The organism is Candidatus Pelagibacter communis (assembly GCF_001180185.1).
GTDB classification, from domain to species: Bacteria; Pseudomonadota; Alphaproteobacteria; order Pelagibacterales; family Pelagibacteraceae; genus Pelagibacter; species Pelagibacter ubique_F.
In genome coordinates this window covers 1-115,343 of the sequence record NZ_CVSS01000043.1, presented here as the reverse complement: position 1 = coordinate 115,343, position 115,343 = coordinate 1, and the positions used below count along the sequence as shown (strand labels likewise).

General features: G+C 28.1%; 118 protein-coding genes, 3 tRNA genes and 1 other RNA gene (1 of these 122 running past the window's edge). 62 read left to right on the top strand and 60 right to left on the bottom strand.

What is annotated here, in order from left to right; all coding sequences use genetic code 11:
• Positions 1 to 221 carry the 5' portion of an NCS2 family permease gene (locus AMN95_RS03400; protein ID WP_075522574.1) on the bottom strand. 1,090 nt of this gene lie to the left of the window's left edge, so only the first 221 of its 1,311 coding nucleotides appear in the window; its start codon is at positions 219 to 221; its stop codon lies beyond the left edge, outside the window.
• Between the two features lie 127 nt (positions 222 to 348).
• Here AMN95_RS03400 and AMN95_RS03395 point away from each other — a divergent pair, with 127 nt between their 5' ends.
• Complete coding sequence (locus tag AMN95_RS03395) at positions 349 to 654, top strand: hypothetical protein (protein WP_075522605.1); 306 nt, start codon at positions 349 to 351, stop codon at positions 652 to 654.
• 38 nt (positions 655 to 692) lie between these two features.
• Here the strand turns inward: AMN95_RS03395 and AMN95_RS03390 are convergent, their stop codons facing one another.
• Positions 693 to 1,139 carry an Hsp20 family protein gene (locus tag AMN95_RS03390; RefSeq protein ID WP_075522573.1) on the bottom strand — a complete coding sequence of 149 codons (447 nt, stop codon included), beginning with the start codon at positions 1,137 to 1,139 and terminating at the stop codon, positions 693 to 695.
• Positions 1,140 to 1,239: 100 nt separating this feature from the next.
• On the bottom strand, positions 1,240 to 3,315 hold the full coding sequence (locus tag AMN95_RS03385) for a S9 family peptidase (protein ID WP_075522572.1): 2,076 nt from the start codon (positions 3,313 to 3,315) through the stop codon (positions 1,240 to 1,242).
• 16 nt (positions 3,316 to 3,331) lie between these two features.
• Between AMN95_RS03385 and AMN95_RS03380 the strand changes: the two genes are divergently transcribed.
• Positions 3,332 to 3,835 carry a J domain-containing protein gene (locus AMN95_RS03380; RefSeq protein WP_075522571.1) on the top strand — a complete coding sequence of 168 codons (504 nt, stop codon included), beginning with the start codon at positions 3,332 to 3,334 and terminating at the stop codon, positions 3,833 to 3,835.
• Here AMN95_RS03380 and AMN95_RS03375 read toward each other — a convergent pair.
• Positions 3,832 to 4,794 (bottom strand): glycosyltransferase family 9 protein, encoded by a 963-nt coding sequence (locus AMN95_RS03375; protein ID WP_075522570.1) that lies wholly within the window; start codon positions 4,792 to 4,794, stop codon positions 3,832 to 3,834. The genes AMN95_RS03380 and AMN95_RS03375 overlap by 4 nt on opposite strands.
• 49 nt (positions 4,795 to 4,843) lie before the next feature.
• On the opposite strand from AMN95_RS03375, the gene AMN95_RS03370 reads away from it, so the two are divergent.
• The 4 genes from AMN95_RS03370 to AMN95_RS03355 are packed head-to-tail and all read left to right on the top strand — an operon-like array spanning position 4,844 to position 8,462.
• On the top strand, positions 4,844 to 5,728 hold the full coding sequence (locus AMN95_RS03370; RefSeq protein WP_075522569.1) for a dihydrodipicolinate synthase family protein: 885 nt from the start codon (positions 4,844 to 4,846) through the stop codon (positions 5,726 to 5,728).
• Between the two features lies 1 nt (position 5,729).
• Positions 5,730 to 6,917: an SAM-dependent methyltransferase gene (locus tag AMN95_RS03365; protein ID WP_075522568.1), complete on the top strand. Its 1,188-nt coding sequence runs from the start codon at positions 5,730 to 5,732 to the stop codon at positions 6,915 to 6,917.
• A 27-nt stretch (positions 6,918 to 6,944) separates the two neighbouring features.
• Positions 6,945 to 8,141 carry a hypothetical protein gene (locus AMN95_RS03360; RefSeq protein WP_075522567.1) on the top strand — a complete coding sequence of 399 codons (1,197 nt, stop codon included), beginning with the start codon at positions 6,945 to 6,947 and terminating at the stop codon, positions 8,139 to 8,141.
• A gap of 27 nt (positions 8,142 to 8,168) precedes the next feature.
• Positions 8,169 to 8,462, top strand: coding sequence for a hypothetical protein (locus AMN95_RS03355; RefSeq protein ID WP_075522566.1), 294 nt, complete (start codon positions 8,169 to 8,171; stop codon positions 8,460 to 8,462).
• Here the strand turns inward: AMN95_RS03355 and AMN95_RS03350 are convergent.
• Entirely contained in the window at positions 8,455 to 8,805 is a 351-nt protein-coding gene (locus AMN95_RS03350) for a thiol-disulfide oxidoreductase DCC family protein (RefSeq protein WP_075522565.1), read from the bottom strand. The genes AMN95_RS03355 and AMN95_RS03350 overlap by 8 nt on opposite strands.
• 93 nt (positions 8,806 to 8,898) lie before the next feature.
• Here AMN95_RS03350 and tldD point away from each other — a divergent pair, with 93 nt between their 5' ends.
• The 3 genes from tldD to AMN95_RS03335 are packed head-to-tail and all read left to right on the top strand — an operon-like array spanning position 8,899 to position 12,596.
• A complete protein-coding gene (gene tldD, locus AMN95_RS03345) occupies positions 8,899 to 10,311 on the top strand; it encodes a metalloprotease TldD (protein WP_075522564.1) in 1,413 nt (470 codons plus the stop codon).
• Positions 10,312 to 11,628, top strand: coding sequence for a TldD/PmbA family protein (locus AMN95_RS03340; RefSeq protein WP_075522563.1), 1,317 nt, complete (start codon positions 10,312 to 10,314; stop codon positions 11,626 to 11,628). It begins immediately after the preceding gene.
• Positions 11,625 to 12,596 (top strand): NAD(P)-binding protein, encoded by a 972-nt coding sequence (locus AMN95_RS03335; protein ID WP_075522562.1) that lies wholly within the window; start codon positions 11,625 to 11,627, stop codon positions 12,594 to 12,596. The genes AMN95_RS03340 and AMN95_RS03335 overlap by 4 nt, the downstream gene beginning before the upstream one ends.
• Before the next feature lies 1 nt (position 12,597).
• On the opposite strand, the gene AMN95_RS03330 is transcribed toward AMN95_RS03335, so the two are convergent.
• On the bottom strand, positions 12,598 to 13,278 hold the full coding sequence (locus AMN95_RS03330; protein ID WP_075522561.1) for a DUF6134 family protein: 681 nt from the start codon (positions 13,276 to 13,278) through the stop codon (positions 12,598 to 12,600).
• Positions 13,279 to 13,328: 50 nt separating this feature from the next.
• Between AMN95_RS03330 and AMN95_RS03325 the strand changes: the two genes are divergently transcribed.
• Positions 13,329 to 13,976, top strand: coding sequence for a membrane protein YczE (locus tag AMN95_RS03325; protein ID WP_075522560.1), 648 nt, complete (start codon positions 13,329 to 13,331; stop codon positions 13,974 to 13,976).
• Here AMN95_RS03325 and typA read toward each other — a convergent pair.
• From typA to groES, 3 genes are all read right to left on the bottom strand, one after another.
• A complete protein-coding gene (typA, locus tag AMN95_RS03320; protein WP_075522559.1) occupies positions 13,973 to 15,799 on the bottom strand; it encodes a translational GTPase TypA in 1,827 nt (608 codons plus the stop codon). The two genes, AMN95_RS03325 and typA, sit on opposite strands and share 4 nt — an antisense overlap.
• Before the next feature lie 275 nt (positions 15,800 to 16,074).
• On the bottom strand, positions 16,075 to 17,736 hold the full coding sequence (gene groL / locus AMN95_RS03315) for a chaperonin GroEL (protein ID WP_075522558.1): 1,662 nt from the start codon (positions 17,734 to 17,736) through the stop codon (positions 16,075 to 16,077).
• 23 nt (positions 17,737 to 17,759) lie between these two features.
• Entirely contained in the window at positions 17,760 to 18,050 is a 291-nt protein-coding gene (groES, locus tag AMN95_RS03310; protein ID WP_075502433.1) for a co-chaperone GroES, read from the bottom strand.
• Positions 18,051 to 18,173: 123 nt separating this feature from the next.
• Here groES and AMN95_RS03305 point away from each other — a divergent pair, with 123 nt between their 5' ends.
• From AMN95_RS03305 to AMN95_RS03280, 6 genes are read left to right on the top strand one after another with little or no spacing between them, the layout of a single operon-like run.
• Positions 18,174 to 18,992 carry a TIGR01459 family HAD-type hydrolase gene (locus tag AMN95_RS03305; protein ID WP_075522557.1) on the top strand — a complete coding sequence of 273 codons (819 nt, stop codon included), beginning with the start codon at positions 18,174 to 18,176 and terminating at the stop codon, positions 18,990 to 18,992.
• A complete protein-coding gene (locus tag AMN95_RS03300; RefSeq protein ID WP_075522556.1) occupies positions 18,986 to 19,912 on the top strand; it encodes a bifunctional riboflavin kinase/FAD synthetase in 927 nt (308 codons plus the stop codon). Before AMN95_RS03305 ends, AMN95_RS03300 begins: the two co-directional genes overlap by 7 nt.
• Before the next feature lies 1 nt (position 19,913).
• Positions 19,914 to 22,634 (top strand): isoleucine--tRNA ligase, encoded by a 2,721-nt coding sequence (gene ileS / locus AMN95_RS03295; protein WP_075522555.1) that lies wholly within the window; start codon positions 19,914 to 19,916, stop codon positions 22,632 to 22,634.
• Between the two features lie 6 nt (positions 22,635 to 22,640).
• Entirely contained in the window at positions 22,641 to 23,117 is a 477-nt protein-coding gene (lspA, locus tag AMN95_RS03290; RefSeq protein WP_075522604.1) for a signal peptidase II, read from the top strand.
• Positions 23,114 to 23,422: a DUF3035 domain-containing protein gene (locus tag AMN95_RS03285; RefSeq protein WP_082256661.1), complete on the top strand. Its 309-nt coding sequence runs from the start codon at positions 23,114 to 23,116 to the stop codon at positions 23,420 to 23,422. The genes lspA and AMN95_RS03285 overlap by 4 nt, the downstream gene beginning before the upstream one ends.
• 4 nt (positions 23,423 to 23,426) lie before the next feature.
• Positions 23,427 to 24,608 carry a glucose-6-phosphate isomerase gene (locus AMN95_RS03280; RefSeq protein ID WP_075522554.1) on the top strand — a complete coding sequence of 394 codons (1,182 nt, stop codon included), beginning with the start codon at positions 23,427 to 23,429 and terminating at the stop codon, positions 24,606 to 24,608.
• Here AMN95_RS03280 and rsmD read toward each other — a convergent pair.
• Positions 24,585 to 25,145, bottom strand: coding sequence for a 16S rRNA (guanine(966)-N(2))-methyltransferase RsmD (gene rsmD, locus AMN95_RS03275; RefSeq protein WP_075522553.1), 561 nt, complete (start codon positions 25,143 to 25,145; stop codon positions 24,585 to 24,587). The genes AMN95_RS03280 and rsmD overlap by 24 nt on opposite strands.
• On the bottom strand, positions 25,142 to 26,407 hold the full coding sequence (purD, locus tag AMN95_RS03270) for a phosphoribosylamine--glycine ligase (protein ID WP_075522552.1): 1,266 nt from the start codon (positions 26,405 to 26,407) through the stop codon (positions 25,142 to 25,144). The genes rsmD and purD overlap by 4 nt, the downstream gene beginning before the upstream one ends.
• 21 nt (positions 26,408 to 26,428) lie before the next feature.
• Here purD and AMN95_RS03265 point away from each other — a divergent pair, with 21 nt between their 5' ends.
• Positions 26,429 to 26,617, top strand: coding sequence for a DUF2093 domain-containing protein (locus AMN95_RS03265; protein ID WP_075522551.1), 189 nt, complete (start codon positions 26,429 to 26,431; stop codon positions 26,615 to 26,617).
• A gap of 1 nt (position 26,618) precedes the next feature.
• On the opposite strand, the gene AMN95_RS03260 is transcribed toward AMN95_RS03265, so the two are convergent.
• The 5 genes from AMN95_RS03260 to ubiA are packed head-to-tail and all read right to left on the bottom strand — an operon-like array spanning position 26,619 to position 32,253.
• Complete coding sequence (locus tag AMN95_RS03260) at positions 26,619 to 27,479, bottom strand: lysophospholipid acyltransferase family protein (protein WP_075522550.1); 861 nt, start codon at positions 27,477 to 27,479, stop codon at positions 26,619 to 26,621.
• Entirely contained in the window at positions 27,476 to 28,411 is a 936-nt protein-coding gene (gene lpxK, locus AMN95_RS03255; RefSeq protein ID WP_075522549.1) for a tetraacyldisaccharide 4'-kinase, read from the bottom strand. The genes AMN95_RS03260 and lpxK overlap by 4 nt, the downstream gene beginning before the upstream one ends.
• Positions 28,401 to 29,657, bottom strand: a complete 1,257-nt coding sequence (locus tag AMN95_RS03250; RefSeq protein ID WP_075522548.1) for a 3-deoxy-D-manno-octulosonic acid transferase — start codon at positions 29,655 to 29,657, stop codon at positions 28,401 to 28,403. The genes lpxK and AMN95_RS03250 overlap by 11 nt, the downstream gene beginning before the upstream one ends.
• A complete protein-coding gene (locus tag AMN95_RS03245) occupies positions 29,657 to 31,396 on the bottom strand; it encodes an ABC transporter ATP-binding protein (protein ID WP_256997931.1) in 1,740 nt (579 codons plus the stop codon). The genes AMN95_RS03250 and AMN95_RS03245 overlap by 1 nt, the downstream gene beginning before the upstream one ends.
• On the bottom strand, positions 31,393 to 32,253 hold the full coding sequence (ubiA, locus tag AMN95_RS03240) for a 4-hydroxybenzoate octaprenyltransferase (protein ID WP_075522546.1): 861 nt from the start codon (positions 32,251 to 32,253) through the stop codon (positions 31,393 to 31,395). The genes AMN95_RS03245 and ubiA overlap by 4 nt, the downstream gene beginning before the upstream one ends.
• A gap of 51 nt (positions 32,254 to 32,304) precedes the next feature.
• Between ubiA and AMN95_RS03235 the strand changes: the two genes are divergently transcribed.
• A complete protein-coding gene (locus AMN95_RS03235; RefSeq protein WP_075522545.1) occupies positions 32,305 to 32,709 on the top strand; it encodes a DUF2721 domain-containing protein in 405 nt (134 codons plus the stop codon).
• Here AMN95_RS03235 and AMN95_RS03230 read toward each other — a convergent pair.
• The 3 genes from AMN95_RS03230 to AMN95_RS03220 are packed head-to-tail and all read right to left on the bottom strand — an operon-like array spanning position 32,706 to position 35,201.
• Positions 32,706 to 33,677 (bottom strand): quinone oxidoreductase family protein, encoded by a 972-nt coding sequence (locus tag AMN95_RS03230; protein WP_082256660.1) that lies wholly within the window; start codon positions 33,675 to 33,677, stop codon positions 32,706 to 32,708. The two genes, AMN95_RS03235 and AMN95_RS03230, sit on opposite strands and share 4 nt — an antisense overlap.
• Before the next feature lie 3 nt (positions 33,678 to 33,680).
• A complete protein-coding gene (locus AMN95_RS03225) occupies positions 33,681 to 34,517 on the bottom strand; it encodes a pirin family protein (RefSeq protein WP_075522543.1) in 837 nt (278 codons plus the stop codon).
• Between the two features lie 21 nt (positions 34,518 to 34,538).
• Positions 34,539 to 35,201, bottom strand: coding sequence for a haloacid dehalogenase type II (locus tag AMN95_RS03220; RefSeq protein WP_075522542.1), 663 nt, complete (start codon positions 35,199 to 35,201; stop codon positions 34,539 to 34,541).
• A gap of 17 nt (positions 35,202 to 35,218) precedes the next feature.
• Here AMN95_RS03220 and AMN95_RS03215 point away from each other — a divergent pair, with 17 nt between their 5' ends.
• The 9 genes from AMN95_RS03215 (at position 35,219) to AMN95_RS03170 (ending at position 43,347) form a co-directional block, all read left to right on the top strand.
• Entirely contained in the window at positions 35,219 to 35,920 is a 702-nt protein-coding gene (locus AMN95_RS03215; protein WP_075522541.1) for an RsmE family RNA methyltransferase, read from the top strand.
• 58 nt (positions 35,921 to 35,978) lie between these two features.
• Positions 35,979 to 36,791, top strand: a complete 813-nt coding sequence (gene coxB, locus AMN95_RS03210; protein WP_075522540.1) for a cytochrome c oxidase subunit II — start codon at positions 35,979 to 35,981, stop codon at positions 36,789 to 36,791.
• Positions 36,792 to 36,794: 3 nt separating this feature from the next.
• On the top strand, positions 36,795 to 38,423 hold the full coding sequence (ctaD, locus tag AMN95_RS03205; protein WP_075522539.1) for a cytochrome c oxidase subunit I: 1,629 nt from the start codon (positions 36,795 to 36,797) through the stop codon (positions 38,421 to 38,423).
• Positions 38,424 to 38,454: 31 nt separating this feature from the next.
• Complete coding sequence (gene cyoE, locus AMN95_RS03200; RefSeq protein ID WP_075522538.1) at positions 38,455 to 39,366, top strand: heme o synthase; 912 nt, start codon at positions 38,455 to 38,457, stop codon at positions 39,364 to 39,366.
• 118 nt (positions 39,367 to 39,484) lie between these two features.
• Entirely contained in the window at positions 39,485 to 40,018 is a 534-nt protein-coding gene (locus tag AMN95_RS03190; protein WP_179850347.1) for a cytochrome c oxidase assembly protein, read from the top strand.
• Positions 40,019 to 40,027: 9 nt separating this feature from the next.
• Positions 40,028 to 40,816 (top strand): cytochrome c oxidase subunit 3, encoded by a 789-nt coding sequence (locus tag AMN95_RS03185; RefSeq protein WP_075522536.1) that lies wholly within the window; start codon positions 40,028 to 40,030, stop codon positions 40,814 to 40,816.
• 9 nt (positions 40,817 to 40,825) lie between these two features.
• The gene (locus AMN95_RS03180; protein ID WP_075522535.1) at positions 40,826 to 41,479 is read left to right on the top strand and encodes an SURF1 family protein; all 654 of its coding nucleotides are present in this window, start codon (positions 40,826 to 40,828) and stop codon (positions 41,477 to 41,479) included.
• Complete coding sequence (gene thrC, locus AMN95_RS03175) at positions 41,480 to 42,862, top strand: threonine synthase (protein ID WP_075522534.1); 1,383 nt, start codon at positions 41,480 to 41,482, stop codon at positions 42,860 to 42,862.
• Entirely contained in the window at positions 42,859 to 43,347 is a 489-nt protein-coding gene (locus AMN95_RS03170) for a peroxiredoxin family protein (RefSeq protein ID WP_075522533.1), read from the top strand. Before thrC ends, AMN95_RS03170 begins: the two co-directional genes overlap by 4 nt.
• Here AMN95_RS03170 and rnhA read toward each other — a convergent pair.
• The 15 genes from rnhA to AMN95_RS03095 are packed head-to-tail and all read right to left on the bottom strand — an operon-like array spanning position 43,339 to position 55,834.
• Positions 43,339 to 43,764 carry a ribonuclease HI gene (rnhA, locus tag AMN95_RS03165; RefSeq protein ID WP_075522532.1) on the bottom strand — a complete coding sequence of 142 codons (426 nt, stop codon included), beginning with the start codon at positions 43,762 to 43,764 and terminating at the stop codon, positions 43,339 to 43,341. The genes AMN95_RS03170 and rnhA overlap by 9 nt on opposite strands.
• Complete coding sequence (locus AMN95_RS03160) at positions 43,764 to 44,729, bottom strand: homoserine kinase (RefSeq protein WP_075522531.1); 966 nt, start codon at positions 44,727 to 44,729, stop codon at positions 43,764 to 43,766. Before AMN95_RS03160 ends, rnhA begins: the two co-directional genes overlap by 1 nt.
• Before the next feature lie 2 nt (positions 44,730 to 44,731).
• On the bottom strand, positions 44,732 to 45,676 hold the full coding sequence (gene ispH, locus AMN95_RS03155; RefSeq protein WP_075522530.1) for a 4-hydroxy-3-methylbut-2-enyl diphosphate reductase: 945 nt from the start codon (positions 45,674 to 45,676) through the stop codon (positions 44,732 to 44,734).
• Positions 45,666 to 46,601 (bottom strand): Brp/Blh family beta-carotene 15,15'-dioxygenase, encoded by a 936-nt coding sequence (locus AMN95_RS03150; RefSeq protein WP_075522529.1) that lies wholly within the window; start codon positions 46,599 to 46,601, stop codon positions 45,666 to 45,668. Before AMN95_RS03150 ends, ispH begins: the two co-directional genes overlap by 11 nt.
• A 1-nt stretch (position 46,602) precedes the next feature.
• Entirely contained in the window at positions 46,603 to 47,667 is a 1,065-nt protein-coding gene (locus AMN95_RS03145) for a lycopene cyclase family protein (RefSeq protein ID WP_075522528.1), read from the bottom strand.
• Positions 47,654 to 48,505: a phytoene/squalene synthase family protein gene (locus AMN95_RS03140; RefSeq protein WP_075522527.1), complete on the bottom strand. Its 852-nt coding sequence runs from the start codon at positions 48,503 to 48,505 to the stop codon at positions 47,654 to 47,656. The genes AMN95_RS03145 and AMN95_RS03140 overlap by 14 nt, the downstream gene beginning before the upstream one ends.
• Positions 48,505 to 49,965: a phytoene desaturase family protein gene (crtI, locus tag AMN95_RS03135; protein WP_075522526.1), complete on the bottom strand. Its 1,461-nt coding sequence runs from the start codon at positions 49,963 to 49,965 to the stop codon at positions 48,505 to 48,507. The genes AMN95_RS03140 and crtI overlap by 1 nt, the downstream gene beginning before the upstream one ends.
• A gap of 39 nt (positions 49,966 to 50,004) precedes the next feature.
• A complete protein-coding gene (locus tag AMN95_RS03130; protein ID WP_179850346.1) occupies positions 50,005 to 50,502 on the bottom strand; it encodes a F0F1 ATP synthase subunit B family protein in 498 nt (165 codons plus the stop codon).
• Entirely contained in the window at positions 50,492 to 51,082 is a 591-nt protein-coding gene (locus tag AMN95_RS03125) for a F0F1 ATP synthase subunit B family protein (RefSeq protein ID WP_075522525.1), read from the bottom strand. Before AMN95_RS03125 ends, AMN95_RS03130 begins: the two co-directional genes overlap by 11 nt.
• 4 nt (positions 51,083 to 51,086) lie before the next feature.
• On the bottom strand, positions 51,087 to 51,314 hold the full coding sequence (locus AMN95_RS03120) for a F0F1 ATP synthase subunit C (protein WP_006997791.1): 228 nt from the start codon (positions 51,312 to 51,314) through the stop codon (positions 51,087 to 51,089).
• 17 nt (positions 51,315 to 51,331) lie between these two features.
• Positions 51,332 to 52,066: a F0F1 ATP synthase subunit A gene (locus AMN95_RS03115; protein ID WP_075522524.1), complete on the bottom strand. Its 735-nt coding sequence runs from the start codon at positions 52,064 to 52,066 to the stop codon at positions 51,332 to 51,334.
• 5 nt (positions 52,067 to 52,071) lie between these two features.
• Positions 52,072 to 52,347 (bottom strand): AtpZ/AtpI family protein, encoded by a 276-nt coding sequence (locus tag AMN95_RS03110; protein WP_075522523.1) that lies wholly within the window; start codon positions 52,345 to 52,347, stop codon positions 52,072 to 52,074.
• A gap of 9 nt (positions 52,348 to 52,356) precedes the next feature.
• Positions 52,357 to 54,753, bottom strand: coding sequence for a chromosome segregation SMC family protein (locus tag AMN95_RS03105; protein ID WP_075522522.1), 2,397 nt, complete (start codon positions 54,751 to 54,753; stop codon positions 52,357 to 52,359).
• A gap of 8 nt (positions 54,754 to 54,761) precedes the next feature.
• On the bottom strand, positions 54,762 to 55,349 hold the full coding sequence (locus AMN95_RS03100; protein WP_075522521.1) for a thioredoxin domain-containing protein: 588 nt from the start codon (positions 55,347 to 55,349) through the stop codon (positions 54,762 to 54,764).
• A complete protein-coding gene (locus AMN95_RS03095; RefSeq protein WP_075522520.1) occupies positions 55,346 to 55,834 on the bottom strand; it encodes a DciA family protein in 489 nt (162 codons plus the stop codon). The genes AMN95_RS03100 and AMN95_RS03095 overlap by 4 nt, the downstream gene beginning before the upstream one ends.
• On the opposite strand from AMN95_RS03095, the gene AMN95_RS03090 reads away from it, so the two are divergent.
• Positions 55,835 to 56,818: an A/G-specific adenine glycosylase gene (locus tag AMN95_RS03090; protein WP_075522519.1), complete on the top strand. Its 984-nt coding sequence runs from the start codon at positions 55,835 to 55,837 to the stop codon at positions 56,816 to 56,818. It abuts the gene before it with no gap.
• Positions 56,815 to 57,960, top strand: a complete 1,146-nt coding sequence (locus tag AMN95_RS03085) for an FAD-dependent monooxygenase (protein ID WP_075522518.1) — start codon at positions 56,815 to 56,817, stop codon at positions 57,958 to 57,960. Before AMN95_RS03090 ends, AMN95_RS03085 begins: the two co-directional genes overlap by 4 nt.
• On the opposite strand, the gene AMN95_RS03080 is transcribed toward AMN95_RS03085, so the two are convergent.
• The 3 genes from AMN95_RS03080 to AMN95_RS03070 form a co-directional block, all read right to left on the bottom strand.
• Positions 57,957 to 59,027, bottom strand: coding sequence for a site-specific DNA-methyltransferase (locus AMN95_RS03080; protein ID WP_075522517.1), 1,071 nt, complete (start codon positions 59,025 to 59,027; stop codon positions 57,957 to 57,959). The two genes, AMN95_RS03085 and AMN95_RS03080, sit on opposite strands and share 4 nt — an antisense overlap.
• Positions 59,028 to 59,120: 93 nt before the next feature.
• The gene (locus AMN95_RS03075) at positions 59,121 to 59,702 is read right to left on the bottom strand and encodes a ribonuclease HII (protein ID WP_075522516.1); all 582 of its coding nucleotides are present in this window, start codon (positions 59,700 to 59,702) and stop codon (positions 59,121 to 59,123) included.
• A complete protein-coding gene (locus AMN95_RS03070; RefSeq protein ID WP_075522515.1) occupies positions 59,689 to 60,384 on the bottom strand; it encodes a uracil-DNA glycosylase in 696 nt (231 codons plus the stop codon). Before AMN95_RS03070 ends, AMN95_RS03075 begins: the two co-directional genes overlap by 14 nt.
• A gap of 33 nt (positions 60,385 to 60,417) precedes the next feature.
• Here AMN95_RS03070 and AMN95_RS03065 point away from each other — a divergent pair, with 33 nt between their 5' ends.
• The 4 genes from AMN95_RS03065 (at position 60,418) to AMN95_RS03050 (ending at position 64,328) form a co-directional block, all read left to right on the top strand.
• Positions 60,418 to 62,100 (top strand): tetratricopeptide repeat protein, encoded by a 1,683-nt coding sequence (locus AMN95_RS03065; RefSeq protein ID WP_075522514.1) that lies wholly within the window; start codon positions 60,418 to 60,420, stop codon positions 62,098 to 62,100.
• Positions 62,100 to 62,942, top strand: a complete 843-nt coding sequence (locus AMN95_RS03060; protein ID WP_075522513.1) for a GHMP family kinase ATP-binding protein — start codon at positions 62,100 to 62,102, stop codon at positions 62,940 to 62,942. Before AMN95_RS03065 ends, AMN95_RS03060 begins: the two co-directional genes overlap by 1 nt.
• 34 nt (positions 62,943 to 62,976) lie before the next feature.
• Positions 62,977 to 63,050 (top strand) — tRNA-Gln (locus tag AMN95_RS03055).
• Positions 63,051 to 63,053: 3 nt separating this feature from the next.
• Positions 63,054 to 64,328 carry a tRNA nucleotidyltransferase/poly(A) polymerase family protein gene (locus AMN95_RS03050; protein ID WP_075522512.1) on the top strand — a complete coding sequence of 425 codons (1,275 nt, stop codon included), beginning with the start codon at positions 63,054 to 63,056 and terminating at the stop codon, positions 64,326 to 64,328.
• Here AMN95_RS03050 and greA read toward each other — a convergent pair.
• Genes greA through AMN95_RS03035 form a run of 3 tightly spaced genes read right to left on the bottom strand, consistent with a single transcriptional unit; the run spans position 64,325 to position 66,094 of the window.
• Positions 64,325 to 64,801 carry a transcription elongation factor GreA gene (greA, locus tag AMN95_RS03045; protein WP_075522511.1) on the bottom strand — a complete coding sequence of 159 codons (477 nt, stop codon included), beginning with the start codon at positions 64,799 to 64,801 and terminating at the stop codon, positions 64,325 to 64,327. The two genes, AMN95_RS03050 and greA, sit on opposite strands and share 4 nt — an antisense overlap.
• A 1-nt stretch (position 64,802) precedes the next feature.
• Positions 64,803 to 65,630, bottom strand: a complete 828-nt coding sequence (hemF, locus tag AMN95_RS03040; protein WP_075522600.1) for an oxygen-dependent coproporphyrinogen oxidase — start codon at positions 65,628 to 65,630, stop codon at positions 64,803 to 64,805.
• A complete protein-coding gene (locus AMN95_RS03035; protein ID WP_075522510.1) occupies positions 65,621 to 66,094 on the bottom strand; it encodes a tRNA (cytidine(34)-2'-O)-methyltransferase in 474 nt (157 codons plus the stop codon). Before AMN95_RS03035 ends, hemF begins: the two co-directional genes overlap by 10 nt.
• A gap of 67 nt (positions 66,095 to 66,161) precedes the next feature.
• Between AMN95_RS03035 and petA the strand changes: the two genes are divergently transcribed.
• The 3 genes from petA to AMN95_RS03020 are packed head-to-tail and all read left to right on the top strand — an operon-like array spanning position 66,162 to position 68,717.
• Positions 66,162 to 66,671, top strand: coding sequence for a ubiquinol-cytochrome c reductase iron-sulfur subunit (gene petA / locus AMN95_RS03030; RefSeq protein WP_075522509.1), 510 nt, complete (start codon positions 66,162 to 66,164; stop codon positions 66,669 to 66,671).
• Between the two features lie 5 nt (positions 66,672 to 66,676).
• Positions 66,677 to 67,939: a cytochrome b gene (locus tag AMN95_RS03025; RefSeq protein WP_075522508.1), complete on the top strand. Its 1,263-nt coding sequence runs from the start codon at positions 66,677 to 66,679 to the stop codon at positions 67,937 to 67,939.
• A 1-nt stretch (position 67,940) separates the two neighbouring features.
• Complete coding sequence (locus tag AMN95_RS03020) at positions 67,941 to 68,717, top strand: cytochrome c1 (RefSeq protein WP_075522507.1); 777 nt, start codon at positions 67,941 to 67,943, stop codon at positions 68,715 to 68,717.
• Here AMN95_RS03020 and ychF read toward each other — a convergent pair.
• Genes ychF through lgt form a run of 7 tightly spaced genes read right to left on the bottom strand, consistent with a single transcriptional unit; the run spans position 68,694 to position 74,643 of the window.
• The gene (ychF, locus tag AMN95_RS03015) at positions 68,694 to 69,767 is read right to left on the bottom strand and encodes a redox-regulated ATPase YchF (protein WP_075522506.1); all 1,074 of its coding nucleotides are present in this window, start codon (positions 69,765 to 69,767) and stop codon (positions 68,694 to 68,696) included. The two genes, AMN95_RS03020 and ychF, sit on opposite strands and share 24 nt — an antisense overlap.
• Positions 69,767 to 70,327, bottom strand: coding sequence for an aminoacyl-tRNA hydrolase (gene pth, locus AMN95_RS03010; RefSeq protein WP_075522505.1), 561 nt, complete (start codon positions 70,325 to 70,327; stop codon positions 69,767 to 69,769). The genes ychF and pth overlap by 1 nt, the downstream gene beginning before the upstream one ends.
• A 35-nt stretch (positions 70,328 to 70,362) precedes the next feature.
• A complete protein-coding gene (locus AMN95_RS03005) occupies positions 70,363 to 71,091 on the bottom strand; it encodes a 50S ribosomal protein L25/general stress protein Ctc (protein ID WP_075522599.1) in 729 nt (242 codons plus the stop codon).
• 44 nt (positions 71,092 to 71,135) lie between these two features.
• Complete coding sequence (locus tag AMN95_RS03000; protein ID WP_075522504.1) at positions 71,136 to 72,068, bottom strand: ribose-phosphate pyrophosphokinase; 933 nt, start codon at positions 72,066 to 72,068, stop codon at positions 71,136 to 71,138.
• A gap of 7 nt (positions 72,069 to 72,075) precedes the next feature.
• Positions 72,076 to 72,837, bottom strand: a complete 762-nt coding sequence (pgeF, locus tag AMN95_RS02995) for a peptidoglycan editing factor PgeF (protein ID WP_075522503.1) — start codon at positions 72,835 to 72,837, stop codon at positions 72,076 to 72,078.
• The gene (locus AMN95_RS02990) at positions 72,834 to 73,886 is read right to left on the bottom strand and encodes an SAM-dependent methyltransferase (protein ID WP_075522502.1); all 1,053 of its coding nucleotides are present in this window, start codon (positions 73,884 to 73,886) and stop codon (positions 72,834 to 72,836) included. The genes pgeF and AMN95_RS02990 overlap by 4 nt, the downstream gene beginning before the upstream one ends.
• Positions 73,864 to 74,643, bottom strand: coding sequence for a prolipoprotein diacylglyceryl transferase (lgt, locus tag AMN95_RS02985; RefSeq protein WP_075522501.1), 780 nt, complete (start codon positions 74,641 to 74,643; stop codon positions 73,864 to 73,866). The genes AMN95_RS02990 and lgt overlap by 23 nt, the downstream gene beginning before the upstream one ends.
• Before the next feature lie 50 nt (positions 74,644 to 74,693).
• On the opposite strand from lgt, the gene AMN95_RS02980 reads away from it, so the two are divergent.
• Positions 74,694 to 74,945, top strand: a complete 252-nt coding sequence (locus AMN95_RS02980) for a hypothetical protein (RefSeq protein WP_075522500.1) — start codon at positions 74,694 to 74,696, stop codon at positions 74,943 to 74,945.
• On the opposite strand, the gene AMN95_RS02975 is transcribed toward AMN95_RS02980, so the two are convergent.
• The 3 genes from AMN95_RS02975 to AMN95_RS02965 are packed head-to-tail and all read right to left on the bottom strand — an operon-like array spanning position 74,923 to position 77,330.
• Positions 74,923 to 76,242 (bottom strand): ATP-binding protein, encoded by a 1,320-nt coding sequence (locus AMN95_RS02975; RefSeq protein ID WP_075522499.1) that lies wholly within the window; start codon positions 76,240 to 76,242, stop codon positions 74,923 to 74,925. The genes AMN95_RS02980 and AMN95_RS02975 overlap by 23 nt on opposite strands.
• Positions 76,223 to 76,900 carry a response regulator transcription factor gene (locus AMN95_RS02970; protein ID WP_075522498.1) on the bottom strand — a complete coding sequence of 226 codons (678 nt, stop codon included), beginning with the start codon at positions 76,898 to 76,900 and terminating at the stop codon, positions 76,223 to 76,225. Before AMN95_RS02970 ends, AMN95_RS02975 begins: the two co-directional genes overlap by 20 nt.
• The gene (locus AMN95_RS02965; RefSeq protein ID WP_075522497.1) at positions 76,893 to 77,330 is read right to left on the bottom strand and encodes a MarR family winged helix-turn-helix transcriptional regulator; all 438 of its coding nucleotides are present in this window, start codon (positions 77,328 to 77,330) and stop codon (positions 76,893 to 76,895) included. The genes AMN95_RS02970 and AMN95_RS02965 overlap by 8 nt, the downstream gene beginning before the upstream one ends.
• Positions 77,331 to 77,402: 72 nt before the next feature.
• Here AMN95_RS02965 and AMN95_RS02960 point away from each other — a divergent pair, with 72 nt between their 5' ends.
• Positions 77,403 to 78,284: a branched-chain amino acid aminotransferase gene (locus AMN95_RS02960; RefSeq protein ID WP_075522496.1), complete on the top strand. Its 882-nt coding sequence runs from the start codon at positions 77,403 to 77,405 to the stop codon at positions 78,282 to 78,284.
• Here the strand turns inward: AMN95_RS02960 and pgsA are convergent.
• The 5 genes from pgsA to uvrB are packed head-to-tail and all read right to left on the bottom strand — an operon-like array spanning position 78,281 to position 84,027.
• Positions 78,281 to 78,865: a CDP-diacylglycerol--glycerol-3-phosphate 3-phosphatidyltransferase gene (gene pgsA / locus AMN95_RS02955; protein WP_075522495.1), complete on the bottom strand. Its 585-nt coding sequence runs from the start codon at positions 78,863 to 78,865 to the stop codon at positions 78,281 to 78,283. The genes AMN95_RS02960 and pgsA overlap by 4 nt on opposite strands.
• Before the next feature lie 6 nt (positions 78,866 to 78,871).
• Positions 78,872 to 80,707, bottom strand: a complete 1,836-nt coding sequence (gene uvrC / locus AMN95_RS02950; RefSeq protein ID WP_075522494.1) for an excinuclease ABC subunit UvrC — start codon at positions 80,705 to 80,707, stop codon at positions 78,872 to 78,874.
• On the bottom strand, positions 80,694 to 81,119 hold the full coding sequence (locus AMN95_RS02945; protein ID WP_075522493.1) for a dihydroneopterin aldolase: 426 nt from the start codon (positions 81,117 to 81,119) through the stop codon (positions 80,694 to 80,696). Before AMN95_RS02945 ends, uvrC begins: the two co-directional genes overlap by 14 nt.
• The gene (locus AMN95_RS02940) at positions 81,116 to 81,871 is read right to left on the bottom strand and encodes an SDR family oxidoreductase (RefSeq protein ID WP_075522492.1); all 756 of its coding nucleotides are present in this window, start codon (positions 81,869 to 81,871) and stop codon (positions 81,116 to 81,118) included. Before AMN95_RS02940 ends, AMN95_RS02945 begins: the two co-directional genes overlap by 4 nt.
• Entirely contained in the window at positions 81,853 to 84,027 is a 2,175-nt protein-coding gene (uvrB, locus tag AMN95_RS02935; protein ID WP_075522491.1) for an excinuclease ABC subunit UvrB, read from the bottom strand. The genes AMN95_RS02940 and uvrB overlap by 19 nt, the downstream gene beginning before the upstream one ends.
• A 36-nt stretch (positions 84,028 to 84,063) precedes the next feature.
• On the opposite strand from uvrB, the gene AMN95_RS02930 reads away from it, so the two are divergent.
• Positions 84,064 to 85,254, top strand: a complete 1,191-nt coding sequence (locus tag AMN95_RS02930) for a pyridoxal phosphate-dependent aminotransferase (protein ID WP_075522490.1) — start codon at positions 84,064 to 84,066, stop codon at positions 85,252 to 85,254.
• Here the strand turns inward: AMN95_RS02930 and trxB are convergent.
• Positions 85,248 to 86,192, bottom strand: coding sequence for a thioredoxin-disulfide reductase (gene trxB / locus AMN95_RS02925; RefSeq protein ID WP_075522489.1), 945 nt, complete (start codon positions 86,190 to 86,192; stop codon positions 85,248 to 85,250). The two genes, AMN95_RS02930 and trxB, sit on opposite strands and share 7 nt — an antisense overlap.
• 21 nt (positions 86,193 to 86,213) lie before the next feature.
• On the opposite strand from trxB, the gene AMN95_RS02920 reads away from it, so the two are divergent.
• Positions 86,214 to 87,155, top strand: a complete 942-nt coding sequence (locus AMN95_RS02920) for a mitochondrial fission ELM1 family protein (RefSeq protein WP_075522488.1) — start codon at positions 86,214 to 86,216, stop codon at positions 87,153 to 87,155.
• A complete protein-coding gene (locus AMN95_RS02915) occupies positions 87,155 to 87,820 on the top strand; it encodes a hypothetical protein (RefSeq protein ID WP_075522487.1) in 666 nt (221 codons plus the stop codon). Before AMN95_RS02920 ends, AMN95_RS02915 begins: the two co-directional genes overlap by 1 nt.
• Here AMN95_RS02915 and carB read toward each other — a convergent pair.
• Entirely contained in the window at positions 87,817 to 91,041 is a 3,225-nt protein-coding gene (gene carB / locus AMN95_RS02910; protein ID WP_075522486.1) for a carbamoyl-phosphate synthase large subunit, read from the bottom strand. The two genes, AMN95_RS02915 and carB, sit on opposite strands and share 4 nt — an antisense overlap.
• Positions 91,019 to 92,212 (bottom strand): glutamine-hydrolyzing carbamoyl-phosphate synthase small subunit, encoded by a 1,194-nt coding sequence (gene carA, locus AMN95_RS02905; protein WP_075522485.1) that lies wholly within the window; start codon positions 92,210 to 92,212, stop codon positions 91,019 to 91,021. Before carA ends, carB begins: the two co-directional genes overlap by 23 nt.
• A gap of 126 nt (positions 92,213 to 92,338) precedes the next feature.
• Here carA and AMN95_RS02900 point away from each other — a divergent pair, with 126 nt between their 5' ends.
• From AMN95_RS02900 to AMN95_RS02875, 6 genes are all read left to right on the top strand, one after another.
• Positions 92,339 to 92,800 (top strand): GatB/YqeY domain-containing protein, encoded by a 462-nt coding sequence (locus tag AMN95_RS02900; RefSeq protein ID WP_075522484.1) that lies wholly within the window; start codon positions 92,339 to 92,341, stop codon positions 92,798 to 92,800.
• Positions 92,800 to 94,575: a DNA primase gene (gene dnaG / locus AMN95_RS02895; RefSeq protein ID WP_075522483.1), complete on the top strand. Its 1,776-nt coding sequence runs from the start codon at positions 92,800 to 92,802 to the stop codon at positions 94,573 to 94,575. Before AMN95_RS02900 ends, dnaG begins: the two co-directional genes overlap by 1 nt.
• Before the next feature lie 69 nt (positions 94,576 to 94,644).
• On the top strand, positions 94,645 to 96,468 hold the full coding sequence (gene rpoD, locus AMN95_RS02890; RefSeq protein ID WP_075522482.1) for an RNA polymerase sigma factor RpoD: 1,824 nt from the start codon (positions 94,645 to 94,647) through the stop codon (positions 96,466 to 96,468).
• Between the two features lie 5 nt (positions 96,469 to 96,473).
• A tRNA-Val gene (locus tag AMN95_RS02885) sits at positions 96,474 to 96,548 on the top strand.
• A gap of 74 nt (positions 96,549 to 96,622) precedes the next feature.
• Positions 96,623 to 97,873: a hypothetical protein gene (locus tag AMN95_RS02880; RefSeq protein ID WP_075522481.1), complete on the top strand. Its 1,251-nt coding sequence runs from the start codon at positions 96,623 to 96,625 to the stop codon at positions 97,871 to 97,873.
• A 62-nt stretch (positions 97,874 to 97,935) separates the two neighbouring features.
• Positions 97,936 to 98,012: transfer RNA gene (locus AMN95_RS02875), tRNA-Ile, on the top strand.
• A gap of 18 nt (positions 98,013 to 98,030) precedes the next feature.
• Here AMN95_RS02875 and AMN95_RS02870 read toward each other — a convergent pair.
• Both AMN95_RS02870 and AMN95_RS02865 read right to left on the bottom strand, forming a co-directional pair.
• Positions 98,031 to 98,615, bottom strand: a complete 585-nt coding sequence (locus tag AMN95_RS02870; protein ID WP_075522480.1) for an MlaC/ttg2D family ABC transporter substrate-binding protein — start codon at positions 98,613 to 98,615, stop codon at positions 98,031 to 98,033.
• 17 nt (positions 98,616 to 98,632) lie between these two features.
• Positions 98,633 to 99,418 (bottom strand): MlaA family lipoprotein, encoded by a 786-nt coding sequence (locus tag AMN95_RS02865; RefSeq protein ID WP_256997929.1) that lies wholly within the window; start codon positions 99,416 to 99,418, stop codon positions 98,633 to 98,635.
• A gap of 63 nt (positions 99,419 to 99,481) precedes the next feature.
• Here AMN95_RS02865 and AMN95_RS02860 point away from each other — a divergent pair, with 63 nt between their 5' ends.
• From AMN95_RS02860 to AMN95_RS02795, 15 genes are all read left to right on the top strand, one after another.
• A complete protein-coding gene (locus AMN95_RS02860) occupies positions 99,482 to 100,216 on the top strand; it encodes an N-acetylmuramoyl-L-alanine amidase (protein ID WP_075522479.1) in 735 nt (244 codons plus the stop codon).
• Positions 100,217 to 100,258: 42 nt separating this feature from the next.
• Positions 100,259 to 100,613: RNase P RNA component class A (rnpB, locus tag AMN95_RS02855), an RNA gene on the top strand.
• A gap of 156 nt (positions 100,614 to 100,769) precedes the next feature.
• Positions 100,770 to 101,225 (top strand): division/cell wall cluster transcriptional repressor MraZ, encoded by a 456-nt coding sequence (gene mraZ / locus AMN95_RS02850; RefSeq protein WP_075522478.1) that lies wholly within the window; start codon positions 100,770 to 100,772, stop codon positions 101,223 to 101,225.
• Positions 101,226 to 101,239: 14 nt separating this feature from the next.
• Entirely contained in the window at positions 101,240 to 102,721 is a 1,482-nt protein-coding gene (ftsZ, locus tag AMN95_RS02845) for a cell division protein FtsZ (protein ID WP_075522477.1), read from the top strand.
• Positions 102,722 to 102,739: 18 nt separating this feature from the next.
• A complete protein-coding gene (rsmH, locus tag AMN95_RS02840; protein ID WP_075522476.1) occupies positions 102,740 to 103,750 on the top strand; it encodes a 16S rRNA (cytosine(1402)-N(4))-methyltransferase RsmH in 1,011 nt (336 codons plus the stop codon).
• A complete protein-coding gene (locus AMN95_RS02835) occupies positions 103,747 to 104,061 on the top strand; it encodes a hypothetical protein (RefSeq protein ID WP_075522475.1) in 315 nt (104 codons plus the stop codon). The genes rsmH and AMN95_RS02835 overlap by 4 nt, the downstream gene beginning before the upstream one ends.
• Positions 104,054 to 105,739, top strand: coding sequence for a peptidoglycan D,D-transpeptidase FtsI family protein (locus AMN95_RS02830; RefSeq protein WP_075522474.1), 1,686 nt, complete (start codon positions 104,054 to 104,056; stop codon positions 105,737 to 105,739). The genes AMN95_RS02835 and AMN95_RS02830 overlap by 8 nt, the downstream gene beginning before the upstream one ends.
• Before the next feature lie 2 nt (positions 105,740 to 105,741).
• On the top strand, positions 105,742 to 108,597 hold the full coding sequence (locus AMN95_RS02825; RefSeq protein ID WP_075522473.1) for a UDP-N-acetylmuramoyl-L-alanyl-D-glutamate--2,6-diaminopimelate ligase: 2,856 nt from the start codon (positions 105,742 to 105,744) through the stop codon (positions 108,595 to 108,597).
• Positions 108,587 to 109,672 (top strand): phospho-N-acetylmuramoyl-pentapeptide-transferase, encoded by a 1,086-nt coding sequence (gene mraY / locus AMN95_RS02820; protein WP_075522472.1) that lies wholly within the window; start codon positions 108,587 to 108,589, stop codon positions 109,670 to 109,672. Before AMN95_RS02825 ends, mraY begins: the two co-directional genes overlap by 11 nt.
• Complete coding sequence (gene murD, locus AMN95_RS02815) at positions 109,672 to 110,967, top strand: UDP-N-acetylmuramoyl-L-alanine--D-glutamate ligase (RefSeq protein ID WP_075522471.1); 1,296 nt, start codon at positions 109,672 to 109,674, stop codon at positions 110,965 to 110,967. The genes mraY and murD overlap by 1 nt, the downstream gene beginning before the upstream one ends.
• Positions 110,961 to 112,082: an FtsW/RodA/SpoVE family cell cycle protein gene (locus AMN95_RS02810; protein WP_075522470.1), complete on the top strand. Its 1,122-nt coding sequence runs from the start codon at positions 110,961 to 110,963 to the stop codon at positions 112,080 to 112,082. The genes murD and AMN95_RS02810 overlap by 7 nt, the downstream gene beginning before the upstream one ends.
• 8 nt (positions 112,083 to 112,090) lie before the next feature.
• Positions 112,091 to 112,507 carry a glycosyltransferase gene (locus AMN95_RS05570; RefSeq protein WP_179850345.1) on the top strand — a complete coding sequence of 139 codons (417 nt, stop codon included), beginning with the start codon at positions 112,091 to 112,093 and terminating at the stop codon, positions 112,505 to 112,507.
• 43 nt (positions 112,508 to 112,550) lie between these two features.
• Positions 112,551 to 113,153, top strand: coding sequence for a UDP-N-acetylglucosamine--N-acetylmuramyl-(pentapeptide) pyrophosphoryl-undecaprenol N-acetylglucosamine transferase (locus AMN95_RS05565; protein ID WP_179850344.1), 603 nt, complete (start codon positions 112,551 to 112,553; stop codon positions 113,151 to 113,153).
• Positions 113,143 to 114,540, top strand: a complete 1,398-nt coding sequence (gene murC / locus AMN95_RS02800) for a UDP-N-acetylmuramate--L-alanine ligase (RefSeq protein WP_075522469.1) — start codon at positions 113,143 to 113,145, stop codon at positions 114,538 to 114,540. Before AMN95_RS05565 ends, murC begins: the two co-directional genes overlap by 11 nt.
• Entirely contained in the window at positions 114,537 to 115,310 is a 774-nt protein-coding gene (locus AMN95_RS02795; protein WP_075522468.1) for an FAD-binding protein, read from the top strand. Before murC ends, AMN95_RS02795 begins: the two co-directional genes overlap by 4 nt.
• Positions 115,311 to 115,343 lie beyond the last annotated feature (33 nt).

Sequence of the window (115,343 nt, the reverse complement as noted above, 5' to 3'; positions counted from 1 at the left end):
AAAGCCATTATAAAACAAGCCAAAGCTGTTGCTAAAATTGTTGCTGTATAAACGGCTCCAAAATCAAAAAAGCCCTTCTCTGGTCCAGCAAATTCACCAGATAAAATGAAAGGATTTAAAAACATTATATATGCCATTGTCAAAAATGTAGTTAGACCGGCAATTACTTCAGTTTTAAAATCTGTGTTATGTTTTTTATAATTAAAATATTTATCGAGCATAATTCCTCCTGTTAATAAAATAACTATTAGATTCTCTTAAAATATACCTTTTTAAATTAAAGGTTATTCACATATTTCAACTTACAAGTTTATATTTATGCCATATTTAGGTTGTTATTATAAAATTATGAAAAAAATTAAGATCTCAATTTTAAGTGTAATTATAACATTTTCTTTATTGAGTTGTCAGACAATTAAGCAAAAAACTGACGCTATTGTTGAGAAGGAAAATAAAAAATTAAGTGCATTTATAGGTAAGTCCTCTCAGAATTTAAAAAGCAGTTTGGGTAGCCCAGATGAAGATTTTAAAAATGAAAAAGGTAATTTAGTCTTAGTTTATAACACAAAAAAATACGGAATACCTTGCGAAAGAAGATTTGAGGTAAACTCAAAATTGATTGTTATTGGATTTGTTTCTAAAGGTTGCTTTTGATTACCTGCGGAGAATTTATCTCCGCAAGCAAGGTATACTTATTTAATTTCAATAAGTTTTCTTTTTTTGTGCTCAGGAACAATTCTTTCACAAGATATTGTTAAAAGACCATCTTTTAACTCAGCACCATTAACTTTTACATCATCAGCTATAGTAAATGATCTGGCAAATTGTCTTTGAGAAATACCTTTGTGAATTATTTCTCCATCAGCATTATTATTTTCAGATTTATTAACCTGTTTAGTTCTAACGGTTAATAAATTATCTTCAAACTCAACTTCAACATCGTTTTTATTAAAACCAGCTAAAGCAACTTCGATTGCATAATTATCCTTACCAGTTTTTCTGATGTTATAAGGTGGGTAGTTTGACTGCATAGTCAAAGAACCATTACCAAGCATATTTTCAAATTGGTCAAACATATCGTCAAAACCAATTGAAAAAGGTCTTAGTGAGTTGAATATAGATAAATCCTTACTTGTCATAATATCCTCCTTTGTTAAGCAAGTTTATTTATTGTTAGCCCCATTAGGCGACCAACAAAATTTATATGGGAGTTATTTTATTTTTTTCAAGATATAAAATTTAAATTTTTCCAGAGATCTTCAATATAAATGCATAGTCAAAAGCCATTTCTTCTATGGCGCCATCTCTACCTGATTTACCTCCGTGGCCCGCGTTCATCTCGGTTTTTAATAAAAGCAAGTTATTATCTGTTTTTAGATCTCTAAGTTTGGCTGTAAATTTTGCTGGTTCATCAAATAATACTCTATTATCACTTAAGCTTGTTGTAATTAACATGTGAGGATAATCCATTTTTTTGATGTTGTTATATGGAGCATAAGAATAAATATAATCAAAATGTTCTTTTTTATCTTTTGCATTCCCGAATTCATCAAATTCTCCAACAGTAAGAGGTAAAGAATGATCCAAGTTAGTTGTTAATGAGTCAACAAACGGCACAGCCATAACAATTCCAAGAAATAATTCTGGGGATTGATTAACCACTGCACCCATTAATAAACCACCAGCTGATCCACCCATACCAATAATCTTTCCTTTCGATGAATATCCTTTTTCAATCAAAAACTTTGCTACGTGAATATAATCTTCAAATGTATTTTTTTTATTAAGAAGCTTTCCTTCTTTCCACCATTTCATTCCTTTTTCCATTCCTCCTCTAATATGTGCAGTTACCCAAATAATATCTCTGTCAATTAAACTCAATCTAGTTGAGGAAAAATCTGGAGTCATTGAACTTCCATATGACCCATAACCGTATAAAAGTAAATTAGCTGAACCATTAATTTTTGTTTTTTTGTGTCTAGTAATTGTAAGTGGAACTAATCTTCCATCGTGAGAAGGGCACTCTAGTCTTTCGACTATATAGTCATCTGGATTATGACCAGATGGGATTTCTTGTTCTTTTACTAATTTTTTTTCTTTTGTTTTTAAATTGTATAAATAAGTTTTACCTGGTGTTTTCGGAGACGAATATGACAAGTGAACTGAGTCAGTATTTTTATTTCTTTGTATCAATGAAACACTGGGCACAATCACAGTTTCGTCAGTAAATTTTAATTCTTCCTCAATTCCTGTTTGTTTATTTCTTACAAATAATTTTCCTAATGCATTTGATTTTTCCCCTCTGATAATCCAATCATTTAAAAATATTAATCCTCCGATTAAAACCTCTTCTTTAGCTGCTATATAAATTTCCCACTTTTGATTTGATAAATCATCACATCTCTCGATTTTGAAATCCTCTGCATCATCATTAGTATGACAATAAAAATATCCATCCCAAGAATTGACTGAATAAATTACACCCTTTTTTCTTTTTATAATTAATTTTGGCTTTGGATTTTTTTCTGTTACCTCAAAGTAGTATTGTTCAGAAGTATTATGATCTGATGTTGTAATAAAAAAATATTTTTCATCTGAACTCAAACTTATGCCTACAGTAAATGCTTCACTTTTCTCCTCAAAAACAAGCTCATCATCTTTGACTGATGATCCAATTTTGTGTCTAAATATTTTTCTTGGTCTATGAAATTCATCAAGCTTTGAATAAAAAAAATATTGGTCGTCCAAACTAAAAGTAATACTTCCACTTGTTTCTTCTATTTTCTCAGTGACTAATTTTCCTGAGGTAATATTTCTTACGTAAATTGTATAATATTCAGATCCCTTTAAATCTAAAGAATAACCTAAAAGTTTGTCATTATAACTTACCTCTAAATCACCTACACCGAAATATTCAGTTTTTAATTTCTCTTTTTCCTCATCACCATTCCAAAATTCTTCAACTTTATCACTCCCAATTTTCTTTCTTAGTTTTATGGAGTAATTTCCTAGTGCAGTCGTTTTAGTCCAATATTCATATTCTTTGTCTTTAAATTTTAATGATTCATCATCTAACTTTATTCTACCTTTAATTTCATCAAATAAGATTTTCTGATATTTTTTTGTGTCTTTTAAATTATGTTCTGTAAAACTATTTTCTTCTTCAAGATATTTCCTAACATCTGGAAGTAGCTTGGAGCTATCTTTTAAAACCTCAAGAATATTATCCTGATGGATCCAACTATAATTATCTTCCCAAGTGACATCATGACAAGATTTTAGTTCAGGTTTTTTTTCTAATTGTGGTAATTTCATTTATCAGAGGAAATATATGAATATAGCAATTTATACATTAGTTATTTTAACCATTTTTTATTTTTTATTGAAAAAATTTACCACTATTTCCTCAAAAAAAATCTCTAAAGGTATGAGGGTAATTCTCATAATAGGCTTAATTTTACTTGCAGTATTATTTGCTATAGGAGGGAGATATTTATTAACCTTACCCTTAACTTTAGCTAGTTTAGCTTTATTAAAATTAAAAGGCCTTTCAATTTTTCAATTAATTTCATTATTTAGATTAATACAAACATTAAGAAACTCTGGACGTTTTTCTTTTCAAAACATGCAAACTAATAATCAATCTAATTTAACAGTCGATGAAGCCTACAAGATTCTAAATTTGGAAAGAAATAAAAGAGTTACTCAAAAGGAGGTGAAGGATGCTTACACTAAAATTCAAAAAAAAATTCATCCTGATGTATCTCCTGAAACCTCACGATTGTCAGCTATCGTTAATGAAGCTAAAGAAATTGTTTTAAAAGATATTTCTTAATTCAATATTTTAATTAATTTTTCAAAAATTTTTTTTGGATTAATTTTATCTCTTCCTAGAGTGTTATGGGTTACTTCTTCTACTCCATCTGGAATAACAGGGTGCATTTTAGAACTATAAGAGCCATAAATTAAAGGGGTGTCTGCCATTAAAGTAATCGTATTTACTCCAAGTGCAGCTGATAAATGACTGTAACTTGTATCATTACAAATTGCAGCATCACAACTTTTTATAATTGGTAATGTTTCTTTGATACTCATAAAGTCTAACGGAGTACATAGATTTCCTAATTTTGAATTTAAAATTTTATTCAAAATTAATTGTTCATCTTTATCATTACCTGTAGCTAGAAAAAATCTACATTTTTTGATTTTGGTTAAATCTTCCATAAATTCTAAAAATATGTTTGCTGGGATTCGTTTAGTAGGTCCAGATCCACCAATACCTAAAAGAATATTTGTATCTTGTTTTTTTATTTCAAACTTAGATGAAACTTCTGTTAATTTATCATCTTGTATGAAAATTTTTGGATCATTAAATTTGTTAATGTCAATTGTATCCTTAATAAATTTTTTAGCAGTCTCTGTAATATGTTGTTTTTTTTTACTGAAAAGAGGATATTGATAAACTTCATTTATACCTGCCAATTTTGCAATTAATCTAAATCTTAAAGATGAATTGAATATAAAAATTTTATCAAATTTTTCAATTTTTAGATCTTTAATCAAATTCATACTCCCCAATAATCCGTCATGTTTCCCTTTCGAATTTTTTTCTCTTTGTAGGGTGAATATTTTATTTATATAATTTGTGTATTCTAAATATTCTTCTGCTTTAGAACTTTTGCGAACCATTAAATTAACAGGTGTATTAAATTTTTTACTTATTGCTTCTATGAAGGGCAGAAACATAATATTATCTCCAATACCCATTCTATTTTGAATAACTAATATTTTCATTTATAATTTATAAACTTTACTAATCTTTTTTTTTATATAAATTTTTAATATGACAAAAATAAGTGGAATATTTGCAGCCTCAATGTCAGTCTTAAATTCTGATTTGAGCTTAAACATTAAAAAGACTATAGACCATGCTGAAAAATTGATAGATTCTGGTTGTCATGGGGTGGCGATTTTTGGAAGCACTGGACAAGCCCAATTGATCTCAATTTCTGAAAAAATAAAGTTGTTAAATAACCTGTCAGCAAGCGAGTATAAAGATAAGTTTATAATTGGCACAGGCTTAAATTCATTGAATGAAACAATTAACATACTTAAAATTGCAATTTCGCTTAAGTTTAAAAAATTTTTAATCATGCCTCCAGCTTACTACAAGTACGAAGATAAAGACGCAATTAATTTCTACACTAAAATTATCGAGTCAGTTCCTGAAAGTGAAATTATACTTTATAATTTCGAAAAATTATGTGGATATAAATTCAGTGTAGATTCAATCACAGAACTTAAAAAAAGATTTCCAGAACAAATAGTTGGAGTAAAAGACAGTTCTTACAATCTGTTTGAAAAAATTAGATTGGAAAATTTTTCTGTTTTACCTGGCTCAGAGTCAAAATTATTAAGAGGTCTCGAGCTTGGATGCTCTGGTATAATCACAGCAACTTGCAATGTCACAGCACAACTTGCACGAAAGGTTTATGATGATTTTATTTTAGGGAAAGAGCAGATATATGAAAAAAAATTGACTGATGTAAGAAATGAATTTGAGAGATTTAACTTAATTTCTGCCCTTCACACTTTTAAGTCTTTTGAAGATGAAATTTATAAAAATCTTTTACCACCTCTAAAAATTTTAAATAACTCAGATGAAAAAGAACTGATGAAAAATTTAAAAAAACTTAATTTTCAATCAAATTCAAAATTGGCAGCTTAATATGCAACTTGTTAAATTTTTAAATAAAGTTTTTAAACATGGTGGTTTTGTCCTTGTAGATGCTGATTCAAATGAGCATATTATAGGTAAACCAAATAACAAACCAATTAAATTGATAATACTAAATAAGAAACTACATTATAAATTGTTATTTCATCCAGATTTATATTTTGGTGAAGCATATACAGATGGAGATTTAATTATAGAAAATGGGTCGTTAACTGATTTTTTAGATTTGGCTTTGATGAATATTGGCAGAGGAGAATTAAATTTTTTTAGTTATATTTTGAATAGATTGAGGGGATCTTATAGATATTTGACTAACTTTAATTTTATTAAAAAATCAAAAATGAATGTATCTCACCATTATGATATCAAAGATGATTTATATGATTTGTTTCTAGACCCTAAAAGACAATACTCTTGTGCTTATTTTAAAAAAGAGAGTGATAGTCTTGAAACTGCTCAAAATAATAAAATTCAACATATAATAAAAAAACTTAATATAAAATCTAATCAAAAAGTTTTAGATATTGGATGTGGCTGGGGATCATTAGCAATAGATATTGCTAAAACTGCAAGTTGTGAAGTAACAGGTATTACACTCTCAGAAAATCAGCTGAATTATTGTAATCAAAAAGTGAAAGAAATGAATTTAGAAAACCAGGTGAAATTTAAACTGATGGATTACAGAGAGTTGAATGAAAAGTTTGATAGAATTGTGAGTGTTGGAATGTTTGAACATGTTGGTAGAAAATTTTATAAAAAATTTTTTAATCAAATAGAAAATTTATTGAATGATGATGGTATTTCATTAATTCATACGATTGGATCAGTTAATCCTCCAAGAGACCCACATCCTTGGATTACAAAATACATATTCCCAGGGGGTTATACTCCAAGCTTAAGTGAGGTAACAACGCCAATAGAAAATGCTGGCTTAATTGTTACTGATATTGAAGTATTAAGACTTCATTATGCTCATACTTTAAGAAATTGGAAGGAAAACTGTATTAAAAATAAAGATAAAATTATTAATATGTTTGATGAAAAATTTTTTAGAATGTGGGAATTTTATCTTGCAGGATGTGAAATGGCCTTTAAATGGGGGGACCAAGTAGTATATCAATTTCAGCTTGCAAAGAATTATAGATCAACTCCAGTTACAAGAGACTATATTTATCAATAAATAGTTGATAAATTTGCTGTTATTGTAATGAAAAAAAAATATAAAAATACAAAAAACACTAAAAATATAAAAAAGAAAAAAAATAAAATAAGAAGTTTTAAAAAATCAAGGAAAAAAAAATATACATCAATTAAGATAAAAAGAAAAAAAAATAATAAAAAAAAAATAAGAAAAAATAATAGTAAATTTAAAAGACCTGGTCTCAAAAAAATTAAAAGAATCAAAAGTGAAAGTTTTATTTCTAAAATTGTAAAAATACAATTATCAATAAAACCAAAACTGAATTTTAACCTAAATTTTAGTCTCGAAAAATATATACAAAGATTCTTTGATAAAATTTCAGACTCAATTGAAAATTATAAGATTTTAAAAAAAGATGAAAAAAGAAGAATTAAATTAGAACAATTAGAAAAAGAAAGATTAGATAAAATAGAAATTAAGAAACAAAAAGAAAAAGAAATGAATTTAAGAATTAAGTTAAAAGAACAATCTCTAAGAGATGAAATTCGAATTGAAAAACAAAGGAATAAAGATATCAAACTTTTTTTAAGAAAAGAACAAGCCTTGATACGTATTGAACAATCAGAAAAACAAAAACAATTTTTACAACAACTAAAATTAGAAAGACAAATTGAAAAATTCAGAATTAGAGAAATTAAGGAACTTGAGCATTTAGAGAAAATCTCACTAAAAGAAAAAAGGGCAGATTATTCTGGATTGCAGGAAAGAATTGAAAAACTAAAAGAAAAATATCGTATTATAAGGGATCAGAAAATTAGAGAGAGAGTAGAGGCCTTAGGGGTTAACTTACAAGGTGACGAAGATAGAGAAACTTTACTAGAAAAAGAAAAAGAATATACACTCGCAAGACAAAAAATTGAATTTGCGCTCGAAAGTTTCTACAGAAGTGCTAGTAGTTTAGTTTTTCAATTAAATAAAAGGCATGTCACTAGACACATGTCAATCTTTAGATGTATTGATCGGAGATTTGAAACAGGAGAAATTTTTATAAAATGGGATGAATCGATTGATGAAGAATGGTTATTACTAATTTATATTAAAAACAATTCTCCAGAGGAAGGTATTGTGATTGAGGATAAAACAAATCCAGATCAAAATGTTTCCCATGAATTTAAGAATAATGAAATTTTTAAAGCCTCTGATACCATGGTGGACTCATTGACTCAATTAATTTCAAGAAAAAGAGAAAAAAATACTAACTAATTTTTAAAATTAATTGTAAAATTAACTATGTTTTTTGGTTCTCTCTTTCTTTTATCAATGTATTTACTATTTAAATATGTTTTAGCTTGGATTTCTTATGTTAACAAACTTGACTCTAGACTTGGTGATAGTACCTGGAGATGGACTTATGATTATCAAGTAATTGGTGAAAGAGATTATTCTGATTTGGATGATAAAGATTTTGTAAGACTTAGAAGAAAAAAAAATAAACTTGTTACAATTATGTATTTAATCTTTCTTGTGATGTTTATTTCATTTATGTCTTGGTTAAGTAAGCTTTTAATATTACTACTTAATTAGTCTTTATTTGTTTCTTATTTTTTAGGTAGAGAAAGAAAGCTATAATTTCATAGAATAAGGAAAAAATTTGAAAAATAATTGGAAGTTTGAATATTAAGTATAGGAATTTGTATTTAGGGATATTTTTCCAAACTATTAAAAATGCTTTAGCTCCACTGAATATTTTTCCGTCTTTTTTTACGTGTAGTCTTCTTAGGAGTTCGCTGTCATTTCGATTAGTTTCTTTTTGAGCATCTTGGTTGTTTGTAATATCTATCCAATTTATTTGTTCAATCTTTTCTTTTTTGTAAAGATCAATTTCTGCTTTACAAATTTTACATGAATTATTGAAATAAACCTTCATAAGTATTATTTTAATACTTCTTAAACGGATTGATGTATATGCGTAAAATACTCCAGTTGAAAATAATATTAAACAATCTATGTATTGTTCTTCATGACAAATTTCTTTGAAAAATCAGATTTATCAAGAAATCAAGCTGAAGATATAGTATCTGAAACGCTCCAAAAATGTGATGATGGTGAGCTATATCTAGAAAATTCAAAATCAGAATCAATCTTACTAGATGATAATAAAATCAAGAATTCTAGTTATAACTCAGATTTAGGTTTTGGATTTAGAGCAATATCAGATGAGATCGTAGCTTATTCTCATTCAAACGAAATTTCAAAAAATTCATTAAAACAATCGTCAAGAAATTTAAAATCCACGTTAAGGTCTGCTAAAGGAAATTATAATCACTTTATTCCTAAATCTAATAAAAGATATTATGAAAATTTTAATCCTATTGATCAAAAAACACTTAATGAAAAAATAGAAATTTTAAATAAAGTTAACAATTATATTCGCTCCAAAAATAAGAATGTAAAACAAGTTACAGCTAATTTTTTGGGAGAACATAAATCCATAGAAATAATCAGATCTGGTGGAGAAACATTATCTGACGTGAGGCCACTAATACGATTCAATGTATCAGTTATGCTTGAGAATAATGGAAGAAAAGAGACAGGCGTATATGGTATTGGAGGAAGAAAATCATATAACTCTTATTTGAAAGACAATAATTGGAAAAATGTTTGTGATGAAGCTCTAAGAATAGCATCAGTAAATTTAGAGAGCAAACCTGCTCCTGCGGGCGAAATGAAAGTTGTTTTGGGCCCAGGCTGGCCAGCAATTTTAATTCATGAAGCTGTTGGTCATGGTTTAGAAGGAGATTTTAATAGAAAGAAAACTTCAGCATTTCACGATTTAATGGGTCAAAAAGTTGCAAGTGAAGGAGTTACAATTATTGATGATGGAACTATAGATAACAGAAGAGGTAGTCTAACAATTGATGATGAAGGAACACCGACAGAAAAAACTGTTTTGATAGAAAATGGAATTTTAAAAAATTTTATGCAAGATCGTTTAAACGCTCGTTTAATGAAAACTCGTTCAACTGGTAGTGGGAGAAGAGAAAATTATAGACATATTGTATTACCAAGAATGAGAAATACAATGATGTTAAGTGGTAAACAAACCCAAGATGAGATGATCAAAGCAGTTAATAAGGGAATTTTTGCTGTCAGTTTTGGTGGTGGACAAGTTGATATTACATCTGGAAAATTTGTATTTAATTGCACTGAGGCTTATGAGATTATTAATGGCAAAATTGGATCACCAATCAAGGGTGCAACTTTAATTGGCGATGGTCCTTCAATTTTAAAAGAAGTTTCAATGGTTGGAAATGATATGATGTTAGATCCTGGAATTGGAACATGTGGAAAAGCTGGTCAAGGAGTTCCAGTTGGAGTTGCGCAGCCTTCTATATTAATTAATAAAATGACAGTTGGTGGCACAAAACTTTAGATGATTAAAAATCAGGAATTTCTAAAAAAAAAAGCATCATATTGTATAGATTTAGTTAAAAAATTAGGTGCAACTGGATCGAGTGTAATTGTTAATCATTCTGTTTCTGAGACTGTAAATTTTAGAAACCAAAAATTAGATGAATCAAACAGATCAGATGATTTAGGTATAGATATTACGATTTATTTTGGTAAAAAAAAATCATCTATCTCTTCCTCAAATTTGTTAAATGATAATCTAAATACTTTAATTGAGAAGTGTATTGAAACTACAAAAAATACACCTGATGATGAATTTAATTCTCTACCAGATAAAGATTTATTAGCAAAAGAGGTAAAAGATTTAGATCTTTATGATGATACTCACTTAGAAAATGATCAAAAAATAGATTATCTAAAAAAATTAGAGGCCTCAGCTTCTGACGATGAAAAAATTATTAATACAGAATCTAGTTTTACTCAAAACAAATCCAACTTTATTTTAGCTAATAGCGAAGGTTTCTGTAATGGATATAAAACTTCATCATTTACAGCATATAGCGTAGCGGTTGCAAAAAATGAAAAAAGCATGGAAAGAGATTATGAGTACTCTAGCAAATGTTTTCTTAAAGATTTAGACGATGCAGAAGAATTGGGCAAATTAGCTGCGGATCAAACAATTAGAAAATTGAACCCAAAAAAAATAGGTACTGAAAAAATTTCTATTATTTTTGATAAGAGAATAGCAAAGGGAATTTTAAGTAATTTTGCAAGTGCTATTTCTTCATCAGCAATATCAAGGGGAACATCTTTTTTGAAAGACAAAATTAATCAAAAAATATTTTCAGATAAAATCAAGATTATTGATAAACCAGATATACCAAAAGGCCTGGGTTCAAGAAATTTTGATAGTGAGGGAGTAAAGACTGATACCCTTAAATTAGTGGAGCAAGGTATTCTTAAACATTATCTAATTGATACATACAATGGAAAAAAATTGAACCTTAAGTCTAATGGAAGGTGCGGAGGGACAAGTAATCTTTATTTTGAAAATGGAAACATTAATTTTAAAGATTTATTAAATTTAAATCCAAAAAGTCTGTATATAACTGAAACCATAGGTCATGGAAGTAATATTGTAACTGGCGATTATTCGGTAGGTGCAACTGGTTTTTTAATTGAAAATGGAGAATTCAAGTATCCAATAAATGAAATTACAATAGCTGGTAATTTTAAAGACATGTTTCAAAATGTTACTTTAGCAAATGATTTAAACTTCAAATATGCAACAAATTCACCAACTATGATGATAGAGGGAATGGTTGTTGCTGGAAAATGAGCAATTTTTGTATAATTGGCTCTGGTATTTCAGGTTCAACTATTGCTAATCTTTTAAATAAAAAACATTCTGTAATTTTATTTGATAAAGCACGAGGGCCAGGAGGACGTGCATCTTTTAAGAGAATAAAAGGTAAAATTGGTTTCGATCATGGTACACAATATTTTTCTCCAAAAACCAAAGAATTTAAAAGGTTTACTAAAAATTTAATTAAAAAAAAGATTTTAAAGGTCTGGGGAGGTAAACACATTTTCCTTAATTCAAAAAAAAAGGAGGATAAAAAACATTTAAAAATAATAGGCAGAAACGGTAACAATGATATTTGTAAATATTTACTTAAGAAAATTAATTGTAACTACCAAAGTGAATTAAAAAAGATTTATTATAAAGATAAAATGTGGCATTTATTATTTGAAAATGGAAAATTTAGATCTTTTAAAAACTTAATTCTCACATGTCCTTATCCACAATTAAAAAAACTTTCTAGACGATTCATTAAAAATCCATTTTTAAAAAAATCTATAAAAATGGATGCAAATATTACTACTATGATAGCTATAAAAAGAAATAAGAAATCAAATAGTAGTTACCTTTATGAAGACCCAATTCTTGGTTGGGCTGGAAATGAAAACTCAAAAAAAAGATTTAAATCAAAATATGATTTATGGACTCTGCAAAGTACATTTGATTGGGCTAATAAAAGAATTAACAAAAATAAGAATAATAAAAAAAAGAATTCTAAGATTATGATAGATAAATTTTTTAACCTTTCAAATATCAAAAAAACAAAAATTCATTATTCACTTAATCATGGGTGGAAATACTCTTCAAATTCTAAATCATTTAAGATTAAAAGTTATTGGGACTCAAAAAAAAGATTAGGTGTTTGTGCTGACTGGTTTATAGGACCTAGGTTAGAGTCAGGTTGGTTAAGTGCACAGGACTTATTTAAAAAAATTTCTAAATAAATTAATCAAAATTTCTTAATTTATATTCCCAATTACCCATTCTTGAATAAGATACTTTTAATATCATTGAATTTTTTTGATCATACCAAATATTAAAATCTAATCTTTTATTTTTAGGTATACTCATGTCTTTAGATTTTAGTGTGAAATGATCAACATCATAAATTTTTCCATAAAGATTGATTTTTTCTTTACCTATGAAAGTTACTACTTGATCTTTAATGCTTCCAGAAATTGGACTAATTTGAGAACTTGCTTGTAAAATTTTATGATTCCACCAATTTCCAATCACATTATCAGGTGAAGCCTCTCCATTATATGAAGAGCCTTTGATATCGAATTTTTTATTTTTTTGATTAAATGTTAAATTAACAAATTTTCTTTTATCATTTTGTAAAGTTTTTGAAATATAGGAAACCAATTGGTCTTTAATATATTTCTCCTCACCATATCCTTCAACTTTGAAAACTGTTGCTCCTAAAAGTTTAACAACAAATTGAATTTGATTAGTAATAATAGTTTCTTCTCCATTTCTATTGAAAAAATAATGATTATAGCCAATAAGCTCACCATTTCGAAAAATCTCCATCTCAATTTTCTTAAATTTAATGTAATGTCCAATATGAGCGATTGAATTTGTTGGATAAATTAAAAGAAATAAAATGACTATAATTTTTTTCATTTAACAACTAGTTTAATAGACTTTATTAACAATAGAAATAACTTATTAGAATGTTTTTAAAAATTAAGAAAATACCAAGGGTCAATTGGAGTTCTAATAAGCCTTATAATTTTAAACCAAAATTCTCTACATTCTTTTTTTTATGTTTTGGTTTGATGTTATTTGGTCTCGGAGAGGGTTTATTAATTGTTTCTTTTACTGGCGCTTCTCCATGGAGTGTTTTAGCACAAGGTATTTCTTTAAATATTAACTTGAGTATAGGAACAATAACATTTTTGATTAGTGTTGCAGTTTTAATTTTGTGGATACCACTTGGTCAAAAACCAGGGATGGGGACAATACTTAATGCAATCATTATTGCATTGATGATCGATCTTTGTATAAAATTTGTTCCAACCCCATCTAACTATTTATATCAGTTAATTTTAGCGATAGTTTCAGTTATAACAGTTGGTATTGGTGGAGGTATTTATTTAGTATCTAATCTTGGAGCAGGACCAAGAGATGGTTTGATGATTGGTCTACAAAAAAAAACAAACCTACCAGTTGCTGCTGTAAGAGCATTTTTAGAAATCTCAGTTGTAAGTATTGGGTGGTACTTAGGTGGAACTGTGGGAGTAGGAACTTTATTATTTGCTTTTGGAATTGGTCCCTGTGTTGCTTTAGGTTTATATTTAGTTGATAAAATTTTCGACTAGGCTGCAGCGCCTGATTTCTCACTTCTCTTTCTCTTGTGTGGATCGAGAATTGCTTTTCTTAATCTACAAGAGTCTGGAGTGATTTCTAAAGCCTCATCTGTATTTAACATGCTTAATTGCTCTGCGATGGACATTTTTCTTACTGGTGTTAGAACAACATTTTCATCTGTACCTTGTGTTCTCATATTTGTTAATTTTTTACCCTTCATAACATTGATAATCATATCTCCTGGTTTAGGAGATAATCCCACAATCATGCCTGGATAAACAGGATCATTGTGAGTTACAAACATCTCACCTCTTGCCTGTAAATTAAATATTGCAAATGCGACTGCTTTTCCTTGTTCCATTGAAATAAGTGCACCATTTCTTCTACCTTCCATATCACCTTCAAATGGTCCATACTCATGGAAAATTCTGTTAATAACGCCATTACCTTTTGTTAGTGTTAAAAACTGACTAGTGTATCCCATTAAACCTCTTGTTGGTGCATGAAAGATTAATCTCTTTTTATTTTTACCAGTGTCTTTTAACTCTATTAATTTACCTTTTCTTCTATTCATTGAATCTATAATTTTTGATGAATGTTCCTCGTCTAGATCCATAGTTATTTCCTCTATTGGCTCAAGTTTGTTACCATTTTCGTCTTTTTTATAGAGAACTTTTGGAGGACTAACAGTCATTTCAAAACCTTCTCTTCTCATTTGAGTGAGTAAAATTTCTAACATTAATTCACCTCGTCCACTTACAACAAAAGAATCGTTACCTTTATTTTCCGTAAAAGTAATTCCTACATTATTCTGTGCTTCTTGAATCAACCTATCTCTTATCTGAGTACTTGTAAGCTTTTTACCTTCAGTTCCTGCTAGAGGAGATGTGTTTACAGTAATGGTAATGGACATTGTTGGTGGATCGATTGGAGTAGCTTTAATAGGATCATTTACATCAAGATCACAAATTGTGTCTGCAACATTTGCTTTTTCTAAACCAGCAACAACCACTATATCTCCAGCCTCACCAATTTCGATTGGTACTTTTTTTGTGCCTTCATATCTAAAAATTTTAGTAAGTCTTCCTTCATCTACTTTTTCACCTTTTAGATTTATTGCCTTGATGGATTGATTTGCTTTTGCAGTTCCTTGAGCAATTCTTCCAACTAAGCTTCTACCTAAAAAATTGTCTGCATAAAGAAGAGTAGACAACATTGCAAATGGTTTTGTTTTATCAAGTTCAGCTGGTTTTACATGATCAATAATTTGATCTAATAAAGGACTCAAATTCTCTCTAGGACCATCAATTTCTTTATCAGCCCAACCAGATCTTCCACTTGCATATAAAACAGGAAAGTCCAGCTGTTCTTCGTTTGCATCTAAACTTACAAATAAATCAAAAGTTTCATCTAAAACCTCATTAGCTCTTTGATCTGATTTGTCCAATTTGTTTATTACAACAATTGGTTTCAAACCTTGTTTTAGAGCTTTAGATAATACGAATTTTGTTTGAGGCATAACTCCCTCAGCAGAGTCAATTAAAAGTAATGCGCCATCGGCCATGCTTAAAACTCTCTCAACTTCTGCAGCGAAATCACGGTGACCTGGTGTATCAATAATATTTATTCTTGAGTCTTTCCAGTTTATAGACGCAGGTTTTGCTAAAATTGTTATTCCTCTTTCTTTCTCAAGTTCTCCTGAGTCCATTAATCTTTCGTCAACAACTTCATTTTCCCTAAATGAGCCACTTTGTTTCATCAGATTATCAATTAAGGTTGTCTTTCCGTGATCAACGTGTGCGATTATAGTGATGTTTCTAATATCTTTGCTCATAAATCCTGGCTCTTATACCTTAAAAATTTTTTTTGAAAACTTTAAAAAAACCAATAAATATTAGAATTTTGAGCAAAATATGTTGTTATTTCGTTTTTTTTGCCTTTTCCCTTTTTAATCTTCTTTTTTCTTTAAGGGTAAATTTAGGTTTTTTATTAACACTTGAGTCTTTAAATGATTTCCCACTGTATCTTTTTGACATTGTATTATTTTAATATTTCCAAAAAAAAAGGCCATCAAAAGATGGCCTTTAAATTTTTATATTTGAGGTTGGGCTACATTCCCATTCCACCCATTCCTCCCATGCCACCCATGCCGCCCATTCCTCCAGGCATTCCAGCAAGTGCTGCATCTTTTTCTTCAGGTTTATCAGCTATCATAGCTTCAGTTGTTACCAATAATCCTGATATAGATGCTGCGTCTTGCAAAGCCGTTCTTACAACTTTTACAGGATCAATAATACCTTTAGCGAACATATCACAATACTCCTCGTTTTGTGCATCATATCCATGTGTTTTTTTATTCTGTTCTAAAAGTTTGCCAACAACTACCGATCCATCCACACCAGCATTTTTTGTAATTTGTCTAATAGGAGCTTCTAATGCTCTTCTTACTAAATCAACACCAGCTTTTTGGTCTTCACCCTTGGCTTTAACTTTTTCTAGATCTTGAGCAGCATACAGTAATGCACAACCACCACCAGTTACAATACCTTCTTCAACGGCAGCTCTTGTTGCATTTAAAGCATCCTCGACTCTGTCTTTTCTTTCTTTTACTTCAACCTCTGTTGCTCCTCCAACTTTAATAACTGCAACACCACCAGCTAATTTTGCTAATCTCTCTTGAAGTTTTTCTTTGTCGTAGTCTGAAGTTGTCTCATCAATTTGTTGTTTGATTGAGGAACATCTAGCCTCTATATCTGATTTTTTACCAGAGCCATTTACAATAGTGCTGTTATCTTTATCGACTTTAATTTTTTTACAAGAACCAAGATCTTCAAGTTTAACATTTTCAAGTTTAATTCCTAAGTCTTCAGAAATAACTGAACCACCAGTAAGAATTGCAATATCCTCAAGCATAGCTTTTCTTCTGTCGCCAAATCCTGGTGCTTTTACAGCTACAACTTTTAAACCACCTCTTAATTTATTTACTACCAAAGTAGCTAACGCTTCACCCTCAACATCTTCAGAAATAATCATTAATGGCCTTCCCGCTTGAACAACTGCCTCTAAAAGAGGAACCATTGGTTGTAGATTTGTTAATTTTTTTTCGTGTAAAAGAATAAACGGATTTTCTAATTCAGTTGTCATCTTGTCACTATTAGTAATAAAGTATGGAGATAAATATCCTCTATCAAACTGCATACCTTCAACAACATCTAGTTCTGTTTCAATTCCTTTATTTTCCTCAACCGTGATAACACCTTCATTACCAACTTTTTGCATTGCTTTAGAAATCATAGTACCGATTTCTTTATCACCATTTGCAGAAATCGTTCCAACTTGAGCAATTTCATCACTATCTTTCACTTTTTTAGCTGAGGATACAAGATTTTGTTTAACTACATCTACCGCAGCATCAATTCCTCTCTTTACATCCATAGGGTTCATACCTGCAGTAACATATTTCACACCTTCTTTTACAATAGCTTGTGCAAGAATAGTCGCTGTAGTTGTTCCATCACCAGCTTCATCATTTGTTTTGCTAGCAACTTCTTTAACCATTTGAGCACCCATGTTTTCAAATTTATCTTCAAGATCAATTTCTTTAGCAACAGAAACACCATCTTTTGTAATTCTTGGAGCACCATAAGATTTATCCATAACTACATTTCTTCCTTTTGGACCTAGTGTTACTTTAACCGTATCAGCAAGGATATTTACTCCTCTAATCATCGCTGCTCTAGCTTCTGCATCAAATTTTACTATTTTTGCCATTTTATTTTCTCCTTTAAATTAAATTACTTGCTTGAAATTCCCATAATGTCAGACTCTTTCATTATGCTGTATTCCTTGCCATCAATTTTAACTTCTGTTCCTGACCATTTACCAAATAAAACTTTATCTCCAACTTTTACATCCATCGGTATCGTTTTGCCGTCCTCAGTTTTTGCACCACCACCAACTGCAACAACTTTGCCTTCTTGAGGTTTTTCCTGCGCTGTATCTGGTATGATTATTCCACCAGCGGTTTTTTCGCTGCTATCTAAAACTTCTATTAAAACTCTATCGTGTAACGGTCTAAATTTCATAAATTCTCCTTATTATTATGGTCTTCATATAGAGATTGGCCTTACTATTTCAAGATATAGTTAAAAATTAGTTGGTTAAAAAATAAAGGAATTTGTGGTTTTTATGGTTTATAGATTAATTTGATGACTAAAAATTTAGATAAGGAGGGTTTAAGCTCTATTGTGGACAATTATCAACTATTTTACATTGATTTATGGGGAGTAGTCCATAATGGGGTTTCTTTACATCTTGAAGCTATAAAAACTCTTAAAGAAATAAATAAAAAAAGAAAAGATTATATTTTACTCACAAATGCGCCCAGACCCAACCATGCAGTTAAATCTTTTTTAGAAAAACTAGGGATGGAGAAAGAAATGAGAGATCATGTTTTTACCTCAGGCGAGGCAGCTCTAATTTATTTAAAGAAAAATTTGATTAATAAAACTTTTTTCCATGTTGGCCCACCTAGAGATTTTGACTTATTTAAAGACTTTGAAAAAATGAAATTAAATAATATAGAAAAAAGTGAATATATTTTATGCACAGGATTATTTGATGATCATAGTGAGGACTTAAATTATTATAAAGACCTGTTTGAAAAAAATATAAAAAAAAAAATGATTTGTACAAACCCTGATTTAATAGTGGACAGAGGAAACACAAGAGAATTTTGTGCTGGTTCTGTTGCAATGGTTTTTGAAAAAATGGGTGGAGAAGTTGTTTACTTTGGAAAACCTTATCCTGAAGTTTATAATCAATCCACTGACAATAAGAATAAAAAAATTCTTTCCATAGGTGATAATTTAAATACTGATATAAAAGGAGCAAACCTTTTAAATTATGACTCTTTAATAATATCAAATGGAATTCACAAAAATGAGATCAAAGAAAAAGGAATCGAAAAAGTTGCAAAATCTTATGAAGCAATATGTAATTATATTCAGTCAGAATTGAAATGGTAAAATCAAAAAACATATATAAAAATTTTAATATCAATACTAGATATAAAAACTCAATTATATTAATTGGTAACTTTGATGGAGTTCACAAAGGACATCAAAAATTATTCTCATTAGCTAAGAAATATAAAAAAAAATATTCCTCTAAAATTGGTGTGTTGACTTTTGAACCCATGCCAAAAATGTTTTTTAATAAAAATTTAGAAAATTTTAGAATTTCTAGTTTACAGCAAAAAATTGATAATCTCAAAAATCTTAATGTAGATTTTTTAATAATAAAAAAGTTTGATCGAAAATTCTCAAAAATAAAATCTATAACTTTCATTAAAGAAATATTGGGTAAAAAACTAAAACCAAAATTCATTTTTGTAAGTAATAATTTTAGATTTGGGAATAAGAGAGAAGGTAATGTAAGACAATTGATTAAATTTGAGAAAATATGTGGTTATAAGGTAGTTAAACCACAACCATTGTTAATCAATAAGAAAATTGCATCTTCATCGTTGGTTAGAAAACTTATACAAAAGGGAAAATTAGAAAAAGCCAACAAAATTTTAAGTAGAAATTGGTCAATTGATGGAAAAGTTCAAAAGGGAAAACAGCTAGGAAAAAAAATTGGTTTTCCAACTGCGAATATTGATATCAAAAATTATATTTTAGCTTGCCCAGGTGTATATGCGGTAAAAGTGAAAAGATATGGCAAAAACAGTTATAAAAAAGGGATTGCAAATTTGGGTTATCGACCAACATTTAATGGAAAAAAAATATTATTGGAAGTTCATTTATTTAATTTTTCTGGAAATCTTTATAATAAGTATTTAACAGTGGAATTTAAAAGATTTATTAGAAAAGAAAAAAAATTTAAAAATGTCGACCTTCTTAAAAAACAAATTAAAACTGACTTATTGATAGCAAAAAAATAAAATGAGCAAATCTCAAATAAATCTTCCTAAAACTGCTTTTTCAATGAAAGCAAATTTGCCAACCCGAGAACCAGAAATTTTAAAGTTTTGGCAAAACATAAATCTTTATGATGAGCTAAGAAAATCAAGAAAAGGAGAAGAAAAATTTGTTCTTCACGATGGCCCACCCTACGCAAATGGTAATATACATATGGGAACAGCTTTAAATAAAATTTTAAAGGATATAATTGTGAGATTTCATCAGATGGATGGTAAAGACTCTGTCTATGTTCCAGGATGGGACTGTCATGGATTACCCATAGAATGGAAAATTGAAGAGCAATATAAAAAAAATAAAAAAAATAAAAATGAAGTTCCAATAGTTGAGTTTAGAAAAGAGTGTAGGGCATTTGCAGAAAAATGGATAGATATTCATAAAGATCAATTCAAGAGGCTAGGAGTTGTAGGAGATTGGGATAATTATTACTCTACTATGAGTTTTGATGCAGAAGCTCAAATAGTAAGAGAATTAGGTAAATTTTTAAAAGAAGGAAGTTTGTATAGAGGTTTTAAACCTGTTTTGTGGTCAACTGTTGAAAAAACAGCTTTAGCAGATGCAGAAGTTGAATACCAAGATCATAAGTCAGATACTATATATGCATCTTTTCAGGTCAAATCATCAAACATTAGAGAATTAAATGATAGTGAAATAGTAATTTGGACGACTACTCCATGGACTATTCCAGCCAATAAAGCCTTAGCTTACAATGAAAGCTTAGATTATCTACTAATTGAAGTGAATGATGATGGAGATTTTAAAAATAAAAAAATTGTTATTGCAGATGCATTATTAGACTCAGTTATAAAAGATACCAAAATTCAAAGTTTTAAAAAATTAAAAAAATTTAAAGGTAAAGATTTAAAAGGAACAATATGTAACCACCCCTTTTTAAAACTTGGTTATGAATATGACATACCTATGCTAGAAGCACGTTTTGTTACAACAGAACAGGGTACCGGAATTGTTCATTGTGCACCAAGTCATGGTCCTGATGATTTTAATCTTTGCTTAAATAACGGCATTAAAGCTATCGAGACCGTAGATGGAGATGGAAAGTATACAAGCAACGTAGCTTTGTTTGAGGGAGTTCATATTTTTAAATCAAATCCAATTGTAATAGACAAACTTAAAGAACAGAAAAAATTATTATCAAGTGGAGAATTAATTCACTCTTATCCTCATTCATGGAGATCAAAAGCACCGTTAGTTCATAGAGCAACACCACAATGGTTTATTTCCATGGATAGCCATAAACTTAGAAATAAAGCTTTAAAAGCTATCAACGAAACGACATTTTATCCTGGCAAAGGAAAAGAGAGATTAAAATCAATGATTGAAACAAGACCTGACTGGTGCGTATCAAGACAAAGAGTTTGGGGAGTTCCACTACCTATTTTTATAAATAAAAAAACTAAAGAAATTTTAGTAGACGATAATGTTTTTGAAAATATCGCAAAAATTTATGAACAAGAGGGTTCAGATTGTTGGTTTTCTGATGACTCTCAAAAGTTTTTAGGCGATAAATATAGAGCAGAGGATTTTGAAAAACTTAGTGATATTGTTGAGGTATGGTTTGATAGTGGATCGACCCATTCTTTTGTACTAGAAAAAAGAAAAGATTTAAAATGGCCAGCCTCTATGTACCTAGAGGGCTCTGACCAACACAGAGGCTGGTTTCACTCTTCTTTACTAGAGTCATGCGGTACAAGAGGCAGGGCTCCTTTTGAAAATATTCTTTCCCATGGTTTTGTTGTAGACGGAAAAGGTTTAAAAATGTCAAAATCACTGGGTAATGTAATTGCGCCAGAGGATATTTTAAAAAAATATGGAGCTGATATACTAAGAATTTGGGTTGCGTCATCCAATTATGCAGAGGATCTAAGAATTGATTATTCAATATTAGATCAACATGCTGAGTCTTATAGAAAAATAAGAAATACATTCAGATATTTACTTGGCAATTTAAATGACACTTTTGAAAATATAGAATTGTCTAAATTAGAAATTCATAAATTACCAGAGCTTGAGCAATTTATGCTTCATAAAATTTATAGGCTTAATTCAAATTTTCTAAAGTATTTTAAGAATTACGATTTTCATAACTTGTATAAAGAATTATTGAATTTTTGTACTGTAGATTTATCAGCTTTTTATTTTGATATTAGAAAAGACACTTTGTATTGTGACCCAAAAGACTCCGAGAAAAGAAAATCTACTTTATTGCTGCTAGATATCATTTTAAATTCTTTAATAAGATGGTTTGCACCAATTTTATCATTTACAACCGAAGAAATTTATCAACTTGTTTCAAAAGATAAAAAAAGTGTTCATTTAGAAAACTTTTTAAGTTTTCCAAAAAAATTTGAGAATATTGCATTGAACGCAAAGTGGGAAAAATTACTTAAAATAAGAGATGCATGCAATTTAAGTATTGAAGAAAAAAGGGCAAGTAAAGTTATTGGCTCAAGTTTAGAGGCAGCATTATTACTTAAATTAAATAAAAAAAATAAAGAGATTATAGAGGGAATAGATTTAGCAGAATTGTGTATTACATCCTCAGTTGAAATTGAAGACAGTGAAAAAGATGAATTTTTGGTTGAAACAACAAAAGCCGAAGGAGAAAAATGTCCTGTTTGCTGGAAGATCAGCAGACTGCCTTGTGAAAGACATCCTGTAAAATAGATGGTTATGCATAAAAAAAATTTACTTTATTTTTCAATGACAATATTAATTTTTTTGATAGATAGAATAAGCAAATACTTTATATTGAAATTATCAACACCAACTGGTGATTTAAATATTTCAATTACATCTTTTTTAAATTTCAATCTAATTTGGAACAGTGGAGTAGCTTTTGGACTCTTGTCATTTGATCAAAATATTTATTACAATATAGTTACAGCTATTATAATTTTAGTTACATCAATCCTTATCTGGATTGCGATTAGGGCCAAAGGTTTAGAAAAAATAAGTTTTTTACTTATAATTGGAGGTTCATTTGGAAATATGTTTGATAGACTATACTATTCAGCAGTAATAGATTTTATAGATATAACTTACAATGATTATCATTGGTTTATATTCAATGTAGCTGATATATTCATTTGTATTGGAGTAATTTTATTGATTATTTTAGAATTTTTTAAAATTAAAGTTAAAGTATGAAAGTTGTATATATATTTTTTATCTGTTTATTTCTTTCAGCTTGTCAATCTGCAAAAGATGCATTCACTTTGCAAAAAAAATCTAGTACAGATGAATTTCTTGTGGAAAAAAAAAGTCCTTTAGTTCTACCTCCAGATTATGGCAAATTACCAGTGCCAGATAATAAAATAAATGAAAAAGATAAAAAAGATGAAACAGAGATAAAAAAAATAGTAATAGGTGATGATACAAAAGTTATTAAAAAATCAGAAAATGACTCAAAACCAACTTCAATAGAAGAATTAATATTAAAGAAAATAAAATAATTAAATGTTATTAAGAGAAGAGATTAAGATAAAAGATTTTCTTTCAGATAAAAAATTACTAAATCAAAAAAAAAAGATTTACCAACTTTTTAAAAAGTTAATCAAAAGTAATAATGAGATTTTGTTTTCAATGAGCAAAGATTACAAAGATTCCTATAAAAAAAATTTAGTAACAAATTGTAAAAATAAAAAGATTATTAACATCATTGGCATGGGTGGTTCTTTATTAGGTGCAAAAGCAATTTATAGTTTTTTAAAACCAAAAAATAAGATTTTTAACTTCTTTGACAGTTATCGTAACAGTAACTTCAAGAAAAATTCAAAAAAGAATGTGAATCTAATTATCTCTAAATCAGGCAATACATTGGAAACAATAACTAATTCAAATATTTTGTTAGATAAAAAAGAAAAAAATATTTTTATTACTGAAAATAAAAAAAGTTATTTAATAGAATTTGCAAAAAAATTAAAAGCTGAGGTAATTCATCATAATAATTTCATAGGAGGACGGTATGCTGTTTTATCTGAGGTTGGAATGTTACCAGCTGAATTAATGGGTTTAAATTCAAAAAATTTCAGAAAATTTAATGACTTAATAAAAAATAAAAAATTTTTAAATTCATTAGTTAATAGTGTCTCTTGTATTCTTGCTTTTAAGAAAAAAAATTTCACTAATTCAATTGTTTTAAATTATGACGATAATTCAAATGATTTTTTTTATTGGTATCAACAATTAGTTGCTGAAAGTTTAGGAAAAAAGAATCAGGGTATTTTGCCAATTATTTCTAAAATGCCAAAAGATAATCATAGTTTAATGCAATACTATTTAGAGGGTGTTAAAAATAATTTTTTTACATTATTTTTTGTTAAAGATAAATCTTCAAAGAAAATAAATAATAATAGAATATTAAAATCACATTCATATCTTAGAAATAAAAGCTTGAATCAAATTTCTTTTAGTCAATTTTGTGCTACGCAAAAAGTTTTTAGACAAAGAAATATTCCTTTTAGAAGCTTTATTATTGAGAAAAGAAATGAAAAAAATCTAGGTCAACTTTTTTCGTTTTTTATTCTAGAGACGATTTTGTTAGGTATGGCGTTAAAAATTAATCCTTTTGATCAGCCAGCTGTAGAGTTGATCAAAAAACAAACAAAAAAAATCTTAATTTCCAAAAATTATTTTTGATATACCGTAATTACGATTTTCAACTATATTTAACTTTTCTGTAATATTAATATTATCTTTCTTATGTCTGTGAATTATCATAATACCATTGTCTTTAAGAATTTTTTTTTCTAAAATTTTTTCAATTATTTGATTTATTTTTTTTTCTTTGTAAGGAGGATCAATAAAAATTATATCAAAATAACATCCTAAATCTCTTTCTGAGAAAAAAAAATCAAAGAAGTCATTTTCATAAATTTTGTAATTCTTGATTTTTTTTAAAGAGTTTAAATTTTTTTCCAAAATTTTAATTGCTAAAGTATGATTTTCAAAAAAAATTACATTTTTGGAACCTCTAGATATACACTCAATTCCAAACGAACCAGTCCCTGAAAATAAATCTAAAACTGATGAATTTTTTACGTCAAGATCAATTTTTTTTGAATGTTTAATTAAATTAAAAATAGATTCTTTTACAATATTTTTTAGAGGTCTTGTATTTTTATCAGTTGGTAGAAAAAGTTTTTTTCCTTTGAAATGTCCGCCTATAATTTTCATTTATTTATAACTTTGTAACCAATATCTTTCCTATAAAAGCCATCTTTCCAATTAACTTTTTTAATAAGGTCAATTGCCATTTTTCTGCTATTTTTAAAGCTATTTGATTTAGCTACAAAATTCAAAACACGTCCACCATTAGAAAATATTTTATTTTTCTCTATTTTTGTTCCTGCATGAAATATAAATTCATCATTTTTAAGAATAATATTATTTAATTTTCTTATTTCTTTATTATTTTTATAAGTGCTAGGATATCCAATTGAACATTGCACAATAGATAGACATTTATCAGAAAACCATTCGATATTTAACTGATCTAAATTTTGATTTATTGTGGACTCCACTATTTTAAAAAAATCAGTTTTTAGTCTTGGCAAAATAGTTTGACACTCAGGATCGCCCATTCTTACATTGTATTCAATCAAGTATGGCTCATTATTATTTATTATTAAACCTGCATACAAGAAACCTTTATAATTTGTATTAAGATCTTTAAGAGCTTTTAAAGTAGGTTTAATTATCTTCTTTAAAATTTTTTGATTTAAAATTTCATTTTCTAAACGTGAAGGTGAATAAGCACCCATCCCACCTGTATTTGGTCCTAAATCACCTTCACCAACTCTCTTGTGATCTTGAGCAGTTCCAAATTTTTTAAAAGTGATACCGTCTGAAATTATAAAAAAACTCATCTCCTCACCAACTAGAAATTCCTCAATTAATATTTCATAAGTTTTTCCAAATTTTCCATTAAATATCTCATGAACTGCATTGATTCCTTGTTTTTTTGTTTCACAAATATAGACACCTTTTCCAGCTGCTAAACCATCAGCTTTGATTACTATGGGTAAATTGCAATTATTTAAGAATTTTTGTGCATTCTTTTTATTCTTAAAAATACCATATTTAGCAGTTGGGATGTTATATTTTTTACATAAATTTTTTGTGAATATCTTTGATCCCTCAAGTTTTGAGGAAAACTTATTAGGGCCAAATACTTTAATCTTATTTTTTTCTAGAAAATCAACAATACCTTCCACCAAAGGTTTTTCAGGACCAACTATAATTATATCAATTTGATTTTTGTTTATAAAATCTTTAAGTAAATCAAAGTTGCTAACATCTAAATTAATATTTTCTGCTATTTTATCTGTTCCAGCATTGCCAGGGAAACAGTATATTTTTTTTACTTTTTTTGATTTTTTAATTGCATAACATAAAGCATGCTCTCTTCCACCACTTCCAATTATACCAACTTTCATATAATAATGTATAAACTAAAAATGTTTAAAAAATTAGCTAAAATAAAATATTTACCAAATAATTTTCAAATTATCGAAGAGGGAGATCATGTAATTTGTGCTATTTCAGGTAAAAAAATTTCCTTAAATGAATTAAATTACTGGAATGTTGAACTACAAGAGCCATATTATTCTTACATAGAAGCATCTGAAAAAAGAGAAAAAGGATAATTTATTTCCATCTATCATGTGACCATATCCATTGGTCAGGATTTTTTTCAATCATTTTCTCAATAACAGTGTTTAAATTCAAAGTTATCTTTTCAATACTTTCATCTTCAGAGAATTCTAAGGGTTTAAAAATTTCAAGTCTAAACTGATGAAGTTTTATCCTTTCAATGTAAATTGGAACCACTTTACAATTAAATTTTTTAACAAACTGAGCAGGTATTGTTGTAGTAAAAGCTTTCTTGTTAAAAAAGTTACAACTTATGCCCTCTGAGACTCTTTGATCAATCATCAACGCAATAGAAGTTCCCTCTTTAAAATGTCTTAAAATCTTTTTAGTTCCTGAAATTCCTTTTTTAATTTGCTTTTCACAAATATAATTTTTTCTTATTTTTTCCATTATAGGGTTTAAAAATTTATTATTTAAAGGCCTATAAATAGCCGCCAAATCAATACCAGATCTTTCTATATGCATTGCCATAAATTCAAAATTATTGAAATGCCCTGAAATAAATATGACGGGTTTCTTATTGTCTTTAATTTGTTCTAAAATATTTTGACCAATTATTTCAATATTTTGATAAAGATTAGTTTCTCTATATTTTTTAATAAACATGTACTCTGCAAAAATCCTTCCATAATTTCCCCACATATTTTCTATTATTATTTCTCTATCCTTATTTGAATTTCCAATATTTGAATTTGTTAAGTTCTGTTGAATTTTCTTATTTGATCTAAAAAATGGACCAATCTTTTTTCCAATAAACTCTCCAAAATTAGTTGAGTATTTATATCCAATAATTTTAAAGATTAAAAAGAAAATTATGATGAATATGAACTCGAAAAAATGCTTTATAACTTTCATAAGTAATTTTTTATAATTTTTTTAAATTCATTTATATTGTCAATTTTCAGATCTACTTCAACGTAGTCACATTTATTTTTTTGCGTTTTGCTCATTCTAAAATAATCTTTTTCTGTAGTAATTATTTTCGTTGAATTATCATATTTCAATTTTTCAAAATCATTATCATTATATTTGTAATGGTCTGGGAAAGAGTATGTCTTTTTTATATTTAAATTGTGTTCTTTTAATAAATCAAAAAAATTTGAAGGATTTCCAATTCCAGCAAAAGCAATTAATTGCCTGTCTTTAAATTTTTCAATATTTTTAATTTTATATTTTGAATAAAAAATATGTAGTTGTTTTTTACCAACATTTTTTAAAATTTTTTTTTCAAGTTCTAAATTTTTTTCACCATTAATTACAATACAATCAGCTCTATGAATGGCATTTAATCTCTCCCTTAAAGGTCCAGATGGAATTACAAATCCATTTCCTATCATTTGTCTTGAGTTAAAACATAAAATTGAAAGATCAGACTTAATTGAAAAATCTTGAAAACCATCATCCATTATTGCAACATCATGATTTTTCAATATTGATGAAAATATACATTCATCTCTTTTATTTCCAACGAAAGTTTCCCCAGTGGCCTTTAACATCTCAATTTCATCTGATAAATACTTGTGATATTTTTTTATAAATGCAGGATTTTTACCCAATGTTTTTGTTATATTGAAAATTTCCCTAGCCAAAGGTGTTTTACCGGTTCCTCCAAGATAAATATTGCCTACGCAAATTATAGGAATTGATGGTTTTTTGAAAGTTTTAAAGTTCTGATAAGTTTTAACAAATTTTGTTAACATGATGAAAATTATTGAAATTGGGAAAAGTAAAATTGACCATAAAGATATTTTTTTACTATCCCAAAATAAAGGTTTATTAAATTGCATTTTTTAAAATAAAATTAATTTCCTCATACGTATTATTCAAAATTTTTTTACCAATCTTATCAATTTTGTATTTGATTTTTTTTGAATTATTACCCTTTTTGGATAGTAATAAATTAAGTTTATTTTCAAATTTTTGTTTTGATGTTACTAAATAAGAAATCTTATTTTTTCCAAGAAATTCATAAATTTCATCAAAATTTGAAATATTTTTGCCATGAAGAATATTACAACCAAATCTTGCAGCTTCTAAAGGATTTTGACCACCATGATTAATAATTGAACCGCCTAAAAAAACATTCTTGCAATTATTATAAAAAGATTTTGTCTTACCATAGGAATTTACCAAATATATGTCTGTTTTTTTGTCAATTGCAGACATCGGCTCATCAATGTGGACATTTAAACCCATACTCATTAACTCTTTTTTAATAGATTTAATTCTGTTTATATGGCGAGGGATTAAGATAGTTAGCAAATTTTTGTGCTTTATCTTTAATTTTTTATGAATCATTCCACAAAATCTCTCCTCGGTAGAATGCGTGCTTGAAGCGCACCAAACTTTTTTTGATAAAAAAAAATTTTTTAAGCTTTTTTTTAAATTTTTAATTTTTCGTTCAGATTCAGAGTATTTCAAATTACCAATATTCCTAATTTTTTTTGCACCTAATTCCTTTAAATAATAAATTGATTTAGAATTTGAAGGAAGACATAAATCAAATTTTTGAAATAATGTGTTTGCAAACTTTGAAAATATCATCCATCTTTTAAATGTTTTTTTTGTGATCCTGCCGTTTAAAAGAATAATTGGAATTTTTTTACCTTTTAAATTAATTAGCATGTTTGGCCATATTTCAGAGTCCACAAATAGGGCTAATGAAGGTTTCCAATAATCTATAAATTTCTTTGATAAAAAATTTACATCAATTGGAAAAAATTGGTGTGTAACTTTTTTAAACTTATAGTTACGAATAACATTTGATGAACTCAATGTGTTTGATGTAATTAATATTTGATTTATTTTCTTATCTTTCTCTAGTTTTTCTATTAGTGGTATAATACTTTGTAATTCTCCAACACTAGCGCCGTGAAACCAAATTAGTTTCCCTTTATTTTTCTTTTCTGAAAAAAAACAGAACTTTTCACTAAATCTTTTTATATGTTCTTTATTGTTTAAAAGTCTAATTATAAGTATAATTGGAGATAGAAGTAATATTAGACATGTTATAAGTCTATAAAATATAAGCATTATTTTTTTATTTGTTTTTCATAAAAATTTTTATATATCTCTGAGGACATTAATAGCTCATCATGCGTACCAGAACTAGAAACTTGGCCGTGATCAATCACATAAATTTTATCTGAATTTAATATTGTAGACAACCTATGTGCAATTACAATTGTAGTTCTTCCTTTTGTTAAAAAATTTATTGCTTTCTGAATTTTACTCTCTGTTTCAGCATCTAATGATGATGTAGCTTCATCAAGAAGAATTATTGGACTTTTTTTGAGTATCGCTCTTGCTATAGAAAGTCTTTGTTTTTCGCCTCCAGAAAGCCTTACGCCATTTTCTCCTATATTTGTATTAAATTTATTTGGTAATTTGTTTATAAATTCAATTGCAAATGAATTTTTTGCTGCATCTTCAATTTCATCATCAGACGCATCTAAATTAGCATAAGCAATATTATTTTTAATAGTGTCGTCAAATAAAGTTGTATCTTGGCTTACTAAAGATATTCCCTTCCTTAATGAAAAAATAGTATTTTCATAAATAGACTGATTATCTATTTCTATATCTCCATTTTTAACATTATATAATCTTGGAATTAGATTCAGTATAGTTGATTTTCCAGCTCCACTGTGTCCTACTAGTGCAGTCATTTTTTTTCCAGGAAAATTCAAATTTATTGATTTTAAAATTTTTTCCTCATCAGAATAATTAAAATCAACGTTTTTAAATATTATTGTACCGTCTTTATATTTTAGATCTTTTGCCCCTTCTTTGTCTTTGACCTCAGAATTTTCATCTATTATTGGCAAGACTTTTCTAGCACCAGATAAACCCTGTTGAATAGTTATGTTTAAAGTTGCTAATGATCTAACTGGTTGATAAGCCAACATCATTGCAGCAAGAAAAGAAAAGAAATTACTCACTTCAATTTCATTATTTGCTACTAATTTTGCTGAAACAAAAATTAATGTAGCTATCATTATCCCAGTTAAAAATTCCATTATTGGCGAGGCTCTTACAAAAACTTCAGCAATTTTTCTATTTTTTTCTTTTAAACTATTAATTAATTCAAAAGCCCTTTTTTTTTCAAAATTTTCCTTTTGAAATATTTTTGTAATTTTATGATTTTTAAATATTTCAAATAAGTAAGTATTTAAAATACCTGCTCTAGTCATTTGCTCTGTCGTAACTTTACCTATTCTTTTTCCAAGTGTTCTTGCCGCAATGCTGGCTAGTGGTATCATTATGATAGCCATTAGTGATAATTTCCAATTTTGATAAAACATTACACTCAATAACCCAATTAAAGTTAAACTGTCTTTAAATAAGTTCAAAATTGCAGTACTGACTAAATTGGTTATTTTGTCTATATCGTTAGTTAGATTTGTAATAAATTTTCCAGAATGTTTATTATCAATTAAACTTGTATCTGCGGAAATTAAAGATCCAAACATATCTAGTTGCATATCTTTTCTCACTTCCTCTGCAACTCTAATCATTATAACTCTAGCTGAGTAAAGAGAGGCACCTTTAATAGCAAATGCCAAAACTATAAAACCTGGAATAGTATAAGTAGATACTTTGTTTTGATTTATAAATAGCTCTTTTATTGCTGGATCCAATAAGTACGCAACTGCTGATGTGCTCCCAGCTAAAAGAAGTGTAAAAAATAATGATAATAAAATTCTATTAACATATTTTTTAGTGTAATCATTGTATAATCTTTTTAATATTGAATAATCATTGTTCATCATATTTTTCCTAATAGTAGACTAAGAAAAACTATAAAACCTAAAAAATTATTAGATTTAAAAATTTTTAAACAATTCTCTGAATTATTTATATCAAGTTTGTGAATTTGAAAATAATACATGTGAATAATTATAAATAAAAGAAAAATATAATATAGAATATTTAAGTTTAATAAAAAACCTACAAGAATTAAACTTATTGTAAAAATTAAAAAACATAATTTTAAAAATAGATAAGGATTTGATTTAAATTTTATTGATGTTGATTTAACTCCTATTACTTCATCATCTTTTATATCCTGAAATCCGTATATTGTGTCATAACCTAATGTCCAAAATATGGCCCCTAGATAGAAAATAATTGGAATTACATTGATTTCATTTGTAATTGAGGTCCATCCAAGTATTAAACCATAGTTAAAAGTTATCCCTAAAAAAAGTTGAGGCCAGTAAGTGTAACGCTTCATTAACGGATAAGTGAATGCTAAAGGCATCGAAACCAAAGCGAGCAAAATTGTTAATCTATTAAATTGAATTAATACTAAAAAGGCTATCAGACAAAGGATTACCGCATATATTAAAGCTAGAGTTATTGAAATTTTTCCAGAGGCGACAGGTCTATCTTTTGTTCTTAAAACATCTTTATCAATTTTTCTATCAACAATATCATTGACTATACATCCGGCAGATCTCATTAAAACTGCACCTGAAAAAAAAAGAATCAGGTAATTTAGATATGCTATCAAATTAGAGATATCAAAAGCTATAGTTATGCCCCAAACACATGGCCAAAATAATAACATATAACCAATTGGTTTTTTGAGTCTTGTTAATTCAATAAAAAGATTAATTTGGTTCATAAATTTTACTTGTAAATAACAAACGCAAGATTGATAATCAAACTGATTCGTATGAATATAGATTACACAGTCACTGCTTTAATGTTTCCCGCAATTCCTTTAATAATGGGAGTGTATAGCAATAGATTTCATTCCTTGAGCGCGTTAATTAGAGAGCTTCATGATGAACACGTCTATGAAAAACATGTTCCACCTGAGTGGAAAAAACAGTTCATAAATTTAAGTGGAAGAATTACTTTGCTAAGATGGTCAATTATGTTTGGCGCATTTGGTTTTTTATTCAATATGCTTACAGTGTTGGGTTTGTATTTAAATGAGGTTTTTATAGCTAGATTAATTTTTGGATCCTGTTGTTTATCAATGATGATCTCAATAATTTTTTTTATTAGAGAAATTCATGTTTCAACAAACGCTTTAAGATTACATATGTCAGACATGGATGTTAGAGTTGATTAAGGAATGATAATAGCAGGCCCTAAAATTTTTCTTTTTTCTAAATCTTGGTGAGCTTTAACAATTTCACTTAAAGGATATTTATTAAAAATTTTTAATTCAAATTTTTTGTTTATGAACATTTCAAATACTTTTTTTGCTGCTTCATCTAGTTCTTCTCTTGTTGAAGTGTAATGAGCAATACTCGGTCTAGTTAAATATAAACCTTTTGGTGCAAGAGATTTAGTAACATTACAAGGATCCAAAGGGCCTGATGCATTTCCAAATGAAACCATCATTCCTCTTGTTTTAAGACAGTCAATAGAACCATCAAATGTTTTTTTACCTACACCGTCATAGACGACGGGAACACCAACTCCATTAGTTATTTCTTGAACTTTTTCTGCAAAATTTTCTTTTGAATAATTAATAACATGGTCGCAACCGTTGGATTGTGCTATTTTAATTTTTTCATCAGATCCTACAGTTCCGATTACTTTACAGCCTAAACTTTTAGCCCATTGACAAAATATTTGCCCAACACCACCAGCAGCTGCATGAAATAATATGGTTTCACCAGATTTTACTGGATATGTTTTATGAAGAAGATAAAAAACTGTGAAACCTTTAGTCATTAAAGTAACTACATTTTCTAGATTAATTTCTTCAGGAACTTTTACTAATTTTTTTGTTGGAAAAATTCTATGTGTTGCATAGGAGCCAATTGGCATTGATGCATAAGCCACTCTATCTCCAACTTGAAAATTCTTTACATCGGGACCAGCTTTTTCTATTATACCTGCACCTTCGATTCCAATATTTGATGGAAGTTCAACAGGATAAAGTCCAGACCTATGATATGTATCAATATAGTTTAAGCCAATAGCTTGATTTTTTATCAAAACCTCACCAGATTTCGGATCCTCAAGTTTAATATCTTTAATTTCCAAAACTTCTGGACCACCAGTTTTGCTAATTACTACAGCTTTCATAATTTATTTTACAAATGTATCATTATGATAATCCTGAACAGCTTGCAAGATTTCAGCTTTAGTATTCATCACAAATGGCCCACCTCTAGCAATTTCTTCATTAATTGGTTTTCCTGAAATCACTAAAAATTTTGTATCTGATTTACCCTTCACTTTTAAATCCTCACCTTTTGAAAGTAATATTAGAGTACTATCTTTCACACTATCATGTTTTTTTTCACCAATTTCAATTTCTCCACTAATTAAATAAATAAATGAATTATGAGTAGTTGGTAATTTAAAATTAAATTCTTTATCTTTATTTAGTTCAACATCAAAATAAACTGGTTCAACATTATGTCCTTTGACAGGACCCTCAGCTTTTTCAAATCTACCAGCTATAACTTTTACATGCTTCTCACTATCTTTGTGAATAGCCATTTTTTTAGCATCAATATAGATATATTCTGGTTTGCTCATTTTTAATTTAGCAGGCATGTTAATCCATAATTGAAAACCATGAAGTTTACCTTCCTTCATTGCCGGCATTTCTGAATGAATAATACCACTTCCTGTTTTCATCCACTGAACATCACCAGCTGTCATTCTACCTTCACCACCAGTGCTATCTTTATGCTCAAAGTCACCTGCTAACATATAAGTTACTGTTTCAATTCCCCTATGAGGATGCGGTGGAAAACCAGCAATATAATCCTCACTGTTTTCAGAACCAAATTCATCTAACATTAAAAAAGGATCAAAATAATTTGGTTCTACACCAATACTTCTTTTTAATTTTACTCCTGCACCATCAGATGCTGGTATAGGATCAATAATTTTATTTACTTCTATAATTTTCATATGTTTCGATATAAGAATTATTTAGATTAAATCAAGCAACTTATGAAGATCTTTAATTTCATATTTTGGTAAATAATCTAAATTGTCAAAAATATTATTATTTCTATTTACCCAAATAGAATTAAAACCATAATTGCCACCACCAGAAACATCCCAGGTATTTGCACTTAAAAAAGCAATTTCATTTTTTTTAATTTTATATTTATTAATCGGTATGTCATAAACTTTTGAATTTGGTTTGTAAATTTTCACTTCTTCAATTGAAAAAATATCGTCAAATAAGTTTTCTAAATTGTTACTTTTTACTAATTCATTCAGCAAGGATGGTGTTCCATTAGAAAGAATAGATAATTTGAATTTTCTTTCCTTTAGTGTTTCTAAAGTTTCACGAACTTCCTTAAAAGGTGAGAGAACTTTATAGAGATTAAGCAATTCATCTCTCATTGAAGGGTCTAATTTAAAAGCTTTTATAGATTTATCTAGGCTATCTTCGGTTATCTGCCAAAAATTTTTATGTCTCCCCATCAAACTTCTAAGCCAGGTGTACTCTAGCTGAGTGGTTCTCCAAAAATTTGCAAATGGCTCCCATTTATCTCCAATTTTATCTTTACATTTTTCAGCAGCAGAATTGACATCAAACAATGTGCCATATGCATCAAAAATTATTGCTTTAATATTTTTCATAAACTAATTTAACATAAATGAGCAATATTAGATTATTTTTTTCAAATTTATTATCAGACAACTTGACTGGTAAATTAGATAAATCTCAATCACATTATTTAACCAATGTAATGAGAGTCAAGGAAAATGAAGTTTTTTCTTTATTTAATAAAGATGGAGAATGGGAGTCCAAAATTTTAGGAATATCTAAAAGTATTGTTGAGTTTAAAACTATAAAACAACTAAGACAAAAAAAAAATATGAAAGAATTATGGCTAGCATTTTCACCAATCAAATCAAACTATCAGAATTTTATAATACAAAAAGCTACAGAACTTGGAATAACTAAATTTTTACCAATTATTTTTGAAAGAACAATTGTTAGAAAAATTAACAAAGAACGTCTAGAAAAAATAGCTATTGAAGCTACCGAACAATCAAATCGTATTAATGTGCCTTTGATTGAGCCTACTCAAAATTTAGATAATTTTTTAAAAAAAAATTCAATGGATCTAATATTTACTGATTTAAATTCAGATAATAAAAAAATTGATAGAACAAAGTTAACAGATAAACCTATTTGTATTATAATAGGCCCTGAAGGTGACTTTTCAGAGACTGAAAGAGAGGAGATTCTCTCTTTTAAAGGTGTTCAGCCTCTAAAAATTAATGAGAATATTTTAAGATCAGAAACAGCTGTGATATCAGCTATTTCGATCATAAATTATGTGATTAATTGATAAATTGTCGCGAAAACTAAAGTGTAATTTTTATAAAAGAGCTTTATATAGCTATTAAATGAAAAAATTTTTTTACATATTTTCAGGAATTTTTTTATCTCAAAATGCAATCGCTAATCAGCCAATTGATTGGCAATTAGGTTTTCAAAAAGCAGCATCTGAGTCTATGAGAGATATTGTTAATTTTCATGATAATTTACTATTACCAATAATAATTGCAATTAGTGTCTTTGTACTATTTTTGATGGTTTATACTTGTATAAGATTTAGAGCTTCAGCAAATCCAGTTCCTTCAAAAAGAACTCATAATGTTACCGTGGAGGTTCTGTGGACTCTTATTCCATGTTTAATTTTGATAGTAATGGCAGTTCCGTCATTTAAAATTTTATATAAACAAGATTTAATACCTAAAGCAGATGTTACTGTTAAAGCAATAGGTTATCAATGGTATTGGGGATATGAGTATCCAGATGAAAACATAATTTTTGAGTCATATATGGTTGAGGATAAAGATTTAAAAGATAATCAACCAAGATTATTAGCTGTAGATAATGAGTTAGTTGTCCCAGTGAATAAAGTTGTAAAAGTTATGATAACTGCAAATGATGTGCTTCATGCCTGGGCTTTACCTTCATTTGGAGTCAAAAGAGATGCTGTGCCTGGAAGAATAAACGAAACTTGGTTTAAAGCTGAAAAAGTAGGAACATATTATGGACAATGCTCAGAACTTTGTGGAATAAAACACGCATTCATGCCAATTGCAGTCAGGGTTGTTTCTGATGAGGAGTATAAGGAGTGGTTATCTGAGGCAAAAGATAAATTTGCAAAAGATGTTGAAAAAGAGGAAAATTTAAAAATAGTGAGTAAATAAAATATGTACACAAAAACAGTATCACACGAAGATCATCATACACCAACTGGCTGGAAAAGATGGGCCTACTCTACTAATCATAAAGATATAGGAACTATGTATCTTATATTCGCGATAATTGCTGGTGTAATCGGCACAGCTTTTTCAGTATTAATGAGAATGGAATTAATGCATCCAGGCGATGGTATTTTAGGTGGAAATTATCATTTGTACAATGTTTTAGTTACAGGCCATGGTTTGATCATGATTTTTTTTATGGTGATGCCTGCTATGATTGGCGGGTTTGGAAACTGGTTCGTTCCAATAATGATCGGTGCACCAGATATGGCTTTTCCAAGAATGAATAATATTTCATTTTGGTTGCTACCTACTTCATTTATTTTATTAATAATGTCAATTTTTATGGACGGCCCTCCAGGACAAACTGGTGTTGGAGGAGGTTGGACAATCTACCCACCTTTATCATCTAAAGCTGGTCAACCTGGACCTGCAATGGATTTTGCTATTCTAAGCTTACATTTGGCAGGAGCCTCATCAATTTTGGGAGCAGTGAATTTTATAACAACAATTTTGAATATGAGAACTCCAGGCATGACATTACATAAGATGCCATTGTTTGCTTGGTCAATCTTAGTCACAGCATTTTTATTGCTTTTGTCTTTACCAGTTCTAGCTGGAGCAATTACAATGCTTTTAACAGATAGAAATTTTGGAACAGCTTTCTTTGAGGCCCAAACAGGTGGTGATCCAGTATTATTTCAGCATCTATTTTGGTTCTTTGGACATCCAGAAGTTTATATATTAATTTTACCTGGCTTTGGAATGATCAGTCATATTGTTTCAACTTTTTCAAGAAAGCCAGTATTTGGGTACTTAGGAATGGCATATGCGATGGTCGCAATAGGAATAGTAGGTTTTGTTGTATGGGCACATCATATGTATACTGTTGGTCTAAGCACCGACACAAAAGCATACTTTTTAGCAGCAACAATGATCATTGCAGTTCCAACTGGAATAAAAATATTTTCCTGGATAGCTACGATGTGGGGAGGATCAATATCATTCAAAACTCCAATGGTTTGGGCTTTAGGATTTATATTTCTCTTTACAGTTGGTGGAGTGACCGGAGTAGTTCTTGCCAATGCTGGAGTAGATACAGCAATGCATGACACATATTATGTAGTTGCTCATTTTCATTACGTATTATCTTTAGGTGCAGTTTTTGCAATATTTGCAGGCTTTTATTATTGGTTTGGAAAAATGACTGGTTATGAGTATTCAGAATGGATGGGACAATTACACTTTTGGTTAACTTTTATTGGAGTAAACCTTGTTTTTTTTCCTCAACATTTTTTGGGACTTGCAGGAATGCCAAGAAGATATGCTGATTATCCAGATGCTTTTGCTGGCTGGAATTATATTTCATCAATAGGCTCTTATATTTCTGTAATTGGATTATTGGTATTTTTTGCAAACCTTGCTTATGCATTTTACAAAAAAAAGGCTGCTGCACAAAATCCGTGGGGAGAGGGTGCCACAACTTTGGAGTGGACTGTGCCATCACCACCAAATTTTCATACTTTTGAGGAATTACCAAAGTTTGAAGATAGTGTTGAAAAATCTACTACATAAATAAGTAGTTCAGGTTTAAAACTTTAAAAAAATGATAAAGTCTAGAACAAAAAACAGAAATTTTAGTCAAGAAGACGCTTTTAACTTATCTGAATTATTTAAATTAATGAAACCAAGGGTTATGTCTTTGGTAATTTTTACATGCGCAGTTGGCTTATTAATGGCACCTAATATCATTCCAACTAAAGAAGCAATAATTGGAATTGTATTAGTTTCAATTGGTGCAGGAGCTGCTGGTGCTTTGAATATGTGGTATGAGTCAGATTTAGACGCACTTATGACAAGAACTTGTTTAAGGCCGATACCTACAGGCAAAGTGAATAAAAATCAGGCGCTTGTATTTGGGATTTTTCTATCTGTTTTTTCTGTTATTGCATTGGATTATTACTCAAACAGAATATCTGCTTGTTTATTATTATTTACAATTCTTTTTTACGTATTTATTTACACAATTTGGTTAAAGAGAAAAACTCCCCAAAATATTGTGATTGGTGGCGCAGCAGGAGCTTTACCTCCAGTCATTGGTTGGACTATAGCAACTGATTCTCTTTCATTTGAACCTTTAACTTTTTTCTTGATTATATTTTTTTGGACTCCCTCTCATTTTTGGGCGCTAAGTTTATACAAATCAAGTGATTATAAAAAAGCAAAAATACCAATGTTACCGCTAACGAATGGTATAGAAAGCACAAAATTGAATATATTTGTTTATTCAATTACGATGCTTCCAGTTATAATTTTACCTTATGTTATTGGTTTTGTAGGATTGATATTTTTAATTCCATCTTTAATTTTGACAATTTATTATAATTACTTATGTTTTGAACTTTATAAATTTAAAAAGAACAAATTTGACGCAAAAAAAGCTAGATCAATCTTTGGATATTCAATTCTCTATCTTTTCTTGATATTTGTTCTTTTTCTAATTGATAAGATTTTATGATTACACCTGACAAAAAAACTAAAAAAAAAAATGTTTATACCGCTATAGCAATATTAGCATTTATGGTTTTTTTGTTTATTTTTACATTATATAACGTTGGGGTATTTGATAGACAGATATGATTAAAAAAAAAACATTAACCCCAATTCTTTTAGCTGGAATCTTTGTATTAATGTTAGGGTTATCTTTTGCAGCTGTTCCATTGTATGATTTATTCTGTAGAGTAACTGGTTTTGGGGGAACAACTCAAGTTTCTAAAGAAGCACCTAAAATAGTATTAGATAAAGTTGTAAGTGTTAGATTTGATACAAATGTAAATAATCTTGAGTGGGACTTTAAAGCAAAATCTAATGTAATTGATGTAAAAGTTGGTCAAGTTAATAAAATTGAATTTGAAGTTGAAAACTATGGGGATGAGACTGCCTATGGCGTTGCCAGCTTTAATGTTTCACCTGCAAGTCTTGGAAAATATTATAGTAAACTAGGATGTTTTTGCTTTGAAAAGCAGGAGCTTAAGGCTGGCGAGAAAGCTACGTATGTTATGACTTTTTATTTAGATCCTGAGCTGGTTAATGATCCAACTACAAAAAATCTTCACGATGTTACTATGTCGTATACTTTTTTCTCGACAGATTATTATAAACAATCATAATTAATTAAAATGTCTACTGAAAAAAAACACGATTATCATTTAGTTGATCCAAGTCCATGGCCTATCTATACATCATTTGCATGTCTAGTTTTAGCTATAGGAACAATTTTTTACATGCACAATGATATTTCGTGGGGAATGTATTTAGGATTAGCCTTATTAATTTATGGTGCTTACATGTGGTTTAGAGATGTTGTAATTGAAGCTGAACATCAAGGACATCATACTCCAGTTGTTCAAATTCATCATAGATATGGAATGACATTGTTTATTGCATCTGAGGTTATGTTTTTTGTTGCATGGTTTTGGGCTTATTTTGATATTAGTTTATTTCCAAATGAATTTGTTGGAAATGTTTGGCCACCAAAGGATATTGAAACTTTTGACCCCTGGGACATACCTTTAATAAACACTTTGGTTTTACTTTTATCAGGCACCACTGTAACTTGGGCCCATCACTCTTTATTAGAAGATGATAGAAAAGGATTTATTCAAGGTTTAACTTTAACTGTTATTCTTGGAATATTTTTCACTATGCTTCAAGCATACGAATATCATCATGCTACATTTGATTATTCTGGACACATTTATGGAGCAGTATTTTATATGTCAACAGGTTTTCATGGTTTTCACGTAATTGTTGGAACAATATTTCTAGCAGTGTGTCTTTGGAGAGGAAAGCTTGGTCACTTTACTAAAGATCATCATTTTGGATTTGAAGCTGCAGCTTGGTATTGGCATTTTGTTGATGTTGTATGGCTATTCTTGTTTGCAGCAATTTATATCTGGGGAAGTTAATTTTAATCTTTGAAGAATAAATTATTATTTTCAGCTTTTGTTTATTTTATTATTTTAACTCTTTTATCTCTAGGGTTTTGGCAAATTTATAGATTAAATTGGAAATTAGATCTAATTGAGCAAATAGAAAATTCCTTAAAAAATGATCCTGTAGAATTATCCAACATTGAAAAAAAAAATTATCTTAGAATAAAAACAAGTGGAGAGATTGATTTTGATAATCAAATTTACTTGTACAATTTAAATGATGTAGGGAAACCTGGATTTGAAGTAATTAATCCAATAAAAATTGGTGACGAAAATTACTTAATAAATAGGGGATGGATACCTTTTGAAAAAAAAGATCTACCTGAAATAAATTTAGTTGATCAAAATCAAATAGTCGGTACTCTTATGCTGCAAACTAAAGCAAGTTCATTTAAGCCAGAAAATGATATTCAGAATAATTATTGGTTTACTTTGAATAGAGAAGATATTTCAAAATTTACTGGAAGAAATTTTTCTGAGTATCTTATCTATTTAAACGGTGATTATAAAATTCCAAAACCAAGAGTGATTACTGCTAAAATTTCAAATAATCATAAGAAGTATGCAATTACTTGGTTTTCTATGGCGATTTCAATTCTTTTAATATATTTATATTTTAGGAAAAAAAATTATTAAATGAGATACGTAAGTACAAGAGACATATCAAAAACCTTTGAATTTAAAGACGTTTTCATCAAAGGCCTTGCTGATGATGGAGGCTTATTTATTCCAGAAACAGTGGTTAAATATGATGAAAAAGAAATTAGAGATTTAAAAAAACTTAGTTATTCAGAATTAGCTAAAAAAATTGTTTATCCTTTTATAGGTAATTTCATGTCTCAAGCTGAATTGAGTAACATTATTGATAAATCTTACTCTACGTTTAGAAAAGATAATGTTGTAGATTTCATAAAGCTTGGAGACAGGACAGTGTTAGAACTGTTTCATGGTCCAACTTTAGCTTTCAAAGATATTGCTATGCAACTTTTGGGTAACTTTTACGAGTATTACCTAAATAATGAAAATCAGAAGATTAATATTGTTGTTGCTACATCTGGAGACACTGGTGCCGCAGCAATTGATGCAATTAGAGGTAAAAAAAACGTCAATATTTTTGTGCTTCATCCAGATAATCGTGTTTCACCAGTTCAAAGAAAATTAATGACAACAGGTAAAGATGAAAACGTATTTAACATAGCCATAAAAGGAAATTTTGATGATTGTCAAAACTTGGTCAAATCCATGTTTGCAGATAAGAAATTTTCAAGTGACATTAAAATGTCAGGCGTAAACTCTATTAACTGGGCGAGGATTATTGCTCAAAGTGTTTATTACTTTTATAGTTATTTATCAGTTGAAGATGCAAGCGAATCAACAAATTTTTCAGTACCGACAGGAAATTTTGGAGATGTGTATGCAGGATATTTAGCCAAAAAAATGGGCTTGCCGATAGATAAGTTGATTGTTGCAACTAATCAAAATGATATTTTGCATAGAGCAATCTCAAAAGGAAGTTATGAAGCAGAAAAGGTTTCAGAAACTATCTCTCCAAGTATGGACATACAAATAGCTAGTAATTTTGAAAGACTTATATTTGATCTTAATAATGGAGACGATCAACAGACTTCTCTAGATATGAAAAATATTAAAGAGAAGGGACAGTATTTAATAAATGATGATAAATTAAATAAAATTAGTGAAAACTTTTTATCAGCAAGAATGAGTGAGGATGAAACTTTAGAGGTTATTAAAAAGGTGTATGAAAAATATTCTGTAGTTTTAGACCCACACACAGCTATTGGATATGGTGCTTTCGACAAACATAACTTAAAAGGAAATAATATTGTATTAGCAACTGCACATCCTTGTAAATTTCCTGATGCCGTTTCCAAAGCTATAAATTTAAAATCTGATTTACCAAAAGAACTCGAGTTTATTTTGAATGAAAAAGAAGATTATGATATAATTGAAAATAATTTAGAAAAAATTAAAAACTACATTACAGGTAAAACAAAATGAAAATTAAAGAAGGGGAACAACTTCCAAATTCAGAATTTTATTATTTAGACTCAAGTGGAGCAGCAAAAAAAATAACTACAACAGAAGTTTTTAAAAATAATAAAACAATTGTGATTGGTGTACCTGGAGCATTTACAAAAGTTTGTTCCACAAAACATCTGCCAGGGTATGTTAATAATTACGAAGAAGCAAAGAATAAAGGGGTTACAAAAATTATTTGTGTTTCAGTTAATGATCCAAATGTGATGAAAGCATGGGGTGAAAGTCAAAAAGTTGAAGATAAAATATTTATGGCTGCAGACCCATATTGTGAATTTACTAAATCAATTGGAGCAGAAATAGATAGACACGATCGGGGCCAGGGAATGAGGTCAGCAAGATTCACAATGTTAATTGACGACAATGTTGTAAAGAAAATACAAGCAGAAGAAGATACTGCCACTTGTGAAATTTCAGCAGCTCAAAATTTTTTAAAATTAATCTAAATTTGCTGCTTTTTTAGCTAGTAAGTCCACCTCTTCATTTAAAGGGTTTCCATCATGAGCTTTAACCCAATTCCATTGAATATTAAGCGATTTATTTAAATTATATAGATCAATCCATAAATCTTTATTTTTAACATCTTCTTTTTTTGAGGTTTTCCAATCATTAGCTAGCCAAGTATTAATCCACTCAGTTATTCCATTTTTTACATATTGAGAGTCAGTATATATTTTTATTTCAACACCAGGCTTCATATCTTTTAATGCATTAATTGGGGCTAATAACTCCATTCTATTATTTGTTGTATTTTTTTCGTTACCACTAATTTTTTTCATTTCTTTTCCATCATTTATAATTGCAGCCCATCCACCATTACCTGGATTTGTTAAACAAGAACCGTCTGTATAAATTGTAATCATTAATTTAAATAATCTTTAAATGAACTTATATTATTGTGAGAAAGTAATTTTTGATAATATTCATTAGGGTCTTTAATTTTAATCAATGCTGTTTTTGGTGTATTTGAGTAGTCATACAATCTTGTTAATAAATATCTTAATGCTGCACCTCTACACAAAATATTTATAGATTTTTTTTCTTTCATTGAAAGTTTTTTAACTCTTTCATACCCTTTGATTAAATTTTTAATTTTTTTGTTATTTAAATAGAATTTACTCTTTTTATGATCAAAACAAAGAGCATTGATGCATATAGCAATTTCATACATAAAATAATCATTAGCGGCAAAATAAAAATCAATAATTCCAGAAAGTTTATTTTTTTTGAAGAAGATATTATCTATAAATAAGTCACCATGGATAATACCTTTGGGCAATAGTTTAGGCCAATTTTTATTAATATCTTTCAGGTTATTGTTTAAGAATAATTTTAAATTTGAAAACTTTTTTGACTTAAATTTAATACTTTCCAACAAAGGTTTTAAATTCTTAATACTCATCGAATTTTTTCTTTTAAGCTTCATTGTATTTGTGACCATATGCATTTGAGCAATTGTTTTACCAACTGTATAACAATCATTAATATTTAATATTTTTTTATCTTTACCTTCTAAGAATGATACAATACATGCAGTTTTATTTTTTAATTTAATAAGATATTTATTATTTCTAGTTTTCAAAGGCTTAGGACAATTTATTTTTGAATTATTTAAATTATCCATCAATTTCATAAAAAAAGGTATTTCTTTTTGTAAAACTCTTTTTTCAAATATAGTTAAAATGTATTTTTTCTTTTTTGATTTAAGAAGATAGTTTGTGTTTTCTATTCCTTGCTTAATACCTTTAAAACTTATTACTTTATCAATATTAAAATTTTTATTAATAATATTAATTTCTTTTTGATTTATTTTTGTATAGACAGCCATTTTTAGTTTAATTTTTTTGGAACTTTAAATACTACATCTTCTTTAATAATTTCAACTTCATCGATACTTATAGAAAATTTATTTTTTAAATCATTAATAAAATTTTCAACTAATATTTCTGGTGCAGATGCTCCTGAAGATATACCTATAGTATTGCAATTTTCTATTTGATCAAACGGTATTGAGCTTTCTGAGTGAATAAGTTGTGAATTTTCACAGCCAGATTTTTTTGCTACCTCAACTAGCCTAACAGAATTTGAAGAGTTTCTACTTCCAATAACAAAAAACATATCACAATTTTTTGCAATATTTTTTACTGCCATTTGACGGTTAGTAGTTGCATAACAAATATCTTCTTTCATTGGTTCTTTTATATTAGGAAAATTGGTTTTTAAAATTTTGATTATTTCTTTTGTATCTTCAACTGACAAAGTAGTCTGAGTAATATATGCTAATTTTTTGTCTAGTTTATTTTGATAGTTTAAAGCCTCCTCCTCATTTTGGATTAGATCTATAGAACCTTGATTTAATTGACCCATAGTTCCAATTACTTCAGGATGATTTTCATGACCAATTAATATTATATGGTAGCCAGCTTTATTAAGATTTTCTGCTTCTCTATGAACCTTAGAAACAAGTGGACATGTTGCATCCACATAAGTCATTTTATAATTTTTTGCATCTTCAGGTATTTTTTTTGGAACACCATGTGCTGAAAAAATTACTGGTCTTGATTTATCTTTTATCTCATCCAGCTCTTCAACAAATATTGCCCCCTTTTTTTTTAAATCATCTACAACATATTTATTATGTACTATTTCATGACGCACATAAACTGGAGCTCCAAATTTTTGTATAGATTTTTCTACTATTTCAATTGCTCTTTCTACTCCAGCACAAAATCCACGAGGTGCAGATAATAATATTTTTAATTCTTTATTTTTCATTTTTTTCTAAAAAATATTCCAGCAATATATGTGGAAAGGTTAAAGACGCCAAACCTATAAATATTATTTTTAAAATTGCACTATCCAAATTGTATGAATTTTCTAGCAGATATAGCGCAATAAAAGAAAAAATAGCTGTCAAAATTGTTAATGGTAAAGCTTTTTTAACAAACAATCTAAATCCATTAACTAAACTATTTGGATCAAGATCAATAGCTAGTGAAATCGAATGTCTGATTGAATGTAAAAAACAGAAATAAACAGTAAAAGCTATTAGTGGAGATAAATAGTAATTTAAAATTAAAATTGAAAAATAATCTAAAAAAATTACAAATTTTTTGATTTCAAAATTCTTTAGAAAAAGAAAAATACTAGACAGGGTACTGCAGAATATTCCTATTTGAATTACATTATTTGTCTCAATAAAATTTAAACTAGAATAAAATGCCCCATTATCAATTAATAATAATTTAAAAATCGCTATTGTCTCCTGAAAATGAAAATATAATGGAGCAAGTATAATTAATAATCCCTTAAAAAAATAAAGTATTTGAGTGAAATAAGATCTATCATTAGTCAAAAATTGTGTATCCTCTTTTCCGAAGTGATAGGAGGCAATCATTAAAAAAACAATTAAAGTTATTGATGGCAATATTATCCAAGTTAGTATTACTATTGCTGCAATTAGAATATAAGTGATATAGAATATATAAGTTGATTTTATATTAAATAATCTTAGCAGTTTTTTTCCTTTTATATGATCTAAAGACCCATGGGAAACACCTATAATTAAAATTAAAAGTAAACACAAAATTGATGAAATATTTAAATTATTAAACTTAAATAGCAAAATACAAAAAAGGTTTACAACAAAGAAAAAAATAAATGAATGATTAAGATTTATTTTTTTTATTTTATTGATCATCTTAAATTAATTCTTTTAAAAATTTCCACTTTGGCATTTTTAGAATTACTTCTAAATCTTCAAAAAAACTGCTTTTATTTGATAAAAAATTGATAGCTGTTTTTGGTTTTGAATTAAAAACTTTTAAAAATATATTTCCCATTTCGTTGGAATTGTTTTTAAGAACCCTCAACAAGATTTTATCTAAAAAATCATATTTCGAATTAATTTGAAATAGATTTACATTTTTTATATTTTCTATGTTTTCTCTTATATATCTGCTTTGTTCTTGAATATTAAGGAATGTATAGCCCGTACTTAATCTAGTCATTCCTCCTGCTGATCCTATATAAATTTCATTTAATTTATTTACATTTTTTTGTCTAAAAAGTGGGATTGCTCCAGTTTCTTTGAAATTGATTTTACATTTTCTGATATTTAGGTGGTTGCTTAAATAATTATCAATTTGTTCATCATAATCTTTTAGTTTTTCATTATTTAGTTCAGATATCCAAGTAGTTTCAACTAATGCATTCCTTTTAGTAAATGGTAGCGTATAAAAAAAATGAACTTTGTTTCTTTGATCACAAGCAAAGTCCATTAAATTGAATATTTTGTCATCAAAAAAGTCTTTATTTGTTTCTATTTCAACTCCACAAAAGTGTTGCCATAACTCACTCTGTTTATTCTCAAAACTAGGCACACTATTAAATACAACTGAATTTGATTTATCTATTTCATCAATATTTTTATAAAACTGAATATTTTTATTAATTTTAAGTTTTAAAAGTACTTTTTCGTAGAACATACCACTATCAATTGTTTGATATGGTGTAGGTTCGCAATCTATATATTTTGTATTATTGGCTGTATTTATTGTAAAATTATTCCAACTTTTTTTGACACAGTCTTCGAAGTTATGGGAAAAAACCTTCCAAAATGACCAGGTTTTGTCTCTTTTATAATCTTCTCTTGGCTCAATGATTGCTAAAGTTTTATCTTTTAATTTATCATAAACTTCCAGCTCATATGCTAATGAAAGACCTGCACAACCTCCACCTAAAATTATATAATCAAATTCTTTCATTTAAATTTATTTCTTCATTAATTAAATTATGATCATGGTTAATATTATCATCGTTTTTACTTAAAAGTGATAACTTAATTAAATCAAAAATAGATAAAAAAGTTTGAATAATTTTTTCAATATTTGAAACATAAATTTTTCCAGACTTTTTATAATTTTCTATGTTTTTTTTATTTAGAATTTTATATCCTATTTTTCTATAAATCCTTCTTGCAACCAAAATAGAAAATCTGAAACTTAATGGTATTTCTTTTATTGAGCAAAAAGAGTTTTCATAAAACTGTTCGGAAAGCTTGATTGTAGTCTTTATTTCCTCAAAACTTTCATTGATATACAATCTATTATTTTTTTTATCTTCCATAACATCTCTAGAAATATTTGTTAATTGCATAGCAATCCCAAGATCAATAGCTGATTTTAAAGATTGTTCTTTATGAACATTCAATATTTTGGCCATCATTAATCCAACTGTTCCAGCAACTCTATAGGAATATATTAACAACTCTTTTTTTGAATTGAGTTTAACATTTTCTTTTATATCAGAATTAATACCTTCAAATAAATCGTCTACAATTTTAGTGGAGATACTAAATTCATTAATAAGATCCCACATGTTTTTAATAACTGGATCATTATAATTTTTATTAACAAAATTATTTCTAAATTTAATAAAATTATCTTTTTTTACTTCAATCTTGTTCTCATTATCCGCAATATTATCTGCTTCTCTGCAAAAATCATAAAGCACAGAGCATTTTTGATAGGTTTTTTTTGGTAAAAAAAAACCTGCCCAATTGAAAGATTTTGCATAAATAGCTAAATAATTTTTAGTTAACATTAAAATAATTTATCTAAAACTTTTGCTGAAGAGAGAACTCCTGGGACCCCAGCCCCTGGATGTGTACCTGCGCCAACAAAGTACAAACCATCATATATTTCTGATTTATTGTGAAATCTAAAGTATGCAGATTGTGTAAATTTTGGTTGAATCGAAAACCCTGATCCAAATTTTGTATTTAATTCTTTTTCAAAGTAATCAGGTGTTAGATAAAAATCTTCAACTATATTTTTCTTAAGATCTGGCATTAAGTCTTTTTCCATTTTTTCAATTACAAGGTTTTTCATTTTTTCACCCTCAATTTCCCAATTGATTTTTGACTGATTGTTGGGAACAGGTACTAGCACATAAAAGCAATCGTTTCCTTCCGGAGCCATTGTTTTGTCAGTAGCTGTAGGTCTGTGAAGATAATAGCTTATATCACTATTTAATTTTTTCTTGTCAAATATATCATCAAGATGTTCCTTATACTTATTTCCAAATTTTATTGTATGATGTTCAACATTCTCATAAATTTTTTTTGTCCCAAAATAGTAAACAAATAAACCCATAGAATATTCCATTCGATTTTTTTTCCAATTAAACAGCATGGACCCATTGTTGCTTTTGCTCAACATTTTTTCATAAAATGCAGGTGGATCTGCATTACAAACAACATTATCTACACCAATTTCATTTTCATTATTCAATTTTACACCTCTCACTTTATTATTTTTTGTTACAATTTCTGTGACTTCATTGTTTTTTATTATTTCAATACCAACCTCATTCATCAACTTTTCAAAACCTTTAATTATATTTCCTGTTCCACCAACTGAATAATGTATCCCCCACTTTTTTTCTAAATAAAGAATTAAGCCATAAATGGAAGTAGTGGTAAAAGGATTTCCCCCAACTAGTAAAGGATGCATACTGAGCATTCTTCTTAATTTTTCATTTTTTATATAAGATGAAACGAGTGAGTAAACTGATTTATAACTTTTAAGTTTTAATAGGGCAGGTAACTGCTGCATCATTACAAGAGGTTTATTGAATGGCACATCTGCAAGTTCTGAAAAACCTTTATCAAATATCTTTTTTGTGAAATTAACTAATTTTTCATATCCATTTACATCTTCTTTGCTGAGCTTCTCAATTTGGCTTTTCATTTCTATTTCGTCACCTGAGTAATTAAACTTAGTTTTATCCTCAAAAATAAATTGGTACCAAATTTTGAGTGGGGTTAATTCTATATAATTTATAGGATCTCTATTGAATAACTCAAACAATTCATTAATTAAGTAGGGTGCAGTAATTACTGTTGGACCAGCATCATATATAAATCCATTTCTTTTAAAAACTCTAGCTCTACCACCTAGGTCTGGGTGTTTTTCTATCAATTTTACTTTATGTCCTTTCGCCTTAAGTCTTAGTGCTGCTGCGATACCACCAAATCCCGATCCAATGACTATAGAGTTCATTTTAATAATTTATAGTTTTTTTGGAAAATTGTAAGTGTATTATGAGTTAATTTTTTTTAACTCTTCTTTAGTTTCATGTAAATTTTTTTGAAACACAGCGTCCAATTTTGACTTATCTACAGATGTAGTTATGATTTTTTTAACCGAGTCCACAGCAATTTTTATTGACGCATCCTTAATTTCTTTTAAAGCTGCTTCTTTCATCTGACTAATTTTATTTTCAGTTAAATTTTTTTTAATTTCTGATGATTTATGATACTTATCATTTATTTCAATTATCAATCTATCAGCATCTTTTTTGGCGTTCTCAAGGATTTCGTTACTAACAGACTGAGCAGTATCTAATTTTTTTTGTGAGTTATCTAATAGTGTTTTTGCCTCTTTTCTTAATTTTTCACTTTCATCAATTTCATTTTTAATATCAGATATCATTTTATCTAAAATTTCTATAATTTTTTGAGGAATTTTAAAATAAATTAGGACTCCTATAAAAATAATAAATGATACGGCTACCCAAAAAGTTGCATCAATTGCCATAGTATTTATCTCCTTTTTTTTTAGATAGATCGTCAACAATTGCAGATATGCTGCTATTATTTACTTCAGTTCCAATAAGTTTTTGTAATAAATCAGATGAAGTCTCAATCGCTATTTTATTTATTTTATCCAGTGCATTCTTTCTTAATATATCTATCTCTTTTTCAGCCTCAGCGATTTCATTATCGATTTGCTTATCAAGAACTTTTCTTTTTGCACCAATGTCTTTCATTGCTTTTTCTCTTGCCAGATTTAAAATGCTATTAGCCTCAAGCTTGCTATTAGATATAATTTCATCGTATTCTTTTAGTTTTGCATCACTATCTTCTCTTTGTTTCTCAGCAGCCTCAATATTTTCTAATATTTGAGATTTTCTCGACTCTAAGTTGTTACTAATTTTTGGGAGTATTAGTTTAGATAAAATTAAATACATAATACCAAAAGTAAGTGTTAACCAAAAAATTTGAGAAACCCAAAATTCTGGATTTAATTGAGGCATACCTCCACTTTCAGCTGCAAAAGTTTCTTTAATAAAAAAAAAACTTAAAAATATTGACTGAAAATATATTTTTTTAACCATCAATTTAAAACGCAAAAAGAATGATTAATGCAACTACTAATCCGAATAATCCTGTAGCTTCTGCTAGTGCGAAACCTAAAAGCAAGTTAGGAAATTGTTTTTGCGCCGCAGATGGATTTCTCATTGCGCCAGACAAATAATTTCCAAAAATTATTCCGATACCAACACCGGCTCCAGCTAAAGCAATTGCTGCTAAACCTGCTCCGATCATTTTTGCTGCTTCTAATTCCATTATATCCTCCTTTATTGTTAATGGTGTAAATTTAATGCATCATTTAAATAGATGCAGGTTAAGATTGCAAAAACATATGCTTGAAGAAAAGCAACTAAGATCTCCAAACCTGTTAATGCAACCGAAAAGCTCAATGGTAGCCAACCACCGACTACCCCTAGGCTTATTACAAAGCCTCCAAATACTTTCATCATTGTATGACCAGCCATCATATTCGCAAATAATCTTACAGATAAACTTATTGGCCTGCTTAAATAAGAAATAATTTCTATTACTACGATTAGTGGCAATAAGATTGCTGGCACTCCACTTGGAACAAATAATTTTAAATACCCAAATCCATGTTTAATAAACCCAATTATAGTCACCCCTATAAATATAAATGCTGCAAGCATAAATGTTACAATAATGTGACTAGTTACAGTAAAAGTGTAAGGTATCATGCCGAACATATTACAAAATAAAACAAACATGAATAAGGAAAATATAAAAGCAAAATAAGGTTTAGCTTTTGATCCTGCTGTATCACTTATCATTTTGGATACAAAAGAATAGCTAAGTTCTGCTAATAATTGAAGTTTATTTGGTAATATTGAATTTTTTTTTGATCCTAAATTAAAAACTAACAAGATAGATAAAGAACTTAAAATCATAAATAAACTTGCGTTAGTAAATGATATATCGAATGCACCGATTTTAATTTCAGGTCCAATTCTGTATACATCGAATTGGGACATAGGATTTGCTGCCATAGTATTTATTTTTGCATGTTTTTTGCAGATCTAATAACATTGGTTATACCAGCAATCACACCTACAAAAAAAAATATTAATATAAACCAAGGCTTAGTACCAAAGGTATTGTCAAAAATAAACCCAATAATTGTCCCTACTGCGACTGCTGAAACCAGTTCTGTGCTCAATTTGAAAGCAGCTCCTATTTGTGAAGGGTTATTTTTCTTATTATCTAGATTTTTTTTAGAAATCTTATTTTTTGCAATCTCCAAGCGAGTTTTTAGGGGGTCCTTAGGCATCAATTTTAATTAAGCAACCATACTTTCTGCTTTTTGTAAATCAACAGCAACTAGCTGACTAATGCCTTTTTCTGGCATAGTCACTCCATAGAGTCTGTCCATCTTGGACATAGTCAGTGCATGATGAGTGACTATTACGAATTTTGTATTTGTAATTTTTGTTAATTCTTCAAGTAAATTACAAAACCGTGTTACGTTTGCATCATCTAGTGGAGCATCAACTTCATCTAGTACACAAATAGGTGAGGGGTTTGTTAAAAAAACTGCGAAAATTAAGGATAGTGCAGTTAGTGCCTGTTCTCCACCTGATAAAAGAGTTATTGATTGTAAACGTTTCCCTGGTGGACTTACAAACATTTCTAGTCCTGCTTCTAATGGATCATCTGAGTCAACAAGTTCCAATTTTGCATTTCCACCATTAAAAAGTTTTGTGTAAACTTCATTGAATTTTCTATTAACTTTATCAAATGCCTCAATTAATCTTTCTCTACCTTTTTGATTTAGTTCACTAATACTTTCTTTAAGTTTAATTATTGCAGTTACTAAATCTGTTCTATCTTGTTCCATTTTCTTTATTTCAGACTCATATTTATTTGTCTCTTCATCTGCTTTTAAATTTACTGAACCCAATTTTTCTCTCGCTTGCTTTTTTTTATCTAGTAAATCTTCCTGATCAATTGCATCTGGAAGTTCTTCAACCCCGTAAAGATTTGAATTTTCTAAAATATTTTCCTCATTTAAATTTAGTTCTGAATAGATTCTATCTATTAAGTCATTTCTTCTTTTTCTCAGGCCTTCTATTGTTGCACCAGAGCTTGCTTTTCTTTCCCTTATTTGGATCGATTGCTCTTGAATCTCATTAAGCTGAGTTCTCAATGTCTCTATTTTTTGATCAGTTTGATTTATTATTTTTTCATTATCATTCTTTTCATGATTTGAAATTCTTAAATTTTCAGAAATTTGACCTTTTTTTTCTGCTTGGATTTCAGGCTGATTATCTAATTTTTCTAACTGAAAATTAAATTTATTTTTTCTTTCTGAAAGTTCATTAACCATCTTTTCTGAATTTGATAATAAATTTTTCCAACTTTCAATTTCTTTTTCAATTATATTGATTCTTTCATTTCTTTTTACTGACTCTTTTTTGATGTTTTGATTTTTACTATAACTATCGGCATATAGTTCTATATCAGTCTCAAAATTATTTAATACGTTTAATGCCTCCTCATTTTGATTGGAAGAAATCAAATTTTTTATCTTATTTATTTCAACTCTTAATTTATCTTTTGATTGATCTAAATCTTCATTTGATTTTTTTTCTGTTTCATAATATTTTGAGTCGATCTCTATTAGTTCATTTTTTTCCTCTTTTAGTCTTTTTTCATTTGAATTTGCATCAATTATAATTCCATTTTCTCTTGAAATGTCTTCATCAAGAGTTTTAAGTGATTTTTTTATATTTTCTATTTCATTAAGTATCCTTGTATTTTCTTCATCAAGACTCTGAAGTTCTAAATTTAATCTTTGAATTTTTGATAAATTTTCTATATTTTTTTCTCTTAAAGGTGATACTTTTTCTATTTCTAATTTAATTGTTTTTTCAAGTTCAGATATCCTATCATTATATCCGCTCACTTCCTCTTCAGCTTCTGCATTAATTTCATTTTCTACTCTTATTTCTTTATCAATTTCTATTAATTTTAAATAATATAACCCAGCCTCAATTTTTTTTATTTCATCAGATATATTTTTGTATTTTGTAGCTTCCTCTGCCTGCTTTTGAAGATTTGCTAATTGTCTCTCTTGTTGTCTTCTCAATTCGTCAGCTCTTTTCAAATTATTTTCTGCTGCACTTAATCTTAATTCTGCCTCATGTCTTCTAACATGTAAGCCAGAAATTCCTGCCGCTTCCTCTAAAATCGTCCTTCTATCTGTTGGTTTTGCAGTGACTAAAGCTCCAATACGGCCTTGACTTATCATTGAAGGAGAATGTGCGCCAGTTGATAAGTCTGCAAAAAGCATTTGGGCATCTCTTGCTCTTACTTCTTTATCATTGATAAAAAATTTTGAACCTTTGTCTTTTTCAATTTTTCTTCTCACAATTATTTCATCTAATTCTCGATATTGAATAGGACCATCTTGATTTTGATTTCCCATTGATATTGAGACTTCAGCAATATTTTTTGAAGCTTTATTTGAGGTACCAGAGAATATTACATCTTCCATGCCTGAACCTCTCATACTTTTTGCTGATGTTTCACCCATTACCCATCTTAAAGATTCAACTATATTTGATTTACCACAACCATTAGGACCAACAATTCCTGTCAATCCCTCCTCAATGAGAAAATTCGTTTTTTCAGCAAAAGATTTAAATCCATTAAGTTGGATTTTTTTAAACTCCATAAATAAACTTATATCAGTTTTTCAAGGGTTTTTTTTAAATTTTTGTAATTCAGAGTTTTTTCAAACTTTTTCCCATTAATTATTATCGTAGGAGTAGCATTTACTTTGTACTTCTTAACTCCTTCGATTCGATCATTTAAAATAAATTCCTCTAAATTTTTGTCTGAAATACATTTAGTAAAATTTAGATTAAAATCTTGAGTTCTTAAAAATATTTTCAAGTTTTGATTCACTTCATCTATTGTTTTACCTTTAACCCATTTGCTTTGATTCAAGTATAAACTGTTTAAAATCTTTTTATTTCCGTCGTTTTTACATTGGGAAATTTTTGCGGCGTTTAATGCAGCTAAATCTAATGGAAAATGTCTAAATTCTATTTTGGCCAGACCAGTATCCAGGTATTCTTTTTGAAGTTCTGGATAAACGTTAATATGAAAATTTGCACAATGACTACAAGTTAATGATTCATAGGCAATGATAGTAATTTTTGCATTTTGATTGCCTACCACTATTCTTTTAAATTCACTTTTACTATCAGCAATTACCGTAGAGGTTTGAATAAAAAGAATTATTAGAAATACTTTTATATTTTTCATTTTTTTTTAAAAAGTTTTGAAAACTCAATTAATGACTTTCTAATCTTTTCATTTTTTATATCATTAATTTGTTTTTGATACTTATTAATTGTCACATTTTTTTTTTCATCTTTATACGGCTTTATAGTGTTTTGTTCATTATCAAAACTTATAAATTTAAGCTTTTCAACAATCGTATAACCAAAAAAACTATTCATATTATTCATAATTTCTTTTTTAGAATACTCTAAATCGATTTCGTGACCTCTTTTAACCATAATAACTAAAGTATTTACTCCAAAACGATTTGAAGTTTTGAATGATTTTGGATAACAAATTTTAAATAAATTTTTACCTACTATATATTTCCAATTATTTAATGTTTCAGAATAAATATGACCTCTTTTGTTTATAATTTTTTTAATATTTTTTGGCAAAGTATCTTTAAATGATCTTAATCCTTGAAAGGAGCTGTTTCTCTGCTTAGAATATTTTTTAAATTGCATATGAAGGAACAATTATTAACAAAAAAAATTCTTGATTGGTATGATTTAAATAAAAGGTCACTGCCATGGCGTAAAAAAGTTTCTTTTCAAAAAAGACAATATTATACCTTGGTTAGTGAATTTATGTTGCAACAAACTCAGGTTGTAACTGTAGTACCTTATTTTAATAAATTCATAAATAAAATTCCAGACTTTAAATCACTTGCCAGAATAAATGATAGAAGATTAATCAAGATTTGGGAAGGTCTCGGATATTATTCTAGAGCAAAAAATTTGAAAAAAACTGCTCAAATCATTCTTAAAAAATTTAATGGGAAATTACCAAATAATTTTGAAGACTTAGTAAGTCTTCCAGGAATTGGAAATTATACAGCGAGTGCAATTTTAGCTATCGTATTTAATAAGCCATACATTCCTTTAGATGGAAATATTGAAAGAGTTTTAAAAAGATACCTTTATTTAAAAAAAGAAAAAGAAATTGAAAAAATTAACATTATAAAAAAAAAAAAAATTTTTGGAATTTCTCTTAGATCTAGTGATTATGCCCAGGCCTTAATGGAGTTAGGAGCATTAGTGTGTAAACCAATCAACCCAAATTGCAATCAATGTCCCATAAAAATCAATTGTATTTCTCTAAAAAAGAATGATTTTAATTTAGCAAAAAGTATCAAAAAAAATAGAAATAAATTTTTTTTACTAAAAGTTTATAAAAAAAAACAAAGTTATCTTTTGATTAAAAATACAAAGTTTAATTTTTTAAAAAATTTGATTATATTTCCTATGGAAGAGATACCTAGACCTAAAAAATTTAATGAAAATCTTAATTTTAAAATGTCTAACATGAATATGAATATTAAAATTGAATATATAAAAAAAAATAAAAAACTGCCCTCATCTTATTGGATTGATAAAAAAAGATTAAACAACCATATGCTACCTACATTTACAAAAAAAGTTGTAAAATATTTGGAGAGAAACAAATGAAAAAAATAGCTATAATCGGAGCTGGGATTTCTGGGCTATTCATTGCCAATTTATTCAAAAGAAACTCAAATTATCAAATAACAATTTTTGAAAAAAATAATTTAATAGATCTGGATGAGGGTTATGGTGTTCAACTATCAGTAAATAGTATTAAACTTTTAAATGAAATTAAATTTGATGAATTACTGTCTGATGAAAAATTTAATCCAAGCAAAATAAAATTTTATTCAGAAAAATCTTCAAAATTAATTTGTGAATTAGACATATCGAATTTTAATAATGAAAAATGCAAATATACTACTCTAAAAAGATCTACACTCATTAATTTTTTAAAAAAAAATTTAGAGAACACAATTAAAACTGATCACAGTATATCAAGAATAGATCAATTGAACCAATCTATTCAACTTACTTTTGAAAATGATAAAAAATTTGAATGTGATTATTTGATTGTTTCAGATGGAGTTTTTTCAAAAAGTAAAAAAATTATTTTTAACAATAAATCTCAGCCAAAATATAATAAAACTTTAGCAATAAGAGGATTATTGCCAAAATCATTAAAATTATTTGATTACAATAATATTTCTTTATTTCTTGGCTCAAATTTCCATTATGTAATTTATCCGGTCTCTCCAAATGGAGATTTAAACTTTATAGCTATACTGAAATATTCAATGTCAAATCATGAACAAAATAATTACTCATTATTTAGTGAAGACACTTTTATAAAGAAAATTTTAAAAAAACTTTCAGATAAAAATATAAAATTTTTAAATAACTTAGTTAAATTAAAGATATTTCCTGTATTTGTAAGCGAAGATTTTTATAAATCAAAAAATGATAATATTCATTTTATAGGTGATGCTTTTTATGCCTTTCCCCCATCATTTGCTCAAGGTGCATCCCAGTCTATAGAAGGTGCTTATGAATTATTTAAGAATATAGAAAATAATTCTCAAAGAAATTTTTTTAGAAATAGGGTAAATAAAACAAAAATGGTTAATAGAAGATCAATATTCAGTCAATTTGCTTTTCATTTTTCTAGTCCAATAGCTGTATTTTTAAGAGATATTTTTTTGAAAAGATTGGTAAAAAACAAAATTTTTTTAGACTCCTTTTTAGGAAGAATTTATAAAAATTAACTTTTGCTAATTAATCTTTTTCTTAGATGATCAATTGGAACAACAGTACCGTTAAAATTAAAATGCCAATAAGTCCAACCATTGCAGCTCTCTGTACCTAAGATTGTTGCCGCAACTTTATGAATCGAACCTTCTGTTTGAGCATGTTTAATGCTTCCGTCAGCCATTATTCTAGCACTTATTCTCTTTTTATTATCAAATATTGTCGTGCCAGGCTTGATAATTCCTAATTCCACTAATGAACCAAAAGGTATTCTTGGTTTAGACCTATTATTTTCCAAGGTATCTAAATAATCATCTTCAATAGGTTTAGTATTTTTTATTCTTTTTTCAGCTGCTTTGAAATAAACTTTTTCTTTTTCAATACCATAATAATTTCTTCCTAACTTTTTTGCAACTGTAGCTGTAGTTCCTGATCCCAAAAAAGGATCTAAAACTAGATCTTTTTTGTTAGAGGTGGCTAATAAAATTCTGTGAATTAAAGCTTCTGGTTTCTGAGTAGAGTGTATTTTTTTACCATCTTTTTTAAGTCTTTCTAATCCATTGCAAATTGGTAACTCCCAATTAGATCTCATTTGCAAATCATCATTCAAACATTTTAAAGATTGATAATTAAATGTATATTTTGATTTTTCAGATTTTGAAGCCCAGATGAGAGTCTCATGTGCATTGGTAAATCTTGTTCCTCTAAAATTTGGCATTGGGTTTTTTTTGTTCCAAATTACATCATTCAAAATCCAAAAACCTAAATTCTGAATGATTGTCCCAACTCTAAAAATATTGTGATAACTTCCAATTACCCAAATTGCTCCATTTTTTTTTAAAATTCTTTTACACTCAATTAACCATTCATAAGTGAACTCATCATATTTTTTAAAATTTTCAAATTGATCCCATTGGTCATTGACACCATCTACGTTAGTCAGATCTGGTCTTGTTAATTTATTTTTCAATTGAAGATTGTATGGTGGGTCAGCAAAAATTAGGTCAAAAGTTTCACGTGGAATTTTTTTTAATTCCTTGAGGCTGTCTCCATTAATGATTTTATTTTTAAAATCTAATTTCATTTTATAAAAAAATATTAGACTCCAAATGGATTCTTGGGTCAACTTCAGATTGAATTAAATTTACATAATTAGTGTTAGCAATTTAATGAACGACTATATGTTGTGTTTCATTAATTTGGATACTGGTGAGAAAGTTTTTCTGTGATGCTTGCTGACACCTATTTTCTTTATTGCTCTCAAATGCTGTTTTGTTCCATAACCAAAATTTTGGTCCCAATGATAACCAATGTTTTTTTTTGCTAATGAAATTATGAATTTGTCTCTAGAAACTTTTGCAATTATAGAGGCTGCAGAAATAGAGGGAATTTTTTTATCTCCTTTAACAATTGCTTTAAATTTATATTTTTTAAGCTTAGGCACCTTATTTCCATCAATTAGTACAACCGATGGTTTTTTTTTTAATTTTATGATTGCTCTTATCATTGCCAAAAGACTAGCTTGCAAAATATTAATTTTATCAATTTCCTGCCTTGATGCTTTGCCAATAGCCCACGTGGAATTTTTTTTTATATAATTAGATAAAAAATTCCTTTTTTCTCTTCCCATACTTTTAGAATCTTTTAATATTTTTAAATCAATTGATTTATTCAAAATAACTGCTGCTGCAAAAACCGGTCCTATCAAACTTCCTCTGCCAACTTCATCCACACCAGCAATAATTTTACGAAATTTCAATTTTTAGATCTAATATTTTTTTTTTAATTTTTTTCAGATCTTCCCATGAATATCTTTTATTTTCAGGGAATCTAATCAGATAGGATGGGCTAAAAGTAATTATTACAGGATAGGTTTTGTTTTTAAGAATGATTTCTTTCCATTTACCTCTCTCAATTGAAATTTTTTGTTTGGACGCAATCAGTGATTCCATTGCAGTGCTACCAAATAAAATTATAACTTTTGGGTCAATAATTGATATATGCTCTTTTAAAAAAACGGAATATCTCTTAATTTCTTCAGAAGTTGGTTTTCTATCTTCCGGTGGCCTAAAATTTACTGCATAAGTAGAGTAGATATTTGTTTTTGTTAAATTTATAGCTAATAGCATTTTTTCTAACAAAATTCCCGACTCTCCTTGATAAACTTTACCATTTATATCATCCTCTAGTACTGGAGCTTCTCCAACTATCATAATTGGGCTATTTATATTTCCCTCTCCAAAAATAAGTTTTTTAGCTTGATTTTTAAGATTACAATTTTTAATTGAATTTATTGATTTTATAAGATTTTCAATTTGTTGAATTTTATTGGAAGATGCTTCATCTTTCTTTATTTCATTCAATTGAAATCTATTAATCGGTTTTTCACTAAATATGAAATTTGGCTCAATTGAATTTATTAATTCTTTTTTGTATGTCATAACCCTAAGTAAGACTTTTTGCCATTTATGTTTATGTATAAAAAAATAACAATCCTATTATTTTCAATATTACTCTATCAGAGCTCTTCATTTTCTAAAAGCACTAGTTTTGGTGAATTTGATGCAAGAAATTTGTCAAATTATTTTTCTGGTATAGTCGCTTTTGAAAATCGGAACAACTCAGAGGCACTAAATTTTTTTAACAGTTCAAAGATTTTAATTAATAAGCATGACTCTTTCCTAGAACGTTTTACTATGTCATTGGTCTTAGAAGGTAAAGTAAATCAAGCTGTAAATTTTATTAAAATGAATGAAAATCAAATTAATTCAAATTTTTTCGAAGCATATGTTTTATTAGCTTTAGATAGTGTTAAAAAAAAAAATTTGAAAAAAGCTAATAAAATTTTATTAGATGTTCCAGAATTTTTACAAAAGGATCGATTTAGATTTATAATTTTGAGTTCTTTAAAAAAGCATATTAATGTATTTAGTAGTGGTAAAATTATTAGAGATGGTCAAAATTTTGGTAGCTTATCTCTCATTACTGAAACTTTTTTAAGATGTTATTTGGATGATGATCAAACCAGCTCTTTTTTTTCGAGATTGATTAATAATGTAAAGGCAGATTACTCTAGATATACTTATTTTTATTTAACTTATCTGATAGAAAACAAACTAATTGAGGAAGCAAAAGAAACAGTTGATGACTTAGATTATATAAATACTACTTTATTACTTTCTCAGGGAAAAAGCTGGATAGAGAACAATAAATATGAGGAATTTAAGAATGTATTTTCCTGTGGTAATCAAAATGATGTAATAGGAGAGTTTTTATTTTTAATCTCGAATCTTTATTCATCACAAGATAGATTTGACATATCAAATTTTTATTTAAGTTTATCCAACTATATGAATCCAAAATTTGTTTTTAATTTGTCATTAGTTGCAGAAAATTCTTATTTAAACGGAAATTATGAAAAATCTAAAAAAGTTTTAAAAAATTTCGATAAACATCAAGATCTTTATTATTGGTATAGATCAAAAAAAGAAGCACAAATAATTGTGAAAACTAAAAATAGAGATGAAGGTTTAAACTATATAACTTCAAAATTTCTTGAAATTGAAAACCCTAATAACAAATTTTTATTTGATATTGCTAATTTTAACAAAAATTCAAAAAAGTTTGATCAAGCCATAAAATATTACTCAATGATAATTAATTCTTTAGAAAATAAAAGTTCTTTAAAAGCAGATTTATTGTATCGAAGAGGGGGGACTTTCGAAAGAATGAAAGATTACTCAAGTGCAGATAGAGATTTATTGCATTCTTTGGAAATCAATCCTGATGATGCTTATGTCTTAAATTACTTAGCATACTCTTGGCTTGAGAGAGATTATAAGATTAATGAAGCAATTCAAATGCTTGAAAAGGCTTATACTCAAGAAAATGATGATCCTTATATAATAGACTCGATTGGTTGGGCATATTATTTAATTGACGATTTCATTAAAGCAGAAAAATTTTTAAAAAGAGCAGTTGAGTTGATGCCAGATGATCCGATAGTTAATGATCATTATGGAGATATTTTATGGAAATTAAATAGAAAAATTCAAGCAAGGTATTTTTGGTCAATGGTTTTGAAAATGGAGGACGTTGAGCCAAAATTAATAGAACAAATTAAAGAAAAATTAATTTACGGACCCACAAGCTCTTGATGAGTTATTTTAACATAAAATCTCATGCTAAAATTAATATAGCCTTAAATGTTGTTGGAAAAACAAATGCCCTTCATAAAATTGAGAGTTTAGTGAGCTTTTTAGATCTACATGATAAAATAATGATAAGAAAAATCAGATCTAATAAACATAAAATAAAGTTTAAAGGAGAGTTTTCTAACAATATTAGATCAAATAATACAGTCTCAAACTTATTAAAAATTCTTGATAAAAAGAAATTACTTAAAGACAAATATCAGATTGTTGTGATTAAAAATATTCCAACTAAAGCTGGCCTAGGTGGGGGATCAATGAATGCCGCTAACATTTTAAATTTTTTTATTAAAAAAAAATTTGTGAAGTTAAAACAAAAAGAAGTGGTTAAAATTTTAAGATTAATTGGATCCGATACAATACTTGGCATTTACTCAAAAAATTTAGTATTACAATCTAACAATTCTATCAAAACACCAAAAATTCACAAAAAGATTAATCTTTTACTAGTAAAACCAGATTTTGGCTGCTCCACAAAGAATATTTATTCTGAAGTGAAAAGATATTCCAAGATTAGTTTTAATTTAATCTCAAAAAATATGTTTAACATTAAGCACTTAAAGTACATGAAAAACGATCTAGAAATAGTAGCTTTCAAAAAGTACCCAAAATTAAAAAATTTAAAAAGTTTTTTACTGAAATTACCAAATATTGAATTTGCTAGGATGACAGGATCTGGTTCAGTAATAATTGCTTATTTTAATTCAATTAAAATGTGCAAAGATGCCCAAAAAAAAGTTAAAAAACAGTTTAGAAATTATTGGTGTAAAATATCAAAAACTATATAAATTTATTTTTTTTGTGTTATACGAAAGATAATATTGGGGCGTAGCCAAGCGGTAAGGCACGGGTTTTTGGTACCTGCATCCTAGGTTCGAATCCTAGCGCCCCAGCCACATATGATTAATTTTTTAAATAAATTTTTTAAAACATCAAATAACTTAGATTATATTGTTAAAAGAATTAAAGGCATATCCAAAGATACTCCAGTAAAAAATATTTTTTTATGTATAAACAATTTTTCACCAGAGAGTGAATTAAGATATGTTGGTGGCTGCGTTAGAAAAACAATTCGAAAAGAAATAATTGACGATATTGATCTTGCTACAAATTTAAGCCCACAACAAGTTTGTGAAGCTTTAAAAAAATATAATATAAATTATTATAAGACAGGTTTTGAACATGGCACTATTACTGCAGTAATAGATAATCATAATTTTGAAATAACTAGTTTGAGAGAAGATATAAAAACTTATGGGAGACATGCAGAAGTTAAATTTTGCACTGATTGGAAAAAAGATGCCTCTAGAAGAGATTTTACAATTAATGCAATCTACTCAGACATAGAGGGAAATTTATTCGATCCACACAATGGCAAAGAAGATCTAAAAAGAGGAATAGTAAAATTTATAGGTGACCCAGAAAAAAGAATTAAAGAAGATTATTTAAGAATACTTCGTTATCTGAGATTTTTTTTGGTTTATTCAAATTATAAACATGATTCAAAAATTATTAGATTAATTAAAAAAAATATAAGAGGCATTTCAAACTTATCTAAAGAAAGATTATTAAATGAACTTCAAAAATTTCTTAAGTTTGATGTTTTAATAAGTCTTGCAAAAGATAAATTTTCTTCTAGGCTTTTTGAAATCATTTTTCCACAAATCAAAAATATTCGATTTTTTGTAAATCCAAACAATTTTGTAAAAGAAAAAATTAAAGAGGGAGATTTTATTTTTCTATTATCAGTTTTAATTGTCGATGGAACTGATAATGTAGAGTATTTTCTTTATAAGTATAATATTTCTAAGAAAGACCAGAAAAGACTTGGTGTTATAGATAATTTTTATAGAAATAAAATTACCAGCCAGTCTTTTTCAGAGCGAGAATTGAATAAAATTTTGTATTACCATGGAAAACAAAGTGTTTTAGATATATTAAATTACAGAATATTTACTTCAAAAAAAGCTGAAAAAAAATATTTAGATTTAATAGAAAAATTTCGAACAAAAGTTTTGCCAAAAATACCTATTCAGGCAATAACCTTAAAGGAAAAGTACGATATTCCAGAGGGAAAAAAATTGGGAAAAAAATTGAAAATGATAGAAGAAGAGTGGATAGATAACAATTTTCAATTAACAGAAAAACAAATTACTGACTTAATAAATCGTTAAATATATTTAACGTCAATAATTTCAAAATTTTTTGTGCCTGCTGGAGTTTTAATCTCAACAAGATCTTTTTTATTTTTTCCAATAAGACCTTTTCCAATGGGTGACTGGTAATATATAAGTTTTTGTTTTAAATCTGCCTCATCTTTTCCCACAATTTTATAATTAATTTTTTCACCTGAGTCTAAATTTTCAAGATAAACAGTTGAACCAAAAATTACTTTCCCATCATTACTTAATTTCGTTATATCAATTACATTTGCTCTGGCAATAATATCATTTATTTCAGTTATTCTCCCTTCGTTGTGCGACTGCTCTTCTTTGGCAGCATGATATTCTGCATTTTCTTTTAGATCTCCATGTGATCTGGCTTCAGCTATTGCCGCTACTATTTCAGGTCTTTTTTTTTCCTTTAAATAAATTAATTCTTCTTTTAATTTTTCTAATCCATTTACAGTTATTGGTTCTTTATTCATTTTATTTCCATTTAGCTAAAGGTGGAAGAGACATTAGAATACCTTCAACATTTCCACCAGTTTGTAATCCAAATTTAGTCCCTCTGTCATAAAGTAAATTGAACTCTGTGTATCTTCCTCTTTTGATATACTGAAGTTCTTTATCTTTGTTTGTCCATTTCTTATTGATCTTTCTTCGGATTATTTTATTAAATATAATCTGAAAAGTAATCCCTACATCTCTTACAAATTCGAAATCTTTTTCAAAATTATTTTTTTTATAGTCAAAAAAAATACCCCCAATACCCCTAGCTTCTTTTCGATGAGGTAAATAGAAATATTCATCGCACCATTTTTTATATTTTCTATAATATTCTCTATTGTGTTTATCGCACATTTTTTTAAGAATTCTGTGAAAATCTTTTTTTTCATAATCATCTTTTTGAGAAGGAGTCACATCCATTCCACCTCCAAACCAATGTTGTGTGGTAGATATGAATCTAGTATTAAAGTGCATTGCAGGTATCAATGGATTTTTCATGTGCATTACCACAGATATCCCTGATGCCCAAAATGCAGGATCTTTACTTGCCCCTAAAATATTTTTTTGAAATTTTTTGGGAAATTTTCCGTAAACTTTTGAGAAATTTACACCAACCTTTTCAAAAATTTTTCCATTTTCTAATATTCTATATTCTCCTCCACCTTCATTTTTGCGAGAATTTCTTCTCCAAAATGTTGATTTAAATTTGATTTTATTTTTTTCTAAATTACTTATGTCCTGACAAAAGGCATTTTGTAACATCTTAAACCAATTACCAACTAAATCTTTTTTTAATTCTAGGTCCATACTGTTTGTTTTAAACATTCTGCTAAAATAATTGCTACAGATGAGGCTAAGTTTAATGAGCGTTTATTGACTTTCATAGGAATTTTTAATCTGTTTTTTACTAATTCGTGTATCTTTTTTGGTACACCTGCACTTTCTCTTCCAAATAAAATTGTATCATCTTTCTTAAATTTAAATTTTGTGTAAGATATAGAAGCTTTTGTTGTCATCAATATAATTCTTTGATTTCTTTTAGATTTGAAAAAAATATCAGCGCTTTTAAAAAAATTGATATCTTTTTCATCCATATAATCCATTACAATTCTTTTGAACCTCTTGTCAGATAACAAAAATCCACATGGTTCAATAATTTCTAGTTTTGCGCCTAGACATGAACATGTTCTAATTATTGCAGCTGTGTTTTGAGGTATATCTGGTTCAAATAATGCAATTTTAGGGCCTTGATTTGATGAATTATGTGTCATTCTATCAGTAGTAAATTTAGTATTTTATATTATATGAAATCATATATTAAATAGTTAAAATTATTAAATGTCAGAGAAAAAACCTAAAAGAAGAGAATTTTTATTCACAGCAACCTACGCAATTGGTGTAGTTGGAGCAGGGGTAGTAGCTTGGCCATTAATTGATCAAATGAATCCAGATGCCTCAGTAAAAGCATTAGCAAGCACAGAGGTTGATTTGAGTTCGGTTAAACCTGGTAACACAATAACTATTATGTGGAGAGGTAAACCAGTGTTCATAAGAAGAAGAACTCCTGATGAAATAGCTGAGGCAAGAGCTGTTAATGTTAAAGAGCTGATTGACCCAGAGTCAGATGAAGAAAGAGTAAAAAATCCTGAATGGCTTGTAATGATAGGAGTATGTACTCACTTAGGTTGCGTGCCTTTAAATGATAAAGGCGATTACAATGGCTGGTTTTGTCCTTGTCATGGTTCACACTATGATATCTCAGGAAGAATTAGAAAAGGACCGGCTCCAACAAATATGGAAATTCCAAAGTATGAATTTGTAAATGCTAACACTATTAAAATTGGTTAATTAAAATGAGTGATCACGAATATACACCTAAGTCGAAAGCCGGTAAGTGGTTTAATGATAGATTGCCTCTTCTAACATTAGCTAACCATTTAACAGATTATCCAACACCAAAAAATTTGAATTATTGGTGGACGTTTGGTGGAATTCTCACTTTCTGTCTAATTACTCAAATTATTACGGGTTTGACTTTGGCAATGCACTACATTGCTCATGCAGATATGGCCTTTGATAGTGTAGAGCATATTATGAGAGATGTAAATTACGGTTGGTTAATAAGATATATTCATGCAAATGGTGCCTCTATGTTTTTCTTAGCTGTATATATTCATATTTTTAGATCTTTGTTCTATGGTTCTTATAAAGCTCCAAGAGAAATTATTTGGATTATAGGAATAGTAATTTATTTGTTAATGATGGCTGCAGCCTTCATGGGATATGTGTTGCCTTGGGGTCAGATGAGTTTTTGGGGAGCAACGGTTATAACAAATTTGTTTAGCGCAATACCTTTAGTTGGAGAAGGGATTGTGACTTGGTTATGGGGCGGATACTCAGTAGATAATCCTACTTTAACAAGATTTTTTACTTTGCATTATTTGATTCCTTTTTTAATTTTAGGTCTTGTTGTGTTACATATCTGGGCATTACATGTCCCTGGAAATAACAATCCTATAGGAATTGATGTTAAAAAACCTTCAAAAGATACAGTACCTTTTCATCCATATATTGTGATTAAAGATGGTTTTGCATTATTAATGTTCATGATTGTTTTTGCTTTTTTTGTTTTTTATACACCAAATATTTTAGGTCATGCTGATAACTATATAGAGGCTAACCCTTTAGTTACACCAGCTCATATAGTTCCCGAGTGGTATTTGTTACCATTTTATGCAATCTTAAGATCTGTTCCTGATAAATTATTGGGAGTTATTGCAATGTTATCTGCAATATTTATCTTGGCAGCTTTACCTTGGCTGGATACTTCTAAAATTAGATCAGCAGTTTTTAGACCACTTTATAAACAGTTTTATTGGATATTAGTTGCTGATGTACTTGTTCTTGGATATATGGGAGCAATGCCAGCAGAGGGCTTATATCTATTAATTGCCAGAGTTGCTACGGCATATTATTTTCTACATTTTTTAGTGATCTTGCCAGTACTTGGGTTTAAAGAAAAAACCTTGCCAATACCCCTGAGTATTACTGAGCCTGTTCTGGGAGGAACACCTAATCTGGCAGCTGCTAAAAATAAAGAAAGTTTTAAAGCTTAAAGTGAAAAATTTATTAAGGATTTTATTAGTTTTCATATTTACTCTTAACACTAATAATCTTAGCTCGGCAGAAAAAATTGAATATTTAGAAACTGATTGGAGTTTTAAAGGTTTATTTGGAAAATTTGATAGAAGCGCATTACAAAGAGGATATCAAGTTTACACTGAAGTTTGCTCCTCTTGTCATTCAATGAAATATTTAAGTTATAGAAATTTAGCAGAAAAAGGTGGCCCAGAGTTTTCAGAGGAAGAAGCTAAAGCTATTGCTGCTTCTTTTGAGGTAAAAGATGGTCCTAACGCGGATGGTGATATGTTTTTTAGACCTGGAAAATTATCTGATAAATTTATTATGCCATACGAAAATGTTGAGGCTGCTAAAGCTGCCAATGGTGGGGCATACCCACCCGATATGTCGGTTTTGATTAAAGCAAGAAGTGGAGGTGCAGATTATATATATTCACTTTTACTTGGTTATGAAGATCCTCCAATAGGAGTAAACTTAGATGATGGTGTTTATTATAATAAGTACATGTATGGAAATCAGATTAAAATGTCTAGTCCGTTAACTGATGGAATAGTAGAATATTCGGACGGAACTGAGGCTTCTATTCAACAAATGTCTAAAGATGTAACAACTTTTCTAATGTGGGCAGCTGAACCTCATTTAGAGGCTCGTCATCAAATGGGTTTTAAAGCCATAGTGTATTTGATTATTTTAACAACTCTAGTTTATTTTAGTATGAAAAAAATATGGTCACGTATTGAAACGGAAGTTTAAAACATCACCGTCATTCACTATATAATCTTTACCTTCAAGTCTCATTTTACCATTAGTTTTTGAATTTACCCAACCATTGTTAGAGATAAAATCTTCATACGAAACTGTTTCAGCTCTAATAAAACCTTTTTCAAAATCACTATGAATTTCACCTGCAGCCTTTGGAGCTGTCGAATTTTTTTCAATAGTCCAACCTCTCGTTTCTTCAGGCCCAGAGGTGAAAAAAGTTTCTAATTCTAATATTTTGTAACCTTTTTGAATCAATAAATCTAATCCAACATTTTTTAGTCCAATCATTTCCATATAATTTTTTTTTTCATCATTTTCTAATTGGTTAATTTGATTTTCAATATCAGCAGAAACAATTAATGTATTTTCTTTCCCGTATTTTGTCATAAATTTCTTAGTATATTCATTTCCATTTTGAATACTTTTTTCATCTACATTACAAACAAAAATTTTTGGTTTGATGGATAACAAACCACTTTGATTAATTAGCTTTTTATCAAATTGCTTTTTAAGCAAAGACAAATCACCTTCATTATCAATTGAATTTTGAACAATTTTCAAAATCTTTAACTGTTTATCCTCAATATTTTTCTTATTATTTTTTTCTAGCCTTTTTTGTATGGAGTCTAAATCTGCCAACTTCATTTCAGTTTCGATAATTTCTAAATCTCTTATTGGATCAACTGTTGGGTTTACATTTTGAATATCTTTAGAGTCAAAACATCTTATTAAATGTATTATAGCATCTACTTCTCTGATATGTGATAGGAACTTATTTCCTAAACCTTCACCTTTAGAAGCTCCTTTAACCAATCCTGCAATATCTACAAATGAAATTGTTGCATTAATAATTTTTTTAGAATTAGATACTTTTGCAAGATTGTTTAGCCTTTCATCAGGCACTGATACTATTCCAATATTGGGATCAATCGTACAAAATGGGAAATTAGCAGCTTGAGCTTTATCTGAATTTGTTAATGCATTAAACAAAGTTGATTTACCTACATTTGGTAAACCAACTATTCCACATCTTAAATTCATTACTTATTATTAACAGTGCTAGAAAATAAATCTAATTTTTTCTTGATTAAATCCCCAATGGAGTCTGTGATATTTTCTGTAATCTTATTTATATTAATTTGCTCATCTTCATCAAAGTTTTGTAAAACATAATCTGCTGTTGAAATTTGATTTTTCGGCTTTCCAATTCCAACTCTTACTCGTGAATATTCTTTACCAATAAATTTATCAATAGATGCAATTCCGTTATGACCTGCGCTAGATCCTCCAAACTTTGCTTTAATTTTTCCAAACTCAATATCAAGATCGTCATGAAATACGACTACATCTTCAGCATCAAATTTGAAATATTCTAATAATTCTCTGATACAGACCCCTGAATTGTTCATGAAAGTTAAAGGTTTAATTGCATAAATTTTTTCACCTTCAATATTGCCTGTAGTAAGTAAGCCTTTAAATTTTGGTTTTTGCTTTGATAAACTAAATTTTTTATTAATTGCATCTATAATTTTAAAACCAACATTATGTCGATTATTTTCACTATCTGGTGTGGGGTTGCCAAGACCTACAAATAACAGCATAAATTTTATTGGAATTTTAATTTCAATTTAATTGATTACTTTTTTTCTTCTGCAGGTTTTTTATCTTCACCTTCTTTTTTATCACCTTTAGCTCCTTCAGCCGCTGGTTTATCTCCGTCTACCGCCGCTGTAGCTTCCGTTCCTTCAGTAGCGCCCTCTTCTCCTTCAGCGCCTTCAGCTTCTGCTGGTTTTTCAGGTTCTTTCATGACTGTTGGAGCCGCTAATGTTGCAATTACAAAATCCCTACCTTGAATAGTTGGAACTACTTCGTTATCTAATTTAACGGATGAAATTTTAAAACTCTCGCCAATGTCTATTCCGTCTAAATCTAATGTTAATTTTTCAGGTATTTTTTCACTTGGGCATTTTAGTTCAACTTTTCTTCTTACAATGTTAAGCACGCCACCTCTTTTTAGACCAGGTGATTTTTCGTGATTTACAAATTCTACAGGGACTTCTATTCTTATCTTTACTCCAGGGACAATTCTTAAAAAATCTACATGAATTGGCTCATCAGTCAAAACATCATATATTACTTCTCTTGGAAGTACATTTTGGCTTTTGCCATTTACTGAAAGTGTGATTATGTTTGATAAAAAATTTTCTTTTTCAATAGCGGTTTTTAATACTTTTTTTGATATGGAAATTTTTTCATTTTCTTCTTTACCACCATAAATAATAGCTGGAACATTTCCGCTACTTCTTATAGCACTAAGCTGACCCTTAGTTTTGTTGTCTCTTATAATTGCGTCTAATGAAATCATAAAAACACAGGTTTTTAACCCATGTTGATAAATAATCAAGGTAATTATTTAAATAAATCTGAAACTGAAGTTGAATTAGATATTCTTTTTATAGCTTCTCCCATAAGGCCTGATATTGGTAAAACTTCAACATTCTTTGTACTTTTAACTTTTTCACCATTATCAATTGTATCTGTGATTACTAAATTTTTTATAACAGAATTCTTAATTTTTTTGACTGCATCTCCACTAAGAACACCATGGGTAATATAAACATAAACTTCTTTTGCGCCTCTATCTTTTAGCGCTTTTGCCGCATTAGTTATAGTTCCACCAGAGTCAATTATGTCATCAACTATTATACATGTTTTGTCTTTTACATTACCAATAACATTCATTACTTGCGACTGGCCAGGTTTAGGTCTTCTTTTATCAACAATTGCCAAACCTACATTTAATAATTTTCCTAACGCTCGTGCTCTCTCTGTTCCTCCAACGTCAGGTGCAATACAAATTATATTTTTACTTTTTATTTTTTTCTTTATGTGTCTTGCAAATATTGGTGTTGCAAAAAGATTATCAACTGGAATATCAAAAAATCCTTGAATTTGACCTGCGTGTAAATCGACTGTTACTACTCTATCTGCCCCAGCTTTTGTAATCAAATTTGAAACTAGTTTAGCTGAAATTGATGTTCTTGGAACAACTTTTCTATCTTGTCTTGCATAACCAAAATAAGGAATTACCGCAGTAATATTTTTTGCCGACGATCTTTTAAGAGCATCTATACACAATAGTAATTCCATTAAATTGTCATTTGCGGGAGATGAAACGGACTGAATTATAAAAATACTATTTCCTCTAATATTTTCATTTATCTCTATATAAATTTCTCCATCAGAAAATTTCTTTATACTTGAATTGACAAGTTTTGACTTTAAATACTTTGCAATATTTTTGCTGAGAGGTCGATTGCTATTTCCTGTTAATAGTTTCATTAAAAATTTAATTAATCATAATTATTGATATATTTCTACCATAATCATTATGTTTATCCTTTAAAGAATATCTTGCACTAAAAAAATTATTTTTTTTATTAAAAGTATCAACATTTATTTGATCAATATTTTTTACTTTATTTAATTTAACTTGTTTTTTTACGTAATTTGGTAAATCAAAATAAATCTGGCTTTTTTTAGTTTTAAAGAATTTTTTATTATTTCTATCTTTTTTAATAAATTTAGTTTTAAATTGTTCTCTTACTTCATAACTTTTTCTTTGAATACAAGGACCAATAGCAACTGTCATGCTTTTAGGGTTGCAATTTTTTTTTAACATATATTTAATAACCTTTTTTACTATATCTTTATATGCCCCACGCCAGCCAGCATGTATTACAGCAATTATTTTTCTTACATTGTCATAAATTAAGATAGGCACACAATCAGCAGTTAAAACTGCAATTGGCAATTTTCTTTTTTCACTAATTATTGCATCAGCTTCAATACTTCTATTTCTTATATTAGAATTTTTACTTAAATACACAAATTTATTACTATGTATTTGTTTAACTAAAAAAATTTGTCTAGAATTTGTTCTTAATTTAGATTTTACAATATTTAGATTTTTTCTTATATTAATTTTTTTATCTTTAGAGCCAATCCCGCAATTTAAACTTTTATATATACCTTTCGAAATGCCACCATTTTTATTAAAGAAACCATGTTTTATCTCAGAAAACTTAGACAATTTTTTAGATCTAATCAATTTTGAAATCCTATATCAGATTTATTTTCAGAATTTTTGATTAACATAACTTTGAATATTTCTCCCATCTCATTTTTATCTGTTAATTTTTTGAGTCTATAAAAAATATTTGCTTTTTCTTTAAAAGATTTGTTTTTACTGATAATTTCTGCTCTATGATAAATACCTAAATTAGCTAAAAAATTTCTCTGAGAGGTGTAACAGGTATTTATATTAAAGTTTTTTTTTGAAATTTTATCAATTAAGTAAAAATTGATATGGTAGGTAATATCTGATTTTCCAAGATTTTCCAAAATCTTTGAAAATTTGTGTTTGTAAATCGCTTTGAGGGTATTTTTCATTTTTTTTTCAAAATATCCATAATCAATGATTAAAAGTCCACCTTTATTCCTCTTTATTATTTTGAGAATATCATCTAGATATTTTAAGGCTATAGGTGAAAATTCAATGAAATTTTGACCCTGTGAAATATTGAAATTTAACTTTTTATCTAAAGTTTTAATAAAAACTTTTTTTTGTGTGAAACTGATTTTATTTTTTGAAGATATTTTTACAAATTTTTCATACCAAGTATTATTTTTTTTTAGATATTGTTTTACTGGAATAGCATCAAAAAACTCATTTGCAATAAATATACTTGGAAGTTTATTTATTTTATTGAAACTTTTTACCCATTTAACATCTTCATTGTTGATATTTTTTTTTTGCTTTTTTGATAATTTTGGACTTTTTTCATAAATTAAGATGTTACATGCTTTTAAAAAAGTTGGAAATTTCTTAAAGCTTTCAATCATAACTTTAATCATTTCTCCATTACCTGCTCCTAATTCTACTAGATTAAATCTTTTAGGAGAGCCCATACTTTTCCAAAAACTAATAGTCCAAATTGCTAACATTTCTGAGAAGAGTCTTGAGACATTTGGTGCAGTAATAAAATCACCTGTTTTGCCAAATGGATTTTTGGTCATATAATATCCATTTTTTTTATCGTAAAGACAATAATTTATAAATTTATCTAGTGGTATATTATGTTTTTTTTTGAGTATCATTCATGAAATAGTAAAGAAAAAGACCTGCAATAAAGAATACAATACTTATTACTTGTCCCATAGTTAAGTTTAAAATTAAGTATCCTAATTGATCATCAGGCACACGAAAAAATTCTATAATAAATCTAAAAAATGAATATGAAATTAGGAATAAAGAAGATATTTTTCCTGGAATTCTATTTTTTTCTTTATTCCAAAAAAACAGTAAAAGTATAAATAATATTACTCCTTCAAATAATGCCTCATAAATTTGAGAGGGGTGTCTATACAGGTCGTCTATCTGCATGAAATTCACACCCCAAGGTAATGAAGTTTCATGACCGTATAACTCTGAATTTATGAAATTTGCAATTCTACCAAAAAAAATTCCAATTGGAGATACTAATGCGATACTATCTAAATATTCAAAAATATTATCATTATTTTTTTTTGAGAAATAAAAACTTGTAATAATAATTCCTACAACTGCTCCATGGAAAGACATTCCGCCTTTCCATATTTTTAATATTTCAAAAATATTCTCTAAGTAATAATCTAAGTTGTAAAATAACACATATCCTAATCTGCCTCCTATTATTAGACCGACTATTACATATGTTATATAATCATCAAATTTTGTTTTGATATTTTGTGATACAAAATATTTTTTCGCTAAATACCAACCTATTATTATCCCAAATATATAAGCAAATGAATACCAATGTATCTCAAATGAGAAAATTTGAATTGCTACTGGGTCAAAATTATTAATGAACATTACAAATTATATTTGTAAGATATAAATATATTAAGTAATAGAGAAAATATATGAAAAATTCAAAATTTGTTTTTGATAAGATTGCTAAATTATTTGAACAAGGCATAATTTCGTCAAGAGATTTAACTAATGAATTTATAACAATCTTAAAGTCAAAAAGGGATGAAATAGTCTTCAAAATGAAGCTTACTAGCAAAGATGAGTTTGATGTTTTATCTAAAAGAGTAGAAAATTTAGAAAAAAAAATTGAAAAAATAAAAATTCAAAAAAAAAAGAAAACTAAACAGGTAAAAAAATCTTAACACCAAGTCCATTAAGTTTAGATTTTTCTAATTTAATATTTCCTCCATGGGATCGAATAATGTCCGAAGCTATTGAAAGACCAAGTCCCACACTTGATTTTTTCTCGGTTCTTCCTTTGTCAATTTTATAAAAAGGTTTAAAAACGTTATCATATTCTTTTTCTGGAATACCCGGTCCATCATCCTCTATTTTAATAAATATACTGTTGTTTTTTTTCGATAGATCAATATCTACTTTTTTTCCATATTTTAGAGCATTATCGATTAAATTATTGATACATCTTTTAATCAAATTTTTTCTACCATTGAGGTAAATTCTCTCAGTTAAATTTTTTGAGATATTTTCGTTATTATATTTTTTTACAATTTCTTTTAATAAATGGCTTAAATCAAACAATTCATCTTTTTCAAGGTAAGATGAACTTGTAAACTGGAGATATTCATTTAACATTTTTTCCATTTCATTTATATCTTCAGTTAATTTATTTGAGATGTCTTTATCTTTTATAAACGCAGTTTGTAATTTCATCCTGGTCAAAGGAGTTCTTAAATCATGACTAATTCCTGACAACATCTCTGATCTTTGGTTCAAATGTCTTAATATTCTTTTTCTCATTCTATCAAATTCAAAACCTGCTTGTCTTATTTCAGAGGCGCCGGATGGCTTAAATTCCTCAATCTCTTCTCCCTTGCCAAATTTTTCAGCAGCTTTTGCCAAAGCAGTTATTGGGCGAGTTTGATTTTTTAAAAAAATTAAGGATATGATCACCATAATGAATGCAGGCACTGTAATCCATAAGCCAAATATTCTAGCAGAAGAGCTTGTTACTCTATCTTTTGGCACCAAAAACTTGAAATATCCATTTTGATATTTAATTCTTAAGTCTATTAATTCTTTATAGTTAGTTGTATTGAACCAATATTCACTAATTCCAAATCTTGATTTTAATTCTCTTCTAAGTGTACGATCGATAGGACTAAACCACCTTTCATCAAATTTAAAATCAAATTTTTCATTTTGGATGAATTCAATATTTAAATCTTGATATACAGAAAAAAGATTAGTTATTTCATTTTTGTCGTAATCATCATTATTGTATACTTCAATAAAAGTTTTGACTTCACTTATTAGTGCTCTTGTCATACCTTTGTTTGTTTTTATCCAAAGACTATCAAAAAAAACTATTGTAATGATTAATTGAATTACAATTACAGGAGTTGCTACAATTAGTAATGCTCTATAGAATAAACTTTTTGGTAATAAATTTTTAATAAATTTATTCAATCCATAAAACATAACCAGCTCCTCTTATTGTTTGAAGAAATTTTGGATTTTTTGGGTCTAATTCAATTTTTTTTCTTAATCTTGTAATTATAACATCAATAGACCTCTCTTTATCTAAATGAATCAATTTACCTATTTCCATTCTTTCAAAAATTTTTCCAGGATTATTAATCATTTTTTCTAATATAATTTTTTCTGTATTATTAATTTTAAATTCTGAATCATTTTTGAATATAATTTGTTTATTAAGATCTATCTTTATATTTTCAAATTTGATAACCCGTTTTAAATTATTTTTTTTAGTTTTATTTAAAATATTTTTAATTCTCAAAAGTAATTCTTTAGGCTCAAAAGGTTTTGGTAAATAGTCGTCTGCACCTATTTCAAGTCCTTTAACTCTTTCACTAGCTTGACCTCTAGCAGTCAATAGTATTATTGGCGTATCAAAATCACCCTTGTTTTCCTTTATAAAGTCAAGACCACTTTTACCAGGCATCATGATATCTAAAATTATAAGGTCAAATTTAATTAACTGAATTTTTTCAAATGCATTTTCAGCATTATCAGCTGTTGTAATTAAATATTTGTTTTCATTTAAATATTTTTTTACTAATGATCTTATACCATCATCATCATCTACCACTAATATGTGCGCTAAAAAATTATCCATTTATAATCTTTTTTAAAACTTTTTCAAAATTTAAAACCTCTTCAGATTTTGAATTTAATAAGGCATTATGTATTCTTCTTTTTTGCGTTTGAAAAATTTCACTGAATATTTTTTTTCCTTTTTCATTTAAAAATACATGTTTAACTCTGGTGTCTATAGTATCTTTCTTGAACTCAATAATTTGAATTTTAATCAAATCATTTAACACTCTATTAAGACTTTGTTTAGTTACTTTTAGTTTTTTGAGTAATTCAGAAATTGAAATACCTTCGTACATTGACAGTAAATGTATCACTTTATTGTGCGCCAAACCTATGGAATATTTATCAAGAATTTTTTTTGAGTCTGAAAATACCTCTCTATATCCAACAAATAATTTTTCTATCAGTTCTTTTAACTGTTCATCTTTTAAATATAGGAGTTCTTTCATCTGACGGTAAGTTATATTGACATATTATAGATACAAAGATATTTTTCAGTAAGAATTTTTATATTTCATAACATGATACCCTACGATAAAAGATCAGGCAAAATATGGTACAATGGTGACTTAGTAGATTGGTCAAATGTTAAAGTGCACGTTTTAAGCCATGGATTACATTATGCTAGCTGTGTTTTTGAGGGAGAGAGAGTCTATGATGGGTTGATTTTTAAGTTAGAGGAACATACTTCAAGGTTGTTTCATTCAGCTCGAAGAATGGGTTTTGAAATTCCATACAGCGAAGATGAAATTAACTCAGCTTGTAAAAAAATTATTTCTACTCAGAAAGTTGATAATGGATACGTAAGGCCTGTTGCTTGGAGGGGAAGTGAAATGATGGCTATCTCAGCACAGCATACAAAAATTCATGTTGCAATAGCCACATGGGAGTGGGGCTCATACTTTGATCCTAAGCTTAAGATTGAGGGAATTAAACTAAATATTTCAAGTTGGAGAAGACCTGCACCAAATACTATACCGTGGGATACAAAAGCCTCTGGACTTTACATGATTTGTACACTTTCAAAGCATGAAGCTGAGAAGCAAGGATACACAGACTCTCTTATGTTAGATCACGAGGGGAATGTTGCTGAAGCTACAGGTGCAAATATTTTTTTTAAAGATAAAAATAATGAATTACACACTCCTATTCCAGACTCTTTTCTTGATGGAATAACCAGAAGAACAGTCATTGAAATTGCAAAATCAAAAAAGATTAAAGTTCACGAAAGAAAAATTAGTCCTGATGAATTAAAAGATTTTGTTGGATGTTTTTTGACTGGCACAGCGGCAGAAGTTACACCAGTGTCATGTATTGCTGAAAACCAATTTAAAGTATGTAAAATGATAATTGACCTGAATGAAAGTTATCAATTATTAGTAAAAAATAAAAAAGCTGCCTAATCCTTATTGTCCTCAGAAATTGCATGGTCTATTCCTCTACGCATATATTCGTATCCTGTAAAAAGAGTTAAACCAGCAGATAACCACAACAGAACAATCCCTATTGTTTGAGCATTATAATCCTGAAAATTAATAATTTTATTTCCAGTGTCTCCAGAAAGTAAGAGTGCAATAGAAATCATTTGTAAAAAAGTTTTAAGTTTTGCTAAGTTTGAAACTGGGAGTTTTATTTTTCCTTTAGCTAAAAATTCTCTGAGTCCAGAAATTAATATTTCCCTTGTTAGAATAATTATTGCAGCAATTACCTCATAATTTCTAATAGTGCCATCCATTACTAAAAGAATTAGTGCAGTTGCAATAATTATCTTATCGGCAATTGGATCCAACAATTCACCAAGCTTAGATTCTTCTCCAAGAAGTCTTGCCAACATTCCGTCTAAAAAATCTGTGAATGATGCTATTATAAACAGTATTAAAGCAGTTAAATCTCCGTAAAAACCTGGCAAATAAAATGCTAAAACAAAAAATGGAACTATTAAAATTCTTCCGATAGTGAGTATATTTGGTATTTTTTTTAGCATATTTTTTTATTCGTGAAAAAAATTATATATCTTTTTTGCAACTTTTTCCTCTACACCCTCTACAGATTTTATCTCATCTAAGCTTGCAGACTCGACAGCTCTTGCTGAGCCAAAATGATTTAACAATGCTCTTTTTCTTATAGAGCCTATCCCTTCAATTTGATCAAGTAATGATTTGCTAATTCCTTTTTTTCTTTTAGCTCTATGAGCACTTATGGCAAATCTGTGGGATTCATCTCTTATTCTTTGAAGAAAAAAGAGAGTAGGGTCATTTTTTGCAAATTTAAATTCTTTACCATTATGGAAAAAGGCTTCATTACCACTATTTCTTTTTTTTCCTTTAGCTATAGCAACTATTGGCAAATCATGAAGCCCTAGTTCATTTAGAGTTTCTCTTGCAACGGAGTATTGGCCTTTTCCACCATCAATCATAACTAGATCGGGAAAAGTTAAGTAGTTGTCTTTCTCTTGTATGGCTCTTTTAAATCTTCGATTTAATACTTCACGCATCATACCATAGTCATCTTGTTCATTCTTTTGAATCTTAATATTAAATTTTCTATATCTTTTTTTAATAAATCCTTCATCTCCGTAAGCGATTAATGCACCAACGCTATTAGTTCCTTGGATATGACTATTATCATAAACTTCTATCAGATTAATATTTGTCTCTAGATTAAATTTATTTGCTACAGCATCAAATAATTCTCTATTATTCTGGCTTTCGTAAAGTTTTCTAGTGAGGCTATCTTTAGCATTTTTAATTGCCTGATTAATTACTTTCAACTTTGATCCTTTCTTTGCAATGGATATATCGATTTGTTTTTCCTCTTTTTGAGATAAAGTTTTTTCAATTAAAATTCTTTCTTTGATTTCTTCAGATATTATAATTGATGATGGAACACTTTTATTTTCATAAAATTGAGAAATAAAGGAATTTAATATATCACTTAATTTTTCATCAGGATCATGCTTTGGAAAAAAAGCTTGATTACCCCAATTTTGTTTTGATCGATAAAAGAAAACCTGAATGCAAGCTTTACCGGACTCTTTATAACCTGCTATTACATCAGCTTCAATTAAGTTTGCTTCATTAATTCTTTGTGATGATTGAATAATATTTAAAGATTTTATTCTATCTCTTAAAATTACAGCTTTTTCAAAATCTAATTTATCGCTTGCCTTTTCCATTTGATCTGAGAGACTTTTTTGAATTTTTCTTGATTTGCCAGATACAAATTCAATCGCATCATCTACTGTTTTTTTGTATTCATTTTTTTCTATATACCCAACACATGGACCAGAACATCTTTTGATTTGATATAAAATACAAGGGCGCTCTCTATTTTTAAAAACTGTATCGTCACAAACTCTTAAATGAAAAATTTTTTGTATCATTTTTATAGTCCAATTTGCAGATCCAGCAGATGCAAATGGACCAAAGTAAAACCCTTCTTTTGTTTTTTTCCCTCTATGTCTTTTTATTTGTGGCCATTTATCTTTATTGCCAATAAAAATAAATGGAAAAGATTTATCATCCCTCAAAAGAATATTAAATTTTGGTTTATATTTTTTGATTAAATTCGCCTCAAGAAGTAGAGCTTCACTTTCATTTGATGTAGTTGTTATCTCAAGTTTTCTTGTTTGAGATAACATTCTTTCAGTTCTTATAATATGATTTTTTTCTGCTACATAACTTTTAAGTCTATTAGGTAAATTTTTTGCTTTACCCACATAAAGAATATCCCCTTTATCATTAAACATTCTGTATACACCAGGAAGTTTAGGAATTAGGTGTAGTTCCTTTTTTATTACCTCTTTACCAATTTCAGAACTTATCATGACTTCTTTTTTTGGTAATTTGTATACCAACCGATGAGCATTCTTTTAGAATTTCCATTTTTTCAATTTTGAGCATTATTTTACCTATTCTCTTATCTTTAAAAAGTTCATCAAAGACTGCTTCAGCTAAAGTTTCTAAAAAATTATAGTGCTTCTTTTTAATAAGTTTTTTTATTAATTTTACAATAGTTGCATAATTTACAATGGACTTAAGATCTTTATCGTTTGAGGGCTTTTTATCTTGATAATCAATTTCCAAACTAAATTTTACTTTTTGTGCTCTTTCTTTCTCAAAATCATAATATCCAAGCTTTAAATCTAGAATAAGTTCATTAATGAGAATTTTTTTCTCGTAATTAAATAAGCTTTTGTTCTTATCTATTTTAACAACTTTAAGATTATTTTTTTTCATTCTTTGCCTTTAATTATATCTGGTGTTTGCCAATTCAAGCTTTGACCACTATCTATTGCTAAAACCTGACCAGTAATAGAGCTGTTTTTTATAAAAAAGTCAACCGCATTACAAATCTCATCAACATCAACTTGTTGTTTGAGTGGTGTAGCTAAATATTGATTTTTGAAATGTTTTTCAGATTGCCTTTTATTTTTGATTGTTGGTCCAGGCGCTATCCCGTTAACTCTTATGTCAGGTGATAGGCTCATCGCACTCGTTTTAGTTAAAGTATAAAGGCCAGTTTTACTTAATGTGTATGAAAAAAAATACGGAGTAAGCTTAAATACTCTTTGATCAATTATATTAATAATATTGTTATTTTTGCCTCTAACATTTTTTGAAAACTCTTTTGATAAAAAAGCAGGAGCTTTAAGATTTATAGAAATATGTTTTTCCCAGCTCTTAAATTTAAAATTTTCTAATTTATCATTTTCAAATATAGAGGCATTGTTAATAAGACAATCAAAAAATTTTAGTTTTGATTTTGCAAATTTAATAATTTTTATTATATCTTTTTCCTTACTAAGATCTCCCTTTACTAAATGAATTTTTGAACCATTATTTTGAAGCCTCTTTTTTAAATTTTCAGCTTTTACTTTTGATTTATTATAATGAATAATAATTTGTTTATTTGCTCCTGATAATTTTTCAGCTATTGCAGCACCTATTCTAGTTGCTCCTCCAGTAATTATTATCCTCTGTGCTTCCATTTTTTATCTCTTTTTTTAGTAACCTTAGTTCCTGGCATGCCCATTGTCGATCTTCCTTTTGGATAAAGTTTATTTTTCACATCATATTGTCTTATTTTTGGGTTTAATGTGATTTCTAATTCAGTGCTTTCTAATTTTCTAATCTCATCTCTTATTTTGGCTGCTTCTTCAAATTCCAAGTTAGAAGCCGCTTCTTTCATTTTTTTATTGAGAGCTTTTAAGTGTTTCTTAAGATTTCCTCCAACATTAGATCCTTCACTAATTTTTACATAATCTTTTTCGTAAACACTTTCTAAAATATCATTAATTTCTTTTTTAACTGTCTTAGCATCAATTTTGTTTTTTTTGTTATATGCTAATTGAATTTTTCTTCTTCTTTCAGTTTCTTGAATTGCTTTTTTAATACTCTTCGTTTCTTTATCAGCATAAAGAATTACCTTTCCATCCACATTTCTTGCAGCCCTTCCTATAGTTTGAATTAATGAAGTCTCAGATCTTAAAAAGCCTTCTTTGTCAGCATCAAGAATTCCAACTAAGGCACATTCAGGTATGTCTAATCCCTCCCTCAATAAATTAATTCCGACCAAAACATCAAAGACACCCATTCTTAAATCTCTCATGATTTCTATTCTTTCAAGTGTATCTATATCTGAATGGAGGTATCTTACTTTTACCCCATTTTCATGAAGGTATTCTGTTAAGTCTTCTGCCATTTTTTTTGTTAAAGTTGTAACTAAAACTCTATGATTATTTTCAATTACTTTTTTACATTCATGCATTAAATCATCTACTTGGTTTTTGGCGGGTTTAATTTCAACAGGTGGATCAATTAACCCTGTAGGTCTAATAACTTGATCTATAAATTTACCTTTAGTTTGCTCTAATTCCCAAGGACCAGGAGTTGCAGAAACAAATACTGTTTGAGTTCTCATTAGATCCCATTCTTCAAATTTTAACGGTCTGTTATCCATACAAGATGGAAGCCTAAAACCATATTCAGCTAAAGTACTTTTTCTAGACCTATCTCCTTTGTACATACCATTTAGTTGAGGAACAGTGACATGACATTCATCAACAAAAATTAAAGTATTATCTGGAAAGTATTCAAATAGAGTAGGTGGAGGTTCTCCTGGCTTTCTTCCAGATAAAAATCTTGAATAATTTTCGATACCAGCACATGAACCAGTAGCTTCTATCATCTCAAGATCAAATTTAGTTCGTTCCTCTAATCTTTGAGCTTCAAGCAACTTGTTTTCCGCCCTGTGTTTTTTAAGCGTTATCTCTAATTCTTTTCTAATGTTGATTATGGCTTGTTCAATAGTTGGTTTTGGAGTTATGTAGTGACTATTTGCATAAACTTTAACTAAACTTAGCTCTCTTACTTGATCACCTGTAAGTGGATCAAATTCTTCAATTTTTTCAAGTTTATCTCCAAACAAACTTAGTCTCCAAGCTCTGTCCTCTAAATGAGAAGGAAATATCTCTAAATATTCTCCGCGAGCTCTAAAAGTACCTCTGTAAAAATTTTGATCATTACGTTTATATTGTAAAGCAACTAGGGATTTTATTATTTGCTCTCTATTGTAATCATAATTTTTTTGAAGAGTTAAAGTCATTTTACTATAAGCTTCAACTGATCCTAATCCGTAAATACAAGATACGCTGGCAACAATTAATACATCATCTCTTTCTAGCAGAGATCTCGTTGCGGAGTGCCTCATTCTATCTATCTGCTCGTTAATAGATGCTTCTTTTTCAATATATGTATCTGATCTTGGGACGTAGGCTTCAGGTGTGTAATAATCATAATAAGATACAAAGTATTCAACTGCGTTATCTGGAAAAAATGTTTTCATCTCACCGTATAGCTGTGCAGCAAGAGTTTTGTTTGGAGCTAAAATTAATGCTGGTCTATTGGTCGCTTCAATTACCTTCGCCATTGTGAAAGTTTTTCCTGAACCAGTTACCCCTAGTAATACTTGATTAAATTCCTCTTTATTTGCTCCTTTAACTAATTTTTTTATAGCCTCTGGCTGATCACCTGCAGGCTTAAAATCTGATTTAATTTTAAATTTTTTACCACCCTCAAGTTTTCCACTGATTTTAGGATTTTTGCTCTGAATATCTGTAATTAAATCTTGATAAGTATTTTCCATATATTAAAGAACGTAGTAGAATTAATTTATATTTCAATGAGCATAATATCTGACAGTTTAAAGAGAATTAAACCATCACCTACTATTGCTGTTACGCAAAAGGCAAGAGAACTAAGGGCAGCAGGAAAAGATGTAATTGGTTTAGGTGCAGGAGAGCCAGATTTTGATACTCCAGAAAATATAAAAAACGCAGCAATAAAAGCAATTAAAAGGGGAGACACAAAATATACTGCTGTTGATGGAACACCTGAACTTAAAAAAGCAATTATTAAGAAATTTAAAAGAGAGAATAAATTAAATTATTCAATTGATCAAATAACAGTTGGCTCAGGTGGAAAACAAGTTCTTTACAATACATTTATGGCAACCTTAAACAGAGGAGATGAAGTAATAATACCCGCGCCTTTTTGGGTATCATATCCAGACATGGTTTTATTAGCAGGGGGAAAGCCAAAAATAATTAAATGTACTGAAAAAGAAGGTTTTAAATTAACTGCGAAAAAATTAAAAAATGCAATAACAAAAAAGACGAAATGGATAATTCTTAATTCTCCTTCAAATCCAACTGGAGCAGGTTATTCAAAAAAAGAAATTCAAGATTTAGCAAAAGTTTTAATTAGATATAAGAGAATTTTAATTTTAAGTGATGATATTTATGAACACGTAAGATATGATAATTTTAAATTTTTTACTATTGCTCAAATTTCAAAATTAAAAGATAGGACACTTACAATGAATGGGGTAAGCAAATCATATGCCATGACTGGCTGGAGAATTGGTTATGCTGCTGGTCCTAAAGATATAATTAAAGCAATAGGAAAAATTCAATCACAATCTACATCAAATCCGTCTTCAATAAGTCAAGCTGCTGCAGTTGAGGCATTAAATGGAAAACAAGGATTTATTAAAACTAGAGCTAAGGCATTCAGAGAAAGACGAAATTTTGTTGTCAAAAGCTTGAATAATATTAAGGGGATTAATTGTTTAACTCCTAATGGAGCATTTTATGTGTTTCCTAGTTGTAAAGGCTTATTAAACAAAAAAACAAGATTAAAAAATGATACTAGTTTTGTTCAAAAATTGCTTGAAAAAGAAAATGTCGCTGTTGTTCAAGGTTCTGCTTTTGGCTTAGGTGGATATTTCAGAATATCTTATGCCACATCAATGAAAAATTTAAAAAAAGCCATGTCAAGAATTAAATCTTTTTGTGAAAGTTTAAATCAATGAGATAAGAATTTTTCAGCTTCTAAGGCTGCCATGCAACCCATCCCAGCAGCAGTAACTGCTTGTCTAAATGTTTTATCTTTAACATCTCCTGCAGCATATACACCAGGAATATTAGTTTCTGTTGAGTCAGGTTTTGTAATTAAATAACCCTCTTTATCCATATTTAATTGGTCTTTAAATAGTTGTGTAGCAGGATCATGACCAATAGCAATAAACAATCCATCAAGTTTTATCTCATCAATTTTATTTGTTTTGACATTCTTTACTTTAATGCCTTTAACATTTTTGGGTTCCTTATCTCCAATAACATCCTCAACAATTGAGTCCCAAATAATCTGAATTTTTTTATTTTCCATCAATTTTTTCTGTAGCAACTTTTCTGCTCTCAAGCTATCTCTTCTGTGAATTAATTTTACCTTTGATGCAAATTTTGTAAGAAACATAGCTTCCTCTACCGCTGCGTTACCTCCACCAACAACAGCAACTTCTTTATCTTTAAAGAAAAAACCATCACATGTAGCACAAGCTGAAACTCCAAAACCTCTAAACTCTTGTTCTGATTTTAAATTTAACCATCTAGCCTGAGCACCTGTCGAAATTATAATGCTGTCTGCAGTATATTTTTGACCACTATCACCAATAGCTTCAAATGGTTGAGATTTTAAATTTACTGAAGAAATATGGTCTTCAATCATTTCAGTTCCTACAGCTTTTGCCTGTTCTTTCATTTGATCCATTAACCAAGGTCCTTGAATAACGTCTGCAAATCCTGGAAAATTTTCAACGTCAGTTGTTGTAGTTAATTGTCCACCAGGCTCAGATCCATAAACTAGAATAGGATTTAACATAGCTCTTGCTGCATATACAGCTGCCGTGTATCCGGCTGGACCGGATCCAATTATTAACACTTTTGTGTGTTTAGTTGGATTTTCACTCATATCAAAGCTATATAGTAATTAATGACTAAATTAAAAGGCATATTATTAACTCAAGGAATGCATGGTATGATTAGTCAGGTTGAGGGATTGGCAAAAGCTTTAGATTTAGATTTTACACACCATACGGTTGAACTAAATAATTTTTGGGAATTGATTCCTCCAAAGCTGACACCGATTTCACAAAATGTTTATAAAAAGCTCAGTGTAAATGAGTTTGATTATATTATCTCTTGTGGTCGTAAAAGTGTTATTCCATCGATACATTTAAAAAATACATCAAATAAAAAAGTATTTAATATTCATATTCAAGATCCAAAAGTAGATTTAAATCATTTTGATTTTATTATTGCACCAGAGCACGATGCTTTGAAAGGTAAAAATGTAATAAGTACTAAAGGTGCCATACATTATCTTACGAAAGAAGAAATTAATAAGCATGCTGATTATTTGAAAAATAGATTAGACTCAAATAGAGATTATTTTTTACTAATACTAGGCGGGCCTACAAAAAATTATAAATACTCAGAACAAAATATTCAGATTATTCTTAATTTGTTTAATGACTTAGTTAATAAAAATAATCTTCAGGGAATTGTTATTCCTTCAATGAGAACTCCAAAAAATATAATTGAATTATCTAAAATTAAACTAGAGCAAAATAGTCTTGTAATAGAGACTATAGATAAAAAAGCTTACCTGTCAGCCTTATCTTTAGCAAAATACATATGTATAACATGCGACTCAACTTCAATGATATCTGAAGCAGCTTTAACTGGAAAACCAATTTACTTTGCAGATATTCCAACAAACAAAAATGATCAAAGAATTAGAAAATTCAGAGAATTATTTAGTGAATTAAACATTATAAAAAAATTAGACAATAGTTTGGAAAATTGGAGCTATCAAAAACTTGATGAAACTAATAGAGTAGCAAGTATTATTAAACAAAAAATAAATTCATAATGTCATTTTTAAATTCAATAAAAAATCAATCAAAAAAACATGAATTTCCATTTAATCATTGGGAATACAATAATGCATTAACAGATGCAGCTATAGAAGAAATTATTAAAGCTGATATTCCAGATGTAAGTAAACATAATATTGACTATGATGGTACTAGAGCAATTGATGGGGGAGCGGCTGAATTTAGAGAGGGAATAGCTTCAGGCGGTGAAGCGATAAAATTTAGATGCTTCGTTAACAAAGAAAATAAAAATAAATTTCCAAATTTAGTTAGATTTATTAATGAACTTCAATCTAAAGAGGTACATCAAACTATTTCAAAGATGATTAATAAAGATTTGTCAAATTCTTACGTGAGGTTAGAAATAATTTGTGATAGAGAAGGTTTTTGGTTAAAGCCTCATTGTGATATTAAAGAAAAGCTAATGTCGGGTTTGATTTTTGTAAATAATGAAAATGAGTCAGAAGAATTAGGGACAGATTTTTATAACGAAAAATTAGAAAAAGTAAAAACTGTTCCTTATAAGCATAACTATGGATATCTTTTTACTAGTGGACCTAATACATGGCATGGAATGGAAAAGAAAAAAATAGTCAAAGAAAGAAGATGTTTACAAGTAAATTATGTAACTTTTGAAACAGATTGGAAAGTAATAATCTAAACATCCTGAAGAGATACAACTTCTATTTTTTTAGTTTTCAGTGATTTTATTGCTTCCAAGCATGCAATTGCTGTTGACATATTGGTACAGTAAGGAACTTTATTTTTAAGAGTTCCTCTTCTAAGGGCGATGGCATCATTTAATCTGTGCTCAGAATTTCCTCCACCTGTATTAATTACTAGAGCAATTTTTTTAGAATCCAAAACATCTACTATGTGAGGAGATCCACTGCTTACTTTGTTGATAATTCTACATTTCATTTTATGTTTTCTAATGTACTCAGCGGTTCCTTTTGTTGCACATAACGTAAAATCTAATTTTATAAGTTCTTTTGCTAAACCTATTCCCTCATCTTTATGTGAGTCTTTCAAAGATATGAAAGCAAGTCCTTGTTTTGGTAAAGAGTTAGAGGAAGCTATTTGACTTTTAGCAAACGCCATCCCAAAGTTTCTATCAAATCCCATTACTTCACCTGTTGACTTCATTTCAGGTCCTAAAAGTAAATCACTGTCAGGGAACTTATTAAATGGAAATACTGCTTCCTTAACTGCATACATGCCTTTAGAATTATCTTTCAAGTTAAATTTAGATAATTTTTCACCTGCCATTACTCTTGATGCAATTTGTGCAAGAGGTAAACCTTTTGCTTTTGAGACAAATGGTACTGTCCTACTTGCTCTAGGGTTAACTTCGATCACATAAATCTCATCTTTTTTGATTGCAAATTGAACATTCATAAAACCTTTAACTTTTAAAGCTAAAGCTAATTTTCTAGTTTGATCTTCAATTTCTTTAATTAAGTATGGTTTGATAGATATTGGAGGTAAGCTACAAGCCGAGTCACCAGAATGAATACCAGCCTCTTCAATGTGCTGCATAATACCTGCCACATGTACTTTGTTTCCATCTGATATTGCATCAACATCAACTTCCATCGCATGATTTATAAATTTATCAATTAGAATTGGATTTTTTTCAGCTGCTTTAAACGCTTCCTCTACAAAATTTTTAAGCTGACTTTTTTCATGAACAATTTCCATTGCTCTTCCACCTAATACATATGAAGGCCTTACCATTAAAGGTAAACCAATTTTGTCAGCAATTCGAATAGCTTGTTTAAAAGTTTTTGCAATTCCACTCTCAGCCTGTTTTAGCTTTAACTTATTGAGTAAGTTTCTAAATCTGTCTCTATCTTCAGCTAAATCAATCGATGTGTATTGAGTTCCTAAGATTGGAAGTTCATTCTCATGTAAAAATTTTGCAAGTTTAATTGGGGTTTGGCCACCAAATTGAGCAATAATCCCAACTAAGGTTCCTTTTTCTTTTTCTCTTTTAATTAAATTAAAAACATATTCTTCTTTGAGCGGCTCAAAATATAATCGATCACTTGTATCATAATCTGTTGAAACTGTTTCAGGGTTACAATTAACCATGATTGTTTCAAATCCAGCCTTTTTTAATGAAAAACTCGCCTGACAACAGCAATAGTCAAATTCTATTCCTTGTCCAATTCTATTAGGACCACCACCTAGAATAATAATTTTTTTCTTAGTTGATGGATCTGCTTCACATTCAGAATTAATTGAGAAATTTCGCTGGTATGTTGAATACATATAAGGTGTGAACGATTTAAATTCAGCCGCACAAGTGTCAACTTTTTTAAATACTGGTAAAATTTTAAGGGCAGTTCTTTTTTGTCTTATTATTTCTTCAGATGTATTTGTTAATTCTGCTAATTTTTTGTCAGAAAAGCCTATTGATTTTATTTTATTAAATTCATTAAAATTCTTGGGTAACCCTTTGCTTTTAATCTTAATTTCATTCTCAACTATTTCTTTAATTTGTTCTAGAAACCATGGATCAATTTTTGTTAGAGTAAATATTCTTTTTAAATTGATTTTTTTTCTAATAGCTTCTGCAACTAGTAAGAGTTTATTGGGAATATTTTCTTTTAACTTTTTTTCAATATGTTTTTTATCAAAATTAAAAATTCTATCTAATCCTGAAAAACCAGTTTCAAGAGATATCAATGCTTTTTGTAGGGATTCTTTAAAATTTCTTCCTATGGCCATTGCCTCACCAACTGATTTCATTGATGTACCTAGAGTTACTGGAGAAGTTGAAAATTTTTCAAAAGTAAATCTTGGAATTTTTGTAACCACATAATCAATACTTGGTTCAAATGAAGCAGGCGTTACTTTCGTGATTTCATTTTTTAATTCATCTAAAGAGTAACCAACCGCAAGTTTTGCGGCAACCTTTGCAATTGGAAATCCAGTTGCTTTGGATGCAAGTGCTGATGATCTTGATACTCTAGGGTTCATCTCAATAATAACCATTCGGCCATTTTTAGGATTGATTGCAAATTGAACATTTGATCCACCTGTCTCTACTCCAATTTTTCTTAAACACGAAATAGAAGCATTTCTCATAACTTGGTATTCTTTATCAGTCAATGTAAGTGCTGGAGCAACAGTTACTGAGTCACCAGTGTGTATTCCCATTGGATCGACATTTTCAATTGAGCAGATGATGATGCAATTATCTTTTTTATCCCTTACAACTTCCATCTCAAATTCTTTCCAACCCTCTAAACACTCCTCAACCAATACCTGGCTAACTGGAGACTCGTGAAGCCCATTTTTAATTATTTTAAGATAATCTTTTTTATTTTTAGCTATACCACCACCAAGACCTCCAAGTGTAAACGCTGGTCTTATAATTGCAGGAAGACCAATTTTTTTTAAAACTTTAGATGCTTGTTTAATATTATTTACAATTTCAGATTTAGGTAAATCCAAACCAATATCAATCATATTTTTTCTAAATTTTTTCCTATCCTCTGCATTAGAAATTGCCTTAGAGTTAGCCCCTATAAGTTCAATTTTGTATTTTTTCAAAATTCCTTTTTTCTCAGCTTCGATTGCAAGATTAAGTGCAGTCTGGCCACCCATAGTCGGTAGGATTGCATCTGGTTTTTCTTTTTGAAGAATTTTTTCTAAGACTTCTAACGTTATTGGCTCAATATAAGTTTTATCTGCAATATCTGGATCGGTCATAATAGTTGCGGGATTCGAGTTAATTAAAATTACTTTATAACCTTCATCTTTTAATGCCTTGCAAGCTTGTGTACCTGAATAATCAAACTCACATGCTTGACCAATGATAATAGGTCCAGCTCCTACGACTAATATCTTTTTAATATCTCTTCTTTTTGGCATTTTTTTTTATGTTGTTGATAAACTCTTTAAATAAGTAAACACTATCCTGCGGACCAGGATTTGACTCTGGATGATATTGCACTGAAAATATTGGTTTGTTTTTAAGTCTTATTCCTTCAATGGTATTATCAAAAAGGGATTTATGAGTTACTTCAATTTTTTTTGGTAAAGTTTCTTCAACAACTACAAAACCATGATTTTGACTGGTGATTTCAACTTTATCATGTACTAAATTTTTGACAGGGTGATTTGCACCTCTATGTCCTAACTTCATTTTTTTTGTTTTTCCACCTAAGGCTAATGCTAAAATTTGGTGACCTAAACAAATCCCAAATATAGGTAAATTTTTTTTAATTAATTTACTAAGTATTTCTATCGCATATTTTCCTGTTGCCGCAGGATCACCTGGACCATTTGATAAAAATATTCCATGTGGTTTAAGATCTAATATTTTTTCTGCAGAAGTTTTACAAGAAACAACCGTTACTTTACATTTGAAATCTGAAAAATATCTTAAAATATTTTTTTTAATTCCATAATCAATTGCAACAACATGAAAAGAATTTTTTGTATTTCTTTTAAAACCTGTTTCTTTCCTCCAAGTTTTAAAGCCTTTCCAAACATAGTTTTTTGAAGTTGTTACTGTTTTTGCAAGATCAAGATTTTTTAATCCACCCCACTTAATTGTTGAGTTTGTTAATTTACTAATATTGAATTTTCCATTTTTTGAGTATGAAATTGTCCCCTTTGGCGCTCCTTTATCTCTAATTAAATTTGTTAAACATCTAGTATCTAACCCTGTTATTCCAACAATTTTATTTTTTTTGAGCCAAGAATCTAAATGCAAAAATGCTCTATAATTTGAAGGAGAGGTTATTTCAGAATTAAAGATCACACCTCTTGTCCAGATTTTGTCAGACTCAATATCCTCTTTGTTTGTTCCAACATTTCCAATATGTGGAAATGTAAAGTTAATAATCTGACCAGCATAAGAAGGATCAGAAATAATTTCTTGGTATCCTGTTAGAGAGGTGTTAAAGCAAATCTCACCGGTTGCTTCTCCTTGGTATCCAATTCCAATACCTTTAAAAATTCTCTTATTTTCGAGAACTAGAACACCTGTATGATTTAGAGATTTGTTTGAGTTTATTTTTTTTGCTTTTTTGATCAATTACAACTCATAAGTTAAAGGTTAATACAATAATTGATTTATTATCGCAACAGAGATGTATTATAAAATTGTAAAAAAACAATTTTTCTTTTGAAGATTTTTTTCTTTGAAGTAGATTAAAAATATATGCCATTAAAAGAGACAATCGAAACTGAATATAAAAACGCCCTAAAAGCCAAAGATAAAACAAAAATATCAACTTATAGGTTAATTTTGTCATCAATAAAGGATCTGGATATTACAAATAGGTCTGGCCCAAACAAAAAAGAAACAGATGACGAGGATATAAAAAAACTTTTGAAAAAAATGGTTAAACAGAGAGCCGAATCGATTGATATTTACAAAAAAAACAATAGGACAGATCTCTTAGAAATAGAGCAAAATGAATATAATATTATAATTGAATTTTTACCAAAACAGCTTGGTGACGAGGAAACTAAAAAAATTTGTGAAGAACTCATTTCTAAACTCGGTGTAAATTCTGTTAAAGACATGGGAAAAGTAATGGGTGAATTAAAAAAACTGCATTCAGACGAAATTGATTTTGCAAAAGCAGGCCCTCTTATTAAAGAATTATTAAATAGTTGATGAAATATCCTAAAGAATATCTTGATGAAATTAAAACAAGGTTAAAAGTTTCAGTTGTTGTATCAAAGTTTGTTGTATTAAAAAAAAGAGGAAAAGAATTTGTTGGCTTATCTCCTTTTAAAAATGAAAAAACACCATCGTTTACAGTAAACGATGAAAAAGAATTTTATCATTGCTTTGCAACATCAGAGCATGGAAACATTTTTGATTTTGTAATGAAAATTCAAAATCTTAGATTTGGTGAGGCGGTAAAACATTTAGCTCAATTAGCTGGCATGCAACCTTATATGTTTTCAAAACAAGATGAGGAAAGAGAAAAAAAGTGGAAAGAGTACCAATCGATATTTAGTCAATATGTAGATTTTTACCATAACGAATTATTAAAAAATGAGAATTATTCCGTTGCAAGAGATTATTTAAAAAATAGATCTTTAACTAAAGCAGAAGTTAAAAAATTTAAAATTGGATACATACAAAAAAATCCAAATTTCTATGAAAAATTAAAAGATAATTATAGTCAACAAACTTTAGTTGAAACTGGCTTATTTTATTTGGATGAAAAAAAGAACACATGTGTTGAAAGATTTAGAGGTAGATTAATTTTTCCAATTAATAACATTTCAGGTCAACCGATAGGATTAGGTGGAAGAATAATTGAAAATCTAGACTATTTAGCCAAATATATAAATTCACCCGAAACAAATTTTTTTAAAAAAGGATCCAATTTATATAATTTAGATTTAGCTCGAAAACTTTCTAATAAAATAGATCATATTTATTTAGTCGAGGGTTATATGGATGTAGTTGGTTTAAGCAAAAATGGAGTCAATAATGCAGTTGCAAATCTTGGAACCTCTTTGACAGATAAACAAATTTTTACTCTAAATCAATTTTTTGATGATATCATTATCTGCTTTGATGGTGATGAAAGTGGTTATAAAGCTGCGTTAAGAGCTGCAGAAAATTCTATCAGAGAGTTAAAACCTGAAAAACAAATTTCATTTTTATTTTTGCCAGATAAAGAAGATCCAGATAGCTATGTAAATAAAAATGGTAAAACAAATTTTATTGATTTTACAAAAAAAAGTAAGTTATCTATTCATCAATTTATTTTTAATCATTACAAAAAACAAACAGAAAACAATCCTTCCTCATTAGCGATTTTTGAAAAAAAATTAAGAACTATTGCCAATACAATTAAAGATGATTTTATAAAAAAATATGTGCTAGAATATTTCTTAGAAAAAATTGCAGAATTAACACCTCATTTAAACCAGAATAATAAAAAGTTTTTTGTTAAAAGGACAAAATCATTAGATAGAACCAAGAAGTTTTTTAATGAAAGTCAATCATTGACAGGTGTAGAATTAAAAGAATTTTCTTTGTTATATTTAGTCTTAAATAATTTAGATTTATTGCAATCAAATATTCAATTGATAGAAAATGTAAAATTTTTTACAGATGTTAATAAAAAGATATTTGAGTTGATAATTAACAAATTAAGATCCAATGAAAAAGTTGAAATTGTAGATTTAAAAATAGACAATCATCTTTTAGAGAAAATAAATAAATTTGCTCCAATAAAATATATTCTTAAAAATCAATCTGGTGATAATCAAAAAACCATTGAATTACTGGAAGATATATCAAGAGATTTATTGAATTATGATCTTGAGTTTAGAATTCAAGAGTTAGAATCGAAATTTTCAATTGATATGAGTGAGAACACATTTAACGAGCTAAAAGAGTTAAAAAAAAAGCAAAATCTCAATTAATCTGACTAATTTAATTATGGATTTTTATATATTTGACATTATATAAGACTTTTCAAAAATTAAATTGCTGTGGAAAGAATTATAACTAAATCATTTGCTAGACTAATGGGTCGAGGAACTCATCGGGGTTTTATTACTTACGAGGAATTAAGCAAATCATTAGGAAAAAGAAATTTATCAAATGAAAATTTATCACAGGCTTTTATTCATATTTTGAATGAAAACGTAATTCTTGTAGAAAAAAAATCTGATTACAAAGTTTTAAGAAAAAAAGAATCATCTTCTAAAGAGGAAGGTAAGACTATAGATAAAAGTGATGATCCGATAAGAATGTATCTAAGAGAAATGGGAGGGGTTGAGCTTCTATCTAGAGAAGGTGAGATAGCAATTGCTAAGAGAATAGAAGCAGGAAAAGATGTAATGTTAATTGCTTTATCGCAAAGTCCGATTACTGCTCAACAATTTTTTGATTGGAATGAAAAATTACAAAAAGATGAAATTTTAGTAAGAGAAATTATCGATATCGATACTAATTATATGGAAGATGAAAGCACAGGTCCAAGTGCTAAACAAAAAAATGCAGGTGAAACAGAAAAAGAAGATAGCTCATCTGAAGAAGATGATGACTTTAATCCTACGCTCGCGGCTATGGAAACAGAAATTAAGCCAAAGGTTCTTAAAACCGTTTATAATTTAACAAAAGAATATAATAAGCTCATCAAATATCAAAAAGAAAAATTAGATTGTGTGTTAAATTCAAAAACTTTTTCTTCAACAAAAGAAAAGAGTTATGAAAGATTAGTTAATCAGATTTTAGAAAATATAAAATCTTTGCAATTATCTCCATCAGTTTTAGAGGAGCTTGTTCAAAAACATTACACTGAGAATAAAAAAATTATTTCTTTAGAGGGAAACCTCTTAAGACTTGCTATGGATCATAAAATTTCTAGAAATGAATTTATCAAGTTTTATATTGGAAACGAAATTAATCCTCACTTAAAAAAATTTCTTGATACAAATGTGACTTGGAAGCAGTTTTTCTCAAAAAATAAAGATGAATTTAAAAATATAAGAGAGAGATTAATTGAAATAAGTCTCAAGCTTGGAATGTCTGTAACTGATTTTAAAAAATTAGTTAGTAGAGTTCAAAAAGGAGAAAAAGAGTCAAGAATTGCAAAAAAAGAAATGGTCGAAGCTAATCTAAGATTAGTTATTTCAATTGCTAAAAAATATACTAACAGAGGTCTACAGTTTTTAGATTTAATTCAAGAAGGAAATATAGGTTTGATGAAAGCTGTTGATAAATTTGAATACAGAAGAGGTTATAAATTCTCTACATACGCAACCTGGTGGATTAGACAAGCAATAACTAGATCAATTGCTGATCAAGCTAGAACAATTAGAATACCTGTTCACATGATTGAAACAATAAATAAAATTGTGAGAACTCAAAGATTAATTCTCAGTGAATATGGTAGAGAGGCTACACCAGAGGAATTAGCAAAAAAACTGAGAATGCCATTAGACAAAGTTAGAAAAGTATTAAAAATTTCAAAAGAACCAGTTTCACTTGAAAAACCAGTTGGGGATGAGGAAGACAGTAGTCTTGGAGATTTTATTGAGGACACAAAAGCTCTAGCTCCATTAGAACAGGCAATTAAGTCAAATCTTGGAGAAGCTACTACAAAAATATTATCTACTTTAACTCCAAGAGAAGAAAGAGTTTTAAGAATGAGATTCGGAGTTGGAATGAATACAGATCATACATTGGAAGAAGTTGGATTACAATTTTCTGTAACCAGGGAAAGAATTAGACAAATTGAAGCTAAAGCTCTAAGGAAATTAAAGCACCCTAGCAGATCAAAACAATTAAAAAGTTTTCTAGAGAGTTAATTAAAGGGCCGTTAGCTCAATAGTAGAGTACTGCATTGACATTGCAGGGGTAGTTGGAGCGTAACCAACACGGCCCACCAACCATATTATTCTGTAATATTTTTAGAAAAAAACAGTTTGATGCAAGATTTTTAAAGATATAAATAAATTTTTAATGAAAGAGCACAAAATTTATTTTTATCTAATAATTCTAATTAGTTATTTAATTTTTATTACAGGTTTTTTTATAGAGGAAAATATTACATCTGGAGCAATAGACTGGCCACATGTTCAAAGGATGATTGGAAGTTTTTCCGAAGATTTTAATACATATTTTCGCGAATACGAAAACAGACATTCACCATTATTATATATCTTACTTTCTTTTTTAAAAAAAATTGATTTAAATTTGGATGCTATTAGGTTTGTTCATTTACACATAAGTTTTTTAACACTAATTGTTATATATAAATGTTTAAAAATTAAATTTAATAATTCAATTAATAAAATTTATATTTTAATTTTAAGTATTTTCATTGTTTTATTTTCACCAAATCTGAGAACTGTAGCATATTGGCCATTACCATATAATCTTGGATTATTTTTATTGACCTTATCTTTTTATTTTTGTCTAAAGTTTTTTGATGATCAAAATAATCAAATTCAAAAAAATTATTACTTAAGTTTAAATATTTTTTTTGTTGCAATGGCTTCTTATATAAGCCCAAATTTCAGTTTATTTAGTCTATATTTTGCTTATTTATTTTTAAGAAATCAATTTGATAAAAAGACTATTATGATATTATTGCTTGGCAATTTAATATTGTCTTTACCAGCATTATATTATTTCTTTATTTATAATCCTTTTTTTATTTTCAATACATCTGTTCATCCAGAATCAAGTGCTTTGAGATTAAATTATCTTAATAAATTTGTAATAATTTGTTCTATTATTTTTTTCCATTTATTGCCGTTTATATTAAAATTTGATAAAGATAAAATAAAACAAACCATACAAAAAAAACCCTTAATATTATTCAGTTTTATAGTATTTTTTATCTTCAGTTTGTTTTATTTTAATTTTAAACCCGAATATGGCGGGGGAGGAGTTTTTTTAAAATTATCTTATTTAGTTTTAGGCAATCAAAACTTATTTGTATTTATCTGTATATTTATTTTTTCTTTTATATATTTATTAACTGCCAGTAATTTAAATAATTTATTTCTTTTAATCATTTTTATTTTGATGAATCCCCAGTTATCAATTTATCATAGATATTATGATCCATTGGTCTTAATTGTTTTTTTACTTTTTTTTGAAAATAATATTTTTAAAAGTAATCTTATAGATAAAAAAATGATATATACTTTATCTTTATTTATAATATCTTTTAATTTATTGTATTTATTAAAGAATTATATCTAATTATCAGAATGATCTTTATTCTTTCTTTAGATTATAAAATGTTGTAATACGAGAGTTTTATTGGGCCTGTAGCTCAGTTGGTTAGAGCAGTACACTCATAATGTATTGGTCCCAGGTTCGAGTCCTGGCGGGCCCACCAAATTTTTAATTTGAACACTTAATTTGAAAATTCTTCTAAGGTTTTAAATAATACTTCTATATTTCCATTATTTGAATTTAGCACAGAGGCAAACTCCTCTTTTTGCGTTCTTGCTAAACTAAGACCCTCGATTATCAAGTCTCTAATCAAAGGATTTTTTTTATCTTTAGTGTATATTCTCCAGTCAATTTTAATTTCTGGTCTTTCGTTTGTAGCTTTTAAAGTGCTTTTTACGATTGTATAATTTTCATTTATAACTTCTTTGTCGTTAACATCTATCTCTGGATTTGTATATTCAGCTAATCTACTAGAAAAGCTTTTTAAAAAATATTTTTCAAATAATTTAGAATATTTATCTTTTTCTTCTTTGGTAAGACTTTTTCTCACAGATCCCAAGGTGTAAAAACCTATACCTCTTATATCTACAGTATCTTTGGCAATTAGTTGAAGTTGCATAATTTTTTCTTCTTTTGTAATATTTTCTGATAAGAGTTTTGAAGCTCTATTGACAGTAGATTGAACAAAAATATCTGGTTCAGTTGAAAGTACATTTGTAAAAGAGATTAAGTAAATAAATAAGGTTATTACTAATCTTTTAATCATTTATTATAGATTATTAACTAGTTTTCTATTTCTTCCCAATCGCTATCGTTTTGAGTATCAACAATTTTGTCAGTATTTAATATTTTTTGTTGTCTATCCTGTAAGTATAAACTTTTAACAGATGCATAAAAATCTATAGAATTTTTTTCTACATTATTAATTGAGTCATAGTTTTTTGCTCTAAAATCTACCCCTGCAGTTGCTTTTGATGAATAGTAATCAAAATCACTAAAATGTTTTGTATCGTTTTGCACTGTAACATTGTACCAAGCGTCTCCCCCCAAAAAATTTAATGTAGAGCCAGCCGCATCTCTTGCCGTTGTCGGACCAAGAACTGGCAGCACTAAGTAACAACCTGGTCCAAGGCCGTGCACGGCTAAAGTTTGCCCGTAATCCTCTTTTTCATATTTTGGCAATCCGATATAATTAGCAACATCTATAAAACCTAAAATTCCGAATGTTGTATTAATTATAAATCTTATTGTATTATCTCCAGCTTTTGAAAACTCTCCTTGTAGTAAGTTATTAGGAATTGTTACAACATTTGATAGGTTATTTAATGAATTGCTTACTCCAGTTTTTACTGGTGAAGGTAAGGTTCTATAAACACTTGCAACTGGTTTAAAAATGATTTTATCTAGTCCTTGGTTAAGGGCAAAAGAAGCTCTATTAAAACCCTCCCAGCACTCTTTAATTTCAGAAGGGTCATTTTTCTTCAATAGCAATTCACCATCCGATGCTGCATTAACATTTCCAACTAACGTTAAGGTTGTAATTATAAATATAGCAATTTTTTTTATCATTAATGTTCTTATAGTATAATTTACTTTTATGTAAATTAACATTTAAACCTAAATATATCTAAAATGTGGCTAAAAATAACAAATAATTACTCCCCAAACTTCACTTTACCAAAGAGAAGAAAAAGTAAAATTAAATTTATAATTCTTCATTATACAGGAATGAAAAATGAAAGTTCAGCAATTAAAAGATTGTGTAGTCAAAAAACAAATGTAAGTGCTCATTATTTTGTTAAAAAAAATGGTGATATAATTAATTTAGTTCCAGATTCATATGAAGCATGGCATGCTGGAAAATCAAAATGGAAAAATACAATATCATTAAATAAAAGTTCTATAGGCATTGAAATACATAACGAGGGCCATGAACATAAATATAAAAATTTTACTCCAAAACAATTAAAATCCCTTAAAAAATTACTTAGAAAATTGATTGAAAAATATAAGATTAATTTAAATAATATCTTAGGTCACTCCGATATTGCACCAGAAAGAAAAAAGGATCCAGGTGAAAAATTTCCTTGGGAAGAACTTGCTAAGTCAAACCTTGTTAAATGGCATAAAATTAATCATCACACTCTTAAAAATTTACGATTAAAAAAATTAGATAAAAAACAAGAAATAATATTTATAAAAAACTTAAATATTTATGGTTATAAAAAAATTGAAAAATTAAACTATGATAAAAGTAAAAAATTGATTGTTAAAGCTTTTCAAAGACATTTTAGACAGAGTCTGATTAACGGAAAGTCTGATTATGAATGTTTTATGATTATCAAAAACCTTTTAAAACCTTACTAATTTTTTCTTGAAAAAAAATTAGTAAACTATAAATTGAATCTGCCAGATAAATGACTTATCGCTTTATTAATTTAAAGAGGAAAGTCCGGGCTCCGCAAGGATACAGTGCCAGGTAATACCTGGCGGGGGAAACCCTAGGGATAGTGCCACAGAAAATATACCGCCATAACATGGCAAGGGTGAAAAGGTGTGGTAAGAGCGCACCGGTTCTATTGGTAACAATGAACGCTGGAAAACCCCACTAGGAGCAAGGCTAAGTAGAGATGACATTGTCTAAAAGCTAAAAGCCATCCTTGGCTCGTCATCAGGGTTAGCTGCTTGAGCTTAAGAGTGATCTTAAGTCTAGACAAATGATAAGTTTAAATGACAGAACCCGGCTTATAGTTTATCTGGCAAAATTAATCTTAAAATTTTAATGCAAATGTTCTCGTTTTGATTCAAATAATGTGAAATACACATTATTTGAGAATATATAGTAAGTATTGACTCTAAGCATAAAAACCCATAATATCCCATATATTCCCATAAAAAGGAATAAAGGAAATTATGGTTTATGTTTTTATCAACTTACGAGAACAAACTAGACAAAAAAGGAAGGGTTTCAGTGCCTGCTAGTTTTAGATCATATTTATCTAATCTAGGATATAATGGAGTAGTTTGTTATCCTTCTTTTAATAATCAATCAATAGAGGCATGGCCACAAGATAGAATAGAAAAAATATCAAATACAATAGACTCATTAAATCCTTTTGAAGAAAAAAGAGATTTTTTTGCAACATCTATTTTATCTGAAAGCTCAAATTTACAATTTGATAGCGAAGGAAGAATTTCACTTACTACAAAATTATTAAAACATGCAAAAATTAAAAATAGCATGGTCTTTGTTGGCCAAGGAAAAACATTCCAAATTTGGGAACCAGCAATATTTGAAAAATTTAAGGTAAATGCAAGAAAAAAAGCAAATATAAATCGAGCTAGCCTTAAATGGGAGCATCAACTTAACAAATAAGAGGGGATATAAAAATGACGATTAACTTTAAAGCACCAGAAATAAAAGAATTACAACCAAGACTTTTAGTAATGGGTATCGGTGGAGCAGGAGGTAACGCAATTAATGAAATGATTGATAATGGAATGCAAGGAGTTGAATTTATTGCAGTAAATACTGATGCTCAAGATTTAAAACATAGTAAAGCAAAATCAAAAATTCAAATTGGTTTAAATTTAACTAAAGGATTAGGAGCTGGCGCAAAATTAGATATTGGACAAGCTGCTGCAGATGAGTCTTTAAATGATATCGTGAATATTTTACAAGGTGCTAATATGGTTTTTATTGCTGCTGGAATGGGAGGTGGTACAGGAACTGGCGCCGCACATGTTATTGCAAGAGCTGCAAAGGAATTAAATATATTAACTGTTGGAGTTGTAACGCTGCCATTTTTATATGAAGGCCCTTCTAGAATGCGAAGAGCTCAGCAAGGTCTAGAAGAATTGAGAAGACATGTTGATACAATCATAGTTATACCAAACCAAAATTTATTTAAAATAGCTAACGAACAAACAACATTTGAGGAGTCTTTTAATCTTTCAAATAATGTTTTAATGCATGGTGTTCAAAGTATTACCGATTTAATGGTAAGACCTGGATTAATAAATCTAGATTTTGCTGATGTAGAGTCTGTTATGGCTTCTATGGGTAAAGCGATGATGGGTACTGGTGAAGCTGAGGGAGAGGATAGAGCAATGAAAGCTGCTGAAATGGCTATAAGCAATCCATTGATTGATGATTATACTTTAAAGGGAGCAAAAGGTTTATTGGTAAATATTACTGGTGGCAAAGATCTTAAACTTTTTGAAGTCGACGAGGCTGTTAATAAAGTCAGAGCTGAAGTAGATCCAGAGGCAGAATTAATTATTGGTGCGATAACTGACCCAGAGCTTGATGGAAAAATGAGAGTTTCAATTGTTGCTACTTCTCTAGATGGTCAGCAACCTGAAACAAAGTCAGTTATAAATATGGTCCATAGAATACAAAATAGAAATCCAGGTTATTCTGATTTTCCTACAAGCACTAACACATCTTCATTTAATTTTTCTAATGGAAACTCTAATCCTGTTTCACATGGTGCTAATGCGCTAAAATTGGAAAATGAAGTTGTTTCTCAAGATATAACTCAACAAAACATTCATGATGATATAAATCAAGTGAACAATCAATATCATGAGGAATTGTTAAAAAATCAAGAAGCAGAAAATATTGTTGAGAATACATCAAAGGATGAGGAAATTTCTTTTGCTAAAGAAGCAACACAAGATGAAGAAATCTCATTTAGTGAAAAACATGCAAAAAATGATTTAAGTGAATTTGGAGTAGATAATGATGCACCAGATTTATTTAATAGTGATAGTGCAGCATCTAATTCGGACGATTTATTATCTCCAGATGATGATGATCAAGAAGACGATTTAGAAATACCCGCATTTTTAAGAAGACAAAAAAATTAATGGTCTTCGAAAAAATAAATGGAAGCCACCATAGTATCGAATAATGTAAAACATTATCCTGTACTGCTAAAAGAAATTATTAGCGTTATTTCCCCTCAACATGGTGGCACATTTATTGATTGTACTTTTGGCCAAGGTGGTTACACAAAAGAAATTTTAAAATTTAATAACACCAAAGTAATTGGATTAGATAGAGATGATAAAAGCGATCATATTGGAAAGTTAATCGAGAATAGGTTTTCAAATCGTTTCTTTTTTAGGAACTTAAGATTTAGTAAATTAAATAATCTTAAATTAAAAAAAGAAAAAATAAAAGGAATCGTATTTGATTTGGGTTACTCTTTAACACAAATTAAAGATCCTAAAAAAGGATTATCTTTTAACTCATCTGGTAAACTTAATATGATGATGGGCCAAAATAATTTTTCCGCTCATGATGTTATTAATAATTTAGATGCTAAAGAATTAGAGAAAATATTCAAATATTTTGGTGAAGAAAAAGACGCAAAAATGATATCAAAAAATATTATTAAAGAGAGAAAGTTAAAAAAAATAGATACCCAAGAGCTTGTTAAAATCATAAAAAAATCAAAAAGAAAGAAAAATTTTAAAACACATATTGCAACCAAAACATTCCAAGCACTAAGGATATTTGTAAATAATGAAATCAGTGAATTAATAAATGGACTAATTAATTCAGCAAAGATTTTAAAAAAAGATGGTGTTTTAGCTGTTGTAACCTTTCATTCTTTAGAAGATAGAATTGTAAAATATTTTTTTAAAAATTTGTCTCAAAATAAAAGTATATCTAGATATGAGCCAAAAATTGAACAAAAAAAACTTTTATTTAAGATGCCTACAAAAAAACCAATTATACCCTCAGACCAGGAATTAAAAAATAACCCACCCTCTAGATCTGCTAAGTTAAGATATCTTATCAAATGTGATGACACATTTGAAATCAACACAGATATAAATGATAAATTTTCTTTTTTATTAGATATTGAAAAAATAGGTTCAAAACTATGAAAAAGTTAACAGTTTTTTTCATTTTATTTATATTAATTGTTAGTACTTCTTTAATTAAAAAATCTACAAAAGATTTAGATGATAAAATTTATTCTATAAATGAAAATATTATTTTTTTAGAAAATAGATTAGGTGATAATAAATTGGATTTTAATTATTTAAGTTCGTCAGAAAAATTATTAGAATATCAAAACTTATATTTTCAAAATTCTTTAACTAAAAAAACTCTTAATGAATTTAAAACGCTAGAGTTAGTGAATAATAAAATTGTTATAAAAGATTTAACAATATCAGATCAGATCGATGAATAATAAAGATAGATTTATACTTTATAATAAAGACGATGAATTTGATTATAAAAAAAATAAATCTAAAATAGATATAAGATTTAATCGCATCTCATTTATATTTTTTGTTTTTTTTGTTATCTCAATAATTTATAGTATTCATTTAGTACATTTGGGAACCAGAAAATCTGATGACTCGAAAAAAGATCAAAAGAATTATTTAAATAATCTTAAACGAGCAGATATTATTGATAGAAATGGAGATTTTTTAGCTAAAACCGTAAGCTCTATAGATATAGGTATAAATCCAACTGAAATAATTGATCAAAAGAAATTACTTTTAAATTTAGGCTATATTTTTCCCAATAAAAATTATGAATTAATTAAATCTAAAATAAACAAAAATAAATTTTTCTGGTTTGAGAAAAAAATTTCTGAAGATAATTACGAAAAAATAATGATGCTTGGAGATAAATCAATTAAGCCAGAGGAAAAACTTACGAGAATTTATCCTCAAAAAAATTTGTTTAGTCACATTATAGGTCAAATAGATGACGATAATAATGGAATTTCTGGATTAGAAAAATCATTAGATGAAAGATTAAAAAAAAATAAAAATGAAATTAGTCTCACTGTAGATAAGGATATTCAATTTCTTATTAGAGAGGAATTGATTAAATTTAATAATATTTTCAGAACAAAAGGTAGCGCAGCTATACTTATGGATGTAAAAAACGGTGAGATTTTATCTTTACTATCTCTTCCTGATTTTGATCCTAATGCAAGAGAAAGAATTGAGAATGTAAATTTTATAAATAGAGCAACTAAAGGAGTATATGAGCTGGGTTCTGTTTTTAAAACTTTTACACTAGCAGCTGGGATTCATGAGGGATTAATTGAACCTGACACTAAATTTATAAATTTAGAGAAAAGTATTAAATGTGGAAAAAATATAATCACTGAGTATGATAAAAATATTCCATCAAATTTAACAGCTGAGGAAATTTTAATTAGATCAGGAAATATAGGCTCAGTTAGGATTGGTCAGTCAGTAGGTATAGAAAAATTTAAAGAATTTTTAGAGGATCTTGATCTAATAAATACTATCCAATTTGATATACAAGAGATGGGAGTACCTTTATCTTTTAATTGGGGAAAATGTAAATTGGCCACTGCATCTTACGGGCATGGTATTACAACAACAATTCTTCAATTAGCTAACGCTTACTCAATTATCGCTAATGGAGGATATAAAATTAACCCTACTTTGGTTAAAAAAGATAACTTAAATTTAAATAATGAAAGAATACTTAAAAATGATGTATCAAAAAAAATTAATTCGATTTTAAGAAAAATTGTTACTACAAAAGAGGGAACAGCCTCCTTAGCAAACATAGAAGGGTACGAGGTTGGTGGTAAAACAGGAACAGCTCAAAAAAGTGCTCTTGGAGGTTATTCAAATTACAAAATCAATACTTTTGCCTCAGTTTTTCCAATTTCAGATCCAAAATACACACTAGTTGTAATGTTAGATGAGCCAAAGACAAATAGTGAATATATTTATCATTATAGAGATGGAACAGGAATAAAATATCAAGGAACTCCATTTAACACAGCGGGCTGGACAACAGTAGAGGTTGTTGGACAAATTATTGAGAAAATTGGGCCTATTTTAGCCACAAAATATAATGAAATTTATTAATTATGTATCTTAGAAATTTCATAAAAAATTTAGATAAGAAATTTTATAATACATATTTTTCTGATATTTCATTTAATAGTAAGTTAGTAAAAAAAAATAATATTTTTTTTGCGATAAAAGGATTTAAATCTGACGGAAATGAATATATTTCAGATGCAATTAAAAAGGGAGCTAAAATAATTATTTCTGAGAAAAATATTTATTCTAATGATAAAAATATTATTTATTTAAAAGATAAAAATCCAAGGAAGTTACTAGCTGAAATTTCATATAAATTAATTAAAGAAAAACCAAAAAATTTAATAGCAGTAACAGGAACAAATGGAAAATCATCGGTAGCAGATTTTTACTATCAAATTTTAAATTTAAATAAAAAAAAAGTTGCTTCAATAGGAACTATTGGAGTTCAAAATAAAAATAAAAAAGAAGTATTAGAAAATACAACTTTAGACCCGATCAAACTAAAAAAAACGATTAATATTTTATGTAAACAAAAAGTTAATAATATTATCTTAGAAGCATCTAGTCATGGTCTAAAACAAAATAGATTAGATGGTTTGCTTTTTGATATTGGAATTTTTACAAATTTGAGTCATGATCACATGGATTATCACAAAAATTTTAGTGATTATTTAGATGCAAAATTATATCTTTTTAAAAATTTGATTAAGAGGAAAGGAATTATAATTACCGATCCAACTATTCCACAATTTCGCAAAATTAGAAATATTGCAAAAAATAAAAACATTAAGTGTTTTACAACTTATGGTTCAAATTCTGATTTAGAACTAATTTCACATAAATATGAAAACGATTGGCAGATTCTTAAGATAAGAGAAAAAAATAAAAAAAAAATTTTTAAAATTAAGTTAAACCTAATAGGAAAAGTTCAGATTAAGAACATTCTTATGGCTTCTCTTGCGGCAATCAAGAGTGGTCTTGATATTAATCTAGTTGTAAAATCAATTGAAAAATTAAGACCTGTTGAGGGAAGATTGGAGGAAATAGGTAGATTAAAAAACAATAGCAAAGTAATTTTAGATTATGCTCATACTCCTGATGCTTTAAGAATCATTTTAGAAAATATTAAAGAACAATTTCCAGCAAGAAAAATTAGATTACTTTTTGGTTGTGGTGGAGAAAGAGATAAAGCTAAAAGATCAAAAATGGGCAAAATAGCATCACAATTTGCTGACATTATTTACCTTACTGACGATAATCCTAGAAATGAAAATCCAAAAAAAATAAGAAATGAAATAAAGAGAGGTCTTAAAGGCAAGAATATTAAAGAAATACCTAGCAGAAAAATGGCAATTAAATTTTGTATAAATGATTTGAATTCAGGTGAAATAGCAATAATTGCGGGAAAAGGACATGAAAAAACACAAGAGTATAAAGAAAAAAAATTTTTTTTTTCAGATCGTGAAGAAATATTTAAATCAATAAATCAAAAAAACAAAAATTTATTTAAAGATAAAAGACTAAATATTCTTCAGGAACATTCTAAATTGTTAAAAAAACATTTACGAATAAATAAAATTTCTATTAATTCAAAAGAATTAAAAAAAAATGATGTTTTTTTTGCTATAAAAGGAAAAAATCATGATGGTCATCAGTTTTTAGATGAAGTGATAAAAAAAAAAGCATCATTAATAATCTCTAACAAAATTAATAAAAAATTTCCTAATGAAAAACAAATAAAAGTAAAAAATACTCTAAATTTTCTAATTAAATGTGCCACTAAATATAGAGAAAATCTCAAAACAAATATAATTGGAGTAACAGGAAGTTGTGGCAAGACAACTTTAAAAGAATTATTAGGAAATAGTTTGAAAAAAATTACAAATACATATTTTTCTCCAAAATCATTTAATAATAAATTTGGAGTTCCTTTAAGTTTATTAAATCTCAAGCAAGATAAAATTTTTGGCATATTTGAAGTTGGAATGGATAAAAAAGGAGAAATCAAATTTTTATCAAAAATCCTAAAGCCTAATTTCGGTGTAATCACAAATATAAGTTATGCTCATGTCAAAAATTTTAAGAATATAAAGGATATTGCAAGAGCTAAATCTGAAATTATTGATAATATAAGTTTTGGTGGAGGGATAGTATTAAATAAAGATGATAAGTTTTATAAATTTTTGAGACAAAAGGCCTTGAAAAGAAATTTAAAAATTTACTCTTTTAGCACAAAAGAAAAAAATAGCTTTGCATATTTGATAGATATTGTTAAAATTAAAGATAAATTTAAGATTATTTTTAAAATTGGATCACAGAAGAAAATTTTTCTTTCACACATTAATTCTAAAAGTCATATTCAAAATTTATTAGCATCAATAATAATTATCAGTTTATTTTTTGATTTAAATGATATTTCCAAGAATATTTTTTTAGATTTTAAACCTCCTGAGGGCAGGGGAGATATTTCAAAATTAAAATTTAAGAAAAAATTGATAAATTTTGTTGATGAAAGTTATAATTCAAATCCATTATCTCTTAGAACAGCTTTAATAAATTTTGCAAATATTAAAACTGAAAAAAACTTAAAACATGTATTATTAGGTGACATGCTGGAATTAGGAAAAGACTCATCAAAACACCATCTTTCAATGACAAATTTACTAAACAAACTTAAAATTGATAAAGTTCATATTTTGGGAAAAGAGATAAAAAAAACATATCAAGGATTGAGGCTAAACAAAAAAGGATTAGTTTTGAGAGATATTGTACAAATTAATGATTTGATTAATAAAAAATTAAGTAATAAGGATTATCTTATGATCAAAGGATCTAACTCTACTGGTCTATATAAACAGTCCCAAAAATTAAAATCAAATAGGTTAAATGCTTTATAATTTTTTATTAGAGTTTGTAGAAATTTTTGGTTTTCTTAATGTTTTTAGGTATTTAACATTTCGTACAGGTCTGGCAGTATTCAGTTCATTAATAATTGTATTAATTATTGGTGGGCCATTTATAAAAATGGTTTCAAAAAAAAATATCATAAATCCAATACGAGATGATGGCCCCGGTGATCATATAATTAAAAAAATTGGAACACCCACCATGGGTGGATTAGTGATTTTAATTGGGATTATACTATCTGTTCTAATGTGGTCAGATTTAAGTAATATATATATTTTATTCTCATTATATATATTAATCTCCTTTGGATTACTTGGTGTTTTGGATGATTATAAAAAAATTAAAAATAATAATTCATCAGGTGTTTCGTTTAGATTTAAATTAATCACTCAGATAATTCTATCAGTAATTGGAATAAGTTTTTTAACTTATTATTTAGATTATCAAGAACTGACAAATCTTTATTTTCCATTTTTCAAAGATTTATTTATCAATCTCAGTTGGTTTTTTATTCCATTTTCAGTTTTTGTGATTGTAGGAGCTTCAAATGCGGTCAATCTAACGGATGGTTTGGACGGACTTGCAACGGTTCCTGTTATTTTAGTTGCAGCTTGTTTTGCTTTTATAAGCTACGTAGCTGGAAATATTATTTTCTCAGAATACTTACAGATTATCTATATTGAAGGATCTGGTGAAATAGCTACTTTTTGTGGGGCTATTATAGGTTCATGCTTGGGGTTTTTATGGTTTAATGCACCACCAGCAAAAATTTTCATGGGTGATACGGGATCTTTATCTTTAGGTGGGTCTTTAGGAGCAATTGGTATAATTACAAAACATGAAATTGTTTTAGCAATCACAGGAGGTCTTTTTGTTTTAGAGGCCTTTTCAGTAATAGTCCAAGTAGTTTCTTATAAATTAACAGGAAAAAGAGTTTTTAGAATGGCGCCTATACATCACCATTTTGAAAAAAAAGGTTGGCCCGAGTCAACAGTTGTAATTCGATTTTGGATTATTTCAATTATTTTAGCATTGATTGGATTAGCTACCCTTAAATTAAGATAATGAATGAAAATTCAAAATTTTTTTTAAATAAAAAAATTCTTATCTATGGATTAGGTAAAAGTGGTAACTCATCATTTAAATTTTTAAAAAAAAAAAACAAAGTATTCTTATTTGATGATAATAGAGGATTTACCTTTAAAAGAATATATAAAAGAAACTTAATTTCATTAAATCAAATAAAAAAAATTAAATTCGATTCAATAATATTAAGTCCTGGTATAGATATTAATAATTGTAAATTAAAGGAATTTTTAAAAAAAAATATTAAAATTGTTTTTACAGATTTAGATGTTTTTTATTCTTTTAATAAAAATTTAAGTATCACAATTACAGGCACAAATGGAAAGTCCACAACATGCCAATTACTCTATCAAGTGCTCAAAAAGCAAAAACTCGATGTAAGACTAGGGGGGAATATTGGTTATCCAATTTTATCTATTAAAAATTTAAGCAAAAAAACGATACTTGTAATTGAGGCTTCTTCTTATCAATTAGAATATAGCAAATTATTTAGATCAAAATATTCTGTTATTTTAAATATTTCTCCAGATCATCTAGAAAGACATAAAACAATGAAGAGATATATAATATCAAAATTTAAATTAATAAAAAATCAAGATTTAAATTCTTTTGCTTTTGTAAATAAAGGTGACAAAAATATTCAAAATTATATCAAAAAAAATAAATTCAAATCAAAAATAATTAAAGTTGATACAAAATTAAAGAAATCTTTTTTAAATAATCTTAAAAACGAATATTTTTTAACATTATCTAATCAAGAAAATTTATCATTTATAATTGAGATTGCAAAAAAATTACGTGTTCATAAAAAAGATTTAATTTCCGCAGTAAGAACATTTAAAGGATTAGATTATCGTCAACAAATTGTTCATAAAAATAAAGATTTTACAATTATCAATGACTCAAAATCTACGAGTTATTCATCATCAATTGAAATGTTAAAAAAAAATGAAAATATTTATTGGATTCTTGGTGGTATACCTAAAAAAGGAGATAGACTAGACTTATCAAAAAAATACTTCCATAGGATAAAAGCATTTATGTTTGGAAGTAACAAAAAAAAATTTTTTTTCGACTTAAAAAATAAGATACGTATAAAAAGATTTTCAAATTTAGAAAAAGCATTCTATCAAGTTCTTCAAGATATTAAAAATGATAGTACCAAAAAAAAATTGATATTATTTAGTCCAGCTGCAGCTTCTTTTGATAGTTATAAAAATTTTGAAGACAGAGGTAAACATTTTAACAAATTAATAAAAAAATATCTATGGTAAACAATTTTTTAAATTTTTTAACTTATTATCGTTGGTGGAAAAATTTAGATAAATTTATTCTTACTCTGATTGTCCTTTTATTTTTAATTGGATTATTTTTTTCATTAGTATCAACATCATTAATTGCCTCAGACAAATTAGACACTAATAGTTATTTCTTTTTTTTTAAACACCTTATTTTTGTGATTTTTGGATTATTCATTATTTTTATTTTTTCTTATATTGATCAAAAGACTTTATATAATCTCTCAATTTTAATTTTTTTGATATCTTTTGTTTTGTTGCTTTTAGTTCCTTTTATAGGTGTGGAAGTCAAAGGTTCTAAAAGATGGCTGGATTTGTTTTTCTTACCAAGATTACAACCAGTTGAATTGGTCAAACCATTTTTTATTATTATATTAGCTTTAATAATTTCAAATGATAAGTTATCAAATTTTACATTAAAGTTTATTTTTTCTTTTCTGGTAACATCTAGTATTGGGATGCTATTAATTTTACAACCAGATCTTGGACAAACTTTATTAATAGGATTTAGTTGGATAACTTTGATTTTTATCTCTGGAATTAATTTAATTTTTCTTTTTATAATTACCGTGGCAGGTTTAGTCTTATTAACATATATTGCATTGTATGTTCCAAAATTTGAATATATCAAGAACAGATTATTATCTTTCTTTAACTCAGAGGGAGGCACACACAACTTTCAATCAGATAAAGCTTTAGACTCAATTACTAGCGGTGGTTTTTTTGGAAAAGGAGTTGGAGAGGGAATACTTAAGAATAGAGTTCCAGAAGCTCATACAGATTATATTATTTCAGTAATCTCAGAAGAATTTGGGGTCTTAGCAATTTTATTAATATTAATATTGTTTCTAACATTCATTTTTTCGATCTTTAAAAAAGTAGATAATGAGCAAGATAGCACTGCAAAATTAATCTTAGTGGGCTCAGCAAGTTTGATATTATTACAGGCAATCATTCATATTGGAGTAAATATTAGATTATTTCCTACAACTGGCATGACTTTGCCTTTTTTAAGTTATGGGGGATCGTCAATAATAAGTGTATCTATATTATCTGGCATCATCTTAAATTTGACAAAAAGAAAAGTTTGAATTCCAAAGTGAAAAAAATTTTAATCACTACAGGTGGGACAGGAGGACATGTAATTCCTGCAAAAATTATTGCAGAACATTTGGGAGATATTTTTGATATATATTTTTCTACTGATCTGAGAGGATTAAAATATCTATCATCAAATAAAAAAAGGACAATAATTTTTGATACTCCAAAATTTAATTTAGACTTATTCTTTCCATTTAAATTGTTAAAAATTATTTTTTTAATAGTTAAGGGTGTAGTTCTTTTAAAAAAAGAAAAGTTTGAAAAAGTAATATCCATAGGCGGGTATATGTCGTTTCCCATCGTTATCTCAGCTAAAATTTTAGGCTTAAAAATTTTCCTAATAGAGCCAAATTTAGTTTTAGGAAGAGCAAATAGATTTTTTAAATTTCTCAAAAAAGATTCTTTGTTATTCTAATGAATTATCTAATTTTCCTCAAAAAGAATTAAAAAAGATTGAGGTGATACATCCATTAGTTTCCAAAGTATTTTACGATTATAAAAAAAATAACAACTCTGATCAAAAATTTTGTTTCTTGATATCGGGTGGAAGTCAAGGAGCTCAAATTTTTGATGAATTAATCAAAGATGTAATGATCGATATTTCTAAGAATTTTCCAATAAAAGTAATTCAACAAACAAGTGAGAAAAATATTCAATATTTACAAAATTTTTATAATCAAAAAAATGTAGAAAATAAAATTTTTTGTTTTGAAGAAAATTTTGTAAATTTAATTGATTCGGCTAATTTATGTATTTCTAGAGCTGGGGCAACTTCATTGGCAGAAATCTCTTTTTTAAATAAACCATTTATCGCTATTCCTTTACCAACCGCTAAGGATAATCATCAAATGAAAAATGCTTTGTACTATGAAGAAATGGGATATTGCTGGGTATTAGATCAAAAAAATCTAAATAAAGAAAAATTGTTAAATATTTTAATAAGTATATTAAAAGGAAAGTCTAATTTGAATTTAAAAAAATCAAAGTTCAAGAAACTAAATTTTAATAATTCATGGAAAGATGCGAATCAAAAATTAAAAACGATCATAAATGAAAATTAAACTAGCAAAAAAAGAAATAATTCATTTCATAGGTATTGGTGGAATAGGAATGAGCGGTCTTTCGTTGATAATGAAAGGCCAAGGTTTTAGTGTTCAAGGAAGTGATTTAATAAAAAATAAGAACATAGACAGACTTAAAAAAGAAAAAATAAGAATTTTTTTTGGTCATTCAAAAAAAAATTTAAAAGATGCAACAATTGTAGTTATCTCATCTGCTATAAAAAATAATAATCCAGAATTAATAGAAGCAAAAAGAAAAAAAATTCCAATAATTAAAAGAGGTAAAATGTTAGCTAGTATCGTGTCGTTGATGAAGAATATAGTTGTTGTTGGATCTCATGGCAAAACAACTACTACTTCTTTAATTACTTCAATTTTTCAAGAGACGCGAATTGATCCTACAATAATAAATGGAGGAGTTATCAACTCAATTAAAAGCACTGCAAAATTAGGAAACAGTGATTGGTCAATATTGGAAGCTGATGAGTCGGACGGCAGTTTTGTTCATATATCACCAACATATTCTATTATAACTAATATTGACAGAGAACACATGGATTTTTATAAATCTATGAAAGACCTAAAGAGGTATTTTATCGAGTTTGTAAATAAAGTCCCTTCATTTGGAAAATCATTTATTTGTATTGATGATCCAATCAATAACGAGATAATTAAATCAATAAAGAATAAAAATTTTTATACATATGGTCAAAAAACACATTCAAATTTTCAAATAAGAAATATTAAGCAGTATAAATCTTACTCAAATTTTGATCTTCTTGTTAAATTACCTAACAAACAAAATTTTTACATAAAGAATATACAAATACCCTTACTTGGAGTTCATAACATAAGAAATACTGTTGGAGCAGTTGGTGTTGCATTAACAGTGGGCATTCCTGTCCAAAAAATAAAAAAGGGATTAAAAAACTTTAAAGGAGTACAAAGGAGATTTAATAAGATTTTCTCTTATAACAATGTCGATTTTTACGATGATTACGCACATCACCCTACCGAGATTAAAGTAGTGTTACAAGGTGTAGAAAAAGTTTTTAACGATTACGAAAAAATATGCATTTTTCAACCACATAGAATCTCAAGATTAAAAGATCTCAAAAGGGATTTTACTTTTGCTTTTCAAAATGCGGACACAGTCATTTTATGCCCAGTCTATTCAGCTGGTGAGAAAATTAAATTAGGATTTAATTATAATGATTTTGCTAAAGAAATTATAAAAAATTCAAGAGTAAAATTATTTATGGTAGAAAATAATTTTCAATTAGCAAAATATCTGAAACAAAATACTTATGGTAAAAAAATTGTTGTAGGAATGGGAGCAGGTTCAATCTCTAACTGGATAAAAGAATTACCGTATTTAATGAGATGAAAATAGAACAATTAAAAGATTTATTAAAAAAATTTGACGCAAATATTATTTATGATGCAGATTTAAAAAAAAAAAATTGGTTTAATATAGGAGGAAAAACTAAGGTCTTTTTTAAAGCAAATGAATTAAAAGATTTAGTTGAATTTCTTAAGACTCTTAATAATAGAGAGAAAATTCAAATAATTGGAGCAGGGTCTAATTTACTAATCTCAGATGAAACCTATGATGGTGTAATAATTAAACTTGGAAAAAATTTTAATAGATTATCTATTTTAAATTCAAATATGATTATATCGGGCGCTGCTGTATTAGATAAGAAATTATCAGATTACGCAGCGAACAATGGCTTAAGTGGTTTAGAATTTTTATCATGCATACCTGGAACTATAGGAGGTGCAATAAAAATGAATGCAGGTTGTTTTAATAAAGAAATTAAAGATATTCTATTATCAATACAAGCACTTGATAAAACTGGAAATATTTTAACTATTCCAGTAGAAAAAATTAACTTTGAATATAGGAAGAATAATTTGCCTGAAGATTTAATTTTTTTAAGCGCATCATTTAGAGGGCTACCAAAAGACAAAGATGAAATAAAAAAAACAATTATAAAATTAAAAAATCAAAAAGATAAAAATCAACCTACAAATATAAAAACTAGCGGAAGCACTTTTAAAAACCCAATTAATAAAACTTCAAAAAAGGTGTGGGAATTAATTCGAGAGTCAGTTCCAGCAGATATAAGTTTTGGTGTGCTTGTGAAATCTTAATATAATATCCATTATTTTTTAATTCTTTCGCAA

What these genes read in the sequence shown, in the direction of transcription:
- AMN95_RS03395 (WP_075522605.1), top strand. Translation starts at nt 349, where the DNA reads ATGAAAAAAATTAAGATCTCAATTTTAAGTGTAATTATAACATTTTCT.
- AMN95_RS03390 (WP_075522573.1), bottom strand. Translation starts at nt 1,139, where the DNA reads ATGACAAGTAAGGATTTATCTATATTCAACTCACTAAGACCTTTTTCA.
- AMN95_RS03385 (WP_075522572.1), bottom strand. Translation starts at nt 3,315, where the DNA reads ATGAAATTACCACAATTAGAAAAAAAACCTGAACTAAAATCTTGTCAT.
- AMN95_RS03380 (WP_075522571.1), top strand. Translation starts at nt 3,332, where the DNA reads ATGAATATAGCAATTTATACATTAGTTATTTTAACCATTTTTTATTTT.
- AMN95_RS03375 (WP_075522570.1), bottom strand. Translation starts at nt 4,794, where the DNA reads ATGAAAATATTAGTTATTCAAAATAGAATGGGTATTGGAGATAATATT.
- AMN95_RS03370 (WP_075522569.1), top strand. Translation starts at nt 4,844, where the DNA reads ATGACAAAAATAAGTGGAATATTTGCAGCCTCAATGTCAGTCTTAAAT.
- AMN95_RS03365 (WP_075522568.1), top strand. Translation starts at nt 5,730, where the DNA reads ATGCAACTTGTTAAATTTTTAAATAAAGTTTTTAAACATGGTGGTTTT.
- AMN95_RS03360 (WP_075522567.1), top strand. Translation starts at nt 6,945, where the DNA reads ATGAAAAAAAAATATAAAAATACAAAAAACACTAAAAATATAAAAAAG.
- AMN95_RS03355 (WP_075522566.1), top strand. Translation starts at nt 8,169, where the DNA reads ATGTTTTTTGGTTCTCTCTTTCTTTTATCAATGTATTTACTATTTAAA.
- AMN95_RS03350 (WP_075522565.1), bottom strand. Translation starts at nt 8,805, where the DNA reads ATGAAGGTTTATTTCAATAATTCATGTAAAATTTGTAAAGCAGAAATT.
- tldD (WP_075522564.1), top strand. Translation starts at nt 8,899, where the DNA reads ATGACAAATTTCTTTGAAAAATCAGATTTATCAAGAAATCAAGCTGAA.
- AMN95_RS03340 (WP_075522563.1), top strand. Translation starts at nt 10,312, where the DNA reads ATGATTAAAAATCAGGAATTTCTAAAAAAAAAAGCATCATATTGTATA.
- AMN95_RS03335 (WP_075522562.1), top strand. Translation starts at nt 11,625, where the DNA reads ATGAGCAATTTTTGTATAATTGGCTCTGGTATTTCAGGTTCAACTATT.
- AMN95_RS03330 (WP_075522561.1), bottom strand. Translation starts at nt 13,278, where the DNA reads ATGAAAAAAATTATAGTCATTTTATTTCTTTTAATTTATCCAACAAAT.
- AMN95_RS03325 (WP_075522560.1), top strand. Translation starts at nt 13,329, where the DNA reads ATGTTTTTAAAAATTAAGAAAATACCAAGGGTCAATTGGAGTTCTAAT.
- typA (WP_075522559.1), bottom strand. Translation starts at nt 15,799, where the DNA reads ATGAGCAAAGATATTAGAAACATCACTATAATCGCACACGTTGATCAC.
- groL (WP_075522558.1), bottom strand. Translation starts at nt 17,736, where the DNA reads ATGGCAAAAATAGTAAAATTTGATGCAGAAGCTAGAGCAGCGATGATT.
- groES (WP_075502433.1), bottom strand. Translation starts at nt 18,050, where the DNA reads ATGAAATTTAGACCGTTACACGATAGAGTTTTAATAGAAGTTTTAGAT.
- AMN95_RS03305 (WP_075522557.1), top strand. Translation starts at nt 18,174, where the DNA reads ATGACTAAAAATTTAGATAAGGAGGGTTTAAGCTCTATTGTGGACAAT.
- AMN95_RS03300 (WP_075522556.1), top strand. Translation starts at nt 18,986, where the DNA reads ATGGTAAAATCAAAAAACATATATAAAAATTTTAATATCAATACTAGA.
- ileS (WP_075522555.1), top strand. Translation starts at nt 19,914, where the DNA reads ATGAGCAAATCTCAAATAAATCTTCCTAAAACTGCTTTTTCAATGAAA.
- lspA (WP_075522604.1), top strand. Translation starts at nt 22,641, where the DNA reads ATGCATAAAAAAAATTTACTTTATTTTTCAATGACAATATTAATTTTT.
- AMN95_RS03285 (WP_082256661.1), top strand. Translation starts at nt 23,114, where the DNA reads ATGAAAGTTGTATATATATTTTTTATCTGTTTATTTCTTTCAGCTTGT.
- AMN95_RS03280 (WP_075522554.1), top strand. Translation starts at nt 23,427, where the DNA reads ATGTTATTAAGAGAAGAGATTAAGATAAAAGATTTTCTTTCAGATAAA.
- rsmD (WP_075522553.1), bottom strand. Translation starts at nt 25,145, where the DNA reads ATGAAAATTATAGGCGGACATTTCAAAGGAAAAAAACTTTTTCTACCA.
- purD (WP_075522552.1), bottom strand. Translation starts at nt 26,407, where the DNA reads ATGAAAGTTGGTATAATTGGAAGTGGTGGAAGAGAGCATGCTTTATGT.
- AMN95_RS03265 (WP_075522551.1), top strand. Translation starts at nt 26,429, where the DNA reads ATGTTTAAAAAATTAGCTAAAATAAAATATTTACCAAATAATTTTCAA.
- AMN95_RS03260 (WP_075522550.1), bottom strand. Translation starts at nt 27,479, where the DNA reads ATGAAAGTTATAAAGCATTTTTTCGAGTTCATATTCATCATAATTTTC.
- lpxK (WP_075522549.1), bottom strand. Translation starts at nt 28,411, where the DNA reads ATGCAATTTAATAAACCTTTATTTTGGGATAGTAAAAAAATATCTTTA.
- AMN95_RS03250 (WP_075522548.1), bottom strand. Translation starts at nt 29,657, where the DNA reads ATGCTTATATTTTATAGACTTATAACATGTCTAATATTACTTCTATCT.
- AMN95_RS03245 (WP_256997931.1), bottom strand. Translation starts at nt 31,396, where the DNA reads ATGATGAACAATGATTATTCAATATTAAAAAGATTATACAATGATTAC.
- ubiA (WP_075522546.1), bottom strand. Translation starts at nt 32,253, where the DNA reads ATGAACCAAATTAATCTTTTTATTGAATTAACAAGACTCAAAAAACCA.
- AMN95_RS03235 (WP_075522545.1), top strand. Translation starts at nt 32,305, where the DNA reads ATGAATATAGATTACACAGTCACTGCTTTAATGTTTCCCGCAATTCCT.
- AMN95_RS03230 (WP_082256660.1), bottom strand. Translation starts at nt 33,677, where the DNA reads ATGAAAGCTGTAGTAATTAGCAAAACTGGTGGTCCAGAAGTTTTGGAA.
- AMN95_RS03225 (WP_075522543.1), bottom strand. Translation starts at nt 34,517, where the DNA reads ATGAAAATTATAGAAGTAAATAAAATTATTGATCCTATACCAGCATCT.
- AMN95_RS03220 (WP_075522542.1), bottom strand. Translation starts at nt 35,201, where the DNA reads ATGAAAAATATTAAAGCAATAATTTTTGATGCATATGGCACATTGTTT.
- AMN95_RS03215 (WP_075522541.1), top strand. Translation starts at nt 35,219, where the DNA reads ATGAGCAATATTAGATTATTTTTTTCAAATTTATTATCAGACAACTTG.
- coxB (WP_075522540.1), top strand. Translation starts at nt 35,979, where the DNA reads ATGAAAAAATTTTTTTACATATTTTCAGGAATTTTTTTATCTCAAAAT.
- ctaD (WP_075522539.1), top strand. Translation starts at nt 36,795, where the DNA reads ATGTACACAAAAACAGTATCACACGAAGATCATCATACACCAACTGGC.
- cyoE (WP_075522538.1), top strand. Translation starts at nt 38,455, where the DNA reads ATGATAAAGTCTAGAACAAAAAACAGAAATTTTAGTCAAGAAGACGCT.
- AMN95_RS03190 (WP_179850347.1), top strand. Translation starts at nt 39,485, where the DNA reads ATGATTAAAAAAAAAACATTAACCCCAATTCTTTTAGCTGGAATCTTT.
- AMN95_RS03185 (WP_075522536.1), top strand. Translation starts at nt 40,028, where the DNA reads ATGTCTACTGAAAAAAAACACGATTATCATTTAGTTGATCCAAGTCCA.
- thrC (WP_075522534.1), top strand. Translation starts at nt 41,480, where the DNA reads ATGAGATACGTAAGTACAAGAGACATATCAAAAACCTTTGAATTTAAA.
- AMN95_RS03170 (WP_075522533.1), top strand. Translation starts at nt 42,859, where the DNA reads ATGAAAATTAAAGAAGGGGAACAACTTCCAAATTCAGAATTTTATTAT.
- rnhA (WP_075522532.1), bottom strand. Translation starts at nt 43,764, where the DNA reads ATGATTACAATTTATACAGACGGTTCTTGTTTAACAAATCCAGGTAAT.
- AMN95_RS03160 (WP_075522531.1), bottom strand. Translation starts at nt 44,729, where the DNA reads ATGGCTGTCTATACAAAAATAAATCAAAAAGAAATTAATATTATTAAT.
- ispH (WP_075522530.1), bottom strand. Translation starts at nt 45,676, where the DNA reads ATGAAAAATAAAGAATTAAAAATATTATTATCTGCACCTCGTGGATTT.
- AMN95_RS03150 (WP_075522529.1), bottom strand. Translation starts at nt 46,601, where the DNA reads ATGATCAATAAAATAAAAAAAATAAATCTTAATCATTCATTTATTTTT.
- AMN95_RS03145 (WP_075522528.1), bottom strand. Translation starts at nt 47,667, where the DNA reads ATGAAAGAATTTGATTATATAATTTTAGGTGGAGGTTGTGCAGGTCTT.
- AMN95_RS03140 (WP_075522527.1), bottom strand. Translation starts at nt 48,505, where the DNA reads ATGTTAACTAAAAATTATTTAGCTATTTATGCAAAATCTTTCAATTGG.
- crtI (WP_075522526.1), bottom strand. Translation starts at nt 49,965, where the DNA reads ATGAACTCTATAGTCATTGGATCGGGATTTGGTGGTATCGCAGCAGCA.
- AMN95_RS03130 (WP_179850346.1), bottom strand. Translation starts at nt 50,502, where the DNA reads ATGGCAATTGATGCAACTTTTTGGGTAGCCGTATCATTTATTATTTTT.
- AMN95_RS03125 (WP_075522525.1), bottom strand. Translation starts at nt 51,082, where the DNA reads ATGGTTAAAAAAATATATTTTCAGTCAATATTTTTAAGTTTTTTTTTT.
- AMN95_RS03120 (WP_006997791.1), bottom strand. Translation starts at nt 51,314, where the DNA reads ATGGAATTAGAAGCAGCAAAAATGATCGGAGCAGGTTTAGCAGCAATT.
- AMN95_RS03115 (WP_075522524.1), bottom strand. Translation starts at nt 52,066, where the DNA reads ATGGCAGCAAATCCTATGTCCCAATTCGATGTATACAGAATTGGACCT.
- AMN95_RS03110 (WP_075522523.1), bottom strand. Translation starts at nt 52,347, where the DNA reads ATGCCTAAGGACCCCCTAAAAACTCGCTTGGAGATTGCAAAAAATAAG.
- AMN95_RS03105 (WP_075522522.1), bottom strand. Translation starts at nt 54,753, where the DNA reads ATGGAGTTTAAAAAAATCCAACTTAATGGATTTAAATCTTTTGCTGAA.
- AMN95_RS03100 (WP_075522521.1), bottom strand. Translation starts at nt 55,349, where the DNA reads ATGAAAAATATAAAAGTATTTCTAATAATTCTTTTTATTCAAACCTCT.
- AMN95_RS03095 (WP_075522520.1), bottom strand. Translation starts at nt 55,834, where the DNA reads ATGCAATTTAAAAAATATTCTAAGCAGAGAAACAGCTCCTTTCAAGGA.
- AMN95_RS03090 (WP_075522519.1), top strand. Translation starts at nt 55,835, where the DNA reads ATGAAGGAACAATTATTAACAAAAAAAATTCTTGATTGGTATGATTTA.
- AMN95_RS03085 (WP_075522518.1), top strand. Translation starts at nt 56,815, where the DNA reads ATGAAAAAAATAGCTATAATCGGAGCTGGGATTTCTGGGCTATTCATT.
- AMN95_RS03080 (WP_075522517.1), bottom strand. Translation starts at nt 59,027, where the DNA reads ATGAAATTAGATTTTAAAAATAAAATCATTAATGGAGACAGCCTCAAG.
- AMN95_RS03070 (WP_075522515.1), bottom strand. Translation starts at nt 60,384, where the DNA reads ATGACATACAAAAAAGAATTAATAAATTCAATTGAGCCAAATTTCATA.
- AMN95_RS03065 (WP_075522514.1), top strand. Translation starts at nt 60,418, where the DNA reads ATGTATAAAAAAATAACAATCCTATTATTTTCAATATTACTCTATCAG.
- AMN95_RS03060 (WP_075522513.1), top strand. Translation starts at nt 62,100, where the DNA reads ATGAGTTATTTTAACATAAAATCTCATGCTAAAATTAATATAGCCTTA.
- AMN95_RS03050 (WP_075522512.1), top strand. Translation starts at nt 63,054, where the DNA reads ATGATTAATTTTTTAAATAAATTTTTTAAAACATCAAATAACTTAGAT.
- greA (WP_075522511.1), bottom strand. Translation starts at nt 64,801, where the DNA reads ATGAATAAAGAACCAATAACTGTAAATGGATTAGAAAAATTAAAAGAA.
- hemF (WP_075522600.1), bottom strand. Translation starts at nt 65,630, where the DNA reads ATGGACCTAGAATTAAAAAAAGATTTAGTTGGTAATTGGTTTAAGATG.
- AMN95_RS03035 (WP_075522510.1), bottom strand. Translation starts at nt 66,094, where the DNA reads ATGACACATAATTCATCAAATCAAGGCCCTAAAATTGCATTATTTGAA.
- petA (WP_075522509.1), top strand. Translation starts at nt 66,162, where the DNA reads ATGTCAGAGAAAAAACCTAAAAGAAGAGAATTTTTATTCACAGCAACC.
- AMN95_RS03025 (WP_075522508.1), top strand. Translation starts at nt 66,677, where the DNA reads ATGAGTGATCACGAATATACACCTAAGTCGAAAGCCGGTAAGTGGTTT.
- ychF (WP_075522506.1), bottom strand. Translation starts at nt 69,767, where the DNA reads ATGAATTTAAGATGTGGAATAGTTGGTTTACCAAATGTAGGTAAATCA.
- pth (WP_075522505.1), bottom strand. Translation starts at nt 70,327, where the DNA reads ATGCTGTTATTTGTAGGTCTTGGCAACCCCACACCAGATAGTGAAAAT.
- AMN95_RS03005 (WP_075522599.1), bottom strand. Translation starts at nt 71,091, where the DNA reads ATGATTTCATTAGACGCAATTATAAGAGACAACAAAACTAAGGGTCAG.
- AMN95_RS03000 (WP_075522504.1), bottom strand. Translation starts at nt 72,068, where the DNA reads ATGAAACTATTAACAGGAAATAGCAATCGACCTCTCAGCAAAAATATT.
- AMN95_RS02990 (WP_075522502.1), bottom strand. Translation starts at nt 73,886, where the DNA reads ATGATACTCAAAAAAAAACATAATATACCACTAGATAAATTTATAAAT.
- lgt (WP_075522501.1), bottom strand. Translation starts at nt 74,643, where the DNA reads ATGTTCATTAATAATTTTGACCCAGTAGCAATTCAAATTTTCTCATTT.
- AMN95_RS02980 (WP_075522500.1), top strand. Translation starts at nt 74,694, where the DNA reads ATGAAAAATTCAAAATTTGTTTTTGATAAGATTGCTAAATTATTTGAA.
- AMN95_RS02975 (WP_075522499.1), bottom strand. Translation starts at nt 76,242, where the DNA reads ATGTTTTATGGATTGAATAAATTTATTAAAAATTTATTACCAAAAAGT.
- AMN95_RS02970 (WP_075522498.1), bottom strand. Translation starts at nt 76,900, where the DNA reads ATGGATAATTTTTTAGCGCACATATTAGTGGTAGATGATGATGATGGT.
- AMN95_RS02965 (WP_075522497.1), bottom strand. Translation starts at nt 77,330, where the DNA reads ATGAAAGAACTCCTATATTTAAAAGATGAACAGTTAAAAGAACTGATA.
- AMN95_RS02960 (WP_075522496.1), top strand. Translation starts at nt 77,403, where the DNA reads ATGATACCCTACGATAAAAGATCAGGCAAAATATGGTACAATGGTGAC.
- pgsA (WP_075522495.1), bottom strand. Translation starts at nt 78,865, where the DNA reads ATGCTAAAAAAAATACCAAATATACTCACTATCGGAAGAATTTTAATA.
- uvrC (WP_075522494.1), bottom strand. Translation starts at nt 80,707, where the DNA reads ATGATAAGTTCTGAAATTGGTAAAGAGGTAATAAAAAAGGAACTACAC.
- AMN95_RS02945 (WP_075522493.1), bottom strand. Translation starts at nt 81,119, where the DNA reads ATGAAAAAAAATAATCTTAAAGTTGTTAAAATAGATAAGAACAAAAGC.
- AMN95_RS02940 (WP_075522492.1), bottom strand. Translation starts at nt 81,871, where the DNA reads ATGGAAGCACAGAGGATAATAATTACTGGAGGAGCAACTAGAATAGGT.
- uvrB (WP_075522491.1), bottom strand. Translation starts at nt 84,027, where the DNA reads ATGGAAAATACTTATCAAGATTTAATTACAGATATTCAGAGCAAAAAT.
- AMN95_RS02930 (WP_075522490.1), top strand. Translation starts at nt 84,064, where the DNA reads ATGAGCATAATATCTGACAGTTTAAAGAGAATTAAACCATCACCTACT.
- trxB (WP_075522489.1), bottom strand. Translation starts at nt 86,192, where the DNA reads ATGAGTGAAAATCCAACTAAACACACAAAAGTGTTAATAATTGGATCC.
- AMN95_RS02920 (WP_075522488.1), top strand. Translation starts at nt 86,214, where the DNA reads ATGACTAAATTAAAAGGCATATTATTAACTCAAGGAATGCATGGTATG.
- AMN95_RS02915 (WP_075522487.1), top strand. Translation starts at nt 87,155, where the DNA reads ATGTCATTTTTAAATTCAATAAAAAATCAATCAAAAAAACATGAATTT.
- carB (WP_075522486.1), bottom strand. Translation starts at nt 91,041, where the DNA reads ATGCCAAAAAGAAGAGATATTAAAAAGATATTAGTCGTAGGAGCTGGA.
- AMN95_RS02900 (WP_075522484.1), top strand. Translation starts at nt 92,339, where the DNA reads ATGCCATTAAAAGAGACAATCGAAACTGAATATAAAAACGCCCTAAAA.
- dnaG (WP_075522483.1), top strand. Translation starts at nt 92,800, where the DNA reads ATGAAATATCCTAAAGAATATCTTGATGAAATTAAAACAAGGTTAAAA.
- AMN95_RS02880 (WP_075522481.1), top strand. Translation starts at nt 96,623, where the DNA reads ATGAAAGAGCACAAAATTTATTTTTATCTAATAATTCTAATTAGTTAT.
- AMN95_RS02870 (WP_075522480.1), bottom strand. Translation starts at nt 98,615, where the DNA reads ATGATTAAAAGATTAGTAATAACCTTATTTATTTACTTAATCTCTTTT.
- AMN95_RS02865 (WP_256997929.1), bottom strand. Translation starts at nt 99,418, where the DNA reads ATGATAAAAAAAATTGCTATATTTATAATTACAACCTTAACGTTAGTT.
- AMN95_RS02860 (WP_075522479.1), top strand. Translation starts at nt 99,482, where the DNA reads ATGTGGCTAAAAATAACAAATAATTACTCCCCAAACTTCACTTTACCA.
- mraZ (WP_075522478.1), top strand. Translation starts at nt 100,770, where the DNA reads ATGTTTTTATCAACTTACGAGAACAAACTAGACAAAAAAGGAAGGGTT.
- ftsZ (WP_075522477.1), top strand. Translation starts at nt 101,240, where the DNA reads ATGACGATTAACTTTAAAGCACCAGAAATAAAAGAATTACAACCAAGA.
- rsmH (WP_075522476.1), top strand. Translation starts at nt 102,740, where the DNA reads ATGGAAGCCACCATAGTATCGAATAATGTAAAACATTATCCTGTACTG.
- AMN95_RS02835 (WP_075522475.1), top strand. Translation starts at nt 103,747, where the DNA reads ATGAAAAAGTTAACAGTTTTTTTCATTTTATTTATATTAATTGTTAGT.
- AMN95_RS02830 (WP_075522474.1), top strand. Translation starts at nt 104,054, where the DNA reads ATGAATAATAAAGATAGATTTATACTTTATAATAAAGACGATGAATTT.
- AMN95_RS02825 (WP_075522473.1), top strand. Translation starts at nt 105,742, where the DNA reads ATGTATCTTAGAAATTTCATAAAAAATTTAGATAAGAAATTTTATAAT.
- mraY (WP_075522472.1), top strand. Translation starts at nt 108,587, where the DNA reads ATGCTTTATAATTTTTTATTAGAGTTTGTAGAAATTTTTGGTTTTCTT.
- murD (WP_075522471.1), top strand. Translation starts at nt 109,672, where the DNA reads ATGAATGAAAATTCAAAATTTTTTTTAAATAAAAAAATTCTTATCTAT.
- AMN95_RS02810 (WP_075522470.1), top strand. Translation starts at nt 110,961, where the DNA reads ATGGTAAACAATTTTTTAAATTTTTTAACTTATTATCGTTGGTGGAAA.
- murC (WP_075522469.1), top strand. Translation starts at nt 113,143, where the DNA reads ATGAAAATTAAACTAGCAAAAAAAGAAATAATTCATTTCATAGGTATT.
- AMN95_RS02795 (WP_075522468.1), top strand. Translation starts at nt 114,537, where the DNA reads ATGAAAATAGAACAATTAAAAGATTTATTAAAAAAATTTGACGCAAAT.